Raw genomic sequence first — 115,343 nt, forward strand, 5'->3', positions numbered from 1 at the left:
CGGAGGGGTACTTGGCGCTGCACCATCGCGCAAGGTCGGATTTGCACCTTTGGGGACTAATCGCATTTATAGTAACAGTTCACCGGGATCGTCTATTAAACCCGTTATGGAGTATGCGCCAGCGATTGAATCTGGAAAGTGGACTCCCAGCTCAATTCTCGATAATCGGCCCCACGATTTTGGTGGAGGCTACACACCGCAAAACTGGGAAGGGGTGAACGGGCCGGCGAAAGTCACACTCAAATATGCGCTGCAGTGGTCTCAGAACGTCGCATCAGTGTGGCTGTTACAGCAAATCGGGCTTCAAACTGGAACCAGTTTTGCAATCAAGGACGGGATCGAATTAACAAAAAAAGACAAACAACACTTAGGTGTGGCGATTGGCGGGATGGAGTACGGCGTGAATCCCATGGAAATGGCTCAAGCATACATTCCATTTGACAACAACGGAGTTCAAATGAAAGCTCATTTGATTACCAGCATCAAAAATCAGGACAATCAGACGATGTACGCCTTTCAGCCGGTCTCAAAGCAAATTATGTCATCTCATACAGCTGGCGTTATGACAAGTCTGATGCAGACTGTGGTCAATAACGGAACGGGGACTTCGGCTCGCGTGTCCGGTTGGGGTGTTGCCGGAAAAACGGGAACAGTTCAGTATGACTCGGGGTTGATAAATAATCACCCGAACTGGATTCGGGATGCGTGGTTTGATGGATATACACCGAATCTCGTAGGCTCTGTGCATATCGGATACGATGTGTCGTCACCATCCCATCACATGACCATGTCCCCGCTGGATCCTTCGGCTAACGCGGCAAAGATCTTTGCTGATGTGGTTCGGCTCGCGGAACAAGGAAAAACGCCGCAGGCATTTCATTATACGAACAACGCTCAGACGAATGAGGCAGGTTCTACAGGCACGCAGGTGAATAATCAGACGAACAATCAGACCAGCAATCAGACGAGTAACCAGACGAGTAATCAGACGCAAAACACAGTCGATAATTCGTCAAATACAACCTCCGGCAATCAGGGCAACCAGGGCAACAGCACAGATAACTCATCGGGTGCAGGCGCAGGAAATTCGGTCAACAACGGCAACGCCTCAGGGACTCCACAGAACCCGACGGGATCGGGAGTGTCGAATACGACCCCTGGGAGCAACGCCACTAACAACACTACCTCGGGCAGCAATACGGGAGGAAGCAGTACGGGGAGCAATAGTACGTCCGGCAGTAATGCGGGAGGGACCAGTACAGAAAGCACCAGTACGTCCGGCGGTAACCTAGGTTGAGAATGACGGCTTTGGGGGGCGAATTGTGAGACATGACAGTGTGCCTACTGTGGTGCGACACAGTGAGGCTGTCCCGAAGTAAAGGAAATAGAGTGGAGAAGTGAGTAGTGAGTGGGGTGCAGGTGAGTAGCGCGGGCCCGGCGCTGGTAATGGAGTGGAGGATAAGCGTTTGAGAAACGCTTATCTTCAACATTTGGGGGTTGAAGGAGCGAATAGAGATCCGAGAGGAGCTTATCGGCGGTCCAGGGGTGCGAAAGAGGGGTGTTGGAGCCGGATAAGCATTCGAGAAGAGATTAATCTGGCGAATTTCGGTGCAAATGGTGAAATAGCGATCCGGGAGGAGCCTATCGGCGGCTGGGCTGAGGCTGAGGCTGAGGCTGGACTGCGGCTGGAGCGGCGAGTGCGGGGGTGCAGGTGAGTGGCGCGGGCCCGGCGCTGGTAATGGAGTGGAGGATAAGCGTTTGAGAAACGCTTATCTTCAACATTTGGGGGTTGAAGGAGCGAATAGCGATCCGAGAAGAGCTTATCGACGGTCCAGGGGTGCGGAAGAGGGGTGTTGGGGCCGGATAAGCATTCGAGAAGAGCTTAATTTGGCGAATTTCGGTGCAAATGGTGAAATAGCGATCCGGGAGGAGCTTATCGGCGGCTGGACTGCGGCTGGAGCGGCGAGTGCGGGGGTGCAGGTGAGTGGCGCGGGCGTAGGTGAGTGGCGCGGGCCCGGCGCTGGTAATGGAGTGGAGGATAAGCGTTTGAGAAACGCTTATCTTCAACATTTGGGGGTTGAAGGAGCGAATAGCGATCCGAGAAGAGCTTATCGACGGTCCAGGGGTGCGGAAGAGGGGTGTTGGGGCCGGATAAGCATTCGAGAAGAGCTTAATTTGGCGAATTTCGGTGCAAATGGTGAAATAGCGATCCGGGAGGAGCTTATCTGCGGCTGGGCAGAGGCTGGGCTGCGCCCGGAGCGGCGAGTGCGGGGGTGCAGGTGAGTAGCGCGGGCCCGGCGCTGGTAATGGAGTGGAGGATAAGCGTTTGAGAAACGCTTATCTTCAACATTTGGGGGTTGAAGGAGGGAATAGCGATCCGAGAAGAGCTTATCGGCGGTCCGTGGGTGCGGAAGAGGGGTGTTGGGGCCGGATAAGCATTCGAGAGGAGCTTAATTCGGCGAATTTCGGTGCAAATGGTGAAATAGCGATCCGAGAAGAGCTTATCGGCGGTCCAGGGGTGCGAAAGAGGGGTGTTGGAGCCGGATAAGCATTCGAGAAGAGCTTAATTTGGCGAATTTCGGTGCAAATGGTGAAATAGCGATCCGAGAGGAGCTTATCGGCGGCTGGGCTGAGGTTGGGCTGCGGCTGGGCAGAGGCTGGGCAGAGGCTGGGCTGCGCCCCGAGCGCCCCGAGCGGCCGGGCAGCGCCGAACGGCCCCGGGCAACCGGATCGGCCCGGGCGTCCAAAGCACTCTGGCACTCTAGTACTGCCAGTTGACAGTGACATCGCTTTCCGTGCTTGTCGGGGTGGTATAGGTATGGTTCGATCCGTTTTCCCACACGACACTTCCGCCGGCCTGCAAGTCGAAGAACTTAAATTGAAGATTTGTGTTGGCGGGAACACTGGCCATGGAGAACCAAGTTGGATTGTTGGGATCGAGCAAGGGTCCCCACGCTGAGGTGGTGGTGTTCGTTCCAAGGCCTGTATTTGTACTCCAGTTGCCAAGCTCGGGCGTGTTTCCGCTGAGGTAAATGTTGTCGCCATAGCTGGTTGGGTAAGCGTTGGTGACTTTAAAGTTTACGGGTACCTGTTTGCCGCTGAGTACACTGAAGACAATGCCGTTTGATGTCCCGGAACTGGTAACTACAGATATGTTCTGGTTGCCTGGCGTGACGCTGGGCACTTTTACCTGGATGGACGTATTGCTCCAAGACACTACTTGGGCAGGAGTGCTGCCGAAGTTGACGGTGCCTTGAGTCGAGCCAAACCCATCGCCGGCGATTGTGATGGTGTTGCCTGCTTGGCCGTTGACGGGATCGACATTGCCAACTTCAGGTTTGGAAGGTGCAGACGTGTATGACCATACGGCAGCTTGGTTCGGCCCGAGGGTGAAGGCATTGGCAGGGTTGTTGCCGCTTGAACCACTGTTGACGGTCAGACTTTGGCCGCCCATCAGTCCGCCGAGAACGTCCTGGTACGTACCGCTTGGCAGGGCTGTATCCAGTCCGGTGATATTGTAGGAGGTTGTGGTGCTCTTGTTGACGGCTGTCAGAACAACGGAATTATAAAACTTTCGTTCGTAAACGTAGACATCGTTATTCATCCACCTTTGCGTACTTGTGCCAAAGCGCAAAGCTGGATTCTGTTTGCGCAGGTTGGACAAATCCTGCGTGATTTTGTAGGGAGTCGTGGTCTCGCTCCAACTGTTCATCATGGGGCGGTTGTACGGGTCTCCACCGCCGTTGGTGTCATTGTGGAGGTATTGTTCGTCTCCATAGTAGATGTCCGGAATTCCTTGCGCGTTTAACTCAAAGACGAGCGCGTCGTTGAAGAGGTTTTTGTTGTTGTTCACACTGAGAAAGCGCGGTTCGTCGTGGCTGTCGAAGAAATTGACTAATTGGTTTGGATACGTGAATTCCGTTGCATCCTGGTTGATGGCGTCATTTAGTTGGCTCATGTTGGCGTTGTTGGCAAAGACGCTGCGAATCGCATTATTCAAGTTGAAGTTCAATAGGGAAATTCCAGTCGTGTTTGCAAATTTCACTTCTTCCGGCCACAAGGTCGCACTGGAGTCGTCGGCCCATTCGCCAAAAATAAATGTGTTGTGATTGGTGTATACGTGGTTGGCGAAGGTTTTCAGCCAGCCTGCAGGCATGTGTTTGACTGCATCCAAACGAATGCCGTCTACGCCATGACTCATCCACGTGTCAATCGCTGACTTGAGGTACTGGTCGACATTAGGATTCCCTTGAGACAAATCGGCCAAGTCAAACAGGTTCTTGTACTCTACGTCGTAAAGGTTGTTGTAATTCGAAATACTTCCGTTGTGATGAAAATATCCATTGGGGTCATTTTGGTAATCAGCGAGTTTTGTTCCGTTATCGTAGAGTGCGCCATATGCACCGGTATCGTTGGGATTCGTATGGTTGGGTGCGTAATCGATAATGACCTTGATGCCGTACGAATGTGCTGTCTTAACAAGGTTGTCGAAGGCACTCCAGTCTCCGAAATGGGGCTCTGGTACCATAAAATCCATACCCCAGTAGCCGTGGTATCCTGCTTCATCCACGCCGTTGTAGACAGCCGGTACATTAATGTTTTGATACGGGGGTGAAATCCATATGGCGCCTACGCCCATGTTCGCGAGGTAAGGAATTTTGTCTGCAATACCTTGCCAGTCTCCTCCCCAATAGAGCTTCCAGTTGCTGTGATTGGCACTGAACAGATTGGGGCTCGATGATGGATTATCATTGCTTGTATTCCCGTCATAGAAGCGATCGGTGACAACTTGGTAAATCACTTTGCCTGTGTAGTCTGATGCATACGCAGGCGTTACGGAAAGTGAGACAGCAACCACTGAGAAGAGCAGTGAACTTCCCAAAAGCTTGCCGAGTTTTCCTTTCATTTTCATTTCATTTCTGACCCCTTCCAGATCAAAAATACCCCCTAAATTGACTGGAACTGACCAGTCAGTTACGGGGTTGTTGTGCAAAGTCTCCACAATGCATGGCCCTTAAGTTGTTGTATTCTGTACATTCCTACGCTGCCGGATTTGGATTTTCGTGACCTAAATTCCTCCGGCCAAACTTGACTCCCGCCCCAAACAGGGCACTGGCCAGGAGCACCGATGCAACACCCACTGTCGTCCACTTGAACCAGGCCTGCTTGTAGATTGGGATGTGTACAGCTACGGATGACTGCTTGCTGTTTGGCGGTGTCACCAGCGTTCCGTTTTTGGCGTAGAGAGCTACCTGTCCGCCTTTGGTCTGAACGAGATCGAGTAATTGAGGAGTCTTTTTCCACGGCACCATGTAGTAAAACAAGGTTACGTGCGGACTGGAAGTCAGGTAATTGTCAGCGTGATTGATGATGTTTTGCTGTGACAGTACGCCTTTCTTCTCCGGGAACGCCACGCTGTTTGACCAGGTACGACTGTACGATCCGATGGATCCGTTTTTATTGACGGCTACCTTGAAACCGTTGGCCGGAAACGGGATGCCGTTGGCAACTCTGGTAAAACTCACAGTAAATTGGGCACCTTTTAAAACATTTGGATGCAAAGGGTCCAATTTTACGAGTTTGGAATGAGACGGATCCAGTTGTTGAATCAGTTTCCGGGCAATGGCCACAGCCTGTTTGTTCGTGGTTTTTCCTTTGGCAGAGGCCGCAGTAGCGATGGAAGAGAACCGCTCAACTGTTCCGGACATAGACACAAGTGCAGTGGAACCGTTTGCATATAAAATGTTCCATTCCGGCAGCTTTTGTTGATTGGAGATCTTTGTGGCTTTCTCAACAGATCCAGGGTGAAATGCGTTGGAAACTATGTTTTCCGCTTGTTGTTTAGAAATTTGAGATGCAGCCTGAGATGTGCAAACGCTTGCATTAACTGCCGCAAAAAAACCGAGGATGGAGAACAGAGCCCAAAACTTCGCCTTTAACCGCAATATGTTCACCTCTTTTCATTTTAAGTTCAAAGTAAAGTTGAAAAATGAAGTTGAAAAATTGAATGCAAGAAGTCGATGGATTGTCTTGTGAGACGTTCAGTCGATGACGCAGAAGTTTAAGACAAACATTTGACTCTTGTAACATCACTACCATAAAACAAGTCGTTTGTAAATAGGTCTGCGTTTGAAGAGGTTTGTGCTCAAACGGTGAAAACTGAACGGATCCCCTTTTAAAATAGGTCTTGATAAATGATTTTAGTTGACAAAATTCGATAAATCATGCAGGATAATAGAGATAAAATTTCAGAAAAACGGCATACCAATGGAAACATTGGGGCGCAAAGCTACGGGGCTAAGGGACTTTTGTACTATGCCGGCCGAGTTGCCTGAGTATATTTACTCTAAAGATGCGCCTGTGTTTGAGGCGCTATTTTTTATATCCAAATCCTTGGGAGATGAATACAGGGCAACTGCTGATAGACTACGTCGTACATAGCACTCATACGAATTTAATGCTCAGCTTCCCAGCGTAGTCATTATCGTGACAAGACAATTCATTCTACTCGCAGCACGAGGGAGGCATATAGAAATGGGCGGAAATTCGGCCTTATCGTCGGTAGTGACGGAGATTTTAAACAGCACATTGGACGCAGTGACCACAGTCATTTCATCACCAGTCAATCTTGGAGCTCCAGAATTACTGAAAAATGCTATTCACCAACCGGAAATGGGCGTCTTAATTGGCATTGCAGGTGACTACCCAAGCCGGCTCATCATTGAAGCGAAACGGGATGTCTACTCCACACTGGCCGCTTCGATGTACGGAATGGCTCTAGAGGGAGAGATGCTGGAGTCATTCGTAGGAGAAATAGGAAACATGGTTGGCGGAAACATGTGTACCAACATGTCAGAACGAGGAATGCTGCTGGAGGTAACGCCGCCTACGGTTTTGGTCGGGCAAACCAAATTGAGCGGGTTTCATACAGCCTTGTCAGTGGCGGGAACGGTAGAGAGTGTGGGTGACATGAGAATTAGCCTGCTCATTACAGAAGGTTGACGAGTTGGTATCTATATACAAACGCCTGCTTCGCATTGTGCGAGTCAACCAGCGGCGACAATGATAGATGGGGTAACAGAATAATTTTGTTCAGGGGGTAATGGGTGATGGCCAATGTATTAATTGTAGACGATGCAGCCTTTATGCGGATGATGATGAAAAACATGTTGGAGAAAAATGGATTCACCGTTGTGGGTGAAGCAGCCAACGGAAATGAAGCGCTTGAGCAGTTCAAGGCACTTAATCCGGACATTGTCACATTGGATATAACTATGCCGGAAAAGGACGGCCTGACGGCGCTCAAGGAAATTCGACAACTGGATCCGAATTCCAAGATTATTATGGCATCTGCCATGGGTCAGCAAAACATGGTGATTGAAGCGGTTCAAGCGGGCGCAGTTGACTTCGTCGTGAAGCCCTTCGAAGAATCCAGAGTTGTCGAAGCCTTGAAGAAGGTTGTGGGCTAAACATGAGCAGTGAATATCTTTCCATGTTCATTGATGAAACCAGGGAAAACTTGCAGTCGTGGTCCGACGGCATCCTGGAGATGGAACAATCACAGGACGATGCGCAAGTACCAACTATCTTCCGGGCGGCTCATACCATCAAAGGTATGGCTATGACCATGGGATTTCAGCGCATGGGGGAGATTACACATCGGGCAGAGAACCTCCTTGACGGCATTCGACAAGGGAGTGTCGAGCTTTCTACGGATGTTGTGAATGTGTTGCTGCAGTCACTCGATGTCCTTGAACAACTGCTTGACGGGATTGAAGAAACACAAGTTGAACCAGAGACAGATGTCCGGGAATTGGTGCAGGCGGTTGAGCGGCTCGCCAATGGACAAACACAGGCTCCGAAGGAAGTCTCTGCAACAGCGGAACGTCAAGTGCAGGAGATATCAGTGGACACATCTGGTACCGCGTCCGCGCAGCTTCAGGACTCAATTGAGTCCATTGCACGGAAGGCCATCGAAAAAGGCTACCAAGTCTATGACATCACCATTGGGTTTGCAACAGAGTGTATCATGCCAATGGCAAGATGGGCTCAGGTGTTGCAAGGCCTCAATCAAGATGAGCTGTTGTCCACCAATCCTGATGCTGCAGTACTTGAAACAGGAGAACATACAGGAGATATTTCGTTTGTTCTGGCAACCAAGGATGATATTGAAGCCATTGGTAAGCGTGTTTCATCAGTAACTGAAGTGGAGATTCGGGTTTTACAACAGTGGACTGGACAAGCTGGTCTGACAAGTGATCAAGGCAGCCTGTTACCCCAGGAAAAACTCTCTAATGAAGACCACATCCTGACTGCTGTGGAGGCAGCGTTGTCCCAGCAAAAAAACGTGTATGAAGCAGGGGTTCGGTTGTACCCGGATACAGCCATGAAGAGCGCTCGTTTGTACATGTTGTTCGAAGCTGTCGGCGGACAGGATAGACTCCTATACACTTCTCCTTCGATGGCCGACATTGACAATGAAAAACTAGACACTGATGTGTTGTTCATTATGTGGTCGGACAAGACGGAAGAAGCCGTTCGTGCCATGCTTGAATCTGTTTCCAGTGTTGCAGAAGTTGCGGTTCGGAACTGGACGGCAGACAGCACTACTGTCGCTGAAGGCACGGCTGACGCGGCCAAGCAGAAAAGTGAAGGGGCTTCTTCGTCAAAATCGAAGCGGAAAGCCTCAAGTACAGTTCGTGTGGATACCGAAAAACTGGACGTATTAATGAACTTATTTTCAGAATTGGTCATTGACAAAACCAGGTTACAAAAGATTGAACAGGATTTGGGCCACACGGAACTGGGCGAGACCGTGGCGCACATGAGCCGCATCTCTAATGAACTTCAAGAAATTGTCATGAGTATCCGTATGGTCCCCGTCAGTACCGTCTTCCACCGTTTTCCCAGAATGGTTCGCGATACATCACAGAAACTGGACAAGCAAGTCTCTTTTGAAATGACAGGTGAGGAGACAGAACTGGACAGAACTGTTGTTGAAGAAATCGGCGATCCCATTATGCATATGCTTCGCAATGCGCTCGATCACGGTTTAGAATCCTCACAGGACCGCATATCCGCCGGTAAGCCTGTCCAAGGCCACATTTTCCTTCGCGCTTATTCTTCAGGAAACTCCGTGTTTATTGAAGTTGAGGATGACGGCGGCGGCATCAACAGAGATGCAGTTTTGTCACGTGCCATAGAGCGGGGCATCGTTGAGGACGGGAGAGCAATGAGCGATGAGCAAGTCTATCAACTCTTGTTCGCTTCTGGTTTCTCCACAGCGGAGACTGTGACAGACTTGTCTGGCCGCGGTGTTGGCCTGGATGTCGTGAAGTCAAAGATTGAGTCGTTGGGCGGACGCATTGAGATTCAAAGCGAACTGGGAAAAGGAAGCAAGTTCATTATTCAACTCCCTATGACTCTGGCAATCATGCAAGGCCTCATGGTGTCCGTCGGCGGCTCCCCATACCTTCTGCCGCTTAGCAGCGTGTCTGAAGTTGAAGCGGATGTGTCGGTACAGACCGTGAGCGGACAAGAAGTGTTTAAGTGGCGAGACGAAGTCGTTCCCTTGGTTCGAGTCAACTCTGCTTTTGGCATGGATAGCGGGAAGGACCAGTACACCATTGTTGTACACAAAGGAAATCGTAAACTCGGCTTGGCAGTGGACGATGTGTTAGGTCAATCTGAAGTTGTTCTGAAGCCGCTTGGATCTCGGTTGCGAGAAGTACAGTGGTTCTCCGGCGGTACGATTCTGGGCGACGGAACCGTTGCACTCATCATGGATCCGAACTCCTTCTTTGAGAACGCAGTATAAAGAAAAATGTAATGTAGCGGGTGATGAAGATGTATATAGACGAGAAGGCGATATCGGCTAAGACCAACGACCAAGACCTACAGTATGTTATTAAAACAATGGAGTCTGAGCTCGACTGGCTTGTCAACAAGTTCATCAGGCAGTGGCCTGTGGAACGCGATGAGATTAAGCAGTGGCTCCGGATTGAAATTTGGCACGCCGTGAAAAAGTTTGAGCCAAACAAACTCTCCTTTCCGGCGTATTGTCGGTTTGTAGCCTCAAACCATATTAAGGCTCGTATCCGTCGTTACATGTACAGCAAGAAATCCTACGCCAATAGAACGGCAATTCGGCTGGATACAGAAGAAGAGGAAGGTACCTTCGAGTGGGTCCTGACTGAGTTGCCGAAAGCGGGATCGGCTGAAAGTGGTTTTCTGCGCCGCACCGCACTCTCCTCCGTGCAACAATACTTAATGAACGGAGATTTCACCACTCTGGAGCGCGATTGCTTGAAGCTATTCTATATCCATGGATACACCTACGAAGAAATACAGAAAATTCTCAAACTGCAAAGTAAAAAATCCATCGATAATGCTTTGAGAAGAGGAAAAAAGAAGATTAAGTGTAAACCGGAAATGTATAACACCTATCAGGAACTTCAGGTCCTGCCAAACTGACTGCCAGCCGAACTATGGGGCGGCCATAGGATGTTAGGTTAGGTTACGTTCAGAAGGATGGAAGTTCGGAAGGATGGAAGTTCGGAAGGATGGAAGTTCGGAAGGATGGAAGTTCGGAAGGATGGAAGTTCGGAAGGATGGAAGTTCGGAAGGATGGAAGTTCGGAAGGATGGAAGTTCGGAAGGATGGAAGTTCGGAAGGATGGAAGTTCGGAAGGATGGAAGTTCGGAAGGATGGAAGTTCGGAAGGATGGAAGTTCGGAAGGATGGAAGCAGGCTGGCGGAGTTGTTTGACCGAATTAGTCTTTATTTTCGCATGATTCCGCTTTATTTCTCCTTTTGTGTACCTTTTGTTCCTAATTGAGTCGCGAAGAGGGTGCGTCTGACGCAGGCACCCGAACAGTTGCAGGCGGTCAGATTCATCGAGTCTGTTTTTGTCACATTCACATTTGCTTAGTGATCCTTTTGATCCCTATCACAATATCCGCTAACTGATAGTGATCGATTCGATCCCTATGGCCAATGGCCGATTTAGAATAGGGATCCCGATGCTCCCTATTATCCACGCTGCATTTTGACGCTACCCAGATTAGTGCGCATTTATGACACTAAAGTTTTCGGCAAGTGGCATTAGGGATCATTGCGATCACAATTGCATCGCGGCTTGGAGGATTAGTGATCTTTTCAGGCACTAACGGCCTTGCAGGCAAGGCGCGTAGGCGAGGCCGGCAGGCAAGGGGCGCGGCGGGATTCCCGGGATCGCCTGGGCCGCCGGGAGCCAGCGTGATCGAAGGAAAAAATAAGCGGACGAATTGCCTTTATTAACTGTAGTCGCTACAGTTTCGCTGAATACCGAATGATACGATTGAATAAGTGGGTTTGATTGTGATTGGCTTTTTCTCTGCACGCCCAGAACTAGAGGACATTGGCATAGGTGTGAGAACTGTTGGTGGAGACTTCCTGTTGCTGTAAGTTTGGGAGCCCTGGGACATGCCCAGTAACTCCAGATCCTCTTTCCGCTTTGCAGAGGGAACAGCAAGTCACCATCTTCGACGGAAAATTTCTAAGCGAAAGCGACTGGGAAGGAAATAATCTTCAGAAATCAGAAGCGGAAATCCTTTCTGATTCAGATGTACCTGATGAAGGTGCAACAACGCGGTTTCCGGAAGGACTTCGAGTTTTTCTGCAATGCCTTGCGACGGGTGTCCTACGTCAATTGACGTGTCAGCAGTCGTAACGATTTCACGAAACTTTGTCTCTAAATAGACAAAGAGAGATTCACCCATGTCGGCCTCATTTGCAGGCATATACTGAAGCGGCAAAATATCTACACAGTGCATTACTGGAACATCGTCCGCGGTACGAATACGGCGAATTACGCCTACTTCTTCCATATCCCAGTTCTTTAACAGCTCTTTTTCCTTGCGAGTGATAGCACGCGTTGAAAATTCTACATTCTTTGTACCGGGTTTGTAGCCATGCTTTTCTATCCATTGCGTAACACTGACCAAGCTCTCAAGTCCGCCTTGGATTCTGGTACTGACAAAAGTACCAACCCCTCGTCGTCTTTCCAAAACGCCGCGCTGTATTAAATACGAGACGGCTTCACGCAGTGTAGCCCTTGATATGCCGAACATTTCCGATAGTTCATCTTCGGACGGGATCTTTTCGCCAATGTCCCATTCCTTTGTCGAAAGTTTCTGCTGTATTTCTTCTATCACTTGTAAATATAGCGGTTCTCTATGCCCAAGCACCGAATACACTGCCTCATTTCTCAACAAAGTGGAATCCTCTTTATATTGGCTCAAATTCAGCCGGGAATCAATCAGAGACATAAATTAATGACTAGTCCACTCCGTGATCAGCTCAATCGTTGGCTCTGTGCCCGACGGTCAAGCTATTGGGATTACCCAGCTATTCTCATTTTTGCCGCCAGAATTCCTACATACTCATGGATTGCCGTTTCCGTTATTTTGAGCGCGTCAGCAGACGGGAAAAAACTGTTGTAGCTAATGGATTTGTCTTCATTAGCGTAGTAACCACATGGGAAAGGAAGAACCTGTACACCTGCATTCCTAAAGTCCAACACCGCACGGCGCATGTGGTATGCGGAGGTGATTAGTATTGGATGCGACAGGCCAAGGTGCTTCAAAATTGCCTTGGTGTGAATTGCATTCTGCCTCGTATCAAGACTGTGGTTGTCTATGAATACACGGTTAGAGGGGACTCCCAGACGAACCAAATTGGCCTTCGCAATGAGTGAAGGAGAGGTGCCGTCGCGGACAGGCAAACCCGTTAGAATAATAGGCAATTGCGTCTCCTTGTACAAAAGGGCCGTTGTTAACAATCTATTGGCGCCATCTCCCGAAAGATTGCCTAATGAGGTAATAGACGGTGTACCAAAGGTTGCCCCGGCCCCGAGCATTACCAGCGCGTCCCCATTCAGCGTTTTGGGAGGACTGTAGCTCTGTTCCAAGGGGCGTATTAAAGCATAGGCGACGAACGAGGTAGAAGAGAGGTAGAGAATTAAGGCAACGGCGATGACGAAGGATGCATAGACACGGACTCTGAGGAATCGCCCTTTCGGCAGGCGTATGGACGGTTCGTGGCGAGAGTTTGCGTTGTCTGTCGGTGCAGAGTTGACCGCGTCCCTTCGCTTGCTTGACCACAATATGGATGCCGCTGCAACCAGCAGTAAAACAATAAACAGTCCTGGCAACAAGAAGAGGCTCTCAATGAATTTTACGATGTAAAAGTAGAACACCTGTATCACTCTTTCTGCATGAGGAATGAAGAGTCAGTATGTATGGATTGTACTGCATGGTATGGATTGTACTGCATCCAGAGGATGTTGAGTATAGTGATTGCGGTGCAGCGAGAGGAAGAGGAAGAGGAAGAGGAAGAGGAAGGCGTGGCTTCAGGGACAATGAACGAAAATGTGCGAAGGGAGGAAGCGAAGGGAGGAAGCGAAGGGAGGAAGAATTCAGTTCCGCCCACATCACACCCCTCCGTTCACAAATCCGCCATAAATTAGTATCTGCCGTGGTTCGGATGTGACGAAAATGTGACGGTGGGTGGTCCTCGGGAGCTGATCAGCAGAAATAGCGATCCCCGAGACGCTTATCTGGCATTGAGGCTACACGTACACACAAATAAGCTCCTGCAAAGTGCTTAAGCACCCGAATGGCCCGGGGATCTGATGGCTGCCTTAGGAATAAGCTTGTCTCGCGCGCTTATTTTGATGGCGGGGACCTGATTTCAGGCAATAAGCGCTTCTCGGATCTCTATTGTCCACGCCCCGCCCACATCACACCCCTCCGTTCACAAATCCGCCATAAATTAGTATCTGAAGTGGTTCGGATGTGACGACAATGTGACGGTGGGTGGTCCTCGGGAGCTGATCAGTAGAAATAGCGATCCCCGAGACGCTTATATGGCATTGAGGCTACACGTACACACAAATAAGCTCCTGAGAAGTGCTTAAGCACCCAAATGGCCCCGGGATCCGATGGCTGCCTTAGGAATAAGCTTGTCTCGCGCGCTTATTTTGATGGTGGGGACCTGATTTCAGGCAATAAGCGCTTCTCGGATCTCTATTGTCGAGGCCCCGCCCACATCACACCCCTCCGTTCACAAATCCGCCATAAATTAGTATCTGAAGTGGTTCGGATGTGACGAAAATGTGACGGTGGGTGGTCCCCGGGAGCTGATCAGCAGAAATAGCGATCCACGAGACGCTTATATGGCATTGAGGCGACACGCACACACAAATAAGCTCCTGCGAAGTGCTTAAGCACCCGAATGGCCCTGGGATCCGATGGCTGCCTTGGGAATAAGCTTGTCTCGCGCGCTTATTTTGATGGCGGGGACCTGATTTCAGGCAATAAGCGCTTCTCGGATCTCTATTGGCTCAGCCTCGCCCGCATCACACCCCTCTGTAGTGGGATTTCGCGGTTCTCAGCACCGCCCCTGCCACGCCTCTCCTGTGCCCGTCCTGTCCCGGCGAGCTAGCTCGCAGGCAGGCCATCTTACACATAGATTCCGCTACGGAACGTAATTCAACAAAAAAGCAATACCATAATCAAATATTTAGTGACGTTATTGTGAACATTGTGTATACTTTTAAATAAATAAACCGATAATTCTGATATAAACTTCTTGACACGTAGGTATATCATATCGGAGACTGATATCCCGGCTTCAAATCCTGGTTTCAGACCCTAATCTCAAATCCTGGCTTCAAACTCTAATATCAAATTCTGATGTGTCGTTCGAACATAGAACGTCGAATCGAGATCTCGTTTTTCAAGGCATCCAGACAGTCAATTCAACCTAATTGTATGGATGCGCAAACGCATCCAATATGCCAACATGCTGTGGCTTCGCAATTTCCAATGTGAACAATCAATCGAATGAAAGGGAGGGAGACTGGTGCGGGAGCATTCTCTTTGCATAGGAGACTGGGTAGATTTTTATTGCTTAGATGGAGACAAGCCTCTCACAGGGTTTATAGTGGACATGTCGGCATCAGCTAAAGTCTTCCATGTATTTGTTCCGGCAGGGACGAGCGGAACGGCCGGCGCTGACGGAATTAAGCGGGAATTGGTAACTGGCAAATCATCTTGGGCTTCACTTACCTCGAAGACTGCAGGGTCTTCGGAGACTGCTAGGGTTTCGGCCAATCGCACTCCCCGTGGCAACCGAACCTACACGGTGCGGTTCTGCGATGCAGAACCGTCGCCAACTCGATTGTATCTCTCTGACATCCCTGCCCTCACGGATATCTCGCTGGATACAAGAGATGAAAAGTGGTTTTATCACCTCGTAAACTATGTGCCCAAGACGCCTGTGAATGCAAACACGAGATTCCTGCTGTTTTTCGTTCCTCTGCTATCTCTCTTTGTTGTGTTGGTGTAATACCTCTAATTATGTCCCGGGCTGAACAAATGTCGCCGGTTCTAAAAGTGTCAACGTATCCCGGGCTCCGAACGTCTCACCTGGGCTCGCAATTGAGCCCGGGCAGCGCCGGTGTAGCCGGGCTCCGAACGTCTCACCTGGGTCCGCAACTGAGCCCGGGCAGCGCCGGTGTAGCCGGGCTCCGAACGTCTCACCTGGGTCCGCAACTGAGCCCGGGCAGCGCCGGTGTAGCCGGGCTCCGAACGTCTCACCTGGGTCCGCAATTGAGCCCGGGCAGCGCCCAGCGGGGCCCGGGTCCGTGAATGCAACCGGGATCGGGCCGCAAATGTTACGGTTGGCGAAGTGCGAGGCCGGTCAAGAAGGAGAGGACCAAGGTGCTTGCAACCCGGGTTGTCAAATCGCGAAAGTCTTGATTTGGATCTGCGCAGACCACATCCATAGCTTCTACATTTGATTGCTGACCGAGCCACTCCAGTGTTTCAATGGTTTCCCAGATATCCAGGCCGCCTGGGCTGGGGGCGGGTACGCCTGGAACAAAGCTCTGATCGAGCACGTCCATATCAAAGCTGACATACACCGCATCGGTACCTTTACTGGCTATGTCAAAACTCTGCTGGACCAATTCAAGCAGGCCTTGCTTGCGTACATCGCGTGCGGTGTAGACAGTGGCACCGTGATGGAGGACATATTCGTGGTAGGCCTGTGCATTGGTAAAATCACGGAGTCCAATTTGAACCAGTTTGTGCCCGTCAATGGCTTCACTTTCAAGCAGAGTTCGGAAGGGTGTCCCGTTGGTCCGTCCGCCGTCTTCCAGGTTTCGAACGTCGTGGTGCGCATCAAAGTGGACAATTCCACAGCTCAGGCCGGTGGCTTCCGTCATGCCGAGGATGGAGGCGCCTGTGATGGAGTGATCACCGCCCAGCAGCACGAGGGGTTTTCGATGCTGCTGCCAATAGGACTTTGCAGCTGCCTCAATATTTTGTTGGCAAAGCCCCAAGTCAGTCTTGTGCATCTGGACATTGCCGATGTCGACCACGCGGAGTCGGTCTGCCAGGTTGAGGCGGTGGTGCACACTGTACGGCGTAAACGCCTGGAATGACTTGCGGATTGCATCTGGGAGCTGAAAGGCTGCTGAGTGACTGATGGACGTCTTGCTCAGCGGGGCTCCCAGCAAAGCCGCATCAAATTCCGCCGGACCTTCATCCGCGTGACCCGCGTGACCCGCGTGACCCATGTGATCCGTGTGAGCCGTGTGACCGGTCTGACTCGTACCGTTGGTACCGCCACCGCCATAGGCCTGTATCCAATCTGCCACTTTGGGATCATATTTATCGCGAAAACGGCTTCCTGCCTTTTCTGTATTGTCGATCACGCTTCTACTCACATCCTTCCTGCATATTCTGCCCGCTGCTAGTCGGTAATGGGCTTTCCGCCTGAGACCACTTTGCGTCCTTTCTTGAACACGCAGTCAACATGGTTGATGCCGAAGTGGTAGGGGATATAGGCTACATCATCTGTATTAAACAGGCACAAGTCTGCTTGTTTACCGACTTCTATGGTACCAATGCGATGGCCGCGGCCGATGGCATAGGCAGCATTCCGCGTTACTGCGGTCAAAATTTCCTCAGGTGTCATGCCCAACAGGTTGGCACCAAAGGCCATAATCAGTTGCAGGGACTCGGTCGGGCAACTGCCTGGGTTGTAGTCTGTTGCCAGTGCCACAGCGCCGTTGGCTTCGTCAATCAAGTAACGGGCGTCGGCGTGTTTGGGTGACCTTAGGTTCCAGGATGTGCCGGGTAGAATCACCGCGATGGTTCCAGACTTGGCAATGTCCTGCAGACCTTCTTTAGATGCAGCCAGCAGGTGCTCAACGGAAGTCGCCCCGAGTTCTGCAGCCAATTCTGTACCGCCTAAGGGTTCAATTTCGTCTGCGTGAATTTTGATGTCGAAGCCCTTGTTTTTGCAGGCAGCGAGAAAACGACGACTCTGCTCCACGGAGAATACGCCAGATTCGCAGAAGATATCGCAGAACTCAGCCAGTTTTTCTTCCTTAATTTCATCCAGCATTTCAATCATCAAGTCGAGAAATTCATCCGGGTGAGACCTGTATTCCGGCGGCAGTGCATGCGGCCCGAGAAAGGTGGAAACGACTTCAACGGGTTGGAGGTCGTTCAACTTGTTGGCAACTTTCAATTGCTTTAGTTCTGTCTCTCGCTCCAAACCGTAGCCGCTTTTGGCTTCCACTGTTGTTGTTCCCTGCTCCAGCATGGTGTGTAAAGACTGCAGGGCTTGCGCTTCCAGTTCCTCTTCGCTGGCAGCCCGGGTGGACTTCACGGTGGATAGAATTCCGCCGCCTTGTTCGAGAATCTCCAAATAGCTCTTGCCGGCTAGTTTCATGGCTAGTTCTTGTTGGCGGGATCCGCCGTGGACAAGGTGTGTATGCGGATCAATCAGGCCAGGCGTCAAAAGACGCCCGCCTGCATCCAGGGTTTCATGTGCTGAGATGTCTGCGCGCTCAAACTCATGTGCCGTTCCGACGAAAACAATGTCTTCGCCGCGGATGCCTACAACACCGTCTTCAATCAGGCCAATGTCGCGCATCTCGCTCCCGCGCTTCGGCCCGCTGGTCAGCCCTTCGCCAGGCTGGACGTTCGCTTCGCCGGCACCGTTCCCCAGTTCGGGAGTCTGGCCGTCGGTTGGTGCAGCAGCAGGCGATCCGCTGCCATCCCTGCTGGTCAGCCCTTCGCCTGCTCCAGCGGATGCACCCGTGCCGACCGGCGAACTCAGCGTTGCGACTTTTGCGTTCTTGATAATCAAATCAACCTTTGTCACTGGACCCCTCCTGTGCTCTCCACATGGGAATGTAAATATCTTTCTCCTTGGCCACTTCAATGGCTTTTGGGTAGCCTGCGTCCACGTGGCGCATGACGCCTGTGCCAGGGTCTGATGTCAGCACCCGTTCCAGCTTCCGTGCTGCTCTATCTGTGCCGTCTGCCACAACCACCATGCCTGCGTGAATGGCGTAGCCCATGCCGACGCCGCCGCCGTGGTGGACCGAGATCCAACTGCCGCCTGCAGCCGTGTTGATGAGGGCGTTCAAAATCGGCCAGTCTGCCACGGCGTCGCTGCCGTCCCGCATGCTTTCGGTTTCGCGGTTGGGGCTGGCGACGGAGCCTGCGTCCAGGTGATCACGTCCAATCACAATAGGCCCGGACAACTCCCCGCTTCTCACCATCTCATTGAGGGCCAAGCCAAATTTCGCCCGTGCACCGTAACCGAGCCAGCAGATACGGGCAGGCAGTCCTTGGAATGAGACCTTTTCCTGTGCCATTTGGATCCAGCGGTTCAGGTGCTCATCTTCAGGGAACAGCTTTTGAATCAAAGCGTCCGTTTTATAGATGTCTTCGGGGTCTCCGGATAATGCGGCCCAGCGGAAGGGCCCTTTGCCTTCGCAGAACAACTCGCGGATATAGGCGGGAACGAAGCCGGGGAAGCGGAATGCGTCTTTCAGACCTCTGTTGTATGCCACCTGGCGGATGTTGTTGCCGTAGTCGAACACGGTGGAACCGAGATCGATTAAATCAAGCATGGCTTGCACATGGGTCACAATGCTTTGCTCTGCCCGCTCCAGATAGTCGTCTGGGTCGGACTGGCGCAGCTTCTCTGCATCATCTACATTGAGGCCCACAGGGACGTAGCCGTTGAGAGGGTCGTGAGCGGATGTCTGGTCTGTCACAAAGTCCGGGACAAACTTGCGTTTCACTACTTCTGGTACAATCTCCGCTGCATTGCCCAAGAGTGCGATGGACAAGGGGCGTTTCTCCTCCTTGGCTTTCATCGCCATGTCGATGGCTTCGTCCAAAGTTTTGGCCATGACGTCGCAATACTTCGTTTCCAGTCTGCGCTGTACCCGATGCTCATCTACTTCAATGACAATGGCAACGCCGCCGTTCATGGTGACAGCCAACGGTTGTGCACCGCCCATGCCGCCGAGGCCTGCAGTCAAGGTGATGGTGCCCGCCATACTCTCAAGGCCCTTCTGCCGTGCTGCTTCCGCAAAGGTCTCATAGGTGCCTTGGAGGATGCCTTGGGAGCCGATGTAAATCCACGATCCCGCGGTCATTTGACCAAACATCATCAGGCCCTTTTTCTCGAGTTCACGAAAGTGATCCCAATTAGCCCACGCCGGTACCAGCATAGAGTTGGATAAGAGAACCCGGGGTGCATCTTCATGTGTGCGGAACTTGCCAACGGGTTTTCCCGATTGAATTAGCAGTGTTTCGTCGTTCTCCAGTTCCTTCAGGCTGTGCACAATGGCGTCGTAGCTGTCCCAGTTGCGGGCAGCTTTTCCGATACCGCCGTACACCACCAGGTCTTGCGGGCGTTCTCCGACCGCCGGGTCGAGATTGTTCATCAGCATTCGCAGTGCAGCCTCCTGCTCCCAGCCCTTGCAGTGAAGGGTGGAACCGTGGGGGGCGTGAATTGGTGCTCTCGTCATGTACTTTTCCTCCTGACATAGCGAATGAAAGCGCTTAGTTTGCGTCCGAAAAAAGACCATTTTTGTGCCTGTCAAAGAGGCAAGGCGCAGTAGACTTCTCGCCTCTTCTCGGGGAACCTCTACGACTTATACTGTAAAGCAGTTGCAAACTGATGTAACTAGAATCGTTTGCGGTGTGTCTAAACAATATTGCTGTCGAAGTCAAAGCAGTCTTCGGAACTCGCTGGGCGACTTGCCAAAGTATGTACGAAAGGTCTTGCTAAAGTAGTTTGGATCCTGAAAGCCCACCTGATACGCGATATTGGCAACTGTCTGACCGGAATCGCCAAGCAGCCACAGAGCACGTTCCATGCGGGCTTTACGAACAAAGGCGGTGACGGTGCTGCCGGTTTCCTTGCGAAACAGATGACTCAGGTAGTAGTGGCTGACAGAGCAGTGCCTTGCAATGTTCTCAAGGGACAACTCTTCGTGCAGATGGCTGACAATGTATTGTATCGATTTTTCAATCACCGCCGATCTCGTTTGGTCCACCAACTCAGCCACCCGCTCGAGGAATGTGAAGCCGCTGGTCTCTATCCACAGTGACAGCTTCTGTGGACTGTTTACTTCAAGCAGACTCTGAAACAGGGACGTGTTGTGCAGCAATTCGTCGTCAGCGGGGAGCCCCTGTTCTCGACAGTTGTTTAAGAGCTGGACAAGGCTGTCCAGAACCTCCCGTTTGCGGTTGTCCAACGCTTCTGATTCACGGGTTTGGACTGCTGCAAGCGTACGCTGGACAGAGGCGATGGCCGTTTCCAGGTTGTCTTCTTCTGCGGCAGTGATTGGCTTGTCTGAGGAACTCAACTCCATATCGTCCGAATGGGCCAGTTTGGTGGCTTGCTTGGCTGCATACAGTGCGGCGGCTCGGGCCTTGCGGACGGCACTGGTCAAGAGCGCTGGAGTGTCAATCACCGGTGATGTACCAATGGAAAGCTGCGCATCCTGTAACACGGTAGCTGTTTGGAGCAGTTTTTTCGCTGTCTCTTCAACCTGCGTCTTATCCAGCTCATAGGAAACCGACAGCAGAATAATGCACTCGTTCTGTTCATGCCAGTTCAGCAGCAGCGACCTCCAAGCAGACTTGACAGCCTGTGTTAGTTCTTGGCGCAGTTCGTACTGCTGTCTGTCACTGATCCAAAGTCCAGTGTCTGTCGGGAATTCATAGCGCAGCGATAAAGCCAGGTTCGGCGGCGCTTTCCAGGACAGGGCCTTCATCCAGGACCAGAATTCCATGGGACTTTGCAAATTGCCTACGGTGATGTTGTGAACAAAAACCTGCTCGAGCATGTCTTGGGTCAGTGTGCCCTCACTCATCGGCAGCCCGCCTCGGTGTTCGCGCTGCGGCTTGGCCGTCTACCTGTTTGTCGGCCTGCTCGTTATCCTGCCTGTCCGCTTTCCTGTCCACTTGCCTGTCTGCGGTCCTGTCTGCTTGCTCGTTAGCCTGTTTGTTTCCTGGATGGAATGTCGCTGCAGTCTGTTTTGCTTTCGGGTAGCCAGCGTTGGCATAGCGAAGGACACCGAGTTGTGACTCATTCAACAAGACCCGCCTCACTTTGTTGCCGTTGCCTGGACTTCCATCCAGAATCACGGTGGTTCCGGCGTGAATGGAGTACCCGATACCGACACCTCCGCCTTGCTGTACAGACACCAATGACGCGCCCGTACTTGCCATCAGGAGAGCGTTCAAAATCGGCCAGTCGGCGACCGCGTCGGATCCATCCAGCATCTGCTCCGTTTCGCGGTGGGGGGAGGCCATGGTTGCTCCAGCAAAGTGATCGCGAGTAATCGCCACAGGCCCCTTCAGTCCTCCCGCTTCCACAACCCGAACCAGTGCATCGATGAAGAGTTGACGCTCGTCATAAGTGAGCCATACGGAACGGGCTGGCAGACCCTGGAAGTGAACGCGGTGTTCTGCATAGCGAATCCACGTCACCAAGCGCGTGTCATCCGGGAACGCTTTTAGCAGCCAGTCGTCAATGGCGTAGATGTCTTCCGGATTACCGGATAGTGCAATGAAGCGAAGGGACTCGGTTCCTGCCGTCAACCTGTCTCTCGCAAACAGAGTAACAAAGGAAGGGATGGTCATGGCTTCTGGCAACTCAGGTTCAGCTTGTCCGCGCAGGTGATTTCCGTATTCAAACACGACCGATCCCGCTCTTCGAAACAGCAACATCGCCCCCACATGGCTGACAATGCTGTTTTTGGCCGACTTAATGTACTCATTGGGGTGTTCTACCCGCATCGCCCGAATTTCGCCAGCCTCTAGACCTGCGGGGACATATCCGTTCAACAAATCATGCGCAGCCGTCTGGTCCGTCACAACATCCGGCACAATCCCCTGGGAAAGTACAAACTCGTATACTTCCACCGCATTTCCGACCAGACCAATGGTCCGCGCAATGCCCTGTGCAACTGCTTCATTTGCAAGGCGGAGAGCATCCATTGCGCTGTCTGTGGCAAAGTGAATAAAGTTGGTTTCCAGACGTTTCATCACTTTATCCCTGTCCACTTCCACAATAATAGCCACACCGCCGTTCATCTCAACGGCCAGCGGTTGCGCAGATCCCATCCCGCCAAGTCCGCTGCTCAGGACCAGCTTTCCTTTTAGTGTGCCGGCAAAGTGAGTATTCGCAATCTCCCACAGCGTTTCAAAGGTGGCTTGCAGGATTCCCTGTGCACCAATGTATGCCCACGAAGAAGCCGTGGATTGTCCAAACAAAGTCAGGTTCTTCTGTTCCAGTTCACGAAAGTGACTCCAATTGGCCCAATTGGGCACCAGCATAGCGGTCGACATCACCACTCGCGGTGCGTCCTGATGCGTTCGGAAGACACCAACAGGCTTACCGGACTGAACCAGCAGTGTTTCATCATCTTCCAAGTTCTCAAGGGACTGTTTGATTGCCGCCAATGCATCGAAGTCCCGGACAGCCTTACCTCTCCCGTAGACAATCAGTTCATATGGATTTTCGGCCACATCGGGGGCCAGAACGTTCTCCAGAAGGCGATAGATTCCTTCTTGCTGCCAACCTTTGCAGTGCATTGTGGCCAGAACTTTTGCTGAAAGCACGTACATTCGTCCTTTCCGATTCCCGCGGATTGCCCGATTCGCTACTTTTACTATAGGGGTTTGCTATGAATTCTGACAACAACAAGATATTCCCGGTCGGGAGCAACTCTGTCCATGGTTATTTTGTTTGAATATTTGTAGTATTGAGCCAACCTGCCAAAGAGACAAGGATTGAGACCCGCAACAGACATGAACACAGGTATGTCTTGTGCTTGTCTTTAAGATGGGTGAAAAGGCTTTCTGTATTTCGAAAATTCAGTGTACCGGAAGGGGGGAGTTGCATGTGAACTGCAAGCCCGCTGTTGGGTCATGAGATAACGATACCGAATGAAGCGGAGGGATAAGACGTGCAGGTTGAAAACCACAGTATTGATTTTATACCAGAGGATGAGCGGCATGGTCACATTTCTAATTTGTTCACTGTGTGGTTTGCATCCAATATGCAAATTACACCGTTGGTTACAGGTGCTCTTGCCATTGTCCTGGGTCTGAATCTGGCATGGAGCGTGATTGTCATTATCCTTGGAAACTTAATTGGCGGAATTTTTATGGCCTACCACTCTGCCCAAGGTCCTAAGCTTGGCATTCCACAGATGATTCAAAGCCGAGCACAATTTGGCGTCATAGGGGCCATGATTCCCTTAATTATTGTAATTCTGATGTATGTGGGCTTTTTTGCATCCAGCGGTGTTCTTGGCGGCCAGGCCCTGTCAGGGTTGACAAACTCTCATTTGAATACTAACTGGGCAATTATCATTCTCAGTCTGTTGACTTTAATGATTACGATAGTCGGGTATGATTTAATTCACTCACTGGAGCGCTGGCTTTCTCTGATTTTTGCTATTGTATTCATTTTTGTCACTGTGAAGGCCTTCTCGCTGCCGCTCCCTGCCCACAGTTGGTCACTGGCTGGTCCAAAGTGGCCCATGGTGCTTTTGACACTTACAATCGTTGTAACGTGGCAAATTGCTTATGCACCCTATGTTGCTGATTATTCACGCTATATGAAAAAAGAGACTTCCGTCGGCAAAACTTTTATCTATACTTATGCAGGCTCAGTCGTCAGCAGCGCTTGGATGATGATTCTCGGCGTCGTGCTGACACTAGGCATTCCCAAGTTTCTCGATAATTCCAGTGTGAATGTGGCTCATCTCCTAGGCAAAGGCGCAGGTTCCATCCTGATGTACGTAATTATTGTTCTCGGTATCATCGCCGTGAACGTACTGAACTTGTACGGTGCGTTCATGTCCATGACAACGTGTACGCAGGCTGTCATCGATATCAAGATTACCCGCAACGTACGGTCTGGTTTTGTCATCATAATGGCTGTCGTCGCAACAGTTCTGGCAGTTTGGGGCGAAGGAAACTTCTTGACCAATTTCACAGATTTCATTTTGTTCCTGGCATACTTTCTGATTCCGTGGACTGCTATTAATCTGGTGGACTTCTACTTCGTCCGTCACGGAGAATACAGTATTGCGGATATCTTTAAACTGGATGGTATTTACGGGCGTTACAATTGGAGAACACTGACTGTCTATGCCATTGGGGTTTTAGTGGAAATTCCGTTTATGAATACAACGTTCTATACAGGTCATTTGGCTAAAGCCATGGGAGGAGCAGACATTTCCTGGATTGTGGGTCTGGTAGTTTCGGCACCATTGTACTACATCGTGATGAAAGGTAAGGCGGAGAGAGAAGTCGTGCCCCTTTCGGAAAGCACGCTGCACAATTGACATGTCTCCAGAGCGTGAGTTCTCTATGAATTCGCGCTCTCATTTATTCCTCTATGTCCGCGGTCACAACTTTCACAAAAACGAGGTCCCCGTTTGTCTTGACACTAAAATAAACCGAGTGTAACTAGTCGTTAATTGGCTGCGTCTCTTGTATTAAGGGGGCTCATACGACATGAAGCGATTTAAACAGCAACTCTTGACTTGCCCAACCAAAGTGAGTCTTGAGCAACTGCAGATAAACTACATATCAAGATTTTATGATAACAGTAATGACCGCTCATACGTCTATTCAAAAAAGGGGTGGTCATGTGAAAAAAATCTTGGGCTCCATTGGAATGTGTTCTGGATTGTGTTCGCTCTTACTTGGGGGCTGTGGCACTACTTCACAATCAACATCACCTTACACTTCAAGTTCAACAGATGGTATTCAACCACCACCCGCTTGGGTTAAAGTCGGTAGTCAACAAATCAAGATGGTCATAAACGGGTATCAATGGACTTATGGAAATCGTACAGCGATAGCCGATGCAGCTAACGACCCTGCAAAGCATCTCCATAAATATGATGAGTCAATTGGAGCGAGAGTAACATTACGATTTGCTCAAAAACCCAACACCATCCAACTTGCAATGTGGAAGAATGGAAACCAGGTTTCTGAATCATCATTGGCTGGCTCCTTGTTTAGGTTGCCAACGACAGCCGGTGATTACACATATGAAGTCACTGGTCACTGGGATAATGACTATGTAACTTATGATTTTGCAGTTCACGTCCATTAGACCATTGCTGTCGGCTTATTCGCCTATTTAAAGTGGCTAAGCGATCACAATCGGATTGGGCCAACGCCCGTTAGGGATCATTGCGATCACTAACTGCCTCACGCCAATCCAGACAGCCTGCGACGGCAGCGGGATCAACAAGATTTAACCAAACACAAGCGGAATGTATTAACATAAAATACTGTTACATCCAGTTCGATGCGCAGCGGAGCTGGTGCAGGCTCTCAGTCTGGGCTTCGTTCTTCGCTGCGCCCGTTGGTTAAGGATCCTTTTGCGCCCTATCCCAACCCTCGTCAAAAAATAGTGATCGATTCAATCCCTATCCCCAGTAGCCGTCTAGAATAGGGATCCCGTTGATCCCTATCAACTACGCCCCACTCTGCCGCCTCCCACATTAGGGAGCTTTGCGATCACTAATGTCCCGGGCGCGGAGCATTAGGGATCTTTGCGATCACAATCGGATTGGGCCAACGCCCGTTAGGGATCATTGCGATCACTAACTGCCTCACGCCAATCCAGACAGCCTGCGACGGCAGCGGGATCAACAAGATTTAACCAAACACAAGCGGAATGTATTAACATAACATACTGTTACATCCAGTCCGATGCGCAACGGAGCCGGTGCAGGCTCTCAGCGGGGCTCGGGCCTTTGTAGCGCCAGTTGGTTAAGGATCCTTTTGCTCCCTATCCCAACGCTCGTCAAAGTAAGGTTTCAGCATCACTTAGTTAGCAGTATTGTTCTTTCTGCTACGAGTGATTGAATAGCTTTGTGAAAAAGATATCGAAAAACTGATACAAAAACATTAAGACAAAGGCAAGGACTACAACTCCTACTATTAAGCTAAGCAGTTTTAACGCTGGATTTTGCTGTTTCCACCAATTCACTGGCTTATCTCCTCCTCAGGTCCAACAATCTATTTCCATCTGAATTTTAGGGATGCCACCCCCGTGCAGACAATAAACACGGCGAGCAAATAATAGACGTCGAATTGCGTAACCTGACTTGTGCCGTTCCAATAGTAATTAAGGCCTTGAATAAAGCTTTTGGCAGGTATCCAGTGAGACAAGGTTGTCATGACACCTTGCATTTTTTCAACGGGAATGAGTATGCCCCCTAATAGGTCAAAGAGGAAGAAAACAATCAGGGAAACAGAGAGTGCTGACCGCTCGTCATTGCTAAAAGTGCCCAGCAGCAATCCGATGCTAATCATTGAAAGAAACCCCATGAGATAAAACAAACTAAACAGCATAAGATGACCGAAGTCAGGAATGCTGACTCCATAAATCATTTTTGCGATAGCGAGAATTAATAGCGATGAGAGAAATGTTACACAAAAGTAGACTAGAATCTGGGTGAACATAATCAGGAGTGGAGAAAATCCAATCAATTTGTACCTGATATATATTTTGCGGCTTCTGTTCCCAGCCAGAGCTACAGACGTAGCAATGATTCCATTCGCGATGGCCGTTGCTGCGAAGGTGACAGGGATATAATAATTAACGGTACCAATGTTTCCTAATTGCGCAGTGGGTTTGTTTCCATAGGCAGATGCGAAAATAAATAGGAGCAGCAGAGGGAATGCCAAGGAAAATAAAAAAGCAAAGGGTATTCTTGCAAACAGTTTAAATTCCAGCAGAAAGTACTTCATAAATTGCCTCATCGGTAAACGGCCTCGTACATGTATTCAAGACTTGGACTCATTGGGTGCATCTCTGATTTTACGTTGAGAGCCTTGATTAAATCATTTTTTGTCCCCTGGCCTAGAACCTCTCCGTCTTTCAGGAAGACGAAGTAGTCGCATACTGCTTCCAACTCGTCTAAATAGTGACTTGTCATCACAATACTCTGGCCGCTTTCCTTCAATTCATTCAGAAACTGAATGATGTCTTTTCGGTTGATTTGATCGACATTGGATGTTACTTCATCCAGAAACAAAAGTTCTGGCCGGTTAGCCAAAGCTGCCACAAGAGAGAATTTTTGCTTTTCTCCTCCTGACAAATTGGAAACATACGCTTTCTTTTTCTTCAGCAGATTAAATTTCTCTAGTAAAGTATCTACGTACGCCCAGTTTCCATCCCCGTTCACGAGAATCAAATCCAACATCTCATACAACCTTATTTTGCTGTGGTAGGACCCATCTTGGAGTTGAACCCCTATTTTCTTGTACAGCGTTCTGCGAGAGACATCCATCTTAATTAAACCGGATGATGGCTTTTCAATGCCGATGAGACAGTGAATCAGCGTTGTCTTTCCGGAACCGTTTGGACCTACAAGGCCAATTGTGCGATTTGGTTCAACAGTGAGAGTTACGTTATTCAAGGCGAATCCCTTATAATTCCTGCAGAGGTTTTTTGCTTCAATCCGCACGATGTCAGCCTCCCAATGGGGTTGTCGATAAGATGACCTCTCACATATATTTTCTTCCTTAATAGGAACAATATATATTTTGTTGTGGAGGAGTTCAAGGTAAAAACGGAATTTTCTGAATGCAGTGGCATATTGGTTGTGGCCAGGTCGAAGTTGACCGTGTTTAGCGAGGAGATTTTGCGATACTTTGAGATAGGCGGTTTCTTTAGCCAGATTTTGGGGAGTACCTTGGATTGAACGAGATTGGGGAAGGCAGACGTCATAGCCCATGCCGTCAACAAACCTCCAAACTACATCCCTCAATTTTGCAAACCTGTATGTTGCAACCAAGGATGAAATGCTAGTGAAACATTTTGTAATCTGATTTCCACACGAATGATAAGGACATGTAATTGTGGCGGTGTACCCTTTTTGTATCAGCGATTTCACAGTCCGATTAGCGGCTGCACTGATACTGCAACGGAGGGGTACAGTGGCTTCACATGTACGATACAATCAGCTGGATTCTCTGAGAGGCATTGCAGCACTGACTGTCGTGGCAGAACATTGTATGAATACCCTAGGGAAGGCCCCCGTTAAGAACTGGTTTGCTCACTTCAGCCCTTTGCACGTGCTCATTTCCGGTCATCAAGCGGTGATTCTCTTCTTTTTGCTGAGCGGTTTCGTGCTTTCTCTTCCTTACTACCAAGGAAGGATCTATACGTATACCGAGTTTATCACCAAGCGAGTCTTTCGCCTGTACATTCCATATATCATTGCTTTGGCCTTTGGCTTGATGATGAGAGTTATCTTTGTTCATCATTCCATTGACGGATTGTGGGGCGGTCACATTGGCCCCAAGATAATCCTGCAGGAATTGTTCATGCTTGACCAGTTCAATCAAAATTATGTCGATCCCGTTGTCTGGTCCCTTGTTCAAGAAATGCGCATCTCTTTGATTTTCCCGCTCTTGATTCTCTTTCTTTCCCGGTATAGATGGAAAACTGTGATTGTCACCGGATTCGCTGTTTCGTGTATCGGGATTTATGTGCATCTTCTGTTTCGGTCACATGTCAATGTGTTTACAAATTATCCTGACACACTTCACTACATCATTATTTTCATCATGGGGGCCGTTCTGGCAAAGCACAAGGATACACTAGTGGCCTACCTGCGCAGAACACCAAAAACCGCAAAATGGTCCCTCGGTATTACAGCACTCCTGTTGTACACGTATACCCAGAGCCTTCTATCGCAACACTGGGCGCTAGGACTGGGATTAACAGGAAGACTCATGTCAGATTGGATTACTGCACTCTCTGCCAGTGTTTTCATCCTGCTGGCCATCAGTGAGCCGGGAGTAAAGCGAGCTCTGTCTGTGCGCCCGCTTGTCTTTATTGGGAAAATATCCTTCAGCATTTATTTGTTTCACTTGATTATTCTTTTGTCGCTGATAAGCCTGTTTCCGCACCTCCATGTGCTGGATGTTGCGGGCACTTTCCTTTTGACCATTGGTCTCGCTACCGCAGGGTATTACTACGTGGAGCGACCGAGCATCCGGATTGGCAAAATTGTAGTGCAGAGGCTCTAACTGAGAGATCGTAAATATAGCAGGTAACTTTTAGGATGTGCCACTTGAGTGAAGCCTAGGTACTGAGCTAAAATAAGACTCAGAATATGCTAGTACACCCTTAAGGAAAAGTGGTGTACTTTTTCATTTGGCAGGTTCTACAATGACGAGAGAAGGTTCGTATCGAAATAAGGAGATGCCAGCATGAATGAACTGGAGCAAGTGCGGCGCTTGCGTGAGCAATATGACAAGATTAAACGCGACGCTAATCGTCTCTATGAACAATCGAACGGCGATAGAAACAGTTCTGACTATAAAGAAGCGGTGACAAATTGGATTGAACTGACATCCATTGCAGACCAACTTAAAGCCCTTGGCGTGCGCTTTGCAGATGTGAAGACAGTCAGAACGATTGGCTTGTTGGAGGGAACTGACGAAAAGAAGGTGGACGAACATTCCAACGAGCCGAAAGGTGAATAATCGCAGGGCGTTGTCCGGTGTGACCCTGCTCAATTCTAGAAACTGATTGATTAGGCCTGTGCCGGGTTAGTTCATCATTGTGAAGCTTCCATGTATCGTTTCACAAACGATATTTGGAAGCTTTTTTATGTGTTTTCTGCATCCCGTTCACCGTATGTTTGTTGTATCAATGTATAGAATGTATAATAATTTTTATACATTCTATACATTGCATGATGAGGGGGTGGGAAGATGGACAAACCGGAATCTGGAAATGCCCTTCAACAGATTCATAATCAAATAGCTTCAGCCATGGAGCAAACCATGCGAGTGTACGGGCTTTCGCAATCAGTCGGACGGATCTACGGCATTTTATATGTGGCAAAAACACCGATGTCTTTTCAAGAGATTCAGGATGCAGTTGGAATGAGCAGAGCCAGTATTAACAATGGATTGCGGACTCTTGTCGACACCGGCAGTGTTGTTAAGACTTGGAACAAGGAACGTCATCGCAACACTTACGCTGCCGAAAAAGACTTCTATAAGAATTTCCCTGCATTCATTGTGAATAGTTTGCGAAAAGAACGCGCTGCGTACACCCGCACAGCAGAAGTCGTAAAACCTAAACTCCAGGAATTGGCTGCTCATCGGGGGGACACGGAGGTTCAAGCAGAGGCGAGCCAAAATCTCAGAGACATGGAAGCCGCATTACAGTTTTATGAATGGCTCAGTCAATTTGCCGACTTGTTGGAGACGGGAAAGATCTTTCATTACCTGCCGAAGGATATGTCCCTTCCGAGTGACACTTCGAGTAACACTTAATGCCGCGTCACGGGAGACTGTATAGGCACGGGTATACTTCTTAAAAATACGACAAAGGAGAAGATGAAGAGATGAAATCGAAAAGCTTTACAGGAACACTTGCGGTATTGGCGCTTTCTGCCGGTTTGACTGCGTGCGGCACCAGCGGGCAAGGTTCCAATTCATCTGCCGGCAGCACATCCAACACTGCTGCGAACCAAACAACGGGATCAACGGGCGCAAAGACAGGCAGCAAAGGAACGGTAAAGATTGGATATGTCACATGGACAGAGGATGTGGCAGACGTCTATTTATGGAAGCACCTGTTGGAACAGCGGGGATACAAGGTACAATTAACAAACATGCAAGCGGGCCCCTTATGGCTGGGGTTGTCCAAGGGCGGTATTGACTTTCACTTTGACGTGTGGCTGCCGCACACGGATAAGACGTATATGAACAAGTACAAGTCAAGTCTGGTTAATCTAGGAAAATGGTATCAAGGTAAAACAAGAATTGGCTTGGTTGTTCCTCAGTACGTAAAGATTAATTCCATCTCACAGTTAAACGCTCATAGCAAGGAGTTCGGCAATCGCATTGTCGGAATTGATGCAGGTGCGGGTGAAACACAGACCATCGAAAAAAAGGTCATTCCTGCTTATGGATTAAAACTCAAACTTGTAAACAGTAGTTCTCCTGCTATGCTTTCAGCTTTAAAATCTGCTTATGCCAAGCATAAACCAATTGTTGTAGCACTGTGGAGTCCGCACTGGGCCTTCTCAAAATGGAAACTCAAGTACCTCAAAGACCCGAAAGGAGCCTTTGGAAAACCGGGCTGGATTCAAACGGAAGCCAATAAAAAGTGGGCTGCACAACATCCAACAGTGGTGAAGTGGCTAAAGAACTTTAAACTAAACCAACAACAGTTAGGTGAATTGGAAGTCGACATCAACGATGCGAAGACAAAGGATGCTGGAGTGACAAAATGGATTCAGAGTCACAAGTCCCTGGTAAACAGTTGGTTTCAAACATCCTGATGAAGAGTGCCCGAATGAAGCTGTACGTTCTTGCAAACGGAATTTTGCACATGGACAGGTCTTGGTTTGTACCGGAATTGTCGGCAGGTCTCACAAGTCTTGATGTGTCGTTGCCGAAGACAGTAGCCGCCCCTGTCTATGCTGTCCTTATTGAACACCCTGAGGGTGTAATACTGTTTGATACAGGTTGTCACCCTGACTCCATGGGAGCAGGCGGGCGTTGGGCCCAGTCGTTGCAATCGGAGTTTCCGTGGTCAGTAGAGGATGGAGCGTACCTGCATCAGCGGCTGGAGCAATTGAACATCCGACCGTCGGACATTCGATATACTGTAGCATCGCATTTGCATTGCGATCACGCAGGTAATATCGCACTCTTTCCCCATTCAGCAACCATTGTTCATGAGGATGAACTGAGTGCTGCACAACGCGCTTATCATGCTGGGTTGGACACGGGAGAGTTTGTGTTGGCTGATCTGGAAGAATGGCATCGCAAAGACGTGAACTGGAAAACGATTCATCCTGGTCAAAGGGAACTTAAGTTAGCCTCCGGCGTTCGAATTCATAACCTCGGTCCAGGTCATTCCTATGGAATGCTGGGACTCCAGGTGGATTTAAACGACTCCCAATCCGTCTTTCTGGCATCGGATGCGGCCTATTCGTCATTGAACTATGGGCAGCCGCCGACTGTCCCAAAGGCTGTCGTGAGTAAGGAAGGATATGTGGAAGGCACGGTCAAAGTTAAAGAGATTGCTGATGGGTCCAGGGCCGAAGTTTGGTATGGCCACGATATGAGCCAGTTTCAGACCCTTGTGCTTTCAACGGAGGGCTGGTATGAATAGAGTCGTGAGTCTTGTTGTGCTGCAAACAGCCCTTGTCGTCAGCTTATAAAACATCTCATAGGAGGAAGGATCCGCCGTGCTAAAAACCATAGAGGATGTCCCCGGAATTACTGTTGGTCATGCTGACAATCCTGTTGGATTGACAGGTTGCACTGTCGTCTTGGCTAAAGATGGAGCGGTCTGCGGCGTAGATGTGCGCGGCTCTGCCCCGGGTACGAGAGAAACAGACTTGCTGAACCCCTTAAATTTGGTAGACAAGGTGAACGCTGTCTGTCTAGCCGGCGGAAGTGCCTATGGCCTGGATGCTGCGACGGGGGTGATGCGCTTTCTCGAAGAGCAAGGCAAGGGACTGGACGTTGGTGTTGGCGTAGTCCCAATCGTGCCGGCTGCCGTGCTGTTTGACTTGGCTGTGGGTGATGCCAAGGCTCGTCCAACAGCCGATATGGGATATCGAGCGGCTGAAGCTGCCTATTTGGGTAACCAGGCTTCGACGAAGCAAACGGATTTGAATTCTCACAGAAGCACCGATTCTGAAAGTTCTGCGCACAGTATCCGAATTTCGTCTATGATAGAAGGCAATGTCGGAGCTGGAATGGGTGCCACCGTTGGTAAGCTTGCCGGATTGGAACGTGCGATGAAAAGCGGGATCGGAACGTACGCCGTACAGTTCCAAGGCGGACTTGTTGTTGGCGCCGTTGTGGCTGTAAACGCCTTGGGTAACATCCGAAATCACGAGACAAATCAAACCATTGCCGGCGCACGCAATGACAAGAATGGATTTCTTCCGCTGAACGAACTGCTGCAAGCGGAGCAACCGCCTATTTCTCCTGGGACAAACACCACTATTGCTGTTGTTGCGAGCAACGCCAGACTGGATAAGGCACAGGCAGCCAAGGTGGCACAAATGGCCCACGACGGACTGGCAAGATGTATCAATCCTGTGCACACCATGTACGACGGGGATACAGTGTTTGCCATGGCCACTGGAGAGCTGGATGCAACCGTAAATCTCGTTGGCACGCTGTCTGCCGAAGTGCTGTCCACAGCCGTAGTTCGCGCGGTGCAAGCAGCTCAGTCCGCAGGCGGACTTCCTTCGGCATCTGAATTGAAGTGAATCTCTGATTCGCAATCAAAGCGGGTACAGGTTATCAGCCGCTGGACATAGATTTTCAGCAATCGGCAATGGGATTTGTCAGTTATATCACATATCTAGTGAAGTGAGGCATAACATTGAGAGAGTTATGGTGGTTCATTCACATCTTTGGGATTTCGCTGTGGTTTGGGGTAACCACGGCAGTTCTGCTGATGTGGCCCTCAAAGCAGTCCCTCAGGAATGCATCAACCCAGTCCGAGGTATTTGTCAGAATCCAGACGTTGGTAAGCATGCTGACAAAATCCAGTCATATGGGAGCGGGATTGACTGCTCTCGGCGGTGTTGTTCTGTCTTTTATGGTCCATCCTAAATCTGATTTAGCATCACTTTGGCTGACATCTATGCAGGGGCTCGGTGTCGCCGCATTTATTATTTCTACACTTGTCATGACACGTAAAGGGAAGCGGCTCGTGAAGCAGATTGGTCCGCAACGGATTGAAGACAGAGAATTGCAGGTCCAGACTGCAAATACAAACAGCCTGGCGATTGACGAGCAATTCCTTGGAGCTGCGTCAGGATATCGGGGATGGCTTTGGTCCGTATTTATTTTACTGTTGGTTTGCTTGTTTATGGCAGCCTTTAAGCTGACATTCTAGTCCCGAAAGGCAGCAAGCTCTCGTTCCTTCTACCGCCTCTACGCATGTTGAATTGGGACTGAACGCTGAGAGAAACCCTCATCCGTTAAGATTAAGCAGTTCAACTGCATGTCTTTTCCGGCCCCGCCGTCGATGCCAATTTTGTTGTGTCCAAACCAGATGTCAGGGGAACCATGCAGTCTGATACAAGGTGTATGGCCAAAGATGACGGTCTTGCCGACTGAATGCACAGATGACAGAAAAGGCTCCCGAATGGTAGTGCACTCGTCCGGCGTGGACTGCCGCCAGTCTGGCAAGTTGGGATTAATTCCAGCATGCACTGCAACAAAGTCAGCTGATTCATACCAAAGCGGCATACTTTCCAACAATGACTCGATTTCGGGCAACTTCGTTAAAACCTCCGTTATTAAATCAGGCAGATAGGGTTGCAGTGTTGCTAGGGACAGTGAGGCATCCTCGCGACCTTCATGACTACTTTTGTGTTGAAGGTACCTGTAGAGATTCCTGTCGTGGTTTCCCATGATTGCCGCAACGTTGTCATATTCAAGTAAGTTTTTGATGTACTGGAGGCACAACAGGTTTTGCTTGCTGTTGCCTGTGTAGTCCCCCAACAAAAGCAAACGGTCTTCAGAGGCATCATAGTTGACTTTATCAAGCAACGCCTTCAACGCGTCCAATTGACCGTGAATGTCGCTGATGAACAGAACTCTAGCATTCATAAATACAGAATCACTCACTCTTAGTTATCTTAATGAAGTTGTTCGCTGTACAGCCGTAAACACGACAACCGTCAACAATAATGTGATGACCGCCAACGCCATTGCGTTCGGTAAACTGCCTTGATTGTACTGGCCGTAAATAAAAGTAGAAATCACCGTTGTGTTTGGCGGACTGACGAGCATGGGAACAACTAAGTCACGCAGTGTCACCCCAAACACCATAATCCAACCTGAAATCATGCCAGGTACCATAAGCGGTCCTACAATCACACGTGCGGTACGCCAAGGTGACGCTTGATGCACCTGCGCTGCCTCCCATGTTTCGGGTGCCAGGCGGAACAAAGCACCTCGTATATAGGTATATGAAAATGGAAACAGCACCACAACATATCCCAGTACCAGTATCCATTTTGTGTTATACGGCGTGACCGGCAACCAGGGTGCGTTCCAAAACAAAATCAGACCAATGACCAATAGGACATCCGGAATGGAGTTGGGGAGTAGACCCAGCCATTCGGTAAATTTGACCACCCTGCTGACATGGAATTTGGCAAACACGGCTAGTACTACCGACAACACCACGGATAGGGTTGCCGCCGCCAGAGCCAGTTCCACGCTGGTGCCCACAGCAGCGAGACCTCCGCTGCCAGGCTTGAGGACGTCGACGTAATGAATAAGGGATAAGTTAGACCAGTGTATGCCGTCTCCTTCAATGCGCAACAACGATGTAATAAGAAGGCTGCCGACAGGAATACCTAAACTGACCAGACCCAACAGGGCAAGGTATCCCATGGCGGCATAGCGACTCCAGTGCTTCGCACCAAGGCGGCTGAACGGTGTTTCTTTGATGTCCGAAGGAACCGCGTTCTTCTGATACCTGTCATTCAGTACCCATACCATAAATACGGTGGCGAGCAGCAGGGTTGACAGTTGTGCTGCTGCAGAAAAACTGATGGGCCAGTTTGACATGTGTAGATAGATTGCGGTCGTTAGCACCGGGAAGTGAACCAAACTGCCAAATACCAATGGCGTCCCAAATTCCCCAATGGTCTTCACAAAGACTAAAACACTTGAAGCAGCGACCAGCGGTACGGATAAGGGCAGCCAAATACGAAACCACCGATACACCATACCAGCACCGTGAACTTTCGCGATGACGTCGTGCCGTTGTTTGATGGTTTGAAACCCCTCGAGTGCAGAAACAAAAGGAATTGGAAACAGATGCAGGCTCATCACTGCAACAAGTCCCCAAATTGAAAAGAAATGGCTGGCAAATGGATGGGCCCAGGGAATGAAGTGCTGGAATGAGCCGCCTGGTTCCATAAACAAGATCCACCCCAGAGACATGAGGTAGGGAGGCCCCATGAACGGAATGAGACATGCAGCCCGTGCCAAAGGGTATCTAGCCAAATTTGTCACCGTCATCGCCCACGCCAACACATAGGCTAACAAGGCACTGACAACAGAAACCAGGACACCGAGAATAACGGAATTGCGAAATGCTGTCCACGTACTGTGGCTCGCTAACGTTTCTGCAATTTTTGTTGTGGAAAAGGCTTGTCCCAGTACGGCAAGTACTGGGGCTGCCATCAGCAATACGAATAGAAGTGTGAGTACTGTCTGTCCTGTCAAGCTGCCGTTTTGGCCAAACAGCAAACGCAGGGGACCTGCTTTTTTCCGCAGTCTGCTTGATGGACTCGATTCGTTTGCTTTATTTGAGTAAGCCGTCAACATGTTTGATAATCCCTGCTTTGTTTTTTGATAGGGTCACCCAATTCACACTCCAGGCCTTGATGTCAGACAGGCCTTTGCGCTTGGGGCTGGCCGCAACGCCCTTGACACCGGGGAGCAGGAATTTCTTCGCGACGTCCGCTTGTCCTTCGTTGGATAAGACGAAGTTGACGAATTTCTTGGCGTTTTGTACGTGCTTGCTGGATTTCAGAATCATAATGGGCCGCGGGTTTACAACCGTTCCGCCCTTTGGATACACGACACCAAGCGGTTCTCCTTTGGCGATATCGCTGTAGCCCATGTAGTCTACACCGGCCAGGACCATATCTTTCGATCCCGTTATGACCTGATTCAAAGCAGGCGAGTTCGCACCTTGCACGACTGCACCGTCTTTCTTCAGGTTCTGGAAGAAGCTCCAGGAGTCGTTGTGGTTTTGCAGGTATCCGCCCACAAAATCAACTGCCGAACCAGACTGTGCGGGATCGGGCATGACGACTTTCCCTTTCCATTTGGCGCTTGTTGCAGCTGCCCAGGTCGTCGGCGGGTTCTTGACGAGTTTTGTGTTATACGTGATGGCCAGCGCGGATGCGCTGTAGCCAAAGTAGGTGGAACCAGCGTCTTTCCACAAGAGGCTGCTTTCATTTTTAGGATGGAAGGACAGTAACATGCCCTGACTCTTCAATGCGTTTCCCGCGGACCAGTCAGCCAAGGCAACTACATCGGCTTTCGGGTTGCTCTTCTCAGCTTGCAGACGACCCAGGACTTTCCCCGTTGTGCTCTTAAAAAGTTGAACTTTGATGCCGGTTTTCTTTTCAAAGTCGTTGACAAGACTTACTGCCAGAGACTTGGGACCGGCACTGTAGACCACCAGTGTGTTGCTCTGACCGGAGCCAGAACCAGAGGTGGAGTTGCTTCTGCTGGATGACGTATTTCCGTGTGCGGCAGTTCCGCATCCGGAGACACCGGAAACCAGCAATACAGTGAACAACGATGCACTAAAAAATTTTTTAGTCATATGAGTTCCTCCTTCATATTGTTCCAGTATCAAAAATCAAATGAGGCCGATGGATTTCAAGGTCTAATGAAACAACTTGGTGCAGTTGCAATGGCCGATGGTGATAGGCGGAAATTTCTCCGATGCCCGGAACCTCAAGCCCAATGTGATATCTCCCTAAGAGGGGCGTTTGCCGTATGACTCGTCCTTGCCAGAGTGATTTCGCATCTGTGGTTATCCAATCATTGGTTTGCCAATCATTGTTCTGCTTTGCAACGTGTTCTGCTTCTCGTATCTGCACAAATTCGGGACGAACCAACAGCTTCGCATCGGTTTCAGGCTGCTGGTCCTCAGTCGTCGTTGCGGGAGGGAGAGAGATGACTTGTCCGTCGGGCAGTTTATAGGTGGACTGTCCGTCGTAGGAGACAGGAATAAAGTGCGCTTGGCCCACGAATTCTGCTACGCTTTGCCTGGCAGGGCGGTCGTATAAATCACTGGGAGGAGCAATTTGTAAACCTTGTCCTCCGACAAGAACCAGGATTTGGTCTGATACGGATATGGCCTCTTCCTGATCGTGAGTCACATTGAGAACCGTCATGTTATGCTCACGAAGAATCCCGACTAATTCTGGCCGGACTTCTGCACGCAATTGCGGGTCAAGGGCGCTGAACGCCTCATCGAGCAACACTAGCTTGGGCCTGGACACGACAGCACGTGCAAATGCAACACGTTGCTGTTGCCCGCCAGAGAGTTGGTGAGGCTTCTTTTTCGCAAAGCCGTCCATGCGAAACATGCGCAAGGTCTCCATGGTTTGGTCGGCAATTTGCCCCTTATTCCAATTGAGCGCTCCGCGTTTCTTGCGACTCCAGAGGGGGAAAGAAACGTGATCGAACACCGACAAATGCGGCCACAGACCGAAGTCCTGAAATACCATACCCAAGTCCCTGTGTTCCACAGGTGTAACTGTCCCGTCTTGTGTGAAGTAGGGTTTGCCGTCACAGACTATCTCTCCGCTGTCCGGAACTTCAAGCCCGGCAATGGTTCGCAGCAATGTACTCTTGCCTGAGCCAGAGGGTCCCAAAATGGAAAGAAATTCTCCCTCACGTATTTCGAAGTGAATGTCAGAGAGCACGGTAGCTCCGGCAAATGATTTAAACAAGTGACGAACGGCGAGGTACTTGGTTGGTTGGTCCAGATTTTCGTGATGGAACAAGTTGACACTTTGAACACTCATTGCTTCAGCCTCCCAGGTTCTATTTGACCTTAGCAAAACTACTTGAAGTAAAAATAATGACGTAGTAAACATTCTGATAAATTCGTATAGGGAATATCGATATTAAAGACGATAATATCGATACAACTGACAGCAATATCGATATAATAGGCTTGCTAGAGTGTTAGGGGGCGTGTTTGTGGCGATTACACTACAGCAGCTAAAAGTGTTTCTGGCCGTCATTGATGCACAGAGCATTTCCGCGGCTGCCCAACAACTGGAGTTGCGCCAATCAACAGTAAGCTTTCACATGCAGGCGTTGGAATCTGTTGCGGGCATTCCTCTGCTGATTCGTAACCATCATCGCTGGAATCTGACTGAAGCCGGGAAAGAACTGGTTGGGTATGCTCGGACCCTCACTTCGACAGCAGCAGAGGCGGAGCGAGTGTTGGCAGACTTTCAGTCTGACAGACAGAGGCGGCTTTTGATTGGGACTAGTCAAGTGCCGGCAACATATATTGTTCCCATTGTGGTAGAACGCTTCCATGCCCTGCGACCGGATATTGCTTTGGTAGTAGAGAACGTGCCAAGTCCCATGGTCAGGCGGCGGGTAGAAGAGAGGGAGATCGACGTCGGCTTTATTATTGATGCAAGACCTGTGCCGCCTGCATTAGAGAGCAATCTTGTTTTGGAAGACGAAATCGGCTGCGTATTTTCACCGAATACCGGGCTGCAGTGGTTGAAGGCACCCATTACTCCCGATCAACTGCAAGCCATTGAACTGATTGGGCACGCAAAGGACTCATCCACCGCTCAGGTCTGCGATAACTGGGCATTGAACCAGGGTGTCTCTTTGAAAACTTCGGTAACCCTGGGGTCCATCGACATGATTAAGACGGCCGTTAAACGAGGAATGGGCGCAGCCTTGCTGTCAGAGTTAATGGTACGAGATGAAATTGAAAAGGGAGACTTGCTGTATGCTCCCGTCCACAATCCGCCTCGACGTCAACTTCGACTCATCTATCACAGAGAACAGAAGGAGAGTAGGTTGCAGGACTTTGTTAAGATTGTGCAGAGCACAGCACAGGCGTCTCTGCTCCATCGCCGTCTCAACCAACACAACATCAACACCACTCCGGACACCCCCTAGAGTGCGGCCGTAAAGCAGTGTAGTGGTTGCAATAAGTGTAGTGACAGCAAAGGGAGGTTCGTCATTGAACGGTTTTGCTCGTTCAGTTCAGACATCAGATAAATACAAGTGGTTTGTCCTCCTGCTGACGACGTTTACTCAGATGTCCATTGCCTTCGTGGGACAAGGAGTAGGAGCTATAGCACCCTTTTTGCAAAGTCATTTTCATCTGAATCATGCTCAGGTTGGGTTTGCGGTCAGTGCCAACAATTTTGGCATTGGTCTGACAGCGTTATTTTTCGGCAAATTGGTCGATCGCTTTGGTGAAAAGAAAATGATGGTTCTCGGCGGCGTCATGACGGGTTTATCTATTTTTGTCGCATCACTGTCCACCGGCTATTGGATGCTTTTGTTCCTGCTGGTTGAAACAGGTTTGTGGTCGGGTTCTGCTACACCAGCAGGCAGTAAGGCGATTTTTAACTATTTTCCTGCCTCATCCAGAGGGACAGCTATGGGAATCAGACAAATGGGGATTTCCGCTGGTGCGTTCCTGGCTGCGCTTGTTCTGCCTGTCGTTACGAAGGCAGTCACTTGGAATGCTGCTTTTGATTTGGCAGGAACAGTTGCAATTCTGGCCAATATTCTGTACTTGCTTATGTACCGACAAAAGCAAACTATACGCAGCGTCAACACAGTGCGTGGGACAGAAACCGGCAAAAGTAAGAAGTCGTCGCTGTTGCATAACACTGCGATTTGGTACACCAGCCTTGCGGGAACCACTTTCATAGGAGCGCAATTCGCTATCATCAGCTACAGTCAATTGTTCTTACACAGTCAAGCAGGTATGTCTTATCACTACACATTCTATTTTCTTGCAGCCGCTCAACTTGCAGGCATGATTGGAAGAGTGCTGTGGGGAACAGTGAGTGACGCGTTTTTCTCTTCCAAGCGAAAACCCATACTGTTTTTCATCGGAGTCATGCTTGCGGGCTTGTCCTTGTCAATGCTGACAATTTCCGTGAAAACCCCAATTTGGATGCTAATCCTTATGTTCGTACTGCTTGGTCTGGCAGCAATGGGATGGAACGGTCTATGGGTCACTCTTGTATCAGAACTGGTCGATTCCAGTCAGTCGAGTTCAGCGGTTGGAACAGCGGTATCGATTCTGCAGTTGGGTGTTCTTATCTTTCCTGTAATATTTGGCTACATAGTCGATAGTACAGGCTCATACAGTATTAGCTGGGTGTTCATTGCGTGCTGTGTGACGGCTGGCTTGATACTTTTGGCGCGAGTGAAGGAAAGCAGTGGAGAATCTTCAGTTTGAGGCAGATACCTGATATGATTTGATGAAACATACGATATGACACATATGACATGAAACAAACGAGATCAGAAACCAGTTGAAAGTAACGAAACCTGTGTTGAACCATTTAAAACAACGAGAAATCATATGAGTTCGCGTATTGCCAGAAAGGGGTTGAGACTATGAAAGTTACCTATGCAGTAACAGCCAGCGGTGTCCTGGGCGGGTTAGCGGCTTTACTAATTTATTCAGTAAGCCATCATCACACAACACCCGTCTCTCATTCAAACAACATCACGAATACAGCACAAGCGTCGAAACAAAATGCTCCCTCGTCATCGTCGACGAATGGGACAAGTTCCACATCCCAGTCATCAACCTCAAACAGCAGCCAAACATCTAATGCGTCGTCCTCGCAAGGACAGGCTGGTTCTAGTGGGAATGTGACCGTGTCGGTTGGCGGTCCCGTTGCACAGAAGAAGCAGCAGGCTTTGGTGAGTGCAGTTCAAACAATGCTGCAGGGGAGTACGGCCAAGCAAATGGATGCGTCCGCTTTTGTGCAGTATGCATACGCCAAAATTGGTGTTCAACTGCCACGGACCATTGCCGAACAGGCAAAACTGGGGAGTAAGGTGACGAATCCCAACCAACTCCAAAAAGGCGACATTGTTTGCTTTGATCTTAAAAATAACAGTAAAAATGTCGTGACATTTGACGGGATTTATATGGGCAATCAGAATTTTGCTGCCAAAACCACACACGGATTAGAGATTATCAGTCTGACTGACAACTACTGGGGTCCGCGATTCTTATATGGAAAGCGCATCTTGTAGTGATTACCGACAATTTGAAATTCTGTGGTTGAAAAGGTATAATATTTTATGTCGACTCGCTTGGCGGAACTGAATCCAACGCAGCACAGGCACTATATATGGGGTTCGTTTCAGAGTGAGAACCTTGTGTATAGTGTTTGTTTGTTATCAGGCAGGTTTGAAATGCCGCAGGACGGTGCCGCCGAGACAGAGACAAACACACAGAATCACAAGGGGGAGTTTACGCATTGAAGAAATTTGCAGTCGTGTTATCTTCAGTAGCTTTACTTGGACTGACAGCCGTGGGGTGCGGAACGAGTAACAACAGCGGGGGAAGTGGCGGTGGCAACAGCACTGGGCAATCGACCGGCGGATCCGGCAGCGGTGCAACGAGTTTTGTCCTCGGCACTTCACCCACCTACCCGCCTTTTGAAACGAAGAAGAACGGCAAATTGACAGGCTTTGATATCGAAATGATTCATGACATCGCGAAGCTTGAAAACCTGAAGATTAAGAACACGCGGACAATGCAGTTTTCTGGTCTGATTCCTGCGCTGGTATCCGATCAAGTCGACGTAGCCGTCGCCGGCTTCACCATCAAAAAAACGAGAATGCAAAAGGTTAACTTCTCGAATGCGTACTACTTGTCAGGTCAATCGATTCTTGTTCGGAAGAACTCCAGCATTACTGGATTAAAAGACCTGAAAGGAAAGGTCGTAGCTGTGAAGAAGGCGACTACCGGGGCTGATTTTGCCACGAGCAAAGGCTTAAAGAACCTGAAACAGTTCAATACGACTTCGCAGTTATACAGCGCGCTCATGAGTGGCAGTGTTTCTGCGGTCATCTTTGATAATCCGGGGAACTCATCGTTTGCCAAAGACCACAGCAGCAAGGTCAAGGTGGTTGGAGGTATGCTGACTGGTGAATACTATGGAATTGCAGTCAGCAAAAAGAAGCCTGAGTTGCTGAAAAAAATTAACGCAGGCCTGAAGAAAATGCAAAGCGACGGTGAGTACAAAAAGCTGTACAAGAAATACTTCGGCAGTGATACCAATGGAATTATTACAAGTGTCATGACACCGAAGCAGGTAGTGGCCAAGTCTTCAAGCTGATTTGACAGGAACACAAAAGAATTGCGCACAAGCCGGGGTGACAGTGGGGCTGACTTCAGTGCTATGTGATGAGACACGGATATCGTGTGTTCTGTATTAAAGCGGTGAAGCGATAATGCCCCTGTGCACCCAGGCGGTGCGCTCAGTTTTTGGGAGAGATGCTATTGGATATCGTCGTGAACCATCTACCCGTTCTCTTAAAGGGTTTTAGGCTTACGGTAGAGTACTCCGTGCTCGGTATTGTGCTTGCGATGATTTTCGGCGTCATCGCAGCATTGATGAGACTAGCTCCATTGCGAATTGTTCGAGTCTTGCCGACTATCTATGTCGAGTTGTTCCGCGGGACACCGCTTCTGGTCCAGCTTTTCATCATTATCTTCGGAATTCCACAAGTGCTGCCTGTTAACCAGTGGTTCGGACAAATGACCTACCCAATTCTGGGTGCAGCCATCGGTTTGGCATTAAATGAAGGAGCCTACGTGACGGAAATTGTCCGTGCCGGGATTCTCGGTGTGGACAGAGGTCAGAAAGAAGCCGCACAAAGTATTGGAATGAGCGGTGGACAGACCATGCGTTATATTGTTTTACCGCAAGCCCTAAAGCGGATGATTCCGCCATTTGTAAATCAGTTTGCACAAACAATTAAGGATACATCGCTGCTCTCGGCAGTGGGTGTAGTGGAAATGCTTTATTCAGGACAGATTGTCATTAACAATTATTTCGATCCGTTTACCATCTACACACTCATCGCACTCGCCTACTTTGTATTCATTTGGCTAATTACGCGATTTGCTGCCTACCTTGAGAGGAGGTTGCAACTTGATAAGCGTTAAAAACTTATATAAATCTTTCGGAGATAACGAGGTTTTAACTGATATAAGCAACCATGTTGAAGAACAGGAAGTGGTTGTTGTTATCGGTCCGTCAGGCAGCGGTAAAAGTACATTTTTACGGTGCTTGAACGGCTTGGAAAAAGCGACGAAAGGGCATATTTGGATAGACGATTTGGAGTTGACCGCGCATAAGGCCAACGTTGTCAAACTTCGGCAGCGTGTGGGAATGGTCTTCCAACGTTTTAATCTGTTTAGCCATTTCACGGTGATGGACAACATTACCATTGGTCCGCGCAAGGTGCTTGGGAGAAGTACACAGGAGAGTAAGCAGATTGCACGAGAGTTGCTGGCGAAAGTAGGGCTGGAGGACAAGGAAGACAGCTACCCGGATGAACTGTCCGGGGGACAGCAGCAACGCGTCGCCATTGCCAGAGCACTTGCAATGCAACCCGAAGTAATGCTGTTTGACGAACCGACCTCAGCTTTGGACCCAGAAATGGTAGGAGAAGTTCTTCAAGTCATGAAGACACTCGCTAAAGAAGGCATGACCATGGTTGTGGTAACGCACGAAATGGGCTTTGCCCGCGAGGTTGGCGACCGAGTCATCTTTATGGACGACGGGCAAATTGTTGAGGAAGGGACACCCGAGCAGATTTTCAGCAACGCCAAGGAAGAGCGTACCCAATCCTTCCTGAGCAAGATTTTATAGCGGCGTGGGACGGCGACTCATGTTGCAGATAGCAGATAGCAGATAGCAGATAGCAGATGAATCACCAGGGTGAACTTGAATGAATGGAGATTGTGATAACCAGAATTTTCTGGTTATCACTTTTTTGTCTGATGGGAGACAATTTCAACGCCTTGACGCGTGTGAGTTGAGGGTGGCAGGTCGCAGCTGTGGTTCCAGGGCAGGGCTGTGGTTCCAGGTCGCATCTGCGGGCCATGCTGCGGGTCATGCTCTGTATAATAAGGATCGAAAAGATCACTAATAGCGAGACGGTGGTCACTTAGTGATCAAAAAGCTCACTATGGGGCCGGTGTCGAAAGTGTTAGTGTCGCAAAGAATCACTATTTGCCTCCCGTCCACGAGGGCAGGGTAATGATAGTGATCAATGGGATCCCTATGATGGGGCGGGTACTTGGGATAGTGATCGATGGGATCCCTATGATGATGCCGGCCCCAACATAGTGATCGATGGGATCCCTATGACTGTGCGGCGGCTCACAACTCTACTGTGTTGCAAGCTGTCCGTTCGTCCCATCCGTTCGTCCCATCTTTCAAGTGGACAATCATCACGTTGATAGGAGAATGGGAGTGGCGCTGTGATGCTGGACAGGCGGGATCCATATCCATTTATTACTGCAGGAGTTTAGGTTCACATTTGTCGAATTATTTTGTATACAGTTGTGGTTGTCCCATGAGTGCTGCTGTGCTGAGTAATGTGTTGGTTAAGCGCGCTCAGCCGCCAGGCAGCATAACAGTTCGGAGCATTACAGAGTTAGGCATTGCATCGCAGAGTGAAACATCGCAGAGTGAAACATTACAGAGATGAGCATTGCATTACAGAGATGGAGGTGCGGGGTCTTTGGCGGACACTTCTGTTCCAATTGCATTTCCTTATCAGGAATTTGTGGAACACTTGCCCAATGGTGTAGTTGTTGTTGCAGCTGATAATCAGATTGTCTATTGCAATGAGAGAGCACTCGAACTGCTTAAGACAGAACGGCGGGCCCTTCTCAATTCGAAAGTTGAGGAATGGTTGGGCCGCATTACAGAGGCAGACATGTTGCAACTTGAAGATGATAAGCAACGCCTGAAAATTCCGTATCAGGAGAGCGTGTTGGTGTTTCGTCAGATTCGAATCGGATCTCATGGTCACCTGAAATTTTTCGTCTTTGAAGATATCACGGTGTATGAACAAGTGTCTGAAGCGTTGCAACAGGTGTCCGACGCACATGAAGAACTCCGGATGATCTTGGACTCGTCCCACGATGACATCCTCATCGCTTCGGGGGAAGGAATTGTTTTAAGCGCATCCCAGACCTTTGAGGACTCTTACAATATACCGCTGAATGAATTAGTGGGACAGTCTGTAGAAGATTTGGAGAAGCGCAGGGTGTTTAATCCATCTGTCACCTTGAAGGTGCTGAAAACAGGGACAAGACAGGTGTTGCTGCAGAAAACTGCGACAGGAAAGAAAATGCTGGTGACAGGCACACCGATTCTTAACGAGGATGGGCGGATTCGCCGTATCATTTCCTATTCACATGATGTAACAGAACTCCATGCGTTGAAAGATCACGTTCAAGATGTGCAACAGGAGATGACACGCGTTCGCTCGGAACTGGAACAATTGCGGAGCAAGGAACTAAATGTGAGCGGGCTGATTGTTGAAAGCGGTGCTATGAATAAGGTGATTCAATCTGTCGCACAAGTTGCTCGACATGATGTGCCCGTCTTGTTGCTGGGTGAATCTGGTGTCGGGAAAAGTGCTTTGGCGAAACTTGTGCACAAGAACAGTTCAAGGAGTGAAGGGCCGTTTATAGAAGTGAACTGCGGTGCAATTCCGGCGAACTTAATTGAATCCGAGTTGTTCGGGTATGAAGCCGGAGCTTTCACGGGTGCCGATAAAAAAGGAAAAATCGGGCTGGTGGAACTGGCTGACAACGGAACGTTGTTCTTGGACGAAGTGGCAGAACTGCCGTTACTCCTTCAAGTAAAACTATTGAAAGTACTGCAGGACAAGGAATTCAGAAGAGTAGGAGGCTCGAAGTCCATTCGCTCGGATTTCCGTCTCATTTCGGCAACAAATCAAGACATTGATGAGATGGTGCGAACGGGTGAAGTTCGCGACGATTTGTACTACAGAATCAATACTGTGACCGTGACTGTACCCGCACTTCGTGATAGGAGGGATGGTATCTCCCGGCTGACCCATCATGTTTTGACACAGATGAACGAGAAACATGGTCTTGCAAAAGCCGTGAGCACCGAAGTCATTGAACGCCTGTCGACCTATGATTGGCCTGGAAACATTCGCGAATTGGAAAACGTCATTGAGCGGGCTGTGATTCTGAGCAGAAGTGAGGTGATTGGCATAGAAGATTTACCAGAATCGATTGCCTTTGGAAAAGATTATCCTTCCAGTCCGGCACTTGGCAAGAACACACTTCCGGAAATGGTAGCCGAATTTGAAAGAAACATTCTCGAATCTGCCCGGAAACAGTGCAGAACAACGGTAGAGGTCGCTCAATTGCTAGGAATCAGTCAGCCGACCGCAGTCCGTAAACTGCAAAAATATGCCCCCCTCTCTGGAGAAAGAGAAGAGGGTAACGTACAGTAGGCACTTGAGCCACAACACACCGATTTTATGTTGGGGAAAACACTGCAATGATTTGTGGAACATGGGACTCATAACGTTCAGATGTCAATTCATTGATGAATAATAAATTCAACTTTGAATAATTGCCCTTCTATCCTATGAAATCAGTCGATGAAGCAGAATGCTTTTTAATAGGAGACCGATATCTATTCACAATTGAATCGTTTTCGTAAGACTACTTTCGCATTCCTTAGAAATTGCTAATGACACACTGCACATCTGATAATTATATCTTACCTGTAATCAATGAATTTTCACTCTTTATCTACGTGGATTTGGACTTTTATAGAATATTATTCGACTTTTCAGTGTATTTACGCGTCTTGCCACGGGAGTTGGCACGACTCTTGCAGTATGACAGGCAAGGGCATTGTACCAACTCATTCATCTAGGAGGCGCATCACATGGGGAAGTATCAACCACGAAATTCACAAGAGTCACCAAGGTTTTGCGGAGTACGCACGTTTATGCGGCTGCCGCTGGTCGAGACGCCGGAGCCGCAGATTGACTTTGCAGTCATGGGGGCGCCGTTTGACGGGGGGCAGTCGTTTCGAACGGGATCACGCATGGGACCAGAATCAATCCGCGACTTCTCCGTATTGCTGAGACCGTACAACGTGGAGCAGGAAATCAATCTGTTCGACTACTTGTCAGGCGTGGACTATGGCGATTTGTCTGTTGTTCCCGGATACATTGAAGAATCCTACGAGCGCATTGAAAAGGGATTGGACGAGGTGCTGGCAGCGGGGATTACACCAATTGTCCTTGGCGGCGATCACGCTATCACTCTGGCGGAACTTCGCTCCATCGCCAAGACGCATGGACCGGTGGGGCTTGTTCACTTCGATGCTCATTCCGACACGTGGGACAGCTACTTTGGGCTGAAGTACAACCACGGTACAACGTTCCGCAGAGCCATCGAAGAAGGATTGATAGACACCAGCCGCGGTATCCAAGTCGGTATGCGGGGACCCTTGTATGCCCCTGGCGATTTGGATGATGCACGGGAACTGGGATTGGCACTCTACACAACCAGCCAGCTTCAATCTATCGGGATTGACCGTATGTTGGAAATCATTAAAGAGCGAGTTGGCAACGGCCCGACATTCTTATCCTTTGATGTAGACTTTCTCGATCCCGTTTACGCACCCGGCACTGGCACACCAGAAGTAGCCGGACCGACGACAGCGGAAGCCTTGCGACTGGTTCGCGGACTCACCGGGATTGACTTCGTTGGCTTTGATGTGGTCGAAGTACTGCCGGCGTTCGACAGCGGACAGCTCACAGCCGCCGCCGCTGCCAACGTGGCCTACGAAATGATTACACTGCTGGCTTTGGCTAAACGCGCCAAGGTTGAATAACGACTTATCTCGACTCGACTTACTTAAAAATAGGAAGAGGGGAAACTGTATGAGTTCACAGGAAAGTTACGATAGAATCGTTCCGGTGCCAAAATCGGATCGGACAATGAATCTATGGCACACCTTTACACTGTGGATTGCGGCCAACGTGGTTGTGACAACGGTGTTTACAGGAATGCTGCTTGTGCCGGACTTGAAGTTCTGGCATGCGATGCTGATTGTTCTGCTGGGATCGCTTGTTGGCGGAATTCCGCTCATATTGACCGGCAACATGGGAACGAGAACAGGGCTGCCTACCATGATTCTAACCCGGGGCGCATTCGGTCACTTTGGTTCCGCGCTTCCATCTGCTGTAAATACGATTGTATTAATGGGCTGGAGCTGGATTCAGGCCTATATGGGCGGACTCAGTTTGAACAACGCAATTAAGTATTTGACAGGGTACAGCAATATCAATTTATTCGTCATCGTGACTGAAATTATCGTTGTGGCTATTACACTGTACGGACACCGTATGATTGAAAGAACGGAGAATTTAGTGGCAAGTCTCATGCTAATCCTTTCCGTCGTGGTATTCAGCTATATGTTTATACACTTCCATTTGTCCGCCCTGACCAGCATGGCGGTATCGAAACACCCTGAAATCACATCCATGGTTGCCTTTGATATTGTGGTTGCTACCGCATTTTCATGGATGACTTCATCCTGTGATTACAATCGAAATGTGAAAAAGCAAAGTACCAGTATGCTGGGTACGTGGCTTGGTTATACCTTGGCGACAGTCGTAGCTATGGGCTTGGGCGCAGCGGTATCTGGATTTTCACTGCTCGGCCACCGGCCGCAGACGTATGACCCGACCACGCTCATTGGATCGATTAACCCAACCCTTGGCTTTGTAGCCGGCATCGTGATTTTCCTCTCTGTTATTTCTACGAACGTAATGGCACTGTACAGTGCAAGCATGTCTTACCTAGCTATCTTTCCAAAGCAGAAGTTTTTTGCTCCGACTCTCGCTCTCGGGGTTGCTGCAGTCTTAGGTGCTTTGCTCAAGACTTGGCTGACAAGCAACTTCGAAAACTTCATCTTAATGGTCGGCACGCTGTTTATCCCGGTCAGTGCCATCATGCTGACAGACTACTATCTCTTAAAACGGGGGTATTACAACTCTGAGGAGATTGTGTCCGGAGCAGAGAAAAAGTACTGGTACACTGGCGGGTTCAATCTGATTTCCTATGTCGTGTATATCCTGGGCGCTGCCTTCGCTTATTACTTCACCTACGTGAAACCCTTGGCAACAGGTGCGACCATTCTAACTTTCTTGGTTACGGCGGTATTGTACTTTGCCATTATGAGAATGGCAGGGGCAAAAGTGGCTTTTGAGGGCGAATCTGTCATGGGTTCTTTGGTGGACTGATGAATATGTTTAAGCCTGTCAAAATCGTCGACTTATCTCTCACTCTCGATGACAACACACCTATTTATCCGGGCGACCCAAAGCCCCATTTGTCTGTGGCTACAACCATCGAGCACGATGGGTACAATCTGCATCATGTGCATATCGGATCGCAGAGTGGAAGTCACGTAGATGCACCATACCACTTTCTTCAATCCGGGCAGACCATTGATGAGTCTGATTTATCCTTGTTTATTGGTACAGGGCTGGTTATCCCAGCCCTTGGCAAGGGTGAACAAGAAGCGATTCGGCTGCAAGATGTACAGCCATACGTGGACCAGGTTGAAGCAGGCCACATTGTTCTCTTTCATACAGGCTGGTCGCAATACGGGGGGACAGACAAGTACTTTCTTCACCCCTATGTACACGTTGAGGTAATTAAGGCATTGCTGGAGAAAGGTATAAGGACCTTCTGCATTGATTGCATCAATCTCGATATCACCGGCGGCGACAGCTTTCCCGCACACGATGCCATCGCCGCTGTGAACGGAATCATATCGGAGAATCTGACAAACTTTGAGTCCATAGACTTTGCCAATCCGCTCATCTCTCTGTTCCCCATTAAGCTCAGTGGGAGTGATGGTGCTCCTGTGCGGGCAGTGGCTATGCAGGTGGAGTAGGGCTGGCTCCATGCTAGGACGCAGTGTTTCATTCAGACTGCTTAGAATCAAGACCGTTTAGAATCAAGGCTTGGAATCAAGACTGCTGCGAATCGAGGTGCAACATGACGGCTTTTAAACTGGGTGTATACCAAGGCCAACCAGTACAGGGCAACATCGAGGGGACCTTGCAACTTATGGAACAAGTGATTGCGGAAGCCGGTGAGAAGAGCGTTCAAATTCTCGTGTTTCCTGAGTTGTTCATTACGGGTTACCTGCCGGAGTTGTGGGAGCATGTGCCTTCTCAAGCCGAAGAAGAGGAATGGATGAACCGTTTAACACAGTCCGCAAGGCAACACGATGTGTGGATTGTGTTCGGACACCCATCTTACCGTGTGTCGCCTTTGAGTCCGCTTGACGAGCGCAGCAATGCGCGGGTCCATGAGGGCAGCAATGAACGCACCGACAATCGAATCGATAATTACGGTGATAGTCACAGCGATGAGCACATCAAGCATCCAAGCGGTCCGTATATCCCAGCTCCGTTCACCAATGGGATCACACTCCTTTCCCCCGACGGCGTTGTCGGCACATATGCGAAGGTACACCTGTTTGGAGATGAGCCGAAGACATTTGTCTATGGAAGCGAGTTTCCGGTTTGGGATACGCCCTTCGGACGCGTGGCTTTACAAAGTTGCTATGACATTGAATTTCCGGAATCTGCGCGCATGGCGGCAGTGCAGGGAGCACAGTTGCTCATTAACCCGGCGAACAACATGTCTCCCTTCGGAGAACATCACCGGCGTTATTCCATGGTCAGAGCCATGGAGAACAGTCTCTTTGTCATCACTGTTAACCGACTGGGTCCAGAGAAAGACATCGATTTTTGCGGGAAGACTTGTGTAGCGCATCCAGAAGGCAGGTGGTTATTGGAAACAGACAGGGAAGAGGGGCTGCAAACGACCGAGATCGACCTTTCGGACATTGCATCTTTAGACCCGTCAGTCCATTACCTAAATCAAAGGAGACCTGCGCTGTACAGGGCGTTAATAGAGTCCAAAGACGCAAGACAGTGACGTAAAACAGTGATACAAGACGTAAAACGGAGAGGAGACAACAGGATGACAGAACCTCATTTACCTGAAGACGTAAGTCTCCTATTGTCTTCGCTGGAAACAGGTTCAGACGGAACCTGTCTGGCGTATATCGACGGCAGTTTTGTTCAGGCGGAAACAGGAGATATGCGGGCTCTGTATTATCCGGCTACCAATGAGTTCACAGCAATGGTGACGGAAGCGGCTGAAGCAGAAGCTGAGGCAGCTGTTCAGGCTGCACGCCGCGCATTTGACCAGGACGGATGGCCGGAAACAGATGCATATGAGCGAGCAGGGCTTTTACATCGGCTGGCAGATGAACTTGAACAAGAGGCAACTGTATTTGCGAGACTAGAGACAATCAACAGTGGTAAACCCTTAAGGGAATGTATTTTGGATGTGGAGGACGCTGTACGGTGTTTTCGGTATTTTGCGGGTCTGGCAACAACCGACAGCGGTCAAATGCTGGATACAGGTGCAGACATACAAACGACTGTCGTACGCGATGCAGTTGGTGTCTGTGTACAGATTATTCCATGGAACTTTCCTTTACTGATAGCGGTTTGGAAATTGGCGCCTGCTCTGGCTGCAGGCAATACATGTATTGTCAAACCTTCGGAATTTACGCCGTTGTCTGTGTTGAAGCTGGCAGAATTAATGCATCGCGTCGGCTTCCCTAAGGGGGTCGTCAACGTGGTACCCGGCCGGGGCAGTGTTATCGGGCAGTATCTGGCCGAACACAAACTGGTAGATAAAGTGGCGTTCACCGGCGGAACGGAAACCGGACGAAAGATTCTACAAGCTGCTGCATCCAATATGAAGAACGTCTCGTTGGAGTTAGGCGGCAAATCGCCGAACATCATCTTTGCTGACGCTGATTTTGACACGGCTGTGGATTATGCGCTGTTGGGTGTGTTTATGAATGCCGGGCAGGTGTGTGCAGCGGGATCGCGCATTTTGGTAGAAGACAGTATCTACAACCGCTTCGTTGCCGCACTGGCTGCAAAGGCGCAAAACATTGCGCTGGGAGACAGTTTCTCTGATGAGACCGAAATGGGACCGCTTATTTCCAAAACACACATGGAAAAGGTGGAGAATTATATCCGTTTGGGACTTGCGGAAGGCGCAACCCTCCTAACAGGGGGGAAACGTCATGAGCATTTTGTAGACGGCAACTACCTGCTGCCCACGCTGTTTACCGATACAACTCCTGACATGCGGATTGTGCAGGAGGAGATTTTTGGACCCGTCGGTGTAATACAAAGGTTCTCGACCGAAGACGAAGCGGTTGAATTGGCGAACAATTCCCAGTACGGGTTGGCAGCAGGTGTGTTTACAACTGACGGTGCAAAGGCCCAGCGGGTGGTTCGCAAGCTGCGGGCTGGCATAACGTGGATTAACACCTACCACCCGGCCTTTGTCGAAGCACCTTGGGGCGGATACAAGCAGTCCGGGTTGGGACGGGAACTTGGGACACAGGGGTACGAAGCGTATACGGAAACAAAGCAAATCAGTACGAATTTGAACGTTCAGCCGTCCGGATGGTATCGGGGCCAAGATGATTGAGGCTGAATAGCAATGGCCGCGCAAGCAAAATGCAGAGGGCTGACGAAGAACAGAGGAGGAGAGTTGAATGCAAACGAGTGACAGAAACTTCATTAAGCTAAACACACCGATTCCGGGACCGAAGGCCGCCGCAATGTTGGAGGAGAGAAAGAAACATGTACCGCGCGGTGTATCCAACACCGTTCCGACATTTGCCGAAACAGCCGAAGGAGCCCTTGTCACTGATGTGGATGGAAACACGTTCATCGATTTTGCCGGAGCCATCGGCACTTTGAATGTGGGTCACCGTCCCCAGGCATTGGTGGATGCGTTAAAGCAGCAACTCGATAAATACCTCCATACAGGATTCAATGTCATGATGTACGAGCCGTACATCCAGCTTGCAGAGAAGCTGAATCAATTGACACCGGGAGACCACGCAAAGAAGACGTTGTTTTTAAACAGTGGTGCAGAAGCGGTGGAAAACGCGGTCAAAATTGCACGGAAGTATACAGGCAGAAAAGCCATTATCTCCTTTGAACGGGGATTTCACGGCAGAACCCTGCTCACCATGTCCCTGACCAGCAAAGTGAAGCCCTACAAATACCAGTTTGGTCCCTTTGCACCGGAAACCTACAAGATGCGTTATCCCTACTACTACCGGGCGCCATATGGTGTCACGCCCGAGCAAGTGGATGAGCAAGTTTTGGCCCAGTTCGAGGAGTTCTTTCTCTCCGAAGTGGCCCCTGAAGATGTAGCCGCAGTCATTCTGGAACCCGTGCAGGGTGAGGGCGGATTTGTGGTCCCGTCCAAGGCCTTCGTCCAAGGTGTGAAGAGGATTTGCGAGAAATACGACATCCTGCTGATTGCAGACGAGATTCAGACCGGATTCGGCCGAACGGGAAAGCTGTTTGCTATGGAACACTTTGATGTGATTCCCGATCTCGTTACTCTATCCAAATCGATTGCCGCCGGCCTGCCCTTGAGTGCTGTCACGGGCCGTGCAGACATCATGGATGCATCGAGTCCTGGTGAAATTGGCGGGACCTACGGCGGCAGCCCGCTGGGTTGTGTTGCAGCCCTTGAAGTGATTAAGATGATGGAAGAGGATCATCTGCCGGACAGAGCGGCAGTGATTGGCGAAAAGATTAGGGCACGCTTTGAAAAGCTGAAAAGCCGGTATGCTTTTATCGGTGACGTTCGCGGCTTAGGTGCTATGTGCGCATTGGAAATCGTCAAAGACCCCGAAACCAAAGAACCCGACAAGGCACTGACAAGTCGCATTATTCAGGCGTGTTATCAGAACGGCGTGATGGTGCTCAGTGCAGGTTTGTACAGCAACGTCATACGGACCCTCAGCCCGCTGGTCATCACAGACGAGCAGTTGGAAGAAGGACTGGACGCCATGGAACAAGCGTTCGCCGAGGTTGCAGGGAGTTAGGGATGTAGGAACGAGGGATCATCAAGTGGTAACGAAAGGGGCGGTGCAGGGTGAAAAAGCAACTGTTTATCAACGGTGAATGGGTCGAGGCCAGCAAGTACGTGGAACTGAAGTCACCCTATGACGGGTCCGTCATTGCAGAGATTCCCGAGGCTGTGCCGGAGGAAGTGGACCAGGCCATTGCTGCAGCTGATGCAGCACGGCAAGTCATGGCGAAAATGCCTGCTCATCAGCGGGCCAGCATTCTGGAGAAACTGGTTCATCTATTTGAAACCCGGGCAGATGAGGCAGCGGAGATTATCGCGACGGAAGCTGCTAAACCATTGAAAACCGCCAAGGGTGAAGTTGCCCGGACCATTCAGACCTATAAATTTGCAGCCGAAGAAGCGAAGCGTATCCACGGTGAGACGGTGCCTTTGGACGCAGCACCCGGCGGGGAAGGCCGCATGGGTTTCACAGTCCGTGAACCGTTGGGTGTCGTGGGGGCTATTACGCCCTTCAACTTCCCCATGAACCTAGTGGCTCATAAGGTTGGACCTGCCATTGCAACCGGGAACACCATTGTCCTGAAACCGGCCAACCAAACACCGCTGTCCGCATTTTTTCTGGCAGAACTTCTGGAAGAGGCCGGGTTGCCGAAAGGCGCACTGAATGTGGTGACAGGCAGAGGTTCTGTCGTCGGGGAGCAGATTGTGAAGGACAGTCGTGTCAGTATGATTACCTTCACAGGCAGCCCCGGTGTGGGCATCGGGATCCGCAACAAGGCTGGGTTGAAGCGTGTGACCTTGGAGCTTGGATCCAATTCGGCACTGATTGTGGATAACCATATTGACGTGGACAAAATCATCAATCGGTGTGTGACAGGCGCATTCTCATTCCAGGGCCAGGTGTGTATTTCGCTGCAGCGCATTTATGTGCACGAAGGTGTGTTTGATACTTTTGTGGAGCGGTTCAAGGAGGAGACGGAGAAACTGCAAGTGGGCAATCCGCTTGACCCTGGCACAGACGTTTCGGCCATGATTACCCGGGCCGATGTAGACCGGGCCATGGATTGGATTCGGGAAGCCCACGAAGGCGGAGCTGAAGTTGCCGCAGGGGGTGTAGGTGAGGACGGCATCTTGTATCCGACAGTCCTTCTTCACTCCGAGAACACCATGAAAGTGTGTTGCAACGAAGTGTTCGCACCGATTGTTTCGATTAACAAAGTGGCCTCTATCCAGGAAGCCATCGACAAGGTGAACGATTCCCGGTACGGGCTGCAGGCAGGTATTTATACCGACAATGTTCACACAGCATTCGACGCAGCGGAGCAACTGCATGTAGGAGGCGTGATGGTGAACGACATCCCGACATTTCGCGTGGACAACATGCCATACGGTGGAGTCAAGGAAAGCGGAACAGGCCGTGAAGGTGTGAAGTACGCTGTGGAAGAGATGACAGAACTGAAACTGGTCGTGTTTAACCGGAACTAGTTTGCAGGGCTGGATGGGGGCTGTGACGAGATGGCGCCCACAGAGGAGGAAGAGGAAGAGGAAGAGGAAGAGGAAGAGGAAGAGGAAGAGGAAGAGGAAGAGGAAGAGGAACGGATGAGGAACGGATGAGGAACGGATGAGGAACGGATGAGGAACGGATGAGGAACGGATGAGGAACAGCAGCCCACACGAGTCTATTGGAACATCTATACGTTGTTCATCGGGAATAGACTCCTCAGGGATGCTTAAAATTGAAATTCTGGACAGATGGGAAGGCCAACTTGGGTTAAGCTCTCCGCTGGTGCTTATTTTCGTGATTTGTGCAGATTTGCGGTGGATAAGCCCCTGTGGGATCTCTATTTGGCCGACGGCCATCGGATATGGCGGCCCGACTGCCGATAAGCTCTCCGCTGGTGCTTATTTTCGTGATTTGTGCAGATTTGCGGTGGATAAGCCCCTGTGGGATCTCTATTCGGTCGGCGGTGACCGGATATGGCGGTCGGACTTGCGGATAAGCTCTCCGCAGGTGCTTATTTTCGTGATTTGTGCCGATTCCCGGTGGATAAGCCCCTGTGGGATCTCTATTCGGTTGGCGGTGACCGGATATGGCGGCCCGACTGCCGATAAGCTCTCCGCAGGTGCTTATTTTCGTGATTTGTGCCGATTTGCGGTGGATAAGCTCCTGTGGGATCTCTATTTGGCCGCCGGTGACCGGATATGGCGGTCGGACTTGCGGATAAGCTCTCCGCAGGTGCTTATTTTCGTGATTTGCGCCGATTTGCGGTGGATAAGCCCCTGTGGGATCTCTATTCGGTCGGCGGTGACCGGATATGGCGGCCCGACTGCCGATAAGCTCTCCGCAGGTGCTTATTTTCGTGATTTGTGCCGATTCCCGGTGGATAAGCCCCTGTGGGATCTCTATTCGGTTGGCGGTGACCGGATATGGCGGCCCGACTGCCGATAAGCTCTCCGCAGGTGCTTATTTTTGTGATTTGTGCCGATTCCCGGTGGATAAGCCCCTGTGGGATCTCTATTCGGTTGGCGGTGACCGGATATGGCGGCCCGACTGCCGATAAGCTCTCCGCAGGTGCTTATTTTTGTGATTTGTGCCGATTTGCGGTGGATAAGCTCCTGTGGGATCTCTATTTGGCCGACGGCCATCGGTCGCGACGCCGGCTAGTCGGCCATCGGCCCCCTCGACGCCCTGGCCTGACAGTCGCTGTTGAAAAATCATAAAGGAGAGGGGCAGGTGTCCATTCACCTGCCCCTTCCTAATGTGTACTTCCTTATGAATTCAGTGTTTCAATCATGATGGATATGAGTTATCCCTGCGCAAATCTGCATTTGCATTTGCATTTGCATTTGCCTGCTTGCCTGCTTGCCTGCTTGCCTGCATGCCTGCATGCCTGCATGCCTGCATGAATCTGCTTGTGTGTGTTCCTGCATCTTGCTCAAGTCTGATATGCGGCGACGATTCCGACGAATGGTCGTTAAACGTAGGGTGTCGCGATGGACGGAGTACGGTTCGCAATAAATTCAGGACGACGGTTTCGGCCGGAGAAGGGTTCGACCAGTTGGTTGTTGATGCTGTTAAAGACCATGAATACATTGCGCCTCGGGAAGGGCGAAATGTTGCTGGCGGAGCCGTGCATGGTGTTGCATTCGAACATCAGCACCGATCCCCTTTTGCCCACAGGCATATCGATTCGGCTCATCTCGACCAACTTACGCATGCTGTTGTTGTCCGGAACGCCCAGTTCCTGCTTGCGCAAGGAGGTCTGAAAGTGATTCTCCGGGGTTTCGCCAACACAGGAAACGAAATAATTTTGCGATCCCGGTATAAGCATGAGCGACCCATTATACGGCATGTTGTCGTCCAGTAGAATGGAGAAGCTGACCGCACGCATGCGAGGCATTCCGTCCTCTACATGCCACGTCTCAAAATCAGAGTGCCAATAGAACTCCTTGCCTACAAACCCTGGTTTAAAATTAATACGAGACTGATGAATGTACACATCACTGCCCAGTACTTGCTCAGCGGCTTCACGGACGCGCGGGTCTTGTGAGACTTTTTCAAATAGTGGGTTATTTCTGTGGATATCAAATACGGAGCGAATCACTTTCCCAGAAGGTTCGCGAACGACTTCCGGGCTCTTGTCATCTGCTCTGTCTCGCCAAATGACTTTGAGCTCGTCCAACATTTTGTCGACTTCCGGTTCAGAAAAGAGATTCTCAAGGAGCAAATATCCACTTTGCTGATACGACTTTAGCTGTGACTCGGTCAAACGCCCCTGTTGTAGCTTATCCCATTCTCCGTGCAAAACGGGATCCTTTCGGTCAGTAATGGTGGCTTGCCCTCCGATTCGGGATGGATACAGGTCTGTCATCATTCCACACTCCTCATCAATAGTAGATTTGTTGGTTGATTGAATTGGATCTATGGAGGTAAATCTTGGTTGTAAGCATTAGCATTTGCTGATGAACAGTGGTATCGCAGTCAATCTTGGCAGTAGAGGCTTCATCTTGGCGGTCGAGGTTCTATCTTGGCAGTAGAGGCGTACCCAAGTTGCCTGGATTCCTCGCAGGACCCACTGGTTCAATTCATGCCATAGCTGCCTCCAAGGTGAAATGAGCCAGCCGGTTGGCGGCGACGATTACTTTCCTTTGTTCGACACTTGAGAACGAAGGAACGCAACCGCTGTACGCACAAACCGGCTGTCGGCGACTCTAAATTGGAGTACAGCTGTGATTCTACGAAGACGGATCAGCCAATAACAAATAGAAGGTTGTTAATAAATAGCTAGTCTTGCAACAGCGGATACGCACCTTCCTCGTCATGGGTTTCGCGCCCCGTAACAGGAGGATTAAACACGCATACCATCCGAACATCGGTTTCGGGACGGACCTGATGTTTATCTGCATTGTTGAGCACATACAGAGTCCCGGGTTTCAGTTCATGCACTGTGCCTGAAGCAAGGTCTTCTATCTCACCGTGACCTTCAATCACGTAGACAGCTTCAATGTGATTCTTGTACCACATGTTGGTCTTGGTACCGGCTTTCATAATCGTGTCGTGAAGTGAAAATCCTACTTTGTCCTTGCTGAGAAGGAGCCGTCGGCTGTTCCACGTTTCACCGTGGACGTCTGCTTCAGTATTTACAATGTCATCCAATTGTTTTACAAACATTTCGTTGTTACCTCCTGTGTGTCGATTCTGTTTGTGATTTGCTTGCGGCGTTTATGACAAGCTCCCTAGTTTATAACTTGCTCCCTGATTGATAGCCCGGAACTTGCTGTAGGGCGTTTGTCACAAGGGTCTGTTACAGGGCTTTTGCACAGTGACGGATGCTGTCTGCCAGAATGTCGAGGCCTTGCTTCAGTGCCTCGTCGTCAATGGTAAGGGGTGGTAATAGCTTTAACACTTCGCTGTCGGCACCGGAAGTTTCAATTATCAGACCCCGTTTAAATGCCTCGGCGGCAATTTTATCCGCCAGACCAGGCACACCGCATTCGACACCGTAAATCATGCCGCGGCCGCGCACTTTGCCTTTCATAGCCGCTGTGCCGTCGACCATTTTCTCCAACTCCGCACGAATCATATTGGAGCGCCGTTTTGTTTGTTGTTCGAGCTTGTCGTCTTCCCAGTAGGAAAGCGCCTCTTTTGCTGTAACGAAAGCTGGATTGTGACCTCGGAATGTTCCGTTGTGTTCACCCGGCTCAAACACGTCCAACTCTGGACGAATCAGTGTCAACGCCATTGGCAGCCCGTAACCGCTGATGGATTTAGATAGGCAGACAAAGTCGGGTTTGATGCCTGCATCTTCGAAACTGAAGAACGATCCCGTTCGCCCACAACCCATCTGCACATCATCCACAATCAACAAGATGTCGTGCTTACGGCAGATAGCTTCCACTTTTTGCAGCCATGCTGCGCTGGCAACGTTTACGCCGCCTTCACCCTGAACCGTTTCAACGATGACTGCTGCAGGAAGATGGACTCCGCTTCCGCCGTGCTCCAACATTTTGTCCAGCCATTCACTTGTATCTATCCCGTCATCAAGATAGGTGTCATATGGAACGGAGACCGTGTTCGACAGTGGGACGCCGGCCCCTTCTCGTTTAAAAATGTTTCCGGTGATGGAGAGAGAGCCTAAAGTCATTCCATGAAAAGCGTTTGTAAAACTGACAATGCCAGTTCGACCAGTTGCTTTTCTGGCAAGCTTCAACGCGCTCTCAACAGCGTTTGTGCCTGTCGGACCAGGAAACATGACCTTGTAATCAAGATTGCGGGGTTTAAGGATAACATCGTGAAACGCTGTGAGGAATTCCGCTTTTGCTTTCGTGCCCATGTCGAGGCTGTGAACAATTCCGTCCTCTTGTATATATTGGAGTAAGCTGCGTTTGAGGCGTTCGTTGTTGTGGCCGTAGTTCAAAGCCCCGGCGCCGGCAAAGAAATCAATATAGGATTTGCCTTCGCTGTCGTACAAAGTGTGACCTTTCGACTTCTCAAAAACTGTCGGGAAACTGCGAACGTAACTGCGTACATCAGACTCGAGTTCTTCAAATACTTCTAGTGACGATGCGGGTTTCTCAACTTCCAATACGGATTTCATTTATAGTACCTCCTTGGTTTTTCAGTCAATCGGTGTGACGGGTGTTTCGTCTCACTGTGGCCACATTTACTGTGATCCGCATCTGACTGTTACAATTTATTCCAAGACAGATGGACAAACGTTTACATGGAATAGCAAGACGGGTCGCAAAATTCTGAACTAGAGATGATGCGCTGTCTCTGCGTGAAACGGCCCAATCACAAAGATCCGTTCGTTTTCATGCCCATCTGGCGGTAACAGTTGTGCTCTAAATTGACCTACGACTTCAAGGCGGGTTTGGAGATTATCGGCCAATCGGCGGAACATGGCTTCAGATGCCTTATTGTCGGGAGAAACTGTCGTTTCAACATACTGAACCTGCTTGCAAGCTTCACGTTGCAACAACTTGCTTAGCATATTTGACGCGACGCCGTAACCGCGGTAGCGCTCGTCGACAGCAACCTGCCAGACGAACAGTACATTCTCTCGATTGGGGACGATAAAGCCAGAGATATACCCAATAACGCGATTATCGTGCTCGCTGACAATACAGGTTTCTCCAAAATAGTTCGACATCATGAGGTATGAATAAGAAGAATTGACGTCGAGCACACCCGTCTTCTTGACTAATGACCAGACTTGGGGTGCGTCTTCAATCCGGGGCTGACGATATGCAACAGGCAAGGTTAGTTCTGGACTTCGAATACTCATCACAATTGGTTAAAGACCTATAATGCGAGAACAAAAATGTCGTATACGGACCGTGTATACTCGTCCCGCAGATCCTAACCGAATCCCACCTCCTACGCATTGTCAGATCTAGTGCTGTCCGTAAACTGTATACGCTGACAGATGCGAAAAGTTCGTACACACATATTCTCCCTGCAAATCGGTTTAAACTCAACCGGACTGAACAGAGCTTATTAGAGATTATTGCTCCTTAGTGTATATACAGCTCGGTGATCGAGATCATTCATGCAAATCCTCCCACATATAAGCTGATGCGAGCTTATCCTTGACCGGAAAATATTGAGAATCAATATTCGTCCTAAATGCCAGTACTCCAGTCCATTGCGGCGGAATAGTCTGAAACAGGGGGAATGTACATGTATAGTGGTCTCTCGCATTTAAAGTGTTCAAAATGCAACAAGGTTTATTCAGCCAACGAAAGGCAGCAAACGTGCCAGTGCGGTGCACCTTTATTGGCTCAGTACGATCTCGATGCCATTCGCACAGCGCTCAGCAAAGAACAAATCCGGACCCGAGAAGCTTCCTTCTGGCGATACCATGAGCTGTTGCCTGTGACAACCCCAGACAATGTTGTTTCATTGGGAGAGGTCATGACGCCGTTGGTGCGGCTTGATGGGCTGGGAAAAGAGATGGGCATACCGAAACTTCTGGTTAAAAATGAAGGGGTACTTCCTTCAGGCACCTTTAAAGCCCGCGGTGCAGCAGTTGGGGTGGCCAAGGCAAAGGAACTCGGTGTTCAGGTGTTGGGTATTCCTACCAATGGGAATGCGGGAGCAGCTTGGGCGCTCTACGGTGCTCGCGCAGGAATCTCGGTGTCTGTGGTTATGCCAAAATATGCTCCTGAACCTGCCAGAAAAGAAACCGTATTTGCAGGGGCCAGATTATTTACAGTCGATGGAACCATAGCCGATGCTGGCAGGTTAGTAACCCAGGCTGCACAAAAATACGGGTGGTATGAGGTCTCTACGCTGAAAGAACCTTATCGACTGGAAGGGAAAAAGACCATGGGAATTGAGCTCGCAGAGCAATTCGGATGGTCTGTTCCGGATGTCATCGTCTATCCTACCGGCGGCGGAGCAGGAGTCATTGGAATTTACAAAGCTTTAAAGGAACTGCAGGAAATGACCTGGATTGGACCGAAGTTGCCTCGGATTGTGGTTGTCCAAGTATCTGGCTGCGCACCGTTAGTGAAGGCTTTCAACGCTGGCAAGACGGTGTCTGAACCGTGGGATGACCCGCACACAGTGGCTGTTGGGATGTCGGTGCCAAAGGCCCTGGGTGATTTTTTGATACTGGATGCCGTAGCTAAGACGTCAGGCACGGTCATTTCTGTCACTGATGAAGAGTTACTTCGTGAGCAGAGTCAGATTGGTATTCGGGAAGGCCTGCACGTCTGTCCTGAAGGGGCCGCAGCTATGGCTGGTGCCCGAAAGTTGAGAGAAGCAGGGTGGATTCGTGAGAAGGAAACAGTGGTGGTTTTCAATACGGGATCGGGCCTGAAATATACCTACCAGCAAAAAAATTCAGGGCAACCGATAGATGCCGGCGGCTCACTTCCTGACATGCCAGTCCGCGTATTGAAATGACAATGAAAATGAAAACAAAAATGAAAACAAGAAGACATAGAAACTCCCCCGGAGTACCCGTCAGACCAATTCAGCAAAGGCTGAGAAGCCTGGTGTTGGTACTCAGGAGGAGTTATGCCTGAGATTGAACCTTATCTTTTGCTAATTTATTTTATCGTCACTAAAAGTCACCTAAAGTCACCTAAAGTCACCTAAAGTCACCTAAAGTCACTTAACGTACGTCACTTATCTATCCAATCCAACTAGAAAACCAGCCTAAGGTTTTCGCAAAGGCACTGCGGCTTGCTTTTACATTGTAGGAGCGGCGTGAGTCGTTAAAGAACGCGTGGTGCGCTTGTTCATAGACCGTGTACTCAAAATCTTTGTTGTGTTGGGTCATTTGCTGGGAAAATGCGGGGGCGCCTTTCGTCAGTCGTTCATCCAACTCTCCATAGAAAGCACGAACCGGGCAATTGATGTTTTGAATCAGTTCATCCTTGGGAGGACGTCCGTAGAACATGACTGCGCCCTTCAAGTTTCTGTCGTGAGCCGCGAGATGTGCGGACAGGGCACCGCCCATGCAAAATCCAACAGAGACTATTCCTTGTCCTTGGGTACTTTCGTTTTCTTCACGTAAGAACTGTGCTGCTGCTAACACTTGCTCTGTATAGTTGTCGGGGCTAAGCCCTCCAAACAGCTTGCCAAAGGTTTCGCCGACCCTCTGCGGTTCATCTCCGGGCAGTTGTTGAAGGGCTTTGTTTCGTTCCTCTTCACTGTGCCAGGCTGTGGGCGGCATTGTTTCGAGAAAACTTTTGACAGCATCAATTCGGCTCGGTTCAAGTCCTGGCTTGCGTTCTCCGCTTTCCGAATAGAGGTCGGGTGCCATGGCAGCGTAACCCGCTTGAGCGAAGCGCCGTGTTACGTCTTGAATGTGTTCATCTACGCCCCAAACTTCCTGAAACACAATGACTGCCGGCAGCGGCTTTTGCGCCTGCTCAGGAACCGCAAAATACCCGGAATACTGCTCGTGCTTTCCGTAGTGAATCCACTTGTTCATTAAACCCATGGTTCGAACCTCCTTTTCTTAGCCTAGATATAACATAGATTGCCCCCAAACCAAAATTTCGTAGGAAACTTGAAAAAGTTTAGTCTTTGAACTTCTGAGGGGCTATTGTTATGGCTTGTTTTCCGAGTTGATCCCATGCCTTAATAAAAGGACCAATTGGGACTTTCTCAGCAGCCAACCCACCCTTTAGCGGGTTGTTCACATACACGTCTTCTTTGTTGTAGCCAACCAAAAGGACCGCGTGTTCGTCCCATGTAGCATGAACCATACCTTCTGGGCTCTGCCAAGTAACCCAAGAGTTCGTCGGCGCAAAGTTATATGTATCCCAAACTTCTACAGGTGTTCCGTTCGCCACGATTTTTTCCAAGTCTTTAAAGGACATTCCGGTCAAATCCAATCCGCGCCCTGGCAGAACCTCGTTAACGAGTTTTGTTAAAGGACCGTGATAGATAGCATATCCGTATTTTGTTACGCTGCCGACGAAGCCTACGTTCGGATTTCCCCACGAGACAATCTGTTGGTTCTGATTCATCACAAGCGGCGTTTTGTCTTTCGGTTCTTCTGCGGCCAAACTCATCTTGCTGACCGGATGCTTTTCAAATTCCAATAGCATCGCCAGACTTGTGACTTCACATCCATTCTTGAGCTGTGGCAACTGCGCTATGGCTGGTACCTTAATGAGTGCCTGACTTGTCATCGGCTTTTGCATCATTTGCTGCAAGATATCGTGCCTGTTCGGAATTTCATATGGTCCCGCACCACTCTTGCTTTTGAGTCCGCTGCCTCCCGAAATTTTCACGGTGACATTTCCTGACTGTGGGTGCGAGGGGGTAGCTGAGTTTGTATTACCGGTTTTCGACTTTGATTGCTGTGAATGCCCCGTCGTGCTTCCCCCCGTTTGCACCTTTGGGGAAGAAGGAGGAGACTGACTCGAGATGAGTGCAGAATTAGAGTTGGACAATCCTGATACCCTGTTACCAGTAGCTGACGGGTTTGTGGAGTAGATGTTGTAATGACTGACCTTGTGGATGATCCATGCGGCCGTGGTTCCCCCTCCGAGGACAGCTAGAGCGAGTGTGGCCGCAGCCAAACGGCGTGTACCTTTGCTGCGTACTTTATAAGCGTTGGGTGGGATTTTTGAATACTTAGCCTGCTTGTTGTATTGTTTCTGGTATTTTTTCTTGTTTCTCATGTTTCACCCTCCCCAAGCTCCAAGCACCAACAGTTTGCATCACCAGAAAACTTCTATGTTGTGCTTCTAGACTTGTGAATTTTCACGCGAGATTACATTGCCTTTACAGTAAGGTTACGTCCTTTACAGTAAGGTTACATTGAGTAAGACGAATTCATACCCAATTGTGTGACAGATTTATATGTAAATGCAGTTCACGAGAGTTCTGCCCATGTTAGGGGACGAGTGTATCGCAGCGGTGTAGTTGGCAGTTGAAGTTTCGTCAGATTCATACGTTATTACGTAAAGCGAATCAGATATAAGTTTACAGTATGATGCAGGTCATGAAAACCATGTTATCTAAATTGGGCATGTTAAACTGAATTGAAAAAGCGGAATGGAAATTGTGCCAGTAACGCAGGGCAAAACAGTGCCGGAGAAAACAATCAGCGGGAGTATGAAGAAGGGAGGTTGTAATGGAATGGACTACAGAATTGTCTCACTATGTCCGAGCAATACCGAACTCATTTATGCACTTGGGTTGGAACAATTTCTTGTGGGGGTCGACAACTACTCAGATTTCCCAACTCACGTGGTTCAAGACCTCCCTCGTCTTGGTCCAGACTTGCACGTTGATGTCGAGGCCGTAACAAGATTAGAACCCCATCTTGTTGTATCATCGCTGTCTGTGCCAGGGATGGAGCACGTGGTTGATTCGGTCAATCAGGCTGGATTAAATCAGATTGTCTTAGCTCCTCATAACTTAGAGGATATATACAGTGACTTGCGAAATTTGGACAGGAGTGTCCCGGAGTCCATACAGCATCGAGACGCAAACGCTGTAATTGCCAGTTTGCAGCAGAGAGTTCAGCGCATTGAAGATTGGACAAAGTCCAAGGTTGAGCGATTCGGCCGACCAAAACTCTATTGGGAGTGGTGGCCCAATCCGGTGTTTTCACCTGCCGCAGACAACTGGCTCACGGAAATCAGCAGACTGGCCGGAGCTGAGAACATCTTTGCAGACGTCGACGGGGATTCAGTTCAAGATGACGGATCACGAGTCCTTGAAAGCAATCCAGACTGGTTTTTGGCAGTCTGGACAGGCGTACCCCAGCACAAAGTACCAGTGAAGAAGATTATGGAGCGAGGGGAACCATGGAGTGATATGACTGCCTTGCGAGAAGGGCAAGTTTACATTTTGTCTGAGGGGCTATTCTGCCGCCCGTCACCTCGGCTTGTCGACGGTCTGGAACAAGTAGTCGGATTGTTATATCCCGATGCTGTCTCCCAATTAGGCTTGATGCAGCCTGAAAAGTACAGTTCCATACGGGCGGCCAACGGGAACTGGCTGGGAAAACCGTGAACACCTGAAGGAGCACTGAAGGAGCACTGAAGGAGCACTGAAGGAGCACTGAAGGAGCACTGAAGGAGCAGCAGTGTTTGTAGGGGGAGAGCGGTGCATGGCGGAGCAAGCAGTGTTTGCTTGCGTGTGGAACGTGTATGAAGTCTGTTCCGGAAGCAGGGAACAGACTTCATAGGCGAATCAGAGGCAGCGACAAAGCACACAGCAGGGGCAAGCAAAGTGACTCAAAAGAGATGTAAGCAATAAACACAGAGACTGGCAGCAGGTGCCCTGTGGTTCAGCAGAAAAGGATCAGGTCGGTACACCTATTTCCAGACATCATCAGCAATGCTGACAACGTGCCTCAATTTAGCCCACTGCTGGTCTTCAGTTAAGAGGTTGCCTTCTTCTGTGGACGCAAATCCGCACTGCGGACTCAGGCAAAGCTGATTGAGTGGCACAAATTGACTGGCTTCATCAATTCGGCGCTTAATCTCTTCAGCGGCTTCTAGTTCTCCGGATTTCGATGTGACGAGACCAAGCACAATCCGTAAATCGGAGCGTTGAACGAAGCGCAGCGGTTCGAAACCTCCGGCTCTGTCCGTGTCGTATTCAAGGAAGAAGCCGTCTATGTTGAGGTTTCCAAAGAGTGTTTCTGCAACGGGTTCGTAGCCCCCGGAGGAAATCCAAGTCGAACGAAAGTTCCCTCGGCAAATATGCATGGTGATGGTCAAGTCGTCAGGGCGGTCTGAAACAGCTTCATTGATAGTCTTGGCGTACAGTTTTTTCATTCTGTCAGGGTCTAAGCCGCGAAGACGCATGTCTTTAAGTTGTTGGTCAGAGCAAAAATACGCCCAAGATGTGTCGTCAAGTTGTAAGTAGCGACAACCCGCATCATAAAAAGCACCAATTGCCTTCTTGTAGGTCTGAGCTAAATCTTGGAATAAGTCGTCCTCATTCTGATAGAGGTCTGTATCCAGAGTTCCTCGCAAATGCAGCATGCTCGGGCTTGGGATTGTCATTTTAGCAGTGTGACTGCCGGCAATTCCATTTAAGAATTTGAAGTCCTCAATCATGGGGTGAGTGGTGAAATCCAGTTTACCGACAACTTTTATGGCATGTGATTTAGTCTGTTGATTATGGAATTGAATTCCGCTGTCTGTATCAAATCCTTCTACTCCGTCCAGCCCTTCAAGGAAATCAAAATGCCACCAAGCACGCCTTAGTTCCCCATCAGTGACCGTTTGCAAACCAATTTCCTTTTGCTTCTCTACAATCCTGGTGATTTCCTCATTTTCTACTTTTCGCAGTTCTTCTTTGGATATTAATCCGTTTTGCCTCCGAAGCCTAGCTTCCTTCAGTCCATTGGGTCTCAACAAGCTTCCTACTTCATCCGCACGAAATGGGGGCTTCAGTAATTTTCTTGTATTGGGCATCGCACATCCTCCGTTTGCTTAAGATTGAGTATATGGTTGTCATGTTGTTCATAACTATTGTGACGCATTCCTGCAATTACTACAAAAATGACGACAGACTTCTTCGCCTCCTGAAGTGTTCGCGATTTACAATGCCGGGTGTAGGCTGGTTTCGAGGGATCTTGTAACGAGATCGTCTGGAGGAGCTTATAGCAAAGACTATCAAACTTAAAGATTTCTTAATAGACTTCAAGTAGAGTTAAGCGCAGTTCTTGCCGTTTTGGTGTACAGTAGTAAATAGAAAAAGGCATTGAGAGACAAGAGCATAGAAGGCGGCAAGCAACTGTACTTTCGAGCAGGAGACCACGGACGTTCTGCTTGGAAGAAGCACAAAGATGTTGACTTGCCGTTAGGGGAAGAGGGAACCGTTTAGGGGAAAAGGGTTCCCTTTTTTTTATGTTTTCGATATGCTGACGTAAATTATGTTTGCCGGAGGGGACGCAGTGGCTGGTAATTTTAGTGAAGTACAGACCAAAATTCGCGGGTGGTTAATTCTTATCGGTATTGTGCTGTGGGTTGATGTGATTCTTTACTCAGTGGACTTCATTGCAGGATTGTTGGTATCCCACAAGTTGTTGTTTACGACGCCGTATGAGGTCCAAGCGGCTGATTATTTTATTAATGCAGCCGCAAACATCGTCATACTGTTCTTATTTATGAGCAAGAAAAAGTCGTTTGTAGGGTGGATGCTTGCCTATCAAATTTACTCCATTGTTGTGGAACTGGTAATTGTCGTTCTTAATATCGTTCATCACATTGGCTTCTGGAAGGAACTTGTTGCACTGATTATTCCAGTGGCTATTTTGCTGTATATTGTCCGCTCCGAGCGAGTGAAAAAAACCTTTGTGCATTGATTGAATGAGTTGAGTTGTGAAGAACAAGTTACGAAGCAGACCAGATCTAAAATATGACATTAGCTACCCTCACATTTGCTCCACCTCTCTCTCCCGAGGAAGTCGTGCTCGGTCGGCATTTCAGTAAATGTCAAGAAAATACAGGTGGAGTTTCTAAATAGATTGGCATCCCGTTCAGATAGACCCAAAACTCAGTCTAAAAGTGTTGGCTTGGCCGGTTCAAGGTCAAGCCGGAGACGGTGGGGTACTGTGTCCCTCGGTTTAGTGCCTCCAAAGATCCTTATCGTCGGAGGGGGAGCACCATTGTGATCCCAAGGATCCTTAATGCCACCTAGCCCGCGGAATTAGTGTCATAAATGGACACTAATGTCGGGTGAGGCAGAAGGGAGCGTGGGTGTTAAGGAGCAAAGGGATCCCTATTTCGGAGGGCCTGCTGGCGATAGTGATCGAATCGATCACTATCCTGTGGCGGGTATGGAGATAAGGATCAAAAGGATCACTAATCAACGGGCTGCCAGCGGCCCAGGGGCCTGCGCCGACTCTGCGCCCACGTGTCCGTCGCGGTGGCTACCAAATTCGTCCTATTATTAGGGTGTAACTTCAATTTCTGCAGTTTACCACTTATTTTTTCGTACGATCCCGTTGATCTACCGGGCCTCGCTGGCTGTGGTGGCTGGCCCCGCTGCTGCTGTTCGGGCGGGGCTGGGCGATTAGTGCCTCCAAAGATCCTTATCGTCGGAGGGGCTACGCCATTGTGATCCCAACGATCCTTAATGCCACCTGGCCCGCGACATTAGTGTCATAAATGCACACTAATGCCGGGTGAGGCAGAGTGGCGGGTGGGTGTTAAGGCGCAAAGGGATCCCTATTTCGGAGGGCCTGCTGGTGATAGTGATCGAATCGATCACTATCCTGTGGCGGGTATGGAGATAAGGATCAACGGGATCACTAATCAACGGCGCAGCCAGCGGCACCGACTCTGCACCCCCCGTCTCTGTCGGAGCGCCTGTAAAATTCATCCTATTATGAGGGTGTAACTTCAATTTCTGCAGTTTACCACTCAGTTTTTCGTTCGATCCCGTTGATCATCCGCGCTTTGCTGGCTGCTGTTCGGGCGGGGCTGGGCGATTAGTGCCTCCAAAGATCCTTATCGTCGGAGGGAGAGCGCCATTGTGATCCCAAGGATCCTTAATGCCACCTGGCCCGCGGCATTAGTGTCATAAATGGACACTAATGCCGGGTGAGGCAGAGTGGAGGGTGGGTGTTAAGGAGCAAAGGGATCACTATTTCGGAGAGCCTGCTGGTGATAGTGATCGAATCGATCACTATCATGTGGCGGGTGGGTGTTAAGGAGCAACGGGATCACTAACCAGCGTAAGCGCCGACAAATGCGCGAAGGCTTGCGTCCGATCGCGTTGCCCTATTGCCCTCGCTGCGTCTCACGCGCAGCCGACTGCCGTTGAGGGGGGCGCGTCAAAAGCCCGTATTCTCGTATTCTCGTATTACAAGGTCGCGAGGTAGTTAATCAACTTGGCAGCATCAAATGACCCGAGCCCGGTACAGGCATCCCAGCCTGTTGTAGCGGCATATCCTTCTACACCATCAAAAGAATTGTTCCCGGTTGTAATGTCGTTGTAACTGGACAGTGCGTTTTGTGCATACAATGCTTGCCCAACTCCAGAAAGGGGTGTTTTGTTCTGCGCTGCCCGATTTTGATTGGCTAAGGCAATGATTGCAGCGAAGACAGGCGAAGACACGGAGGTGCCGCCGACTACGGCTGGTTGGCTTTGGAAGATGATTTGGTAGCCTGTAGCGGGATCGGCATTGCAAGCTATGTCAGGAATACCTCTTCCAGAGGGAGTAACAGAGGTCCCGTTCACAGTCGTACCGGTAATCCCGCTTTGAGCGGATGGGAGCGGAAAGATAGAGCTAAAACCACCTCCGCTTGCACCACCGTTTTGCGGCCCATTGTATGTCCAGGCGGATTCTGAACCGTCGGGTTGAAGAGATGTACCGCCAACCGCCACGGCATGAGGTACGGATGCTGGAGCGTCCGCGTGTTTTACCCTTGGACCGTTGGGATTGTGAAGGCCGTATGCACCGTCATCACCAGACGAGACGCAGACTGTGATGCCTTTCAAATCCAGTTGACGAATTAATTCATCCCACTTTTGAATATCAGAAGACGGGAACGAAGTTTCTGCGTCGCCGTAGGAAATGGAGAGAACGGAAGGGTGGTGCTGCGTGTCGTTCAAAATATACGTCAGCGATCGCGTTACAGCAGCGGCAAACTCTCCATAGGTCTGTCCGCCGTTTGCTTCGTACACAATGATGTGCGCAGCAGGTGCCATTGCACCGGCCCACTGCAGGTCAAGGGTTGCCTCTTCGTCTGACGGCCGAACGCCTCCGTCGTTCCTGGTACCGTCTACGGACACAAAGGTGACAGACGGGGTGGGGATGTTGTGGGCATTCCAGAACTGAGTTGCGTCACGCAAGTTGTATCCGTTGGAAAACTCTAAAATTCCAATAGTCTGACCCGTTCCGTCTAGCTGAGCGGGAACGTTGTATAGTTGCTTAATATCGTTTGGAAAGTAACCCTGGCCATTGTTGGGGACAACTTCTCCGGTCGCAAACAGAATTCTTCGAATGTTCATGAGTAAACCTCCCTTGTTCTATCACGTCTTCAGGATCCGCGCTGGAATTCAAAATTGACTCAATATACAGACGGTGGAGGAGAGACAACAGGGACATGTGTTAAGAGAAATTCTGTAGAACGAGGACTGAGTCCTGCGACATGGTTTCGAAAGCAGCTATTATTAATAAAGACGCGTATACCTAAACGACGATACGAGTCTCCATAAACGCTTGCAGGTCAGCAGGAGACAGGGACTGGCAGAAAAAGTGGCCTTGAATTTCATGGCAACCGAGTTCGCGCAGCAAATCGAGTTGCTGCTCAGTCTCTACACCTTCGGCTATCACAGCAAGTTGACGTGCTTCTGCAATGGCAATAATAGACTTGGCAACGGCCAAATCCTTATCGTTGTCAGTGATGTCATTGATAAATGTATTATCAATTTTTAAACAACTGACATCCAAGTCCTTGAGTAGTCCAAGGGAAGAGTATCCTGTTCCAAAGTCATCAATCGTGATGACAATTCCGAGGGACCGTAAGGCTGTAATGTTTTCTGCAACAATTTTGGAATTGTCTGCTAGTGCTGCTTCTGTAATCTCGATCTCAAGGTTAGCATTCATCTCCGGATATCGGTGCAGTATTGTTTGCACTTCTTGGACAAATTCAGGTTGCTGGAAGTCTGCCGCGGCCACGTTCATTGCGACGCGAAGAGTGTCAGAACCGTCGTGTTTCCACAACAGAATTTGTCTGCAAATCTGGTCCAGCACCCATTCTCCGATGATTCTCGTGATTTTGTTCTCTTTTGCAACAGGAATAAAAGTATCTGGATAAAGTATGCCAAACTTGGGATGATTCCATCGTACTAGAGCCTCTACACTTGCGACATTCCCTGTGTAGGCGTCGATACGAGGATGGTATTCCAAGAAGAACTCGCCATTGGCGGGTGCCGCCCGTAAATCCGCGGCCAATTGCAGGTGATGATTGAAACTCGAATTCATGTCATTTGTGTATATACGGTAGCTTTGTCGTCCGTTTCGTTTAGCGGAGTACATGGCGGAATCGGCGTTTTTCATGAGTTCTTCTGCCGTCAAACCGTGGTGTGGTGCATAAGCGATACCAATACTCAGCGTAAGATAGAAAGTGTGTTCACCCACACGCATGGGCTGTTCGACCGTTTTCATAACAGCCACGGCAGTATCGATAGCTTCATCAGAATGAGTCTGTTCTGGGATGAGCAACATAAATTCATCCCCTCCCATACGCGCCAGGATATGGGCCTCGCTTATACAGCTTTGAATGCGACCGGTTATTAGCTTCAAAACTTCATCGCCCACATGGTGACCAAGAGAGTCGTTAATGGATTTAAATTGGTCTAAATCGAGAAACAATACTGCTAAAGACTCTGATTCACGGTTTAGCCCAGCCAGGGCCAAAGATAATTTGTCGATAAACAGTGTTCTGTTTGCAACTCCGGTCAGTTCGTCATAAAACGCGAGTTGCTTCAGTTTAAGTTGCGCGTTTTCTGACCTTCGCAGCGACGATAGGCGCAGAGTTGAAGCAGCATACGAGACCAATGACATGGTTGTAAAAACGGTTCCCAGGAATAGAACATGTGTCAGGGAGACGCGTGTCGAAAGCGCCGCAACAAACCCAAGTAAGTACGTGATTGTAAAGACTCGCAGTGCGTTTGCATCATCAAATACGAGTATTGTAACGGCAAGACCCATGAGGCAGGAAAGAACCTGAATTGCAGTGAAATGATTAAGCCACGCTCCGTAGATTTCGCAGGAACTAAGCATCGATACCAGGACATAAAATGCCAGTCTATAGTGGCGCTGAACCGTCCGGACCATGATGCGGGAAGCAAAGATGACTACCCCAAAAATCTCCGTGATGACTTCAATGTTCAGCGGCAATACAGCAGCGGGACTGTATATTTTGAGCATGACATTATAAATAGGAAGAAGTACGATAATAAGGAGTGTAAATAACGGATAGCCAAGCATTTCTATTTTGCTGGAATACTTCGGAAATAAAGATAGGTTCATCCTACCTATCACCCCTGCACAGAACTATAACATGGAATATTTTCGCAGAACTCTATGTTATTCTACCATATATCCCTTGACACAACTATATAGGTATGCAGGGAAGTGTGTTCTCATGCAGATATGCAGGGGGAAGTGAGCTTTCATGAAGGGGCTCGCAGGCAACGAGCCCCTCAATGCACGTCTATGCTTTTTGTGGTGCCAAAGCTTTTTTCTTTAGCGTTATGTCCGAAAACGTTCGGACGAAGGAATGAAACTTGTCGAGTTGCGTAGCGTTGATATCGGAGTACTGTGCTGACAAACCCTTCGACTGAGCACTCCAAAGTGCGGGTAGAGACTGTCCGAGTTGCTTCACGGCACTATCTGTGGTGCTGATGCCGTATTTTACGGGTGTCGCGAATTCTGCGCGAATATAGGCTGTTTTTCCCTTATATTTGACAGCGTACATATAGGACACATCCTCAAACAGGTTTCGCTTCCCTTTGAGTTTTGAGGGTGCCAAAAGGACAGCGTAGGTCGTGGCGCTAATTCCCGGGGTTAGAGTGAAAGTGTGTTTGCCGGCAATTTGATCGCCGTGGAACAACATACAGTTGTTGACCCCGTAGCTTTTCATTGCACTGGCATTGTAGGTCCACCACAACTCTGCCATTGCATATTGTCCGTTACTATTGGAGTAGGCAAATGCTGTGCCGTAAGATCCTGGTCCGAGAACGGATGCTTCGTTATACTTGCCCAGCAGTGTGCGGTGATAACCTGGCATGTTCGGCATCAGTTGACTTAAATTATTCGTTGAAACTGTCACGGGAGAGCGAAACGAACCTTCTCCCCAACTGTACAACGGCCATAAGAGAACGGTGAGTGCCAGGCCTGCCGTTATCGTTGTGCCCGCTCGTCCCCACCCAGGAACTGAGAGGTGACCTGTGGCCGACGACGTACGTCCTTTCATGCCAATCGATTTACCAATGAGGGCCAACACGCCCATAATGCCCAGGAATAGAAGCACGCCGATAATGGGGTGGAGAATGCCAAAGGTAAAATTCCCGCCCAGTGTATGAGCTGAGATGAGGAGTACAAACAGTCGCAGCAAATTCATGACAACGGTAAGTACCGTGCCGATTGCAATTAACAGGATTTTTTTAATTGGACCGCCTTTAAAGGCTACAAGAATGACTGGCAGCAGAATCAGCATTGCCAGAAAACTGTCTCCTCCGCTGCATGCACTGGATACTGTGACCAACAGCGTCGATCGTTTGTAGTTAACAAGGTAGTTCCCGTAGGTTCCGGACATCTGTAACCAAGGGACCAAGTGGGCTGCCTTGACAACTGCTGCATTGGCAATTCCGTAGAGGAGCGGGTTTGTATGGTTGACAATGACTGTATAGAGCGGCGGCCAAGCCAAAAGGATATAGGCTAACGGCTTGATCAGCCTGCGGGTTACGCCGATGCCGAACAGCAGCCAAGCGGCTCCCATGCTCCAGAACGGCCAAACCAAAAGGCCGGCATTGTTTGCAATAAAGATGTGCGACCACTCTGTCATGCCTGCAAAAAGCACTGTGCCGGCTAAACCTAGAAGCAGAAAGCCGAGGATAGCATTGAGTTCCGCATCGTCCTTGTAGCGCGCGATGCCCTTCAGTGAGATGGCACCCCAGATAAGTCCAAAGACCGGGATCCAAATCAGGTAGGCGTAAGGAGTGTCCGCCAGCGCATGGTTCCACAGCGGGATTGCGTAGGGCGCAATCGGGACGACACTTACAATCATCCATACCGCAATATAAATGTTAATCCCTTGGCTTAGCTTTCCCTTGTGACGTTGCCGGCCTGTTTCAATCCCGCTTGCTGTTGAACTCATGTCTATCACTCCTTTTTTCGGCGTAAAATACTCATTTGTTGTCTTATGTTTTACGGGCTGACCTGCTTATTGTCTGCAGCTAGAGACTTGATGAAGCATTGGAACTGGACAACAAGGTGGCTCCCATTTGTCGAATAAACCCAATGTAATTGTGCAGATGGACTGTTTGGTTCACACTGACGGGATCAATATGCCGAACCTGGTTGTATTTTCGGTTTACCAGTTTGGCCGCTAGCTCCTTGACAGACTGCGTCGTTGCGGCACTTGGCTTAACGTGGAGCAGTACCGGCGCTGCAGTTTCCATTCGAATATATACTTTTTTTCCGCGGTATGTTGCGTTGTACTCATATACTGTGTCCAGAAAAATGTCTCGGTTTCCTCCTACGTGAAGAGGCGGCAGGTAGATGGCATAGACGTTGGCGGTAATGCCGTTGTCCAGTTTCATAGGTTCGGTCGCAATGATTTTTGAACCGTGGAAGAGCAAACAGTTGTGTTCCGAGTAACCTTTGAGTGTTAGAGGCTGATAAGTCCACCACATCTCGGTTAACGCGTAATCACCCTGAATGGTTGTGTAGGCAGCAGAACTGGTCTTGGCCCCAGGTCCAAGTGTGGACGCTTCATTAAAATTATGGACTTGCCCTCTGTGCCAGCCATTGATTGGCGGCATCAACTTTTCCAATACGCTTGTCTGCAGAAGGACTGGATGTCGCACGGTCCCTGGGCTCTGTAAAAGTAAAGGCCACAATAGAAACGTGAGAACAGCCACTGACAATACGGAACTGGAAAGGCGAAATACACCTGGTCTTTGCAATGGGGTACTTCTTTTAAAACTCACAGCTCGCAGCTGCAAAAGTTTTGCCGTCCATATCACCAGCCCCATCATGACCAAAAACAACAAAACGCCCAGAATGGGATGCAGCAGACCCAACGAAAATTTCACTCCAAACCAGTGAAGTGTGAAGAGGATGAGCCACAACCGAATGACGTTTCCGAGAATCGCTAAGACCGCGGCTAAGACGACGAGCAACAGTTTCTTCCACGGACCGCGGGAGTATGAGACCATTATAATAGGTAGAAGGATTATCATTGCCAGAAAACTGTCTGCACCATTGCACACAGATGTCACGTGAACCAGGGTGCTTATGCCCTTGTGTAGTACAGTATAGTTTCCAGATGATTGCGCTATGGAAATCCAGTCGAACCACCTGGTCAAAACCTGAACACCTGCATTGGCGATTGCGTCAAGAATTGGATTAGTCCAGTGAACAATTTGGCTGTACAGTACGGGCCAACACAATAGCAGATAGACAAGGGGCCTCCAAACAACGCGGGAAATCTTGATGCCGAAGATCCACCATGCCATTGCCAGCGACCACACAGGCCAGAACAGGAGGCCGACACTGTGGCCTACGAAAACGAGATCCCAATGCAATCGTCCAACCACAAGCAGGATACCGACGAACACTGCCAGTACGAGCCCCAACATATAGCTCAGTTCGGAGTCATCATTTGCCGTGTGGTGCCGCCAAATTGACCAGCCCGCCCAAACAAAGGCGAAAGCCGGAACCCAGACGAGATATGAGTACGGTGTATCAGATAGGGTCGCAATCCACAGCGGCTGCGAATATGGAATAAACGGAATAACAGAGGCCATGCCCCAAATGAGAACCCAGACATAAGTATGAAATCCAGTTTGCGTCTTCTGCCGTGTACCCAAAATAGAACTTGACCCTCTCTTCAGTTTCTAAGATAGTTCCACGTTATCTAGTTTGGCTTTTGCTTTCCGCTTTCGGTTCGCATACCACAAGCCAACCATACCCAGTGGAATGAGCGCAGCGAGCGGAGCTTCCGGCAGGGTGTCCACAAGGGGTCCAGCCGTAGACGTGTATTGATACCCGTTACTTTTATAGGACGTGGAAACCCAAACTGTCTCCTTCTGTCCATAGTTCGGCAGCGGAATGGTATACGTGAATGGATGGCCTGGTGAAGGCGTCAAGTTTCCCGTTTCCGATTTTGGATTCGAAGCGCTTGAACTGCCCTGAGGCCCGCCGAGTGTAAACACGAAGGTAAGTGTCTGTGCAGGCTGTAGTTTGTTGTTTAAATTCGGAATTGAAAGTGTAATACTTGTCTGTTTTGAAGATGTGACCACTTTGCTGCTGTAACTATTGTTTGTGGCGGCGAATGCAACGGAAGTCATAAACAAAGAGGAAGCGCCCACAAAGCCAGCCGAAAGCATCAGCAACCGACTTTTCATTGGTTTTTCTCCTTCCGTAATGCTTGCATACTGTATGTAACTCTACTATAGCATTTTGCATGCCAGCGCTTTCTAAAGAAAACTTTAAAGCTCTGTAATGCCTTTGTTTGCGCGGTTCTGAGCGAAGTGTCATGAGGGTGACTTCGGCCCTGAAAGCTGATAAACTTGTGCTAGAATCGTCAGAATTCTTGTTTGAACACAACAATGCAAAGGAATGGGAAGTATGGCCAACGGATTAGGGCTGCAACTGTTCGGGTATCGTCGTACGAAGGTGGATCGGCGACTTAAGAGTCTGAAAAAGACCCTTGACGATGCGCAGAAAAACCAGGAAGAACTACAAAAGGCTCTGCAGGATTTGTCTCTACAAGTGAAGACACTGCGAGCTGAGAAGGAAGAGTACGCGGCCGCATTGGCGACGGTGAAGCGTCAACAGCTTGACACGTTTGCAGAAACCCCAACTTCCTTTCCCATGACTGTTATGGTTGGACCCACTGATACAATTGCACCCATTACGGGGCTGATGGACGCCCTTGATGACTGTCCGTATTTAAATGTTCGTTTTCGATTATTTCGAGACGGTGTGTATCGCGTGGACGGTATTGCAACCGACCCAGTGTCGCTGCTGTCTTGGTTGAGAAAGCGGCCGGACGTGCAATTTCTGGACAATGATAAAGGAACGATTCATGTGATGCCGAAGGAAGTTTCTGCGTGATGACTGAGACAGATTTTCAGTCGGAGTATAGCCACAGTTGGAGATGGGATTCAGTTCGGGTCGCGAAACTGTTCGTCTCTTTGCGCCCCTATCGATTGTCTGATGCAACCGGATGGGTCGATCCCGTCAGCAAATCGGCAGCTGCCCTCCTTTCCCTAAATGCATGCCGAACACTTTCCATTCTGCCTTTCGCGAAGCATAATCAGCGTGTTTTCGTAGCCTGTTCCAATCCTGAAAAGGTACAGGACGAACCGACGCTGCGGGAATTAGCAATGGAAACGCATTGTTCCATCGTACTTTGCGGGACTGATTTGGATGACTTGGTGTTCGCTTGGCGGCGACTTGAGGAGCAGCCCGGCACAAATGCAGAGAACCGGCTTGGTGAGATTCTGCTGCAAGAAGGGAAGCTTTCCGGGCAGGAATTGATTGACGCACTGGAGGCTCAGAAGGAAACGGGCAGCCGTGTTGGTGCGATTCTCACGAGCGGAAATTCCTTGACATCATGGGATGTCGCTTTGGCCATTGCGCAACAGCGTAAGATTCCGGTGGTGGATTTGCTGCACCAACCACAGCTTAAGACGATGCTCAACGCCGCGAGTCTCGCACAAGTGTGGGAAAGTGTTTCAGATGAATTCTGGCACAGGCACCTGGTCGTTCCACTGGGCCGAGACGCGACTACTTTAACCGTCGCTATGGTGGATCCGGACGATTCCGAGGCACTCACAGCGCTCACTCAACAGTTTCAGTGCAAGGTTCGTATTTGTGCAGCTGGTTACCGCGATGTCATGTCAGCCCTTGCTGTTAAATACAGTAAAGAACATGAGGAAAGCAGCCGCCTTGCACTGGTTGCCAGACGTCCCGATGAAAGTGCCAGTGTTCGGTTTTCACGAGGGCAAATCGTGACGGCTACTGTGCTCCTGGTTCTGTTTGCCGGAGGCGTTGCCATCCGACCGCTTTGGACAATAGCCTTCGTCGTCATCGTTTTACAACTGATATATGCGGCAAACAACGTCTTTCGACTGTGGCTCATGCAGCGCTCTGCTAAGCAAACGACAGAGTACACGGTGACAAAAGTAGATTTGGCCAAGATTCCGCCGGTTTCGCTTCCGGCTTATACCGTTTTAGTGCCGGTGTACAAGGAAGCTGAAGTACTTCCTGACTTGGTGGAGGCAATTAAGAACTTGCAATATCCAAAAGACCGTCTGGATGTAAAGCTGCTGCTGGAGGAAGACGACGAAGAGACCATCCAAATTGCGAAGGCTTCCAAACTTCCTAATTTCATTGAGATGGTCATTGTGCCGTCTTCCGAACCCAAAACCAAACCCAAGGCATGCAATTACGGGCTTATGAGGGCGCGCGGGGAGTACGTGGTTATCTTTGACGCTGAGGATATTCCTGAGCCGGACCAACTCTTGAAGGCAATCTCTGTCTTCCGACAGAACAAAGACCAGACCCTTGCCTGTGTTCAGGCAAAATTAAGCTACTATAACGCGGAACAGAACATCCTGACCCGCTGGTTCACTGCCGAATACGCCAACTGGTTTGAACTGTCACTGCCAGCACTGTTTTCCCACGACCTGCCAATCCCGTTGGGGGGAACATCCAACCATTTCCGTGCCGATGTGCTCAAGGAGATGGGCGCCTGGGACCCATACAATGTGGCAGAAGACGCCGATTTAGGTATTCGAATGCACAAGCACGGTTACCGCACAGCCATTGTCAACTCAACGACATTTGAAGAAGCTAACGCTGATTTTCTCAACTGGATTCGCCAACGATCGCGGTGGGTCAAAGGATACATGCAAACCTGGTTGGTTCACATGCGTCGTCCAGTGGAACTGCACCGCGCGCTCGGTGTTAAGGGCACAGCCGCTTTTCATATGATTGTGGGCGGCACACCATTTACGTTTTTGCTCAACCCGCTGATGTGGTTTATGACCGTGCTGTGGTTTATTTTTAAGCCTCACTTTATGCATCAGTTGTATGACAACCCAATTTACTATCTGTCTGTTATAAACTTCATGTTCGGGAATTTCGCATTTACCTATGTCAACGTGGTTGGAACCATGCAACGCCAATCCTGGCCCTTGGCGAAATATGCGTTGCTATCGCCGATTTACTGGATTTTCATGTCCATTGCGTCATGGAAAGCTCTTTATCAATTGTTTGTTAAGCCGTCTTACTGGGAAAAGACGATTCATGGGCTGGCGAAGAAAGATGACAAATCTATCACTCAAATACTAACTGTCGGAAGTAATTCCTAACAATGTATACCAGTTGCAGGATGTATACAGGTTGCAGATGGAGCGAATATACATGACGAGTTTATCTCAAACAACTTCATTAGGACCGAATCATGAAAGACACTCGATGCCTTTAATGCAGGAGAGGCAAACCAGAAGTTTGGAAATGCTTGAGCCCTTCATTTTGTCTTTCCTGGCGTTCTTGATGGCTTTGTCTGGTGGCGTTTATCTAGCTTTTGTGCTTCATGTTATCAACTCAGATGCCCTGACTAGAGTACTCAATGCGTATTACACAATTTTTTCACCTAAGTTTCATCTCGCGGCCATGGGATTTGTGTGGAATCCTCTTCCGAGCATCGTGGAATTACCGATAGTTCTGTTTCATCACTGGTTCCCTGCACTGATTACTGATGGTTTTGCTGCGAATCTGATGAGTTCGGTGTCGAGTGCGTTTGGCATGTACTTTTTGAATCGCATTTTGTTTTATGTGGGGATTCCACGGTTCTGGAGGATTGTCTATTCGCTGATTTACGCTCTCAATCCTTTAATATGGTTGTACTCCTCCAACGGCATGTCGGAAGCCATGATGATAGCTACAATGCTGGGCGCACTCCACGGTGCGGTGCGCTACTTGGATGATGGGCGTCACAGCCATCTGATTTCGGCCGGGCTGTGGTTGGCAGCGTGTTTTGGTGCGAGATATGAGGCCGTTCCCTTTGGCGCCCTGGTCGGCCTCGCTCTTTTGCTGGCTTTGTATTTAAAAGGGTATTCCGCATCGCGCATCCAGGCGGATTTGATTGTTGCGGGATTGCCCTTGATTTTCGCTGGATTGGTCTGGGTGTTTTTAAACTGGACGATTATGGGGAATCCACTGTATTTCATGAACTCTGCATATTCTAATGCTTCCCAAATAGGTACGGGAAGCTACAATGATAAACTCATTTTGAGGGACGCCCACCACTTGTTCTACTCGCTGCAGACCGTAGCTCACTTCTCCTTTTTGTTTCCGCCTGCTATTGTTGGACTCGCGGGTGCTTTACTGGTTTTTGCTTTCAGCAAGAAACGTCGCGGTCAAGCACTCTTGTTTGTGGCAGCACTTCTGACCATTCCACTCTTTCAGGTTGTGATGATTTATAAGCATGCGTCCGCAATTTGGTCTCGCTTTTTTATCACGTATATTCCTTTTGGCATCCTTCTCGTGGCATTGCTCATGGTTGTGATTGCAAAGGGACCTTGGCTGGTGCGACATTTTTTGCTGCTCGTTTCAGCAGCCGTACTGCTAGGCGGCAACTACGTTACGTTTCACGAGATACAAACTCCCATCATGGGGAAAGGTGTCACAAAGAATTTTGCTCATGTCGTGGAAGGACTTCCGGCATCCCAGGCGGCTCAGAATAATGGGATGACGCAAGGGAAGATCGTAGCGAACTACATTAATGAACACCCGCATCTAGTCGTGTTGCTGGATACTTTTGACTCCTTTAGCGTCGTACCATTCATCAAGGACCCCAAACAGGTAGTAATTACAAGTGATTTGAATTTTCAAAGTCTTCTCCTGAATCCAAGGGGACGCGTTAGTGATTTTCTAGTTCCAAACCCGGGTGGCGTGGGGGCATTGGATGCCATCAATAGAACGTATCCAGGACTGTGGCAGGGTAAAGTTGCTTGGGCCAAAGAGACGAAACAGTTCTCTGGAAACCTTGGCTACAAACTTTTTTCAATCGGGTCTTCTGCTCCTTAATTGGTACGACAAGATTTGACAATCTAGTAATGTTTCTACTATACTAGACCATAGCTAGAAAAATATTTTTGAAGCTTGTGTGACCAAAATCATAACGATGTTTGGAAAAAGGCAAACCCGGTGAAAGCTGGGGACGCAAAACTACAGGGGCTACGCATCGAGAGATGTATGCCAGCCAGTTGCCCATGCGGAGGCAAGCAAGTGCAGTGTTCCTCACGCGGGGGATATCGCACTTGCTTTTTTTTGGGGGAGGTCTTCGCATTGCGTTATGGCTCGCTTCTGGCGGTAGTGCTTCCTATCGCAATCATTTCAGTAGGCGTTGCGGAAAATGCTACGATCAAAGGGTTGGTTTTTCAGTCTTCATCGTACAGCGGTCACAGAATACTCAAACAAAGAGGCCCGGACAATAGCAACCACATTGACAATGTGCAGACGGGATTTCAGTCGAAGGCACATGGAACGACTAAGGGCCAGTCATCTGCTTTGGTATCCGATTTGAACCTCGAAGGCACATCACAAACGATTTCACTCACATCCTTGACGAAGACAGATATGGCAAATACACAATCGCAGAGTTCTAACGGAGTGCAAGGCGGTCATTCGACGCAAAGTCAACTTCAACAATCCCAACAGCAAGGTTCGACATCCAATTCGACGACTTCAAGCTCATCGGCTTCCGGTCAGTCAACTTCCGGTCAAGCGTCAAGTTCCAATCCTTCCACACCGCTGCCTTACACGGCAAGGCTATCATCAGGAGTGCAGGTTTCTCCTGATAATTTTGGCTTGAATGTGGCTGAGTGGGACAACGGAATGAATGCATCGTCAACCATTCCAGCAATTAGAAAGCTCGGTACAGGGTTGCAGAGATATCCTAATAACGATGCTTGGTCATGGAAACTCAATCGTTCACGAAACGGATCGGACAATTATCGAACATGGAACAGTTTCACGAGTCCATTTTCGATGTTGCGCTGGTCATCAGAGCTGAAGGCGACGGGGAACCAAGGGATCTTCAACATTAACTACGGAATGAACTCCCAGTGGAACGGAGGCCAATCGGTCTCTGACGTTAGGGAATTGACACAGTATATTGTGTCTCACCACATTCCGGTCAGGGCGATGGTAGTTGGAAGTGAAAATTACGCTGGCGGAACAATTAACCTGCGTGCTAACAAGTCTCCTGCTGAATACGCCGATGTTGCAAAGCAAATGGCGATTGCTATTCATCAGATAGACCCAAGCATGAAGGTGGGTGTGAATCTAACTCCAGGCTTGAACGGAAGGATGTCCAGTACAGACTTAAAGTGGAATGAGACAGTTTTAAGAACAGACGCTCCGTATATTCAGTTTGTTACGTTTCACGTATACCCGGTTGATAACGCAGTCAGTCAATCCGGTTTGTTACAAACACTCATGAAAGATGTTCCGGACATCACCTCAGAGGTTCGCAGATTGCTCATTGGAAACACGGGCAAATATGCATCTCACATTCAGGTGTGGTTTACGGAATTTAATTTGTTTTCTCAGCCCCGGCCCAAAACGGTTCAAAATATCGGTGGAACGGCAATGATGGAAAGCATGCTGCTGGCACGAAGCCTTGGTGTTAACGAGGTGGATTGGTGGAGCTTGCACGGTGGAGCTCACGCACTTATGTCAAATGGACAAGTTGCCTCACCTGAAGTTCACCATGCCGTGAGTCAATACGGTACGTTCGCGTTGACTGGCGACGGGCAAGCACCTGAAAAGTCAATGAACTCTTTGTATCCGACTGGACAAGCTTTGTCCGAGTTAACCTCACTGGTGCGAGGCGGAGCACAGCTTGACGCTAAAACCGCAGGCAATCTGCTGGTCGCGAAGATCACACGGGGAAGCAGTGCACACTGGGTTGTTGTGAACACAGGCAATACCAATGAAACCGTGCAAGTGAACGGGGTCGGACATACAGTTGCGGCGCATACTTATACGGTGCTGAGTTCATCTGCAAGCAGCACGTTGCACACGCCGGATAAGGCTGTCGACTTACCCGCTTCGGCCTTGGTGACTTCATCTTCTTTGGCCGTGCAAGCTTCTCATCAGGCACCGCCGGCAACACCCCACATCTCAAGCGTATCTGCCAGCGACATTCACAGCAACGAGGTCTTAACATTGCATGGCAGCGGGTTTGGCAGTTCCAGGGGTTCCGGCTACGTGAGCTTTTCAAACAATAATGTTCACTGGGGGTCTCCACAGAACTTTTACAAACTCAACATCCTAAAGTGGACCAACTCTGAGATTCAGTTCGTGACACCGTCACAGAGCGTACCCCATGGTTCTGTCAATCTGAAACCTGGCAGCTCGGCTTCGGCCACGGTGTTCACCGGAAATCAGGCTTCTTCAAATACTGTGCAGATGCACGTGCAAACTGCACTGCCCGCTCAGCTTTCGACGGCACAGCTCACCCCCGGGAAAACCGTGACGGTAACCGGTAACGGGTTTGGCAGTTCTCAGGGAAATGGTTACGTTCAGGTGTCAGATCAGGGCGTCAACATAGGGTCGCCTTCCAACTTCTATAAGCTGCGGATTGTGAGTTGGACGAACGGTTCTATTACGTTTGTAGTGCCGACACAGCACTTGACGCCTGGTACAGCAGCATCTGTACGTGTCATGGCTGCAAGCGGAATAGAGACAGTCACAATGAACGGTTCAGTGCACTAACAATGGGACGGTGGCAATTCGGTTCCATGTGAACAATGATGTTGGTTTGAAACACAAACTCAAGGGTTTCTGGCTGATCTTTGCCAGAAACCTTTTATCTTAAGGCGATTCTGATATACTGTTGCTAGCATGTCATACCCTTCACACACTACTGCAGTCTTTTAATAGAATTTCCAACTCTGCTATTTGCACCGACCTGCGAATTCTACAGACACCTAGAAAGTGAGTTGTTTTTGATGAAGATTGTTCTTCTCTCCGGCGGCTCGGGTAAGCGCTTATGGCCGATGTCGAACGATGTCCGTTCAAAGCAGTTTTTGAAGGTACTACAGGGGCCGGATGGTTCACAAATTTCCATGCTGCAGAGAGTATGGAACCAACTGACAACAGTCAACTTGTTGGAGGATGCGTACGTGTGCGCTTCCAAGGCGCAAGCGGATTCCATTCACGCTCAGGTTGGATTTGTACCCGTTATAGAAGAACCGGAGCGTCGAGATACATTTGCAGCTATTGCGTTATCCTGCACATACCTCGCTGACGTAGTTGGTTGTTCTGACGACGAAGTCATGGTCGTTGCTCCGGTCGATCACTATGTCGACAACGAGTATTTCGAAAGAGTGTCAGGCCTTGAGGAACAACTCAATGCGTCACATGCTGACTTGGCATTACTCGGTGTAGAGCCGACAGAACCATCCAGCAAGTTTGGTTACATCTCGGTTGAAGGGGAGACGACGTCCCAGCCTTACCGACAGGTGCAGTCATTTGTAGAGAAGCCCGACGAAGACCAAGCGAAAAAACTGATTGCTTCCGGTGCACTGTGGAACTGTGGTGTGTTTTGTTTCAGAATTGGATGGTTAAAGAATATTCTCTTATCTAAGGGGATTTCTCCTAGTTATACAGATATCCGCGAAAACTTCAAGGACCTCCCAAAAAACAGTTTTGACTACGAGGTTGTAGAGCACGCTTCTTCCGTTGTAGCAAGCCCCTACAACGGAAAATGGAAAGACTTGGGTACTTGGTCGTCGTTAACAGAAGAAATGGGAGACGGTTTTGTCGGCCTCGGAGAAACTGTCAACTGTGAAGGCACCCATGTCATTAACGAATTGGGGATTCCTTTGATTGGTATGGGGTTGAAGGACACCGTTGTTGTCAGTTCGCCTGACGGAATACTGGTTGCCGATAAACAACAGAGTTCACAACTTAAAGCGGTTTTAAAGAAGTACCATGGACGGCCGATGTTTGACGAACGCATGTGGGGTTCGTACCGAGTCTTGGACTATCAAGAACTGGAGGACGGCACAGAGGTTCTGACAAAGTCGATTGAGTTAAAACAAGGGCACAACCTCAGTTACCAGAAACATCGCTGGCGGAGTGAAGTGTGGACATTTGTTGAAGGTGAGGGCGAATTGGCCGTTGATGACCGGATTATACCTATCACTCCTGGGGATGTGGTCAGGGTCTATGCAGAACAGTGGCATGCGATTCGTGCACTGACGCCACTAAAGTTCATTGAAGTCCAAAGAGGAGCAGAACTGGTCGAAGAAGATATTGTGCGAAAGTACGTATCTTGGGAAGATGTGCAAAGGCATTGCGGGGTTACAATTTAGAGTGTTTGGCTGTGAGATGAGGCATTGGGGCCATGCTTTCTGTAGTTAGACCTTTCAGCAGAAGGTTAATCCCGAAGCCTCTCTGCGCCTCTTCGATACATATTTATCCTTATATGACAGGAACCCCTCGCTTTTACAGCAATGTAAATGGTGAACTCGTTTCAGTAATCTTGAAATATCTTTCAAAAAGTTTAAAATGATAAAGAGAACTTTATAAGCTCGTTAAATAGAGACAGAATATTCTCCTTTTATTTTTCTTCATGACTTCGGGGTATGGGAGGTATACGACTTGGACACAGGAACAGTTCTCCTTGTTGAAGACGATCCCGGGATTGTAGAGCTTCTTTCAATGTATTTAGAACGTCAAGGTTTCTCCGTCATTACTGAGGATGGTTGGGCTGCTGTAGACAAGATACAAAAAGAGTCAGTGGACATTGTGTTGTTAGACGTCATGCTGCCTTCTACAAACGGCTATGAATTGTGTGAAGAATTCAGAAGACATTCAGACGTGCCAATTCTTTTCGTCAGCGCCAAATCCGAAGATGCAGACAAGATTCTTGGATTAAGTCTGGGAGCAGACGATTTCATTGAAAAGCCATTCAGTCCCAGTGAGGTTGTTGCCAGGGTGAAGGCAAATTTGCGTCGGTATCGCAATTCAACCGAAAGGACGCCCGAGGAACCCCCCTTCCTATACATTGGCGGAATGGAGATTGATGAAGACACCTTTACGGTCCGAGACGGAAATCGGACGACCGTTCTAACCGCGAAAGAGTTCCAGCTATTAAAGCTTTTGGCTCAGAACCCTGACAAAATATACAAACCTGACGAACTGTATGACGTCATTTGGCGTTCAGACAGTTTTGGGGATGTGCGAACTGTCATGGTGCATATTAGTAATTTAAGGAAAAAGATTGAGCCAGATCCCACGCATCCGAAGTACATTGTTACAATTCGAGGTACTGGATATAAGTTTATAGATGAACACGAGGATGCAGGTTAATTCTCATTTTCACTTATCTCAGACATGGCTCGGAGGTGTCCAGTTGACTGGGCAGAAACAGAATTCCGCCCCGAATTTATTACCGCTGCGCGTTTTTACAGCTGGTGCAATACCTGACATAAGCAGTTATCTGGATATTTCTTGTTCACTTGCTAAATCCCTCGTACAAGTGCATGCAAATGGGGTTATACACAAGGGAATTCAGCCCGACAGGGTCTTCATTTGTCCAAACGGGATGAAATCCTGTTTTTCTATTTCACAGCACTCCGGTTCACAGCACTCCGGGAACTGTGAACCAGAGTCAATCGACGGCGAAGATGTCTATAGTGACGTTCTCATTCGCGACTCCGGCGTTTCAGAAAACCTCGCCTACATGGCTCCAGAGCAGATGGGCAGGAGTGATGTACCGGTAGACCAGCGCACTGACATCTATTCCTTGGGGGTTGTCCTGTACGAATTAGCATCGCTTCATCTTCCATACGAAGAGAACGACGTCACTGCCTGGATCCACGCTCATTTAGCGAAAGGTGTTGTTCCGCCAACACATTACAACGAATCGCTGCCGCGCATGGTGTCAAGTATTTTGATGAAATGTTTGCAAAAAGACCCGGCAGATCGATACCAAAGTGCATACGGCCTATACTCGGACTTGAGAAATTGCCTCAATTTGTGGGAGCAAAGCGGCACCATTGCATTATTTCCATTAGCTCGGCAAGACGTTCAAGACGCTGGCCGCGTTTTCTCTGAACTTTGGGAACGCACCGATCAGTTAAACCAATTTTCTAAACTGATTTCTGCAGGGCATCCCGCTGCCAATCGTGAAAGTCCCAGCGTAGCTCTGTTATTTGGTGAGGCTGGAACGGGAAAAACGGCGTTCCTGCAGAACGTTGTACACACCAAAGCGAATGATTATAAGTTTGTTGGCGTTGCGAACTGTGATTCGCAGCCATGGACTCCGCAGTATGGCGTTGTCGCTTCAGCATTTCGGGATATATTACGGAAGCTCCTTGGTCAATCCTCTGAAGCACATTCCGTTTGGTCCAGTAAATTGCAGAGTCGTCTGTCGGAATGCTCGCATTTCATGCTTGATGTCATACCCGAACTCGAGTTGTTTCTGGCCGCACCTCCCTCGAATAGTGAACGCGTTACTCCCCCTCAAGCCGCTGACTATTTCCTTAGGCTGTTGGAAGTCTTGACAGCGGAAGCGAATTCCGTGCTGATTTGTCTGGACGACCTCCAATGGATTGATGACATCACACTGCGGTTACTGCGACGTCTTATTGACAGAAAACCGCGTGGAGTAACGTGGGTGCTGTCACTGGATAGAAGTCAAATCGATGCCTTTGGAGATGTGTACCAGTGGATGGCTAGATTGCAGCAGCGACAGGACGTGCTGTCTATCAGCTTGAAGACCTTCAAAAAAGCCACAATTGCAAACATCCTTTCGAGGATGTTCCCTGGTTCAGACACGAACTTGAATCCGCTGGCAGATGCAATCTTTCATCGCACCAAAGGGAATCCGTTTTTAGTGCATCGCTGGATTGTGAGACTTCAACAAACCAATAGCGTTTGGTTCGATATTGAAGAAAATAAATGGCTGTGGAAAGTAGATGCGCAACATGATGAGGCGCAGCAAACCGTAGAGGACGCATGGCGCAGAACACCATTCTTGTTTGATTTTGATGAATCAACTCTGTCTGTTTTGAGGTGGGCTGCGGTTGCGGGGAGACAGTTTGACGTTCCGCTGATAGCACAGGTTGCCGACACCTCTGCGGAAGAAGTGGAAGACGCGCTCTCACGGGCTCTGGAAAAGCAAATTGTTGGTTGGGAACAGAAAGAATGGACGCAAGAGCGCCTGCAAGGATCTGCACAAGGATCTGCACAAGGATCTGCGCAAGAATTTGGGCTGGAATTTGAGCAAGGATCTGACCAAGAAGGCAAACACCAATCAACGAGCTACGAGTCTCGTCTGTACTCTTTTAAGCACGAACAAATTCAAAAAGAGTTTCTTAGCGACTTGAGTGAAGCACAGCGGAGCGACATGGAACACCGCATCGGGTTGGCGCTGTTGCAGCGGCGGGTCGATCCTCGTGACTATCCTTCAGCAGTATTTGACATTGTCAACCACTTGAACGCCGGACCCGCGCTGGGCATTGATCGTAAGACGCTGATTGAACTGAATTTGTGGGCAGGACAGCAAGCTAACCACATAGGCCAATACCGTGTTGCGGCTACATATTTCAACATGGGTTTGGTCTGGATGGGCCATCTCTCACTCGGGGATAACCGTGCCGGGATTATTTTTGAACTCAGGCTGGGCTTGGCTAATTCTCACTTTATGCTTGGTGAATTGAATGCTGCGGAGAAAGAGTATGTGTTGCTGCTGGACATGGCAGGGAATCCAAGTCAGAAAGCACATGCTCGGTTACGGTTGCTCCGCCTCTACGTGGCTGCGGGGCATTTCGAAAAAGTCCGAAATACTTACGATACGTCAGCGAAAATGGAAGTTCGTCAGTTGAGCTTATACGGTTGGCCGGGGATTCAGCCCGCCAGCTTTGACACGAACGCAAAAAAGCAGACCTCTTCCGGTGTCACAAGCGGTTTTGAAGACGGTAACCAGGAACGAAATGCAGCGGAGCCTCTCATAAAAAAAGTCAGCGAGTTGGTACTCAAAGGTGACTTCAAACAGGCGAATTCCTTGCTGAATGCGGCCTTTGACCACGACAAATTCCGCCTTCAATCTCCGTTCCTGGCAGAACCATACTTTGCTCAAGGCGCATTGATAGCTCCTTGGCAACATCCTGTTGCGAACGCTTTGCAGTCCCTAAGCATTGCAAGAGAGCACGCCCTGACAGCACAGGACTTGTATTTGTGTGTTCAGATCGATCTTTTGATGATTGCCTTTCAATTTGTCTCCGGGCACTCTGTTTCTGAAGTTCTGTCTCAATTGGATGAAACACGGGCCCACTATCGAAGCATGCGCAGTTCTCATATTGAGTCCCTGTTCGAAGTGTTTCACAGTGAATATCAAAGCCTTGCGGGTCCTGTTCAAGGAGAGGCTCCACCAGGGGCAGACATGCTACATGACGGCGACAACTTTTTAGAAGAATTAGGGCACACACTTCATCTATGGGTTAGACTGCTTCGATTCATTCGCGAATTTCTATTTGGTAATGAAACGATTGCATTACAAATGGCGGAACGCCTGTCTACAGCAATGTCCGTCTCACCAGTGCCGTTTTACGGCTACTCTGATGTTACGGTCTTGAGCGTGGTTTTGTTAGCGGACCAATGCCGCATGGATTCAGGATTGAATCAGAGCAGCAGGCGGAGACAGATTGGCAGTATGGTCCGGGACTTCGCTGCAAGACCGATACAATCGGAAAAGCGAGACCTGATGCTGCATCTTATGCAAGCTGAAGAAGCGAGGTTGAAAGGCTTATACCATGAAGCAACCGACCTGTACGAACAGACATCTTCGGAGGCCGAGGTGTTGAATCTCAAATTCTACAGTGCCGTGGCGAACGAAAGATGCGGCGACATGGTCTTGCAGCAGGGAAAAAGAAACTACGCCCGTGCATTATATACTGCGGCCATTGATGATTATTACGGGTTTGGGATTGCAGGGAAGGCAAGACAACTGGAAGAAGAACGAGCTTCTGTACTGCGCCGTGGACGCGGTGAACGACGCCGCCGAAGGGGAGCCGAGGCTGACGCTAGTGACAACGGATCGATTGGCCGAGACATTTCACAACGCATAGACTGGCTCATGGTGTCTCGAGCAGCCCAAGCTTTGTCGCGGGAAGTTGTGTTGGAACAACTGCTGACACGGCTGATGAATCTGGTGCTTGAGAGTGCAGGAGCCCAGCGTGGTTTTATTTTACTTTCCCGGCAGGACGGGCTGTATGTAGAAGCATTTGCTTCCGTTGACGAGCCGCACCCCGTTGTGCTGCAGGGTATTCCAGCGGCTGATGCCTGGGATAAACTGTTGTTGTCCGTTATCGACTACACGTACAGAACAACGGAAGACACACTTATTGTGGACGCGGCTCTGCATTTGCCCAGCCAATCGGACCCATACCTGCCGATTGGCAATCCAAAGTCAGTCCTCTGCACGCCTATGATGAGTCGGCAGCACATCATCGGACTGCTCTATCTGGAGAACAACCGGATGGCGAGAGCCTTCACAGAATCCAGGCTTGACTTCATGAAAGTCTTGGCTGCACAAGCAGCTATCTCTATTGAAAATGCATTTCTCTATGAATCCTTGGAGAATAAGGTTGCGGAAAGGACGCAGGAACTGGAAGTATCTTCTACGGCGTTGGCTGAGGCAAACACCCAATTGGAACAGGCCAATGAGGAACTGCGGAAGGCAGACCGGATGCGGCGAGAATTGTTGGCCAATGTATCCCATGACCTCCGCACACCAATCACGCTTATTGCCGGCTACGCAGAGGCTATTGAAAACGGTGTTGCACAGACCGATGAACAAATAAAGGGATTTGCTGGTCGAATTCACGATAAGACAGTCAGCTTGACAAGACTCATTGAAGACTTGTTCAATTTGGTGCGATTAGAAGCCAAACAGGCTGATTTCAATTTCAGTCCATGTACCGCGGAAGAATTTCTTGTTTCCATGGTCATGCAATTCGAGGGCGATGTGGAACAGGCTGGTCTGACATTTGCCTGGCGCGGAGTTGAAGCCGCTGATATTACGGAGGATGGAACGTGGATGTTGATTGATCGCGATCGAATGGAGCAAGTGTTCTCAAACATCATCTACAATGCCATTAAGCACACCGCGCCCGGCGGCACCATCGAGTTGGTCTTGGAAAAAGGTTCAGGAGAGGTACGGTATCAAGTCCGTGACACGGGATCGGGGATTGCTGCAGGGGACCTGCCGCACGTGTTTGAAAGGTTTTATAAGGTGGACAAGTCTAGGTCTAAAGACACCGGGGGAGGACTTGGACTCGCAATTGCAAAACGGATTGTCGATCTCCATCATGGTGACATTGCTGTAGACAGCATCCTTGGTCAGGGGACCACTTTCACAGTGACTTTAGGAATGCTTGAGGAAGATGCATCACCGGAGCTCATCATGGACCACTCCGATGACGGCGATTGATTCTGCGGTTCATTGAGCCGGAAGGGAACGGAATGGGAACGGAATGTAAAAAGGGTATCTTGTGCGCAGACCGCCAAGATACCCCCTCAATCTTCTGTTGGGATAAGACTCCAATCAGGTCGTTTGCTTCTTCTTGGAGAAACGATATAACAGGTAGCCGCCGGCAAGGACTACAGGAATGATGCCTGCGTAGGGGACTTCAGGCATGTTGCCGCCGGTGGATGGAGAGATGGGCTCTGTCAGCGTAAAGTTGCCGCCAACGGGATCGTCCGAATCAGAACCATAGTGTGTGCCGAACGGTTGCCACATGGTAAATGCTGTGGTGATTTTTGCGTTACCGGTCATCTTGGCTGGCACAGGTACTGCATAGGTTGCCTGGAACTTCTGGCCCAACTTGTTTGCTTCCATTACTTTGGATGCATCCGCATAATGGCCGCCCGTACCGGTGGTGGGCTTAATCATTGTTCCGGTTTCGGAGACTGTCTGGCCGTGGCTGTCCACAAAAGTAAACTTGGCTGTGGGAGGCAATCCGTGAACGTGGTTTTCTCCGCCCTGCGTATCCTGGTTTGACTCAATTACATTCAATGTAATGTCCAGTGTTCCGCCCTGGGTTACACTCTTTTGAGTCGTAGTCATTCCGTTTGAATGGTCAAACATGAAGTGATAGGTAGTTTGCGCCATTGCGACACTGGGTCCCATTGCCACCGCGGCAACGGCCAATCCTGCTCCAATTCCCACAATAGATGATTTCTTCAAGTTAAGGGTCAATACAATTCCTCCTTACCCAAATGCACATAGTCAATAGTCAATTCGACCTTTTATTTATTTCCATAGTACCGTGAAATTAACTCAAATTGGCTAAAGAGTTTAGTTCAGGAACCTAAAGATTCCTTTAAATTAGTTGACTTGAGTGATATCTGTGATCGCAGTTTGTACTTTAAAGAAATCTTAAACAAGATGTACTGCGCATTTTACCCAGTTAATTACATCCATATGATATTCTGTGTATAGAATAGATATTTAGTAGTTCTACCTCATCCTTGACAGCACCCTAGACCCCGCAAGGGATTGTAGGGGGGATTTTGCCCTACAGCACAAATAGCCCCAAACGGATTGGGGCCGTAAGGATGGGATTCTCGTTAAACGAGTGTGCCTGAAGACGTGTTGCGTAGTTGGATTGCCTTGGCAGGAAGCGGGATACCCAGTGCCTTGAGGACCTCGCTTAGGTTCTGTGGTGGCGGTGGAACGCTGAGGAATTCTTTCCCGAGAAACTCGGCTTTCATCACGTGCCAACGCGAGAGGTCTTTCATGATTCGCTCGCCTGTGTACCAACGGTCATTCAGTTCCTCCAGCCGTTGCTCGCGCTCGTCTGCGTTGGTCATCTGCTCTGCTTCTTGCTCTTGCTGCGCCCACCCACGTCGGTACATCACTTGGATCTCTTGCTCGAACAGATAGGCAAGTACGCAGACGAAGATGTGCCCGCGCACACGTTTTTCATTCCAGTGGTACACCGGCCCTACATCCAGGAAGTTCTTGATCTCTCGAAAAGCCCGCTCTACGTTCATCAACGTTTTGTAGGAAGTAACCACCTGTTCGGCAGGGAGCAACGTGTTGGTCTTAATCACAAACTTTCCGTCGCGTAAGGCTTCTTTGGCGAGGGCCGCCTCATTCCATGTGTAGGAGAGCTTCTGTTCACTGAACTCCACCTCAAGGAACCCCTGTACACCTTTTTTGGTGAGGATGTCACTGACTTTGAGCATGATGGACTGTGTACTTGCTTTTCGCCCGCGATGGGGCTTGTCCAACCACGTCTGGTAGTCCACCAATGCCTGTTCCGCTTCCTCCAATGCCGATGTGCGGAAGGCTTCATCCGCCTTCGCCTTCAGCGGATTGTAGCAGAGAATATAGCGCGCATCTTGCCCTTTCTCATCGTCTTCCACTGCAGATGCGGGCACTTCGAGATAGCTGAGATTTCCGCGCAGCTCAGTGTAGAGAGAGAGGTCACCGTACTGTGCCAATAAGGTGTCGCTAACCACGCGGCCACGTTTGTGGTAGCCCACAATATAGGGATACTCAAGCGCCGCCAACAACTCCGTGTTCTTTTTCGTGACCATACCGCGGTCTCCGACGAACACACATTGTTCAACGGAGAAGTCTTTCTTCAAACGCTCCAGAACTTCCTTGACGGTCTTTTTGTCCGGCGTGTTTCCCGCAAAGACTTCATGGGTAATTGGCAACCCATCCGGAGTCACAAGCAGACCCAGCTCGACCTGTTCCAGGTCCGGCCTGTGGGTTCGTGAATATCCATGCTTGCCAATTGGGCAGTGGTGGCCACTGAGGTGCGTACTGGTCAGGTCATAGAGTACAAGCGATAAACGAAAGTTCAAGAGGTCCGTGAGTCGTTGATAGATAAATGTCTCCAGTTCGGGCTTCATATCCATCAGGTGATCCAGCGCACGATAGAAATGTTGCAACTGCCAGGATTCACCTTCCTCCTCCGGAAGATACATGTCCTCAATCGTATGAAACAAATCCAACTTACTAGACGGATTCATCAAACGGTTACAGACCATGGCCTTTACATAGCGAGCTACGTCAAAGGTGACCTGACGGTCTTTGAGTCCGGTCTCTATCGCCTTGGTCAACCCAAGCTGATCCCACAAAAATTGAACCACGTAGGGAACGCCAAAAGAGAGGGTCGACTTGGGGTCAAAGTCCTCAATCGAACCAGAGGTACGGTTCTGTAGGAGCGATTCAAGGGTACGAATAAACTGCTCAATCTCTTGCTCAGAGTAGTTATCGATGTTACCAAGACTGGCAATCCGACGCTTTTTAACGGTTTTTCCCTCGCGATAGGACTCAACAATATGCATATACCTGTAGGTACGACCATCGGGGCGTTTTGTGGATACAACTTGTGCGAACACTGGGCTCACCACCGCTCATAATATTACCTACAATTATACAATATAAATACTTTTATAACAAGGAAAAAGTTATCCACTGTCCAAACACATTTTGACCTACATTTTTGAGCTCAAAACACAACTTATCAACAGAAAAACCGCGCAACGGCGCGGCTTCGGGATACTGATAACCTACTTTTCCACAGCTAAACTGTCAAAGATGAGTTCTACTGTAGTTATGCTGTAGTTCTACTATAGTCTCGAGATGCCCTCCGACTTGTACAAATAGGGCTTATCTTAGGAAGAGGGGACATTATATGTGGGGTAAGGGAATCATAAAAAAAGCTGTGATAACGGCTGTAGCAGTAGGCAGCCTGCTGGTCAGTGCACCGATTGCATTGGCTGACGGCGGTGGCAGTGGTAGTGGGTATAGCGGCGGAGGTTACGGTGGCTACGGTGGAGGTTCTGGTGACAACAATGGCGGCGGCAGCGGAGACAACCACGGAGGCGGCAGCGGGAGCGGCACAAGCGGTTTTAAGTATGCCTCAGGGTATCTGACGTTTTACCTGAGCAAACAAGAAAAGCAATCGACCCAGGATTTACAATGGGGTCACACGTATTACGTTAAAATAAATGGAAAATCTGGAAGTGGATTTGGCGGATATGATTTCTGGGTTTCGCATCAGTCATTCTACTTCTACAACTACTCACAGTCCAAGTTGAGTGAGAGTCCGGGCAAGTGGGGTTCAAATGTTTTTAAGAGTATTGGGACAAAGGTCTCTACTGGATTTTATAAAGTCAACATTCCAGCCGAAGGGCACTACAGCTCAGGTAAATACATTGTTCAGACCCACCTCTCATTTGGAGGAAAGGACTACTATTTCACTTGTGGACCTTCCAATGGATTCACACACGTGACAATCCACGGAAACGGTACGGCAGGAGACATGCCCGAGGTTCCGTATGCAGGAATCTTACCCGCAGTTGTACTCCTTGGAGCCGGGTACTTGTACCTGCGTCGTCGTCGCAAAACGACACGTTAAAACGATACATTCGTCATTCGGAAATACATCGATTGATTTGATAGAATGATTGAAGGTACGAAATGTCACAGTCTTACAAGTGTAAAATGGTAGGATCGCGTTCATGGACCGGCCTCTCCCTCTGGATTGGGATGGGCCGGTTTTCGCATAGGAACCCATGAAGCCGTTGGTTAGTGATCCTTTTGCTCCTTAACACCGATGCTCCCTTGGGATCACAATGGCGCTCCCCCTCCGACGATAAGGATCTTTGGAGGCACTAATCGCCCAGCCCCGCTCGAACAGCAGCCGCCGCAGCCAGCGAGGCCCGGTAGATCAACGGGATCGAACGAAAAAATAAGCGGTGAACTACCATTTATCTACTGAAATTGAAGTTTAGACCTAATAATGGTGTAAACGCGGTAGCCGCTGCGACGGACATAGGGGCACAGAGTCGGCGCAGGCCCCTGCGCCGTTGGCATCCCGTTGCTTAGTGATCCCGTTGATCCTTATCTCCATACCCGCGACAGAATAGTGATCGATTCGATCACTATCACCAGCAGGCCCTCCGAAATAGTGATCCCTTTGCTCCTTAACACCGATGCTCCCTTCTGCCTCTCTCGACATTAGTGTGCATTTATGACACTAATGCCGCGGGCCAGGTGGCATTAAGGATCCTTGGGATCACAATGGCATCGCCCCGCCGACAATAGGGATCTTTGGAGGCACTAACCAGCCTCACCGGCTCACCCCCAGCCGCCACAGCCAGCGAGGCCTGGGAGATCAGCGGGATCGAACGGAAAGAATGAGTGGTAAACTGCCATTAATCAACTAAAATTGCAGTTGCACCCTAATTATGCAATGAATCTGGCAGCCGCTACGGCAGACACGGGGCCGCAGCGTGGGTGCAGGCGCCTGCACCGTTGGCACACCGTTGCTTAGTGATCCTTTTGCTCCTTATCTCCATACCCGCGACAGAATAGTTATCATGAACGAAGTCGGCTCCATGTCACAATTTCGTAGGTTAATTGGCAATACTGGATTTGTAAGAGAACCAGAAAACCAATCAGAGCTACATTGTGAAGGAGCCGATACTATGCAGGATAACACAAAATATGTTGGTTTAGACACGTCCAAAGATACGATTGCTATTGCTGTTGCCGACGCCGGCAGAGATGCACCAAGGTCATGGGGGGTTATTCCTAACACACCGGAAGCAATTCGAAAACTCATTCGGAAGTTGGGTCAACCTGAGGATTTGGATGTCTGTTATGAAGCGGGTCCCTTAGGATATGGACTCCAGAGAATGCTTACCCAAATGGGTGTAAAGTGTTCTGTTATCGCCCCGTCTCTCATTCCGTCACGACCTGGAGATCGAGTGAAGACAGACCGTCGAGATGCAATCAAGCTGGCACATCTACACCGAGCAGGGGAGCTCACAGCGGTATACGTCCCGAACGAAGACGATGAGGCACTGCGAGATCTAGTGCGCTGTAGAGAAGATGCAAAAGAGGACTTACTAAGAGCAAGACAGCGCATGAGTAAGTTTCTTCTTCGTCATGACTTAACATCCCCTGCCAAGATGACAAAGTGGAAGAGCAAATATATGGCTTGGCTACAGCAGTTAAAGTTTTCGAACCGAGCTCTACAACAGACACATCAAGAATATCTACATGCAATTATTGTAATTGCACAACGAATTGAACGCTTGGAAAAAGAAATTCACGAACTGGCTATGAAAAGCCCACACAAGCCAGTCATTCAAGCACTACAAACACTCCGTGGTGTAAAAGAGCTTACGGCAGTGACCTTAGTTGTAGAGGTTGGAGACTTCCGTCGCTTTACGACTGCCCGTCAATTCATGGGATATACAGGATTAATACCGAGTGAATCATCGAGCGGCCCTGTGCGACGTCAAGGGAAAGTTACAAAGACAGGAAATACCCACCTAAGAAGAGTACTCGTCGAAGCGGCTTGGAGCTATCGCTATAGACCTGCATTGAGGGGGGACATTCGAAAGCGACAGGAAGGGCAGTCCCCTTCTGTGCAAAGTATCTCTTGGAAAGCCCAGGACCGCTTACATCGTAAATACCTTCGATTGCTCTCTCGAGGTAAGCCTAGTACCAAAGCCATCGTTGCACTTGCCCGAGAGTTAGCTGGGTTCGTGTGGGCCATCTCTAAAGAAGAAATGAATTCAGTAGCTAGTAACTGAGTAAGTTGCCGTTGTCATAGCCCTGTGGGATAACCGTTTGAAGTGATATAAAGGCTTGAAGATTGGACTCGAAGGCAAAAGTGTAAAACCGTAGAGGAGAACCCACGCAGATCACTTGTTGCTACGTGGAGAGTCTTTCTCCACCGAACGCACGCCAATAGTTAGTCGGAAGCTCCTTGGACGGAGAGATACTATGTGGTAACCAACCCACGCATATCAGAATGCTCATCGTCGAGAAGTTTTTGCCTTCGAGTCGAGTCTTTCAGCTCAAGTGGCTTGACTTGGAGCCTCTGCAGCCGTGATGACTGCAGCCAAGGCAGCCTATATAAAGTACTTAATGGCCGCGGCAAATGAGCCTATCACGGCAGCCACTCCAATTCAAGCCACGCGGTACTTAGGTACTCGAACGGTGTAGTGTCATGGAGTCTAAGTTGTAGTTGACACCTTCGTTCATATCAGTGATCGATTCGATCACTATCACCAGCAGGCCCTCCGAAATAGTGATCCCTTTTCTCCCTAACACCGATGCTCTCTTCTGCCTCTCCCAACATTAGTGTCCATTTATGACACTAATGCCGCGGGCCAGGTGACATTAAGGATCCTTGGGATCACAATGGCATCGCCTCGCCGACAATAGGGATCTTTCGAGTCACTAATCGCCCGCCCCGCAGCCTCCGCCCCGCAGCCTCATCCGTGTCTAGGTGAATCAGTGCAAGTGGCATAAAGCAGAGAAAAATGAACAAAGGAAATGCAACGTAGTACCTCGTTCCGGTACAACACTACTCGAGCGAGGCACAGATACATATTCTGTCGGACTCAACTCCGTTTTGAACGAAAAAGGTTCGGGACCGCACGGCAGGCTGCGGTTGGCATCGTACGTCAGTCTGTTGTGGCAGCGCATTGCGGCAGTGTCCGCTGATGGTGACCGCTGATGGTGACCGCTGATGGTGACCGCTGATGGTATCGGAAGCGTCGGCTGTGGTATGATATACTCCGATGGGTATGAGTTTGTCTGCATGAGCATATAATATCTCTGCTCCCGTCTGCCGGGAGAGTCCGCCCAGCGGCAATCGCTTTTACATTTTGCGTCTCTCGTCAATACCTATAAGTATTCATGGATATATGTAAACATATGTAAAAATATGTGAACACATTAGGCCAGCTCATATTGTGCAGACGGAACACAGTCACAAGGTTAGTTTCGCAAATACTATGGCCCGTACGTTTGGTATTTTGAATGCGCTATTTCTAAACGCTTTTGATCCCTTTATAATATGGGTACAACGTATATAGGAGGTGGCACAAATGGAACGATTCTATGATGAACGACATCAAGCTGTTCGCAGTGGATATATGAGTAAAGTGTACGGATGGATGTTCCTGGCGCTTGTCATTACTGCACTTGTATCATTGGCAACTGTGCAGTCTGTAGTAATGAGTACAATCGCGGTGAGAGGTTTTTGGCTCTTCTTCCTGGCGGCTTTTGGGATTGTGTTTTTCTTGTCTGCTCGCATTACAAAGATGAGTTCTGGAACCGCGGTTCTGTGGTTCTTAATTTACTCAGCTATTAACGGCATCTGGATTACACCTATTGTCTTTCGCTATACCGGAGAGACGGTGGCATTGGCGTTCGCGGTTTCAGCCCTCTCCTTTGGAGTGATGAGTGTTTATGGTGCTGTCACCAAAACTGATTTAACACGTATCGGAAGTCTTGCTTTCTTTGGCTTGATAGGGATTATCATTGCGTCGTTGCTGAACATGCTGTTCCGTTCAAGCGGCTTTGAGTTTATCATTTCCTATCTGGGCGTCGCCATCTTTACCATCTTGACCGCATGGGACACACAGCGCATCAAAAACAATCCTGCGTATCAGCGTTACGCGATTATTGGTTCGCTTAGCCTGTACTTGGATTTCCTCAACATCTTCCTGTTCCTGCTGAATATTTTTGGCGGGGGCGGAGCCAGAAGAGGCTGATTGTTCGTTGTGAAATAGTTCACGGCCATGGCTGTGATCACGGTAGAACTGCCGAGGAACTCGTTTCGTGTTCGAGTGGACTCGGCAGTTTTTTATTAGATTCCAGACTGTACTTTCCGGACTGCGCTTTCTAGACTGCACTTTGCAGACCGCATCTTGCAGACTGTGTCTTGTTCTTTGACCTGTCTCTTTCCTTTTCCTGTGTGCTTGGGAACAAAGGAGATTTGTTTTAAGATAGAGCTAATGTCTTTCGAAACCTTGTTTGAAGCTGTGAGAAGGGTGATGGGAATTTTATGAATACTGTGACGACACGCACTCTGTTGGACCTAAAGTTCAGCTCAGATCCACAGATAGCTCCTGACGGAAAATCCTTTGTTTACGTTTTGACTGGGCTTAATGAAGAAGAAAATCGATACCAGAGCAGGGTACATAAGGTGTACTTCGAAACGTTTGAAGACTTTTGCTTTACGGCGGGATCAGGTGTTGAGGGAGTGGCACAAGACAAAAACCCTCTTTTTTCACCGGACGGTAAATGGCTTGCATTTCTGTCGGACCGGACGGGAAAATTTCAATTGTACGTGATGCCGTACACGGGAGGAGAACCGGTAAGAATAACGAATTTTAGAAAAGGTATTGGCAGCTATTCATGGGCACCGGACAGCCGTACACTGGTGTTTTCTGCGCGCGACTACCATGAAGGCACTAAGTCTGACGTGCGAACCGTTAAGACACTTCGATACTGGATGAACGGAACAGGATTCTATGGTGACGATGCACTCCACTTGTGGACCGTTTCAAGGAACGGGGACAATCTTACGCAAATAACGGATGGCCCTTTTGATGAGGATCAGCCGGTATTTTCTCCTGACGGCAGGAAGGTCGTCTTTGTATCCTGGAGGCACGAAAATCAAATTGAAATTATGCCGTCTATCTACTCGGTTGATACAACCGATAGAAAAGTAGAACTGATATACGAGGGGCTGGGGTATACGTTCGCGCCCGTCTTCTCACCCGATGGACAGAGCATTGCATTCTTCGGTCACCAACAGGGAGAAACCAGCGCAGCCAATAACCACGTATGGGTGGTTTCTGCCAAAGGCGGTGAGGCGGTAGACTTGACGCCCCAGTTTGAATTTGGCCAAGGCAATCACGTTGGCACAGATGCACGATATGACAGTGCACCGGAACAGCCAGTGTGGTCGACAGATGGCAGTTACATTTATTTCACAGCCACATCCGGAGGAAACTGCAATCTGTACAAAGTAAGCCTGGAAGGGAACATTTCACAGGTGAGCCCTGATGAGCCTGCTGTGATAAACTCGTTTGCTGCGCGCAACGAAACAATTGTTATGGCAAAAGAAACGCCGATTTGCCCAGCAGAAATGTATGCGCAAGAAGGTAGCTCCTCCAATGCCGTGACGACGCACAACGACGGTCTTCTTTCGGGATTGGATTTGTCGCATCCGGAGCGTTTGTCATGGCAAGCGAGCGACGGACTTCCCCTCGAAGGGTGGCTGTTAAAACCGCCGTCCTTTGAAGAAGACCAAAAACATGAAAAAGAGCAAAAGCATGACGAAATTCAAAAATACCCGATGGTCTTAGAGATTCACGGAGGCCCGCACACTTGCTACGGGAATACGTTTCATCATGAATTGCAACTTCTGGCTGCAAGCGGCTATCTGGTGCTGTACATGAATCCTCGGGGCAGCACGGGATATGGCGAGGACTTTGTGAAAGGTTGTATTGGCGATTGGGGCGGCAAGGATTATGAAGATATCATGTCTGGTGTCGATTTGGTTGAATCGAGGCCGTACGTAGATCGTACGAAAATGTTTGTCACCGGCGGAAGTTACGGCGGTTACATGACGAACTGGATTGTCGGACATGACAATCGCTTTTGTGCAGCAGTCACGCAGCGGTCCATTTGCAATTTATACAGTATGTACGGCACCAGCGATATCGGTTATTTCTTTAATTACAAAGAGCTTGGTGGTGCAGACTTATGGGAGCAGGAAGATTTCGTTATGGAACGTTCGCCAATCAGATATGTTCCCCAGGTTGAGACACCAACCAAAATTATTCATTCAAAAGAGGACCTGCGCTGCAGAATGGAGCAGGCCGAACAGTGGTATATCGCGTTGAAGCGGCGCGGAGTGGACACTGAATTGGTTCGATTTCCAGACGAAAACCATGAATTGTCCAGGTCTGGCAAGCCGGCTCACCGTATTGAACGTTTAGATCACATTATCAATTGGTTCGACCATTATCGATTTGGTACGACAGTGGATAAGACAGTGGATAAGACAGAGCAGCAAAAATGAGATACTTCTCATCACGAGACATGGGTACCACGAAGACGTGAGGGGTTAAAGGATGCTGTTATACGGGAAGAACTGTAATGACGGCATTTTGTGAAAGTGGATGGGAGAGCGGCAATGGACATATATCAGCCGAATGACCGGCGTCAATCGAAATTCGGGCAGGCTGTCGTTAGCATAGTATTGGTGATTTTGGCATGGGTGTTCTTTAACCTGTCGGCATGGGTGATGGGTTATGATTACTGGCACAATGGAATTGCAGGGGGTTCTGCACCGGGATCGGCGGGGTTACCTGTACTGTCAACACTCAAGCAATTGCAAAGCAAAGCTCCACAGACATTGACACCTGCGACATTCTCCAAACTGTTTCAGTTGTCGGCGGCACAGAAGGCTGGAAACGACGGAGCCGGAGAGACCATCTTGTTTTTGGAACAGAACACAAATTTTAGTCAGAACGCCTTTAACGATTTCTGTAAAACATTCGGATTGCCCAACGAGCAAATCAACCTCGTTGGCAAGAAGACAAAGATGAAGAAGAACGCTACTTTGGATGAAACCCTAATGGACGTCGAATGGGCCCATTCTGTAGCGCCGAAAGCAAAACTCGTAGTTTTGGGAGAATCCGGAAAGACGATTTCTCAAGTGGAAGCGATGATTAAGAAAGTTCATCCCAACGCCATTTCTGATTCCCATATCAGCTTTAATTTTCTGTTGAGAAATCCGTTCCTTGGTGATTCACAAGTGACCTTGGCTGATTGGGCCGCTCGCCATTATCCGTATTTTGTAAGTTCGGGTGACGGTGGCCAAAACGTGGCTCCGGTAGCGGTGGTACCAAATCTGGTTGTTGTCGGCGGCGTCTCATTGTCCGACTTCACAAAGAGCGAAATGAACACAGTCAATTACGGTCCGTGGTCCGGAGAAGGCTATGGTCGCGCGGTATTCGAAGCGACAAGCCCCCCATACCAAAACAAGGCGCTCCAGCACCAGTCTTGGTGGCGCCAGGTTCCAGATGTAGTGTGGCTTGCGGGCTATCCTGAAGTTGCTCTTCGAAGCGGCGGAGGATGGACGATTGGTGCCGGTACGAGCCTTGCAACGCCCATGTGGGCTGGTTTGTGGGTCCTGGCAGACGCTGCTCATGTCAGCAAGCAGCACTCCCACTTGCCTGTACATGCAAATCAGGTTTTATACCAAATTCACAACGCAGATGCGAAGGCATACCAACAAAACTTAAAGGTTAACGGCAACAAGGTGCAGTGGGGGCTTGGGATGCCCGTTCCAAGTCAGTTCGTCCAAGCTGCCAGCAACATTTCAGCAAAGAATGTACCACAGTGGACAGGTTGGTCCATGGCGGATGTGCCCGGTCGAATTGCCTACACGATTCTCGTGTTGTTTGCGTTAAATGTCGTGTGGCAAATTTTGGTCCTCGCCTGGAACAGCTTGCGGTCGAGAAGTACCTACGCTGGCAGGAACCATCGCGGTCATGCTTTAGCCACTTCGCTGCTGTCTGCTTCATCTGTAGGAATACTAGCAGTCATCGGGGGTGCGGCAGGTATGTTTGCACGTGACTTGTCTGCCCAGGGAGAATTGTGGATCAGAAATGGATTTGTTTTGAGCCTCGGCTTGTGTGTCTCGATTTTGGTGGTTGCTGCCGCACGTTACTTATCAAAAACTGATTAGGAGCAACAAACGGTATGACATGAGTCTCAATATCAGTCAGCCTGAGTCAGTTGTTGCCCTGTCCGGCATGAGTGTGTGTACATTCAACTCATTGTCAGACAGGGCTTCCTTTTTGAACAATACGTTCATTAAACCGCCTGGAGAACACACAAATGCACTATATATAAAAACAAATTATAAATAAAATTGAATTTATTCATTTTACATATATATAAACCAGGGGTATACTCCAAATCGTAGTCAGAGCAATGAATGCTCACAACAACAGAGTTTGACATGGAGGGAATACACAATGACACGACGTGTAGCAATCATTGCGTCCAATGGTGGGATGGAGACGGCATATAAGGTTTTAAACATCGCCACAACTGCTGCCGCGACCGATGCAGAAGTAGCCGTCTTCTTTACCTTTGACGGTCTCGAGATTATTCGAAAGGATGCACAAGACATCCTGTCTTTTGGACAGGGAAAGGAACACTACAAAGAGCGTTTTCAATCGTCAAATATTCCGCCCGTGGGTGAGATGCTTGAGCTTGCTTTGGAAAGCGACATAAAGCTGATAGCGTGCCAAATGACCATGGACGTCATGGGGCTTTCACGCAATCAATTTTTAGATGAAATCGAAGTAGGCGGTGCCATGAGTTTCCTGGATTTTGCATACGATGCGGACGTTTCCCTGACATTCTAGTTGAACTAGATTGTATTTTGATTGTATTTTACCTGACTCATTGGAGTCTGACAGGACTCGGTTTGCAGTTGAGAAGACGGAGGGAATTTTAGATGATTGAGTATGCTGTTGATAAAATAATAGATTGTGCGGGCATGTCCTGCCCAATGCCTGTTGTCAAGACGAAGAAGGCAATCCAGCAGATAAATCCAGGACAAGTGCTGGGGGTGATTGCAACTGATGCTGGTTCCGTGGCAGACGTCAAAAGCTGGGCTTCCAGAATGGGACATCATTTTCTAGGTACTGAAGAGAGAGAAGGAAAATACCATCATTACATTCGGCGGGCTCATGCAGACGGTGCAGAACCGGATACCAGATATGCCTTGACGATTTCAACAGAAGGGTTAATGGAACGGCTGAATGGACCGCAACATGATGAGAGTGTGGTTTTGGATGTACGAGAACCAGACGAATTTGAGTCAGGACACATTAAAGGTGCAATTTCAGTTCCTCTCGGTCAGTTGGAGTACAGGTTGCCTGAGCTAAAGCCTCTTCTCGACAAAGAACTGTTTGTCATTTGCAGGAGCGGAAGCAGAAGTGAATCAGCTTGTCACATTCTCACAAAACACGGGTTCACAAAAGCCGTAAATGTTTCTGACGGAATGAAGGACTGGCTTGGGCCGACAGAATAGAACGGCAACAGAACTGGCGGTAATAGAACGGTGGCAGCAGAGCAGCGGTCCATGAGTTTGAAGCAGAGGTGGAAACTCTGCTTCAAAACTCAGGTGATTAGGGATGGTTTCTCATCAAACTTATAATATTTATTTATAACTGTGATTATTAATATCAATTTCACAGATGTCAGTAGTCCGAGTATACTACGTACCGTACTCTTAGGCGTACTGTCTTCCAAAGTAAATAGCATCACCCTTGAGCAGCTCGTTTTGGATTTATCTGCGGAAAGTAAACCGTAATAACACCCAAGCGTTTTCTTGTTGCCAAAAACATACCCCCATAGGTATATGAGGTTACATCAGAGAAGGTGGTAGGGATATATGCATCTAAGTGACTTGCAAATGATACTGTCGGTTGTTTCTGGCGGAGTGGTCGGATTTACCCTGGGTTTGATTGGCGGAGGGGGTTCCATTTTGGCCGTTCCGCTCTTGCTGTACGTGGTAGGAATCCACGATGCTCACATAGTGATTGGGACAACGGCTCTTGCTGTCTCGGTCAATGCATTCATGAACTTGATTCCCCATTGGCGAGAAGGAAACGTTCGCTGGAAAGCAGCTGTGCTGTTTGCTATACCAGGAGCCATCGGTGCTTATGTAGGCTCTATTTTTGGGAAAATGGTGAACGACAACGCGATTCTATTTTTGTTTGCAATTTTAATGATTGTGATAGCTGTATTGATGCTTCGTCCCAAAAAACAATTGGATAATGAACAGCATGTGTTAGATATACAAGCAAAGAAAGTCATTCCTTCCGGGTTCTCAACGGGCGCGATTGCCGGATTCTTTGGTATCGGCGGAGGTTTTCTAATTGTTCCAGGACTTGTTTTTTCAACTGGGATGGGAATGATTGAAGCTATCGCGACCTCTTTGTTTTCAGTGGGAACGTTTGGGTTAACCACTGCAGTATCCTATGCGTTTTCCGGACTTGTAGATTGGCTTATTGTCATTTTATATATTGTGGGTGGTCTAATCGGCGGATTTTTTGGTGTAAAACTGGCAACGCGATTGGCTAATACAAAACGGTTGCTGCAAATTGTGTTTTCTACAGTTATCATTGTTGTTGCAATTTACATGCTATATAAGAATCTATCTTTCCTCCACCTGTAACAATTCTTGTCGCCCCCTGTTTCAAAGCCATATAATAGGATGCGTGGTGAAACGGGGGCAAAAATATGGCGGAACGCAATGTCAAGGAAAGAATCATCGAGACTGCTCTGCAGTTGTTTGAGCAGTATGGCTATCACGGCGTCGGTGTGAATAAAATAATTGAAGAAAGCGGGACTTCAAAGGGAGGCTTTTACCACAACTTCAAATCGAAAGACGAATTGTTGTACATCATTCACGACTCGTTCATTACGTACGCGTTGGACAAAGCTCAAGAGGCTTATGAAAAATGGGATACAGCGACGGAACGCCTGCACGAAATTTTAAAGTCCTTTGCAAGAGTTTTTCATCTGTATAAGCCGCATACAACTGTATTCTATCAGGAAAGTGTCTATCTGGTTCCAGAGTACTCCGAAGCTATAAAAAGGAAACGGCACGATTACATGGATATCCTCTTTCGTGTTGTCCAGGAAGGCGTTGACAGCGGTGAGTTTCGACGGAATCTTCCTGTACCGATTGTCTCCATGGCCATCTCCGGGATGATTAACTGGACCTATATGTGGTACCAAACAAGCGGGAAGTACAGTATTGACGAAATTGCTGACATTTACGCCGATCTCGTTTTCCACGCACTCCTGACAGACGATACCAAGCAAAATCCGGATTTTGCGGGATTCTTTCTGCCCGCGAAGCCTAACAACAGTGATGTGCATATGGATTAGTTTGCGGCTGTCCGGCACTACAGACAATCACAGAGCGATGAAGGCATAATAAAGGCAGCAAGTGACGGCACCGAGTCAAGGCAGGAAACAAAGGTAAGCAAGTGAAGGTAGGAAACAAAGGTAAGCAAGTGAAGGCAGGTTTGAAAAGCCTCTTGACGGGAATTTGATGCCCTTTATAATTAAGACTTAACAGTGTCTTTTGTTGTCATCCAAAACCGACCAGTCTGTACGGTTGCCGTCTTACCTTTTAGAATGCTCTGTGAAAGCGCTTTATGAGGAGATAAGGTATATTTACAACGTGCTTTGCAATATTGTCCACAACAGACCGACCAGTCTGTTCGTCCGGAATTTTTGTCGGACTGGGTTCTTACGCCTGCATTTACAGGAACCCTGCATGACGAGAAAGTCTACATTCAGAGGAGGAATTCATATGGATTTTGATTTGTCGCAAGAGCAACAAATGACGCGGGATATGGTGCGGGATTTTGCCCAAAAGGAGATTGCCCCAAAAGCAGCTGAAATTGATAAAACAGGAGAGTTCCCTCATGACACCTTTAAGAAAATGGGTGAACTCGGCATTTTAGGTATTCCCTTTGCCGAGGAATACGGCGGATCCGGAGGAGATACCATCTCTTACGCATTGGCTGTCGAAGAAGTAGGCAGAGCTTGCGGCAGTACAGGTCTTGGCTATGCAGCGGCCGTCTCTCTTGGAGCAAGCCCAATCTACTATTTTGGTACTGAGGAACAGAAGGAAAAGTTTCTCACACCGCTCGCATCCGGGGAAGCTTTGGGTGCATTCGGGTTGACGGAACCGACGGCTGGATCTGATGCAGGCGGTACTAAGACAAAAGCCGTTCTCGACGGTGATGAATATGTGATTAATGGCAGCAAGTGTTTCATCACGAATGCTTCCTATGCCAAAACAGTGATTGTCACTGCGGTGACGGGCCAGACAACATCCGGTAAGAACATTATTTCTGCCATTATTGTTCCCACAGATACACCGGGGTTTTCTGTCAGCAAAGAGTATGACAAACTCGGTTTGCGGGGTTCCAATACTGCTGAAATCGTACTTGAAGACGTCCGGGTCCCGAAGGAAAACCTGTTGGGTGATCCTCAAAAGGGCTTCAAACAATTCCTTTACACCCTTGACGGAGGCCGCATTTCCATCGGCGCTTTGTCTGTTGGTATTGCTCAGGCAGCTTTGGATGCATCATTAGCATATGCGAAGGAACGCAAGCAGTTTGGCCAATCCATCTCGAAGTTTCAAGCTATCCAGTTTAAACTGGCGGACATGGCGATGCATGTGGAATTGGCCCGGAACCAGGTTCTCAAAGCCGCTTGGTTGAAAGACAATCACCGTTCGTTTACAACCGAGTCGGCCATGGCAAAGTTGTATGCTTCGGAAATTGCGATGAGAGCAGCAGATCAAGCCATTCAGATTCACGGCGGCAACGGATACATGAAAGACTATCCTGTCGAGCGAATGATGCGGGATGCGAAGCTGATGGAAATTGGCGAAGGGACTTCTGAAGTACAGCGTATGGTCATTGCCCGTCAATTAGGCTGCTGATTACATCAGTACGGACAGGCGACAGAGTACTTATCATCTCAGGGGAGGGAGTACCTTGTTTACAAAAGTTTTGATTGCTAACCGCGGCGAAATTGCGGCGCGTGTTATCAGGACCTGTAAGAAATTGAACATACAAACGGTTGCAGTCTACTCTGAAGCTGATGCACAGGTCCCCCACGTAAAACAGGCTGACGAATCCTGTTTGCTTGGCGGGCCCCGAGTGAATGAGAGCTACTTAAATATGGATAAGTTGATTGAAATAGCAACGGAAACTGGGGCACAGGCCGTCCATCCCGGGTATGGACTTCTGTCTGAAAACGCTGAGTTTGCACGCCGGTGTACAGAAGCCGGTCTGGTATTTATCGGCCCGTCTCCCGCAGTCATTGCCCAGATGGGCAGCAAAATCCAAGCACGTAAGGCCATGGAAGAAGCAGGGGTTCCTGTTGTGCCGGGTGTGACCAAGGATCTGGCAAATGCGGAAGAGGCCAATGAGATCGCTGCAAGTATGGGCTATCCTGTCATGCTGAAAGCTTCCGCAGGAGGCGGCGGTATTGGAATGCAGGTGGTGTACGACGAATCAGGCCTTCGAAAGGCCTTCGAAAGCAATAAAAAGCGCGCTACAGATTTCTTTGGAGACGGAGCCATCTACCTCGAGAAGTATATCGAGAATCCCCGACACATCGAGATCCAGGTGCTGGCCGACAATCAAGGCAACACGGTCTACCTGTGGGAACGGGAGTGCTCTATTCAACGCAGGCATCAAAAAATCGTGGAAGAAGCCTTGTCGCCCTTTCTGGATGAACAGACGCGGCACAAGATGGGTGCAGTTGCTGTGAAAGCAGCCAAGGCACTCGGCTACAGCAACGCAGGAACCATTGAGTTTTTGGTTGATCCGGACAAGAACTTTTACTTCCTTGAAATGAACACACGGCTGCAAGTAGAGCATCCAGTAACGGAAGAAATTACAGGGCTCGATCTCGTCGAACAACAGCTCCTCGTCGCCTCCGGCGCATCTCTCTCCTTTACACAGGACCAGGTGCAGCGCCAGGGACACGCCATTGAAGTTCGCATCTACGCTGAGGACCCGACGACCTTCTTTCCCTCACCGGGCACCATCAGTGCTATGAAGGTACCAGAAGGGGACGGAATTCGGCATGAATTGGCCGTTCACAGCGGCTCTGTTGTGACGCCTTACTACGATCCGATGATTGGGAAACTGATTGTAACGGGTGAGACACGTGATGCCGCCATCGATAAGTTGCAATTCGCGCTGGAAGGGTATGAAATAGAGGGTATCAAGACAAACATCCCCGCCTTGCGGCAAGTTGCGAACCACCAGGCCTTCCGTGAGGGCGATACCACCACAGGGTTCGTAGCAAAATACTTACAAGGGAAATCGTAATAGAAGCGACTGACCAGGGTACAAAGCAATACGGAACAGAGAAATAGGGAACAGAGCAGTACGGAAGAGAGCAGTACGAAGAGGGCAGTACGAAGAGGGCAGTACGAAGAGGGCAGTACGAAGAGACGGCAGGTCAGGTAAGGCAGATCGCGAAGTTGAAGAAATTTTAAAACCGGAGGGATTTGAGTGGCACAAGTTACGGCAAGTATGGCAGGAAATGTATGGAAAGTTTTGGTGAAACCCGGTGACTCAGTAGAGGCCGATGCAGATATTGTGATTCTGGAATCCATGAAAATGGAGATTCCCATTACGACGGAGTCTTCAGGAACGGTTAAAGAAGTAAAGGTAAATGAAGGAGATTTTGTTAACGAAGGAGACGTATTGGCGGAAATAGAGTAGTTGATGAGTGGGGGGAGATTAAATGTCCATCGGGGAAGACTTTGAAGGTCGAGTTGAACAAATCAGGCGCGGAGGCGCTGAAAAATATCATCAGAAGAATGCAGAGCAGGGGAAGATGTTTGTCCGCGACAGGCTGGAGCAGTTGTTTGACGACAACTTTCAGCTTGAAGACGGCCTGTTTGCCAATTCCCAAGCGGAAGGACTCCCTGCGGACGGTGTGGTCACAGCGATAGGAAGAGTAAACGGACAAACGGTGTGTGTGATGGCGAATGATTCAACTGTAAAAGCGGGATCGTGGGGAAAACGCACAGTAGAAAAAATCATTCGAATTCAAGAGACGGCAGAAAAGTTGGAAGTGCCGCTTTTGTATCTGGTAGATTCAGCCGGGGCACGCATCACCGATCAAGTGGAAATGTTCCCAGGCCGCCGCGGCGCGGGCCGAATTTTTTACAACCAGGTGAAACTCTCAGGGAAAATACCGCAGGTGTGCTTGCTGTTTGGACCTTCTGCTGCCGGAGGGGCGTACATCCCAGCCTTCTGTGACATTGTCATTATGGTGGAGGGAAATGCTTCCATGTATCTGGGGTCGCCTCGGATGGCCGAAATGGTCATCGGCGAAAAAGTGACGCTGGAGGAGATGGGCGGCGCACGGATGCACTGCTCTGTTTCTGGGTGTGGTGATGTTCTGGCGAAAAACGAAGAGGAAGCTATAACCATGGCTCGCCAGTACTTGTCCTATTTTCCGGCCAACTATGCACAGCAACCTGTGCAAGCAGAGCCGAAAGAGCCGAAGCAGTTCGAAAAGACCATTGAGGATATTATTCCTGCCAACCAGAACGCACCGTTTAACATGCATGACTTGATTCAGCGAGTGATTGATGAGGACTCATTCTTTGAAGTCAAGAAACTGTTTGCCGGTGAATTGATTACAGGACTGGCCCGAATCGATGGGGAAGCAGTTGGAATTATTGCCAATCAGCCGCGGGTCAAAGGCGGCGTGTTGTTCCATGATACGGCAGACAAAGCTGCCAGGTTTATTACACTGTGTGATGCTTTTAACATTCCGCTGTTGTTCCTGGCGGACGTTCCGGGCTTCATGATTGGTACGAAGGTAGAACGTGCCGGCATTATCCGCCACGGCGCGAAAATGATTTCGGCCATGTCCGAGGCAACAGTACCGAAAATATCCATTATTGTCCGAAAAGCCTACGGCGCCGGCCTGTACGCCATGGCTGGTCCAGCATTTGAACCAGACTGCTGTCTGGCGCTGCCAAGTGCACAGATTGCTGTGATGGGTCCGGAAGCGGCTGTAAATGCTGTCTATGCAAACAAGATTGCGCAGCTATCTGGGGAAGAACGCAACGAGTTTATTCAAGCCAAGCGCGAAGAGTATAAGGAAGACATCGATATCTACCACCTCGCGTCAGAGATGGTCGTGGACGGAATTGTGAAGGGCAGTTCATTACGGGAAGAGCTCACAAATCGCTTTAAGGCGTACTCCAGCAAATACATGACCTTTTCGCATCGCAAGCACCCGGTCTATCCGGTCTAAGGCAAAAGGTAAAAGGTAAAAGGCAAAAGGTAAAAGGCAAAAGGTAAAAGGCAAAAGGTAAAAGGTAAAAGGTAAAAGGTAAAAGGTAAAAGGTAAAAGGTAATCGCCTAAGAGTAGGTTAATAGTCGTTAAAAAGCTGCCAGGTGTTCTGGCAGCTTTTTTGCGTCCGATGTCGATTTTCGTTAGCGAAGGAGACGAAGGCCATCGAGCGCCGCTTTCCCGGTACTAGCTGAGGCATCAGAGTTATCGGCGGGATCGTCGAGCAGAGTGGGTGGAGTCGTCTGCGCGGTGGCTGCGGGCGGCAGCGCCGTTGGTTAGTGATCCCGTTGATCCTTAACTCGCTACCCGCCACGTGATAGTGATCGAATCGATCACTATCACCAGCAGGCCCTCTGAAATAGTGATCCCTTTGCTCCCTAACAGCCACGCTCCACTCTGCCTCTCCCGACATTAGTGTCCATTTATGACACTAATGCCAGGGCCAGGTGGCATTAAGGATCCTTGGGATCACAATGGCATCGCCCCGCCGACAATAGGGATCTTTCGAGGCACTAACCAGCCTCACCGGCAGGCAGCAAAGCGCGGCAGATCAACGGGATCGAACGAAAAAACGAGCGGTAAACTGCCATTAGTTAACTGATATTGAATTTACACCTAATGACGAGCGAATCTGGCAGGCGCTGCGACGGACAGAGTGGGTGCAGCCCCCTGTGCCGCTGGCAGCCCGTTGGTTAGTGATCCTTTTGCTCCTTATCTCGATACCCGCCACAGGATAGTGATCGATCCGATCACTATCACCAGCAGGCCCTCTGAAATAGTGATCCCTTTGCTCCTTAACACCCACGCTCCACTCTGCCTCTCCCGGCATTAGTGTCCATTTATGACACTAATGCCAGGGGCCAGGTGGCATTAAGGATCATTGGGATCACAATGGCATCGCCCCTCGGGCAATGGGGATCTTTCGAGGCACTAACCAGCCTCACCAGCAGGCCCGCCAGCTGCCGCAGGCAGCAAAGCGCGGCAGATCAACGGGATCGAGCGGAAAGAATGAGTAGTAAACTGATATTCATTAACTGAGATGGAAGTTACACCTAATGACGAGCGAATCTGGCAGACATGGGGGTTGCAGACTGAGTGCGGGCGGCTGCGGGCGGCTGCGCCGTGGCACATCGTTGGTTAGTGATCCTTTTGCTCCTTATCTCGATACCCGCCACAGAATAGTGATCGATTCGATCACTATCACCAGCAGGCCCTCTGAAATAGTGATCCCTTTGCTCCTTAACACCCACGCTCCACTCTGCCTCTTCCGGCATTAGTGTCCATTTATGACACTAATGCCAGGGGCCAGGTGGCATTAAGGATCATTGGGATCACAATGGCATCGCCCCTCGGGCAATAGGGATCTTTCGAGGCACTAACCAGCCTCACTGGCAGCCCTTGCAGCCACCGCAGGCAGCGAGGCCCGCCACCGTCTCCCCGTCTCCCCGTCTCCCCGCCACCCACCGCAGCCAGCCCTTGCAGCCAGGGAGGCTCGTCAGCCAATTCGGCTCAGGTGGTGTTTGTCACTGTGGCGCCTACTTGTGAAGAAGTTTTCCTGGATTGAGGATGCCGTTTGGGTCGAACATCTTCTTCACCCGATTCATCCACGGAATGGTATCCTTGTGTTCCTTTTCAACGTAAGAGATCTTGCCGATGCCGACACCGTGTTCTCCAGTACAGGTGCCGCCTCGTTCCAAAGCATATTCTACAATTTGGTGGTTAATTTCATCCGCGACGCGGATTTCTTCTTTGTCATTGGGGTCTACCATAAAAATAACGTGATAATTGCCGTCTCCAACATGACCGAGGATGGCGCCGTATACGCCA

General features: G+C 49.3%; 88 protein-coding genes and 2 riboswitches (2 of these 90 cut by a window edge). Of the genes, 58 read left to right on the top strand and 30 right to left on the bottom strand.

What is annotated here, in order from left to right; genetic code table 11:
- The 4 genes from GI364_RS01730 to GI364_RS01745 form a co-directional block, all read left to right on the top strand.
- Window positions 1-1,297 carry the 3' portion of a transglycosylase domain-containing protein gene (locus tag GI364_RS01730; protein WP_198852016.1) on the top strand. The gene continues 1,025 nt to the left of window position 1, outside the view, so 1,297 of the gene's 2,322 nt are visible here — the last part of the coding sequence; its start codon lies off the left edge, out of view; it ends in the stop codon at window positions 1,295-1,297.
- Between the two features lie 169 nt (window positions 1,298-1,466).
- Complete coding sequence (locus GI364_RS01735; protein WP_198852017.1) at window positions 1,467-1,715, top strand: hypothetical protein; 249 nt, start codon at window positions 1,467-1,469, stop codon at window positions 1,713-1,715.
- A gap of 43 nt (window positions 1,716-1,758) precedes the next feature.
- Entirely contained in the window at window positions 1,759-2,283 is a 525-nt protein-coding gene (locus GI364_RS01740) for a hypothetical protein (RefSeq protein ID WP_198852018.1), read from the top strand.
- A gap of 43 nt (window positions 2,284-2,326) precedes the next feature.
- Complete coding sequence (locus tag GI364_RS01745; RefSeq protein ID WP_198852019.1) at window positions 2,327-2,548, top strand: hypothetical protein; 222 nt, start codon at window positions 2,327-2,329, stop codon at window positions 2,546-2,548.
- 213 nt (window positions 2,549-2,761) lie between these two features.
- On the opposite strand, the gene GI364_RS01750 is transcribed toward GI364_RS01745, so the two are convergent.
- Together GI364_RS01750 and GI364_RS01755 are read right to left on the bottom strand one after the other, a co-directional pair.
- Window positions 2,762-4,912: an alpha-amylase family glycosyl hydrolase gene (locus GI364_RS01750; protein WP_198852020.1), complete on the bottom strand. Its 2,151-nt coding sequence runs from the start codon at window positions 4,910-4,912 to the stop codon at window positions 2,762-2,764.
- Between the two features lie 127 nt (window positions 4,913-5,039).
- Window positions 5,040-5,945 carry a YcdB/YcdC domain-containing protein gene (locus tag GI364_RS01755; protein WP_198852021.1) on the bottom strand — a complete coding sequence of 302 codons (906 nt, stop codon included), beginning with the start codon at window positions 5,943-5,945 and terminating at the stop codon, window positions 5,040-5,042.
- A gap of 303 nt (window positions 5,946-6,248) precedes the next feature.
- Window positions 6,249-6,335: riboswitch (cyclic di-GMP riboswitch) on the top strand.
- Between the two features lie 199 nt (window positions 6,336-6,534).
- On the opposite strand from GI364_RS01755, the gene GI364_RS01760 reads away from it, so the two are divergent.
- The 5 genes from GI364_RS01760 (at window position 6,535) to GI364_RS01780 (ending at window position 10,766) form a co-directional block, all read left to right on the top strand.
- Window positions 6,535-7,002, top strand: a complete 468-nt coding sequence (locus GI364_RS01760) for a chemotaxis protein CheX (RefSeq protein WP_198852022.1) — start codon at window positions 6,535-6,537, stop codon at window positions 7,000-7,002.
- A gap of 107 nt (window positions 7,003-7,109) precedes the next feature.
- A complete protein-coding gene (locus tag GI364_RS01765; protein WP_198852023.1) occupies window positions 7,110-7,469 on the top strand; it encodes a response regulator in 360 nt (119 codons plus the stop codon).
- 2 nt (window positions 7,470-7,471) lie between these two features.
- The gene (locus tag GI364_RS01770) at window positions 7,472-9,817 is read left to right on the top strand and encodes a chemotaxis protein CheA (RefSeq protein ID WP_198852024.1); all 2,346 of its coding nucleotides are present in this window, start codon (window positions 7,472-7,474) and stop codon (window positions 9,815-9,817) included.
- A gap of 29 nt (window positions 9,818-9,846) precedes the next feature.
- Window positions 9,847-10,473 (top strand): sigma-70 family RNA polymerase sigma factor, encoded by a 627-nt coding sequence (locus tag GI364_RS01775; RefSeq protein ID WP_198852025.1) that lies wholly within the window; start codon window positions 9,847-9,849, stop codon window positions 10,471-10,473.
- A gap of 89 nt (window positions 10,474-10,562) precedes the next feature.
- Complete coding sequence (locus GI364_RS01780; protein WP_198852026.1) at window positions 10,563-10,766, top strand: hypothetical protein; 204 nt, start codon at window positions 10,563-10,565, stop codon at window positions 10,764-10,766.
- Between the two features lie 746 nt (window positions 10,767-11,512).
- On the opposite strand, the gene GI364_RS01785 is transcribed toward GI364_RS01780, so the two are convergent.
- Window positions 11,513-12,253, bottom strand: a complete 741-nt coding sequence (locus tag GI364_RS01785) for a GntR family transcriptional regulator (RefSeq protein WP_198852027.1) — start codon at window positions 12,251-12,253, stop codon at window positions 11,513-11,515.
- 125 nt (window positions 12,254-12,378) lie between these two features.
- Window positions 12,379-13,236, bottom strand: a complete 858-nt coding sequence (locus GI364_RS01790) for a YdcF family protein (protein ID WP_198852028.1) — start codon at window positions 13,234-13,236, stop codon at window positions 12,379-12,381.
- 42 nt (window positions 13,237-13,278) lie between these two features.
- Between GI364_RS01790 and GI364_RS01795 the strand changes: the two genes are divergently transcribed.
- On the top strand, window positions 13,279-13,506 hold the full coding sequence (locus tag GI364_RS01795; protein ID WP_198852029.1) for a hypothetical protein: 228 nt from the start codon (window positions 13,279-13,281) through the stop codon (window positions 13,504-13,506).
- Window positions 13,507-14,903: 1,397 nt separating this feature from the next.
- Complete coding sequence (locus GI364_RS01800) at window positions 14,904-15,389, top strand: hypothetical protein (protein ID WP_198852030.1); 486 nt, start codon at window positions 14,904-14,906, stop codon at window positions 15,387-15,389.
- A gap of 328 nt (window positions 15,390-15,717) precedes the next feature.
- On the opposite strand, the gene GI364_RS01805 is transcribed toward GI364_RS01800, so the two are convergent.
- From GI364_RS01805 to hutU (GI364_RS01825), 5 genes are all read right to left on the bottom strand, one after another.
- Complete coding sequence (locus tag GI364_RS01805) at window positions 15,718-16,773, bottom strand: agmatinase family protein (protein WP_198852031.1); 1,056 nt, start codon at window positions 16,771-16,773, stop codon at window positions 15,718-15,720.
- 26 nt (window positions 16,774-16,799) lie between these two features.
- Window positions 16,800-18,065: an imidazolonepropionase gene (hutI, locus tag GI364_RS01810; protein WP_304503181.1), complete on the bottom strand. Its 1,266-nt coding sequence runs from the start codon at window positions 18,063-18,065 to the stop codon at window positions 16,800-16,802.
- 142 nt (window positions 18,066-18,207) lie between these two features.
- Window positions 18,208-19,887 (bottom strand): urocanate hydratase, encoded by a 1,680-nt coding sequence (hutU, locus tag GI364_RS01815; RefSeq protein ID WP_198852032.1) that lies wholly within the window; start codon window positions 19,885-19,887, stop codon window positions 18,208-18,210.
- A 201-nt stretch (window positions 19,888-20,088) separates the two neighbouring features.
- Window positions 20,089-21,240, bottom strand: a complete 1,152-nt coding sequence (locus tag GI364_RS01820) for a helix-turn-helix transcriptional regulator (RefSeq protein WP_198852033.1) — start codon at window positions 21,238-21,240, stop codon at window positions 20,089-20,091.
- Window positions 21,233-22,993: a urocanate hydratase gene (gene hutU, locus GI364_RS01825; protein WP_370541825.1), complete on the bottom strand. Its 1,761-nt coding sequence runs from the start codon at window positions 22,991-22,993 to the stop codon at window positions 21,233-21,235. Before hutU (GI364_RS01825) ends, GI364_RS01820 begins: the two co-directional genes overlap by 8 nt.
- 347 nt (window positions 22,994-23,340) lie before the next feature.
- On the opposite strand from hutU (GI364_RS01825), the gene GI364_RS01830 reads away from it, so the two are divergent.
- The gene (locus GI364_RS01830; protein WP_198852035.1) at window positions 23,341-24,729 is read left to right on the top strand and encodes a purine-cytosine permease family protein; all 1,389 of its coding nucleotides are present in this window, start codon (window positions 23,341-23,343) and stop codon (window positions 24,727-24,729) included.
- Between the two features lie 308 nt (window positions 24,730-25,037).
- A complete protein-coding gene (locus GI364_RS01835) occupies window positions 25,038-25,508 on the top strand; it encodes a hypothetical protein (RefSeq protein WP_198852036.1) in 471 nt (156 codons plus the stop codon).
- 914 nt (window positions 25,509-26,422) lie between these two features.
- On the opposite strand, the gene GI364_RS01840 is transcribed toward GI364_RS01835, so the two are convergent.
- A complete protein-coding gene (locus GI364_RS01840) occupies window positions 26,423-27,157 on the bottom strand; it encodes an ABC transporter permease (RefSeq protein ID WP_198852037.1) in 735 nt (244 codons plus the stop codon).
- Window positions 27,158-27,165: 8 nt separating this feature from the next.
- Entirely contained in the window at window positions 27,166-27,876 is a 711-nt protein-coding gene (locus tag GI364_RS01845) for an ABC transporter ATP-binding protein (RefSeq protein WP_198852038.1), read from the bottom strand.
- Window positions 27,877-28,348: 472 nt separating this feature from the next.
- Between GI364_RS01845 and GI364_RS01850 the strand changes: the two genes are divergently transcribed.
- The 7 genes from GI364_RS01850 (at window position 28,349) to GI364_RS01880 (ending at window position 34,307) form a co-directional block, all read left to right on the top strand.
- Window positions 28,349-29,446: an acyltransferase family protein gene (locus GI364_RS01850; RefSeq protein WP_198852039.1), complete on the top strand. Its 1,098-nt coding sequence runs from the start codon at window positions 28,349-28,351 to the stop codon at window positions 29,444-29,446.
- Window positions 29,447-29,629: 183 nt separating this feature from the next.
- Window positions 29,630-29,905 carry a hypothetical protein gene (locus GI364_RS01855; protein WP_198852040.1) on the top strand — a complete coding sequence of 92 codons (276 nt, stop codon included), beginning with the start codon at window positions 29,630-29,632 and terminating at the stop codon, window positions 29,903-29,905.
- Window positions 29,906-30,136: 231 nt separating this feature from the next.
- Complete coding sequence (locus GI364_RS01860; protein ID WP_198852041.1) at window positions 30,137-30,706, top strand: GbsR/MarR family transcriptional regulator; 570 nt, start codon at window positions 30,137-30,139, stop codon at window positions 30,704-30,706.
- Window positions 30,707-30,777: 71 nt separating this feature from the next.
- A complete protein-coding gene (locus GI364_RS01865) occupies window positions 30,778-31,719 on the top strand; it encodes a glycine betaine ABC transporter substrate-binding protein (RefSeq protein WP_198852042.1) in 942 nt (313 codons plus the stop codon).
- Window positions 31,668-32,558: an N-acyl homoserine lactonase family protein gene (locus GI364_RS01870; protein ID WP_198852043.1), complete on the top strand. Its 891-nt coding sequence runs from the start codon at window positions 31,668-31,670 to the stop codon at window positions 32,556-32,558. Before GI364_RS01865 ends, GI364_RS01870 begins: the two co-directional genes overlap by 52 nt.
- 76 nt (window positions 32,559-32,634) lie before the next feature.
- A complete protein-coding gene (locus GI364_RS01875) occupies window positions 32,635-33,672 on the top strand; it encodes a P1 family peptidase (RefSeq protein ID WP_198852044.1) in 1,038 nt (345 codons plus the stop codon).
- A gap of 116 nt (window positions 33,673-33,788) precedes the next feature.
- Window positions 33,789-34,307: a hypothetical protein gene (locus GI364_RS01880; RefSeq protein ID WP_198852045.1), complete on the top strand. Its 519-nt coding sequence runs from the start codon at window positions 33,789-33,791 to the stop codon at window positions 34,305-34,307.
- Window positions 34,308-34,345: 38 nt separating this feature from the next.
- Here the strand turns inward: GI364_RS01880 and GI364_RS01885 are convergent, their stop codons facing one another.
- The 4 genes from GI364_RS01885 to GI364_RS01900 are packed head-to-tail and all read right to left on the bottom strand — an operon-like array spanning window position 34,346 to window position 38,985.
- Entirely contained in the window at window positions 34,346-35,044 is a 699-nt protein-coding gene (locus GI364_RS01885) for a metallophosphoesterase (protein WP_198852046.1), read from the bottom strand.
- A gap of 6 nt (window positions 35,045-35,050) precedes the next feature.
- Window positions 35,051-36,760 (bottom strand): ABC transporter permease, encoded by a 1,710-nt coding sequence (locus tag GI364_RS01890; RefSeq protein WP_198852047.1) that lies wholly within the window; start codon window positions 36,758-36,760, stop codon window positions 35,051-35,053.
- Complete coding sequence (locus GI364_RS01895; protein WP_198852048.1) at window positions 36,738-37,772, bottom strand: ABC transporter substrate-binding protein; 1,035 nt, start codon at window positions 37,770-37,772, stop codon at window positions 36,738-36,740. Before GI364_RS01895 ends, GI364_RS01890 begins: the two co-directional genes overlap by 23 nt.
- Before the next feature lie 13 nt (window positions 37,773-37,785).
- Entirely contained in the window at window positions 37,786-38,985 is a 1,200-nt protein-coding gene (locus GI364_RS01900) for an ABC transporter ATP-binding protein (protein WP_198852049.1), read from the bottom strand.
- Between the two features lie 178 nt (window positions 38,986-39,163).
- On the opposite strand from GI364_RS01900, the gene GI364_RS01905 reads away from it, so the two are divergent.
- The 15 genes from GI364_RS01905 (at window position 39,164) to GI364_RS01975 (ending at window position 57,465) form a co-directional block, all read left to right on the top strand.
- Window positions 39,164-40,114 carry a LysR family transcriptional regulator gene (locus tag GI364_RS01905; protein WP_198852050.1) on the top strand — a complete coding sequence of 317 codons (951 nt, stop codon included), beginning with the start codon at window positions 39,164-39,166 and terminating at the stop codon, window positions 40,112-40,114.
- A 64-nt stretch (window positions 40,115-40,178) separates the two neighbouring features.
- A complete protein-coding gene (locus GI364_RS01910) occupies window positions 40,179-41,417 on the top strand; it encodes an MFS transporter (RefSeq protein WP_198852051.1) in 1,239 nt (412 codons plus the stop codon).
- Window positions 41,418-41,578: 161 nt separating this feature from the next.
- Window positions 41,579-42,229, top strand: coding sequence for a C40 family peptidase (locus GI364_RS01915; protein WP_198852052.1), 651 nt, complete (start codon window positions 41,579-41,581; stop codon window positions 42,227-42,229).
- Window positions 42,230-42,456: 227 nt separating this feature from the next.
- Window positions 42,457-43,320, top strand: a complete 864-nt coding sequence (locus tag GI364_RS01920; RefSeq protein WP_198852053.1) for a basic amino acid ABC transporter substrate-binding protein — start codon at window positions 42,457-42,459, stop codon at window positions 43,318-43,320.
- Window positions 43,321-43,484: 164 nt separating this feature from the next.
- A complete protein-coding gene (locus GI364_RS01925) occupies window positions 43,485-44,153 on the top strand; it encodes an amino acid ABC transporter permease (protein ID WP_233095973.1) in 669 nt (222 codons plus the stop codon).
- Complete coding sequence (locus GI364_RS01930) at window positions 44,140-44,862, top strand: amino acid ABC transporter ATP-binding protein (protein ID WP_198852054.1); 723 nt, start codon at window positions 44,140-44,142, stop codon at window positions 44,860-44,862. Before GI364_RS01925 ends, GI364_RS01930 begins: the two co-directional genes overlap by 14 nt.
- An 877-nt stretch (window positions 44,863-45,739) precedes the next feature.
- Complete coding sequence (locus tag GI364_RS01935) at window positions 45,740-47,497, top strand: sigma 54-interacting transcriptional regulator (protein WP_198852055.1); 1,758 nt, start codon at window positions 45,740-45,742, stop codon at window positions 47,495-47,497.
- 443 nt (window positions 47,498-47,940) lie between these two features.
- Window positions 47,941-48,897 carry an agmatinase gene (gene speB, locus GI364_RS01940; protein ID WP_198852056.1) on the top strand — a complete coding sequence of 319 codons (957 nt, stop codon included), beginning with the start codon at window positions 47,941-47,943 and terminating at the stop codon, window positions 48,895-48,897.
- A gap of 49 nt (window positions 48,898-48,946) precedes the next feature.
- The gene (locus GI364_RS01945) at window positions 48,947-50,311 is read left to right on the top strand and encodes a purine-cytosine permease family protein (RefSeq protein WP_198852057.1); all 1,365 of its coding nucleotides are present in this window, start codon (window positions 48,947-48,949) and stop codon (window positions 50,309-50,311) included.
- Entirely contained in the window at window positions 50,311-50,970 is a 660-nt protein-coding gene (locus tag GI364_RS01950; RefSeq protein ID WP_198852058.1) for a cyclase family protein, read from the top strand. Before GI364_RS01945 ends, GI364_RS01950 begins: the two co-directional genes overlap by 1 nt.
- 104 nt (window positions 50,971-51,074) lie before the next feature.
- Entirely contained in the window at window positions 51,075-52,025 is a 951-nt protein-coding gene (locus tag GI364_RS01955; protein ID WP_198852059.1) for a carbon-nitrogen hydrolase family protein, read from the top strand.
- Window positions 52,026-52,070: 45 nt separating this feature from the next.
- Window positions 52,071-53,609, top strand: a complete 1,539-nt coding sequence (locus GI364_RS01960) for an aldehyde dehydrogenase family protein (protein WP_198852060.1) — start codon at window positions 52,071-52,073, stop codon at window positions 53,607-53,609.
- Window positions 53,610-53,676: 67 nt separating this feature from the next.
- Entirely contained in the window at window positions 53,677-55,029 is a 1,353-nt protein-coding gene (gene gabT / locus GI364_RS01965) for a 4-aminobutyrate--2-oxoglutarate transaminase (protein WP_198852061.1), read from the top strand.
- Window positions 55,030-55,079: 50 nt separating this feature from the next.
- The gene (locus GI364_RS01970) at window positions 55,080-56,501 is read left to right on the top strand and encodes an aldehyde dehydrogenase family protein (protein ID WP_198852062.1); all 1,422 of its coding nucleotides are present in this window, start codon (window positions 55,080-55,082) and stop codon (window positions 56,499-56,501) included.
- A 169-nt stretch (window positions 56,502-56,670) separates the two neighbouring features.
- Entirely contained in the window at window positions 56,671-57,465 is a 795-nt protein-coding gene (locus GI364_RS01975; protein WP_198852063.1) for a hypothetical protein, read from the top strand.
- A 526-nt stretch (window positions 57,466-57,991) separates the two neighbouring features.
- Here the strand turns inward: GI364_RS01975 and thpD are convergent.
- From thpD to ectA, 4 genes are all read right to left on the bottom strand, one after another.
- On the bottom strand, window positions 57,992-58,891 hold the full coding sequence (gene thpD, locus GI364_RS01980; protein ID WP_370541826.1) for an ectoine hydroxylase: 900 nt from the start codon (window positions 58,889-58,891) through the stop codon (window positions 57,992-57,994).
- A gap of 410 nt (window positions 58,892-59,301) precedes the next feature.
- Window positions 59,302-59,688 (bottom strand): ectoine synthase, encoded by a 387-nt coding sequence (locus GI364_RS01985; RefSeq protein ID WP_198852064.1) that lies wholly within the window; start codon window positions 59,686-59,688, stop codon window positions 59,302-59,304.
- 133 nt (window positions 59,689-59,821) lie between these two features.
- Complete coding sequence (gene ectB / locus GI364_RS01990) at window positions 59,822-61,114, bottom strand: diaminobutyrate--2-oxoglutarate transaminase (RefSeq protein WP_198852065.1); 1,293 nt, start codon at window positions 61,112-61,114, stop codon at window positions 59,822-59,824.
- 159 nt (window positions 61,115-61,273) lie between these two features.
- Window positions 61,274-61,804, bottom strand: coding sequence for a diaminobutyrate acetyltransferase (gene ectA / locus GI364_RS01995; RefSeq protein ID WP_198853812.1), 531 nt, complete (start codon window positions 61,802-61,804; stop codon window positions 61,274-61,276).
- A 389-nt stretch (window positions 61,805-62,193) separates the two neighbouring features.
- Here ectA and GI364_RS02000 point away from each other — a divergent pair, with 389 nt between their 5' ends.
- On the top strand, window positions 62,194-63,429 hold the full coding sequence (locus GI364_RS02000; protein WP_370541827.1) for a threonine synthase: 1,236 nt from the start codon (window positions 62,194-62,196) through the stop codon (window positions 63,427-63,429).
- A gap of 229 nt (window positions 63,430-63,658) precedes the next feature.
- Here GI364_RS02000 and GI364_RS02005 read toward each other — a convergent pair whose 3' ends face one another.
- Window positions 63,659-64,474: a dienelactone hydrolase family protein gene (locus GI364_RS02005; protein ID WP_198852067.1), complete on the bottom strand. Its 816-nt coding sequence runs from the start codon at window positions 64,472-64,474 to the stop codon at window positions 63,659-63,661.
- Window positions 64,475-64,553: 79 nt separating this feature from the next.
- Complete coding sequence (locus GI364_RS02010; protein WP_198852068.1) at window positions 64,554-65,666, bottom strand: C39 family peptidase; 1,113 nt, start codon at window positions 65,664-65,666, stop codon at window positions 64,554-64,556.
- A 460-nt stretch (window positions 65,667-66,126) separates the two neighbouring features.
- Between GI364_RS02010 and GI364_RS02015 the strand changes: the two genes are divergently transcribed.
- Window positions 66,127-67,008 carry an ABC transporter substrate-binding protein gene (locus GI364_RS02015; protein ID WP_198852069.1) on the top strand — a complete coding sequence of 294 codons (882 nt, stop codon included), beginning with the start codon at window positions 66,127-66,129 and terminating at the stop codon, window positions 67,006-67,008.
- A 305-nt stretch (window positions 67,009-67,313) separates the two neighbouring features.
- Here GI364_RS02015 and GI364_RS02020 read toward each other — a convergent pair whose 3' ends face one another.
- The gene (locus GI364_RS02020; protein ID WP_198852070.1) at window positions 67,314-68,423 is read right to left on the bottom strand and encodes a 5-methyltetrahydropteroyltriglutamate--homocysteine S-methyltransferase; all 1,110 of its coding nucleotides are present in this window, start codon (window positions 68,421-68,423) and stop codon (window positions 67,314-67,316) included.
- Between the two features lie 482 nt (window positions 68,424-68,905).
- Here GI364_RS02020 and GI364_RS02025 point away from each other — a divergent pair, with 482 nt between their 5' ends.
- Window positions 68,906-69,316, top strand: a complete 411-nt coding sequence (locus GI364_RS02025; protein ID WP_198852071.1) for a DUF2569 family protein — start codon at window positions 68,906-68,908, stop codon at window positions 69,314-69,316.
- 1,502 nt (window positions 69,317-70,818) lie between these two features.
- Here GI364_RS02025 and GI364_RS02030 read toward each other — a convergent pair.
- The 5 genes from GI364_RS02030 to GI364_RS02050 all read right to left on the bottom strand — a co-directional run bounded on the left by GI364_RS02030 (window position 70,819) and on the right by GI364_RS02050 (window position 78,099).
- The gene (locus tag GI364_RS02030; RefSeq protein ID WP_198852072.1) at window positions 70,819-71,970 is read right to left on the bottom strand and encodes a S53 family peptidase; all 1,152 of its coding nucleotides are present in this window, start codon (window positions 71,968-71,970) and stop codon (window positions 70,819-70,821) included.
- 181 nt (window positions 71,971-72,151) lie between these two features.
- Window positions 72,152-73,996 carry a putative bifunctional diguanylate cyclase/phosphodiesterase gene (locus GI364_RS02035; RefSeq protein ID WP_198852073.1) on the bottom strand — a complete coding sequence of 615 codons (1,845 nt, stop codon included), beginning with the start codon at window positions 73,994-73,996 and terminating at the stop codon, window positions 72,152-72,154.
- A gap of 184 nt (window positions 73,997-74,180) precedes the next feature.
- The gene (locus tag GI364_RS02040) at window positions 74,181-75,845 is read right to left on the bottom strand and encodes an exosortase/archaeosortase family protein (RefSeq protein ID WP_198852074.1); all 1,665 of its coding nucleotides are present in this window, start codon (window positions 75,843-75,845) and stop codon (window positions 74,181-74,183) included.
- Window positions 75,846-75,924: 79 nt separating this feature from the next.
- Window positions 75,925-77,562 carry an exosortase/archaeosortase family protein gene (locus GI364_RS02045; RefSeq protein WP_198852075.1) on the bottom strand — a complete coding sequence of 546 codons (1,638 nt, stop codon included), beginning with the start codon at window positions 77,560-77,562 and terminating at the stop codon, window positions 75,925-75,927.
- A 27-nt stretch (window positions 77,563-77,589) separates the two neighbouring features.
- Window positions 77,590-78,099: a hypothetical protein gene (locus GI364_RS02050; RefSeq protein ID WP_198852076.1), complete on the bottom strand. Its 510-nt coding sequence runs from the start codon at window positions 78,097-78,099 to the stop codon at window positions 77,590-77,592.
- Window positions 78,100-78,322: 223 nt separating this feature from the next.
- On the opposite strand from GI364_RS02050, the gene GI364_RS02055 reads away from it, so the two are divergent.
- The 7 genes from GI364_RS02055 (at window position 78,323) to GI364_RS02085 (ending at window position 93,218) form a co-directional block, all read left to right on the top strand.
- Window positions 78,323-78,811, top strand: a complete 489-nt coding sequence (locus tag GI364_RS02055; protein WP_198852077.1) for a hypothetical protein — start codon at window positions 78,323-78,325, stop codon at window positions 78,809-78,811.
- On the top strand, window positions 78,811-81,075 hold the full coding sequence (locus GI364_RS02060; protein WP_233096128.1) for a glycosyltransferase: 2,265 nt from the start codon (window positions 78,811-78,813) through the stop codon (window positions 81,073-81,075). The genes GI364_RS02055 and GI364_RS02060 overlap by 1 nt, the downstream gene beginning before the upstream one ends.
- A 52-nt stretch (window positions 81,076-81,127) precedes the next feature.
- Window positions 81,128-82,795: a hypothetical protein gene (locus GI364_RS02065; protein ID WP_198852079.1), complete on the top strand. Its 1,668-nt coding sequence runs from the start codon at window positions 81,128-81,130 to the stop codon at window positions 82,793-82,795.
- A 100-nt stretch (window positions 82,796-82,895) separates the two neighbouring features.
- Window positions 82,896-82,982, top strand: a riboswitch (cyclic di-GMP riboswitch).
- Window positions 82,983-83,056: 74 nt separating this feature from the next.
- Window positions 83,057-85,489 (top strand): hypothetical protein, encoded by a 2,433-nt coding sequence (locus tag GI364_RS02070; protein ID WP_198852080.1) that lies wholly within the window; start codon window positions 83,057-83,059, stop codon window positions 85,487-85,489.
- Between the two features lie 236 nt (window positions 85,490-85,725).
- Window positions 85,726-87,093, top strand: a complete 1,368-nt coding sequence (locus GI364_RS02075) for a sugar phosphate nucleotidyltransferase (RefSeq protein ID WP_198852081.1) — start codon at window positions 85,726-85,728, stop codon at window positions 87,091-87,093.
- 289 nt (window positions 87,094-87,382) lie between these two features.
- Window positions 87,383-88,093: a response regulator transcription factor gene (locus GI364_RS02080; protein ID WP_198852082.1), complete on the top strand. Its 711-nt coding sequence runs from the start codon at window positions 87,383-87,385 to the stop codon at window positions 88,091-88,093.
- Between the two features lie 43 nt (window positions 88,094-88,136).
- Window positions 88,137-93,218 carry an ATP-binding protein gene (locus GI364_RS02085; RefSeq protein ID WP_198852083.1) on the top strand — a complete coding sequence of 1,694 codons (5,082 nt, stop codon included), beginning with the start codon at window positions 88,137-88,139 and terminating at the stop codon, window positions 93,216-93,218.
- Window positions 93,219-93,332: 114 nt separating this feature from the next.
- Here the strand turns inward: GI364_RS02085 and GI364_RS02090 are convergent, their stop codons facing one another.
- Entirely contained in the window at window positions 93,333-93,986 is a 654-nt protein-coding gene (locus GI364_RS02090) for a hypothetical protein (RefSeq protein WP_198852084.1), read from the bottom strand.
- Between the two features lie 371 nt (window positions 93,987-94,357).
- Complete coding sequence (locus GI364_RS02095) at window positions 94,358-96,145, bottom strand: IS1634 family transposase (protein WP_198850960.1); 1,788 nt, start codon at window positions 96,143-96,145, stop codon at window positions 94,358-94,360.
- Window positions 96,146-96,441: 296 nt separating this feature from the next.
- Here GI364_RS02095 and GI364_RS02100 point away from each other — a divergent pair, with 296 nt between their 5' ends.
- The 13 genes from GI364_RS02100 to GI364_RS02160 all read left to right on the top strand — a co-directional run bounded on the left by GI364_RS02100 (window position 96,442) and on the right by GI364_RS02160 (window position 113,477).
- Window positions 96,442-97,167: a hypothetical protein gene (locus GI364_RS02100; RefSeq protein WP_198852085.1), complete on the top strand. Its 726-nt coding sequence runs from the start codon at window positions 96,442-96,444 to the stop codon at window positions 97,165-97,167.
- Between the two features lie 1,072 nt (window positions 97,168-98,239).
- Window positions 98,240-99,355 carry an IS110 family RNA-guided transposase gene (locus GI364_RS02105; protein WP_198852086.1) on the top strand — a complete coding sequence of 372 codons (1,116 nt, stop codon included), beginning with the start codon at window positions 98,240-98,242 and terminating at the stop codon, window positions 99,353-99,355.
- A gap of 1,305 nt (window positions 99,356-100,660) precedes the next feature.
- Complete coding sequence (locus tag GI364_RS02110) at window positions 100,661-101,329, top strand: Bax inhibitor-1/YccA family protein (RefSeq protein WP_198852087.1); 669 nt, start codon at window positions 100,661-100,663, stop codon at window positions 101,327-101,329.
- A 293-nt stretch (window positions 101,330-101,622) separates the two neighbouring features.
- Window positions 101,623-103,650 (top strand): S9 family peptidase, encoded by a 2,028-nt coding sequence (locus GI364_RS02115; RefSeq protein ID WP_198852088.1) that lies wholly within the window; start codon window positions 101,623-101,625, stop codon window positions 103,648-103,650.
- 114 nt (window positions 103,651-103,764) lie between these two features.
- Window positions 103,765-105,324 (top strand): S8/S53 family peptidase, encoded by a 1,560-nt coding sequence (locus GI364_RS02120; protein WP_198852089.1) that lies wholly within the window; start codon window positions 103,765-103,767, stop codon window positions 105,322-105,324.
- 292 nt (window positions 105,325-105,616) lie between these two features.
- Window positions 105,617-106,012, top strand: a complete 396-nt coding sequence (locus GI364_RS02125) for a DsrE/DsrF/DrsH-like family protein (protein ID WP_198852090.1) — start codon at window positions 105,617-105,619, stop codon at window positions 106,010-106,012.
- Window positions 106,013-106,104: 92 nt separating this feature from the next.
- The gene (locus GI364_RS02130; RefSeq protein WP_198852091.1) at window positions 106,105-106,683 is read left to right on the top strand and encodes a sulfurtransferase TusA family protein; all 579 of its coding nucleotides are present in this window, start codon (window positions 106,105-106,107) and stop codon (window positions 106,681-106,683) included.
- 363 nt (window positions 106,684-107,046) lie between these two features.
- Window positions 107,047-107,832: a sulfite exporter TauE/SafE family protein gene (locus GI364_RS02135; RefSeq protein ID WP_198852092.1), complete on the top strand. Its 786-nt coding sequence runs from the start codon at window positions 107,047-107,049 to the stop codon at window positions 107,830-107,832.
- A gap of 65 nt (window positions 107,833-107,897) precedes the next feature.
- Window positions 107,898-108,551, top strand: a complete 654-nt coding sequence (locus GI364_RS02140) for a TetR/AcrR family transcriptional regulator (protein WP_198852093.1) — start codon at window positions 107,898-107,900, stop codon at window positions 108,549-108,551.
- A gap of 430 nt (window positions 108,552-108,981) precedes the next feature.
- Complete coding sequence (locus tag GI364_RS02145; protein WP_198852094.1) at window positions 108,982-110,124, top strand: acyl-CoA dehydrogenase; 1,143 nt, start codon at window positions 108,982-108,984, stop codon at window positions 110,122-110,124.
- Between the two features lie 55 nt (window positions 110,125-110,179).
- Window positions 110,180-111,526 (top strand): acetyl-CoA carboxylase biotin carboxylase subunit, encoded by a 1,347-nt coding sequence (locus GI364_RS02150; protein ID WP_198852095.1) that lies wholly within the window; start codon window positions 110,180-110,182, stop codon window positions 111,524-111,526.
- Window positions 111,527-111,712: 186 nt separating this feature from the next.
- Entirely contained in the window at window positions 111,713-111,925 is a 213-nt protein-coding gene (locus tag GI364_RS02155; protein WP_198852096.1) for an acetyl-CoA carboxylase biotin carboxyl carrier protein subunit, read from the top strand.
- Window positions 111,926-111,947: 22 nt separating this feature from the next.
- The gene (locus tag GI364_RS02160) at window positions 111,948-113,477 is read left to right on the top strand and encodes an acyl-CoA carboxylase subunit beta (protein WP_198852097.1); all 1,530 of its coding nucleotides are present in this window, start codon (window positions 111,948-111,950) and stop codon (window positions 113,475-113,477) included.
- A 1,574-nt stretch (window positions 113,478-115,051) separates the two neighbouring features.
- Here GI364_RS02160 and GI364_RS02165 read toward each other — a convergent pair.
- Window positions 115,052-115,343, bottom strand: partial view of an FAD-binding oxidoreductase gene (locus GI364_RS02165; RefSeq protein WP_198852098.1) — the end only. Its footprint extends 1,076 nt past the window's final position; the window shows 292 of its 1,368 coding nt (coding positions 1,077-1,368); the start codon falls outside the window, past its right edge; its stop codon occupies window positions 115,052-115,054.

This window comes from Alicyclobacillus sp. SO9, from assembly GCF_016406125.1.
In the GTDB taxonomy this organism is placed as follows: domain Bacteria; phylum Bacillota; class Bacilli; order Alicyclobacillales; family Alicyclobacillaceae; genus SO9.

Bases quoted from the DNA above. Each gene is read 5' to 3' on its own strand.
- GI364_RS01750 (WP_198852020.1), bottom strand. From the start codon at position 4,912: ATGAAAATGAAAGGAAAACTCGGCAAGCTTTTGGGAAGTTCACTGCTC.
- GI364_RS02055 (WP_198852077.1), top strand. From the start codon at position 78,323: ATGGCCAACGGATTAGGGCTGCAACTGTTCGGGTATCGTCGTACGAAG.
- GI364_RS01840 (WP_198852037.1), bottom strand. From the start codon at position 27,157: ATGAAGTACTTTCTGCTGGAATTTAAACTGTTTGCAAGAATACCCTTT.
- GI364_RS01915 (WP_198852052.1), top strand. From the start codon at position 41,579: ATGAAAGTTACCTATGCAGTAACAGCCAGCGGTGTCCTGGGCGGGTTA.
- GI364_RS02120 (WP_198852089.1), top strand. From the start codon at position 103,765: ATGGACATATATCAGCCGAATGACCGGCGTCAATCGAAATTCGGGCAG.
- GI364_RS02115 (WP_198852088.1), top strand. From the start codon at position 101,623: ATGAATACTGTGACGACACGCACTCTGTTGGACCTAAAGTTCAGCTCA.
- GI364_RS02040 (WP_198852074.1), bottom strand. From the start codon at position 75,845: ATGAGTTCAACAGCAAGCGGGATTGAAACAGGCCGGCAACGTCACAAG.
- GI364_RS02030 (WP_198852072.1), bottom strand. From the start codon at position 71,970: ATGAACATTCGAAGAATTCTGTTTGCGACCGGAGAAGTTGTCCCCAAC.
- GI364_RS01765 (WP_198852023.1), top strand. From the start codon at position 7,110: ATGGCCAATGTATTAATTGTAGACGATGCAGCCTTTATGCGGATGATG.
- speB (WP_198852056.1), top strand. From the start codon at position 47,941: ATGGGGAAGTATCAACCACGAAATTCACAAGAGTCACCAAGGTTTTGC.
- GI364_RS02065 (WP_198852079.1), top strand. From the start codon at position 81,128: ATGACGAGTTTATCTCAAACAACTTCATTAGGACCGAATCATGAAAGA.
- GI364_RS02020 (WP_198852070.1), bottom strand. From the start codon at position 68,423: ATGCCCAATACAAGAAAATTACTGAAGCCCCCATTTCGTGCGGATGAA.
- GI364_RS02145 (WP_198852094.1), top strand. From the start codon at position 108,982: ATGGATTTTGATTTGTCGCAAGAGCAACAAATGACGCGGGATATGGTG.
- ectB (WP_198852065.1), bottom strand. From the start codon at position 61,114: ATGAAATCCGTATTGGAAGTTGAGAAACCCGCATCGTCACTAGAAGTA.
- ectA (WP_198853812.1), bottom strand. From the start codon at position 61,804: ATGAGTATTCGAAGTCCAGAACTAACCTTGCCTGTTGCATATCGTCAG.
- GI364_RS02015 (WP_198852069.1), top strand. From the start codon at position 66,127: ATGGACTACAGAATTGTCTCACTATGTCCGAGCAATACCGAACTCATT.
- GI364_RS01955 (WP_198852059.1), top strand. From the start codon at position 51,075: ATGACGGCTTTTAAACTGGGTGTATACCAAGGCCAACCAGTACAGGGC.
- GI364_RS01895 (WP_198852048.1), bottom strand. From the start codon at position 37,772: ATGACTAAAAAATTTTTTAGTGCATCGTTGTTCACTGTATTGCTGGTT.
- GI364_RS02130 (WP_198852091.1), top strand. From the start codon at position 106,105: ATGATTGAGTATGCTGTTGATAAAATAATAGATTGTGCGGGCATGTCC.
- GI364_RS01795 (WP_198852029.1), top strand. From the start codon at position 13,279: ATGGATTGTACTGCATGGTATGGATTGTACTGCATCCAGAGGATGTTG.
- GI364_RS01855 (WP_198852040.1), top strand. From the start codon at position 29,630: ATGAATGAACTGGAGCAAGTGCGGCGCTTGCGTGAGCAATATGACAAG.
- thpD (WP_370541826.1), bottom strand. From the start codon at position 58,891: ATGATGACAGACCTGTATCCATCCCGAATCGGAGGGCAAGCCACCATT.
- GI364_RS02050 (WP_198852076.1), bottom strand. From the start codon at position 78,099: ATGAAAAGTCGGTTGCTGATGCTTTCGGCTGGCTTTGTGGGCGCTTCC.
- GI364_RS01865 (WP_198852042.1), top strand. From the start codon at position 30,778: ATGAAATCGAAAAGCTTTACAGGAACACTTGCGGTATTGGCGCTTTCT.
- GI364_RS01975 (WP_198852063.1), top strand. From the start codon at position 56,671: ATGAGGAACAGCAGCCCACACGAGTCTATTGGAACATCTATACGTTGT.
- GI364_RS01860 (WP_198852041.1), top strand. From the start codon at position 30,137: ATGGACAAACCGGAATCTGGAAATGCCCTTCAACAGATTCATAATCAA.
- GI364_RS01960 (WP_198852060.1), top strand. From the start codon at position 52,071: ATGACAGAACCTCATTTACCTGAAGACGTAAGTCTCCTATTGTCTTCG.
- gabT (WP_198852061.1), top strand. From the start codon at position 53,677: ATGCAAACGAGTGACAGAAACTTCATTAAGCTAAACACACCGATTCCG.
- GI364_RS01780 (WP_198852026.1), top strand. From the start codon at position 10,563: ATGGAAGTTCGGAAGGATGGAAGTTCGGAAGGATGGAAGTTCGGAAGG.
- GI364_RS02005 (WP_198852067.1), bottom strand. From the start codon at position 64,474: ATGGGTTTAATGAACAAGTGGATTCACTACGGAAAGCACGAGCAGTAT.
- GI364_RS01900 (WP_198852049.1), bottom strand. From the start codon at position 38,985: ATGAGTGTTCAAAGTGTCAACTTGTTCCATCACGAAAATCTGGACCAA.
- GI364_RS02160 (WP_198852097.1), top strand. From the start codon at position 111,948: ATGTCCATCGGGGAAGACTTTGAAGGTCGAGTTGAACAAATCAGGCGC.
- GI364_RS01820 (WP_198852033.1), bottom strand. From the start codon at position 21,240: ATGAGTGAGGGCACACTGACCCAAGACATGCTCGAGCAGGTTTTTGTT.
- GI364_RS01870 (WP_198852043.1), top strand. From the start codon at position 31,668: ATGGATTCAGAGTCACAAGTCCCTGGTAAACAGTTGGTTTCAAACATC.
- hutU (WP_198852032.1), bottom strand. From the start codon at position 19,887: ATGACGAGAGCACCAATTCACGCCCCCCACGGTTCCACCCTTCACTGC.
- GI364_RS02035 (WP_198852073.1), bottom strand. From the start codon at position 73,996: ATGAACCTATCTTTATTTCCGAAGTATTCCAGCAAAATAGAAATGCTT.
- GI364_RS02110 (WP_198852087.1), top strand. From the start codon at position 100,661: ATGGAACGATTCTATGATGAACGACATCAAGCTGTTCGCAGTGGATAT.
- GI364_RS02140 (WP_198852093.1), top strand. From the start codon at position 107,898: ATGGCGGAACGCAATGTCAAGGAAAGAATCATCGAGACTGCTCTGCAG.
- GI364_RS02135 (WP_198852092.1), top strand. From the start codon at position 107,047: ATGCATCTAAGTGACTTGCAAATGATACTGTCGGTTGTTTCTGGCGGA.
- GI364_RS02010 (WP_198852068.1), bottom strand. From the start codon at position 65,666: ATGAGAAACAAGAAAAAATACCAGAAACAATACAACAAGCAGGCTAAG.
- GI364_RS02125 (WP_198852090.1), top strand. From the start codon at position 105,617: ATGACACGACGTGTAGCAATCATTGCGTCCAATGGTGGGATGGAGACG.
- GI364_RS02060 (WP_233096128.1), top strand. From the start codon at position 78,811: ATGACTGAGACAGATTTTCAGTCGGAGTATAGCCACAGTTGGAGATGG.
- GI364_RS01760 (WP_198852022.1), top strand. From the start codon at position 6,535: ATGGGCGGAAATTCGGCCTTATCGTCGGTAGTGACGGAGATTTTAAAC.
- GI364_RS02100 (WP_198852085.1), top strand. From the start codon at position 96,442: ATGTGGGGTAAGGGAATCATAAAAAAAGCTGTGATAACGGCTGTAGCA.
- GI364_RS01945 (WP_198852057.1), top strand. From the start codon at position 48,947: ATGAGTTCACAGGAAAGTTACGATAGAATCGTTCCGGTGCCAAAATCG.
- GI364_RS02075 (WP_198852081.1), top strand. From the start codon at position 85,726: ATGAAGATTGTTCTTCTCTCCGGCGGCTCGGGTAAGCGCTTATGGCCG.
- GI364_RS01890 (WP_198852047.1), bottom strand. From the start codon at position 36,760: ATGTTGACGGCTTACTCAAATAAAGCAAACGAATCGAGTCCATCAAGC.
- GI364_RS01950 (WP_198852058.1), top strand. From the start codon at position 50,311: ATGAATATGTTTAAGCCTGTCAAAATCGTCGACTTATCTCTCACTCTC.
- GI364_RS01775 (WP_198852025.1), top strand. From the start codon at position 9,847: ATGTATATAGACGAGAAGGCGATATCGGCTAAGACCAACGACCAAGAC.
- GI364_RS01985 (WP_198852064.1), bottom strand. From the start codon at position 59,688: ATGTTTGTAAAACAATTGGATGACATTGTAAATACTGAAGCAGACGTC.
- GI364_RS02000 (WP_370541827.1), top strand. From the start codon at position 62,194: ATGTACATGTATAGTGGTCTCTCGCATTTAAAGTGTTCAAAATGCAAC.
- GI364_RS02105 (WP_198852086.1), top strand. From the start codon at position 98,240: ATGCAGGATAACACAAAATATGTTGGTTTAGACACGTCCAAAGATACG.
- GI364_RS01770 (WP_198852024.1), top strand. From the start codon at position 7,472: ATGAGCAGTGAATATCTTTCCATGTTCATTGATGAAACCAGGGAAAAC.